The 115343-nt window shown below is 50.8% G+C and carries 96 protein-coding genes and 1 tRNA gene (2 of these 97 cut by a window edge); 29 read left to right on the forward strand and 68 right to left on the reverse strand.

All coding sequences use genetic code 11. The features are described 5' to 3' along the window. The 6 genes from HUU59_02800 to HUU59_02825 all read right to left on the reverse strand — a co-directional run. Positions 1 to 227, reverse strand: the 5' portion of a protein-coding gene (locus HUU59_02800) for a YigZ family protein (GenBank protein NUO18357.1). The gene continues 400 nt to the left of window position 1, outside the view; 227 of the gene's 627 nt are visible here — the first part of the coding sequence; the start codon lies at positions 225 to 227; the stop codon falls past the left edge of the window. A gap of 12 nt (positions 228 to 239) precedes the next feature. Then, positions 240 to 3014 (reverse strand): pyruvate, phosphate dikinase, encoded by a 2775-nt coding sequence (locus tag HUU59_02805; GenBank protein NUO18358.1) that lies wholly within the window; start codon positions 3012 to 3014, stop codon positions 240 to 242. A gap of 54 nt (positions 3015 to 3068) precedes the next feature. Next, positions 3069 to 4937, reverse strand: coding sequence for a T9SS type A sorting domain-containing protein (locus HUU59_02810; protein ID NUO18359.1), 1869 nt, complete (start codon positions 4935 to 4937; stop codon positions 3069 to 3071). A gap of 210 nt (positions 4938 to 5147) precedes the next feature. After that, a complete protein-coding gene (locus HUU59_02815; protein ID NUO18360.1) occupies positions 5148 to 9443 on the reverse strand; it encodes a hypothetical protein in 4296 nt (1431 codons plus the stop codon). A gap of 120 nt (positions 9444 to 9563) precedes the next feature. Further along, positions 9564 to 9812: a cold shock domain-containing protein gene (locus tag HUU59_02820; protein ID NUO18361.1), complete on the reverse strand. Its 249-nt coding sequence runs from the start codon at positions 9810 to 9812 to the stop codon at positions 9564 to 9566. Between the two features lie 9 nt (positions 9813 to 9821). Further along, a complete protein-coding gene (locus HUU59_02825; protein ID NUO18362.1) occupies positions 9822 to 10370 on the reverse strand; it encodes a gamma carbonic anhydrase family protein in 549 nt (182 codons plus the stop codon). A gap of 337 nt (positions 10371 to 10707) precedes the next feature. On the opposite strand from HUU59_02825, the gene HUU59_02830 reads away from it, so the two are divergent. Then, a complete protein-coding gene (locus tag HUU59_02830) occupies positions 10708 to 11247 on the forward strand; it encodes a hypothetical protein (protein ID NUO18363.1) in 540 nt (179 codons plus the stop codon). 44 nt (positions 11248 to 11291) lie between these two features. Here the strand turns inward: HUU59_02830 and HUU59_02835 are convergent, their stop codons facing one another. Together HUU59_02835 and HUU59_02840 are read right to left on the reverse strand one after the other, a co-directional pair. After that, positions 11292 to 12491, reverse strand: coding sequence for a glycosyltransferase family 4 protein (locus HUU59_02835; GenBank protein ID NUO18364.1), 1200 nt, complete (start codon positions 12489 to 12491; stop codon positions 11292 to 11294). Beyond that, complete coding sequence (locus HUU59_02840) at positions 12475 to 13788, reverse strand: nucleotide sugar dehydrogenase (GenBank protein NUO18365.1); 1314 nt, start codon at positions 13786 to 13788, stop codon at positions 12475 to 12477. Before HUU59_02840 ends, HUU59_02835 begins: the two co-directional genes overlap by 17 nt. 195 nt (positions 13789 to 13983) lie before the next feature. On the opposite strand from HUU59_02840, the gene HUU59_02845 reads away from it, so the two are divergent. Further along, positions 13984 to 15756, forward strand: a complete 1773-nt coding sequence (locus tag HUU59_02845; protein ID NUO18366.1) for an aminopeptidase P family protein — start codon at positions 13984 to 13986, stop codon at positions 15754 to 15756. Between the two features lie 32 nt (positions 15757 to 15788). Here HUU59_02845 and HUU59_02850 read toward each other — a convergent pair whose 3' ends face one another. Both HUU59_02850 and HUU59_02855 read right to left on the reverse strand, forming a co-directional pair. After that, positions 15789 to 16433 (reverse strand): class I SAM-dependent methyltransferase, encoded by a 645-nt coding sequence (locus tag HUU59_02850; protein NUO18367.1) that lies wholly within the window; start codon positions 16431 to 16433, stop codon positions 15789 to 15791. A 55-nt stretch (positions 16434 to 16488) separates the two neighbouring features. Then, positions 16489 to 16563 (reverse strand) — tRNA-Gly (locus HUU59_02855). Positions 16564 to 16803: 240 nt separating this feature from the next. Here HUU59_02855 and HUU59_02860 point away from each other — a divergent pair. Then, the gene (locus HUU59_02860) at positions 16804 to 17232 is read left to right on the forward strand and encodes a hypothetical protein (protein ID NUO18368.1); all 429 of its coding nucleotides are present in this window, start codon (positions 16804 to 16806) and stop codon (positions 17230 to 17232) included. A 50-nt stretch (positions 17233 to 17282) separates the two neighbouring features. Here the strand turns inward: HUU59_02860 and HUU59_02865 are convergent, their stop codons facing one another. From HUU59_02865 to HUU59_02890, 6 genes are all read right to left on the reverse strand, one after another. Next, on the reverse strand, positions 17283 to 19142 hold the full coding sequence (locus HUU59_02865; protein ID NUO18369.1) for a S9 family peptidase: 1860 nt from the start codon (positions 19140 to 19142) through the stop codon (positions 17283 to 17285). Continuing rightward, positions 19139 to 19735 (reverse strand): dephospho-CoA kinase, encoded by a 597-nt coding sequence (gene coaE, locus HUU59_02870; protein ID NUO18370.1) that lies wholly within the window; start codon positions 19733 to 19735, stop codon positions 19139 to 19141. Before coaE ends, HUU59_02865 begins: the two co-directional genes overlap by 4 nt. Next, entirely contained in the window at positions 19732 to 23934 is a 4203-nt protein-coding gene (locus tag HUU59_02875) for a S8 family serine peptidase (GenBank protein ID NUO18371.1), read from the reverse strand. Before HUU59_02875 ends, coaE begins: the two co-directional genes overlap by 4 nt. A gap of 30 nt (positions 23935 to 23964) precedes the next feature. After that, positions 23965 to 24552, reverse strand: a complete 588-nt coding sequence (locus HUU59_02880) for a ComF family protein (GenBank protein NUO18372.1) — start codon at positions 24550 to 24552, stop codon at positions 23965 to 23967. Between the two features lie 77 nt (positions 24553 to 24629). Continuing rightward, on the reverse strand, positions 24630 to 27032 hold the full coding sequence (lon, locus tag HUU59_02885; protein NUO18373.1) for an endopeptidase La: 2403 nt from the start codon (positions 27030 to 27032) through the stop codon (positions 24630 to 24632). Next, positions 27029 to 27499, reverse strand: a complete 471-nt coding sequence (locus tag HUU59_02890) for an Hsp20/alpha crystallin family protein (GenBank protein NUO18374.1) — start codon at positions 27497 to 27499, stop codon at positions 27029 to 27031. Before HUU59_02890 ends, lon begins: the two co-directional genes overlap by 4 nt. Before the next feature lie 197 nt (positions 27500 to 27696). Here HUU59_02890 and HUU59_02895 point away from each other — a divergent pair, with 197 nt between their 5' ends. The 6 genes from HUU59_02895 (at position 27697) to HUU59_02920 (ending at position 35957) form a co-directional block, all read left to right on the forward strand. Beyond that, the gene (locus HUU59_02895; protein NUO18375.1) at positions 27697 to 30282 is read left to right on the forward strand and encodes a hypothetical protein; all 2586 of its coding nucleotides are present in this window, start codon (positions 27697 to 27699) and stop codon (positions 30280 to 30282) included. 68 nt (positions 30283 to 30350) lie between these two features. After that, positions 30351 to 30509, forward strand: a complete 159-nt coding sequence (locus HUU59_02900; GenBank protein ID NUO18376.1) for a twin-arginine translocase TatA/TatE family subunit — start codon at positions 30351 to 30353, stop codon at positions 30507 to 30509. Positions 30510 to 30588: 79 nt separating this feature from the next. Beyond that, positions 30589 to 31158, forward strand: a complete 570-nt coding sequence (locus HUU59_02905; GenBank protein ID NUO18377.1) for a response regulator — start codon at positions 30589 to 30591, stop codon at positions 31156 to 31158. A gap of 138 nt (positions 31159 to 31296) precedes the next feature. Then, positions 31297 to 34401 (forward strand): PD40 domain-containing protein, encoded by a 3105-nt coding sequence (locus HUU59_02910; GenBank protein NUO18378.1) that lies wholly within the window; start codon positions 31297 to 31299, stop codon positions 34399 to 34401. 162 nt (positions 34402 to 34563) lie between these two features. Beyond that, a complete protein-coding gene (locus tag HUU59_02915) occupies positions 34564 to 35205 on the forward strand; it encodes an ABC transporter permease (GenBank protein ID NUO18379.1) in 642 nt (213 codons plus the stop codon). Then, on the forward strand, positions 35205 to 35957 hold the full coding sequence (locus tag HUU59_02920) for an ABC transporter ATP-binding protein (GenBank protein ID NUO18380.1): 753 nt from the start codon (positions 35205 to 35207) through the stop codon (positions 35955 to 35957). Before HUU59_02915 ends, HUU59_02920 begins: the two co-directional genes overlap by 1 nt. 62 nt (positions 35958 to 36019) lie before the next feature. Here HUU59_02920 and HUU59_02925 read toward each other — a convergent pair whose 3' ends face one another. Genes HUU59_02925 through HUU59_02935 form a run of 3 tightly spaced genes read right to left on the reverse strand, consistent with a single transcriptional unit; the run spans position 36020 to position 39205 of the window. Continuing rightward, the gene (locus HUU59_02925) at positions 36020 to 36991 is read right to left on the reverse strand and encodes a hypothetical protein (protein NUO18381.1); all 972 of its coding nucleotides are present in this window, start codon (positions 36989 to 36991) and stop codon (positions 36020 to 36022) included. Further along, a complete protein-coding gene (locus HUU59_02930; protein NUO18382.1) occupies positions 36984 to 38216 on the reverse strand; it encodes an ABC transporter permease in 1233 nt (410 codons plus the stop codon). Before HUU59_02930 ends, HUU59_02925 begins: the two co-directional genes overlap by 8 nt. Before the next feature lie 2 nt (positions 38217 to 38218). Beyond that, positions 38219 to 39205, reverse strand: a complete 987-nt coding sequence (locus tag HUU59_02935; protein NUO18383.1) for an efflux RND transporter periplasmic adaptor subunit — start codon at positions 39203 to 39205, stop codon at positions 38219 to 38221. Positions 39206 to 39634: 429 nt separating this feature from the next. Here HUU59_02935 and HUU59_02940 point away from each other — a divergent pair, with 429 nt between their 5' ends. From HUU59_02940 to HUU59_03020, 17 genes are all read left to right on the forward strand, one after another. Further along, positions 39635 to 40105, forward strand: a complete 471-nt coding sequence (locus tag HUU59_02940) for a hypothetical protein (protein ID NUO18384.1) — start codon at positions 39635 to 39637, stop codon at positions 40103 to 40105. A 2-nt stretch (positions 40106 to 40107) separates the two neighbouring features. After that, positions 40108 to 40323, forward strand: coding sequence for a hypothetical protein (locus tag HUU59_02945; protein NUO18385.1), 216 nt, complete (start codon positions 40108 to 40110; stop codon positions 40321 to 40323). Positions 40324 to 40428: 105 nt separating this feature from the next. Next, the gene (gene rsmH, locus HUU59_02950; protein ID NUO18386.1) at positions 40429 to 41319 is read left to right on the forward strand and encodes a 16S rRNA (cytosine(1402)-N(4))-methyltransferase RsmH; all 891 of its coding nucleotides are present in this window, start codon (positions 40429 to 40431) and stop codon (positions 41317 to 41319) included. Between the two features lie 15 nt (positions 41320 to 41334). Beyond that, entirely contained in the window at positions 41335 to 41709 is a 375-nt protein-coding gene (locus HUU59_02955; GenBank protein ID NUO18387.1) for a hypothetical protein, read from the forward strand. Then, positions 41687 to 43711 carry a hypothetical protein gene (locus HUU59_02960; protein ID NUO18388.1) on the forward strand — a complete coding sequence of 675 codons (2025 nt, stop codon included), beginning with the start codon at positions 41687 to 41689 and terminating at the stop codon, positions 43709 to 43711. Before HUU59_02955 ends, HUU59_02960 begins: the two co-directional genes overlap by 23 nt. Next, complete coding sequence (locus tag HUU59_02965) at positions 43695 to 45161, forward strand: UDP-N-acetylmuramoyl-L-alanyl-D-glutamate--2,6-diaminopimelate ligase (protein NUO18389.1); 1467 nt, start codon at positions 43695 to 43697, stop codon at positions 45159 to 45161. The genes HUU59_02960 and HUU59_02965 overlap by 17 nt, the downstream gene beginning before the upstream one ends. After that, complete coding sequence (murF, locus tag HUU59_02970; protein ID NUO18390.1) at positions 45158 to 46528, forward strand: UDP-N-acetylmuramoyl-tripeptide--D-alanyl-D-alanine ligase; 1371 nt, start codon at positions 45158 to 45160, stop codon at positions 46526 to 46528. Before HUU59_02965 ends, murF begins: the two co-directional genes overlap by 4 nt. Beyond that, complete coding sequence (locus tag HUU59_02975; GenBank protein ID NUO18391.1) at positions 46528 to 47646, forward strand: phospho-N-acetylmuramoyl-pentapeptide-transferase; 1119 nt, start codon at positions 46528 to 46530, stop codon at positions 47644 to 47646. The genes murF and HUU59_02975 overlap by 1 nt, the downstream gene beginning before the upstream one ends. Then, on the forward strand, positions 47646 to 48989 hold the full coding sequence (murD, locus tag HUU59_02980) for a UDP-N-acetylmuramoyl-L-alanine--D-glutamate ligase (GenBank protein ID NUO18392.1): 1344 nt from the start codon (positions 47646 to 47648) through the stop codon (positions 48987 to 48989). The genes HUU59_02975 and murD overlap by 1 nt, the downstream gene beginning before the upstream one ends. A 7-nt stretch (positions 48990 to 48996) precedes the next feature. Further along, positions 48997 to 50163, forward strand: a complete 1167-nt coding sequence (locus HUU59_02985; protein ID NUO18393.1) for a cell division protein FtsW — start codon at positions 48997 to 48999, stop codon at positions 50161 to 50163. 3 nt (positions 50164 to 50166) lie between these two features. After that, positions 50167 to 51243, forward strand: a complete 1077-nt coding sequence (murG, locus tag HUU59_02990) for an undecaprenyldiphospho-muramoylpentapeptide beta-N-acetylglucosaminyltransferase (GenBank protein ID NUO18394.1) — start codon at positions 50167 to 50169, stop codon at positions 51241 to 51243. A 7-nt stretch (positions 51244 to 51250) separates the two neighbouring features. Beyond that, complete coding sequence (locus HUU59_02995) at positions 51251 to 52636, forward strand: UDP-N-acetylmuramate--L-alanine ligase (GenBank protein ID NUO18395.1); 1386 nt, start codon at positions 51251 to 51253, stop codon at positions 52634 to 52636. Next, positions 52620 to 53558, forward strand: a complete 939-nt coding sequence (murB, locus tag HUU59_03000; protein NUO18396.1) for a UDP-N-acetylmuramate dehydrogenase — start codon at positions 52620 to 52622, stop codon at positions 53556 to 53558. Before HUU59_02995 ends, murB begins: the two co-directional genes overlap by 17 nt. Beyond that, positions 53551 to 54357: an FtsQ-type POTRA domain-containing protein gene (locus tag HUU59_03005; protein NUO18397.1), complete on the forward strand. Its 807-nt coding sequence runs from the start codon at positions 53551 to 53553 to the stop codon at positions 54355 to 54357. The genes murB and HUU59_03005 overlap by 8 nt, the downstream gene beginning before the upstream one ends. Next, the gene (gene ftsA, locus HUU59_03010; protein ID NUO18398.1) at positions 54354 to 55613 is read left to right on the forward strand and encodes a cell division protein FtsA; all 1260 of its coding nucleotides are present in this window, start codon (positions 54354 to 54356) and stop codon (positions 55611 to 55613) included. Before HUU59_03005 ends, ftsA begins: the two co-directional genes overlap by 4 nt. A 39-nt stretch (positions 55614 to 55652) precedes the next feature. Beyond that, positions 55653 to 56867, forward strand: coding sequence for a cell division protein FtsZ (gene ftsZ, locus HUU59_03015; protein NUO18399.1), 1215 nt, complete (start codon positions 55653 to 55655; stop codon positions 56865 to 56867). Positions 56868 to 56985: 118 nt separating this feature from the next. After that, positions 56986 to 58035: a M42 family metallopeptidase gene (locus HUU59_03020; protein NUO18400.1), complete on the forward strand. Its 1050-nt coding sequence runs from the start codon at positions 56986 to 56988 to the stop codon at positions 58033 to 58035. Between the two features lie 68 nt (positions 58036 to 58103). Here HUU59_03020 and HUU59_03025 read toward each other — a convergent pair whose 3' ends face one another. From HUU59_03025 to ychF, 26 genes are all read right to left on the reverse strand, one after another. Continuing rightward, positions 58104 to 60827, reverse strand: a complete 2724-nt coding sequence (locus HUU59_03025; GenBank protein NUO18401.1) for a S8 family serine peptidase — start codon at positions 60825 to 60827, stop codon at positions 58104 to 58106. Between the two features lie 53 nt (positions 60828 to 60880). Beyond that, positions 60881 to 63595 (reverse strand): S8 family serine peptidase, encoded by a 2715-nt coding sequence (locus HUU59_03030; protein ID NUO18402.1) that lies wholly within the window; start codon positions 63593 to 63595, stop codon positions 60881 to 60883. Positions 63596 to 63880: 285 nt separating this feature from the next. Beyond that, the gene (gene pilQ, locus HUU59_03035; GenBank protein ID NUO18403.1) at positions 63881 to 65110 is read right to left on the reverse strand and encodes a type IV pilus secretin PilQ; all 1230 of its coding nucleotides are present in this window, start codon (positions 65108 to 65110) and stop codon (positions 63881 to 63883) included. Positions 65111 to 65150: 40 nt separating this feature from the next. After that, positions 65151 to 65729: a hypothetical protein gene (locus tag HUU59_03040; protein NUO18404.1), complete on the reverse strand. Its 579-nt coding sequence runs from the start codon at positions 65727 to 65729 to the stop codon at positions 65151 to 65153. After that, positions 65729 to 66367 (reverse strand): type 4a pilus biogenesis protein PilO, encoded by a 639-nt coding sequence (gene pilO, locus HUU59_03045; GenBank protein ID NUO18405.1) that lies wholly within the window; start codon positions 66365 to 66367, stop codon positions 65729 to 65731. The genes HUU59_03040 and pilO overlap by 1 nt, the downstream gene beginning before the upstream one ends. Positions 66368 to 66379: 12 nt before the next feature. Next, positions 66380 to 66781 carry a hypothetical protein gene (locus HUU59_03050; GenBank protein ID NUO18406.1) on the reverse strand — a complete coding sequence of 134 codons (402 nt, stop codon included), beginning with the start codon at positions 66779 to 66781 and terminating at the stop codon, positions 66380 to 66382. A 28-nt stretch (positions 66782 to 66809) separates the two neighbouring features. After that, the gene (gene pilM, locus HUU59_03055) at positions 66810 to 68531 is read right to left on the reverse strand and encodes a type IV pilus assembly protein PilM (protein ID NUO18407.1); all 1722 of its coding nucleotides are present in this window, start codon (positions 68529 to 68531) and stop codon (positions 66810 to 66812) included. Positions 68532 to 68562: 31 nt separating this feature from the next. Further along, entirely contained in the window at positions 68563 to 69678 is a 1116-nt protein-coding gene (locus HUU59_03060) for a PAS domain-containing sensor histidine kinase (protein ID NUO18408.1), read from the reverse strand. Then, positions 69671 to 70063: a response regulator gene (locus tag HUU59_03065; protein NUO18409.1), complete on the reverse strand. Its 393-nt coding sequence runs from the start codon at positions 70061 to 70063 to the stop codon at positions 69671 to 69673. The genes HUU59_03060 and HUU59_03065 overlap by 8 nt, the downstream gene beginning before the upstream one ends. Before the next feature lie 26 nt (positions 70064 to 70089). After that, entirely contained in the window at positions 70090 to 71247 is a 1158-nt protein-coding gene (locus HUU59_03070; GenBank protein ID NUO18410.1) for a hypothetical protein, read from the reverse strand. Then, on the reverse strand, positions 71240 to 71878 hold the full coding sequence (locus tag HUU59_03075; protein ID NUO18411.1) for a DUF4388 domain-containing protein: 639 nt from the start codon (positions 71876 to 71878) through the stop codon (positions 71240 to 71242). The genes HUU59_03070 and HUU59_03075 overlap by 8 nt, the downstream gene beginning before the upstream one ends. Further along, positions 71875 to 72972 carry a PilT/PilU family type 4a pilus ATPase gene (locus tag HUU59_03080; protein NUO18412.1) on the reverse strand — a complete coding sequence of 366 codons (1098 nt, stop codon included), beginning with the start codon at positions 72970 to 72972 and terminating at the stop codon, positions 71875 to 71877. Before HUU59_03080 ends, HUU59_03075 begins: the two co-directional genes overlap by 4 nt. Before the next feature lie 18 nt (positions 72973 to 72990). After that, positions 72991 to 74157 carry a hypothetical protein gene (locus HUU59_03085; GenBank protein ID NUO18413.1) on the reverse strand — a complete coding sequence of 389 codons (1167 nt, stop codon included), beginning with the start codon at positions 74155 to 74157 and terminating at the stop codon, positions 72991 to 72993. An 11-nt stretch (positions 74158 to 74168) separates the two neighbouring features. Next, on the reverse strand, positions 74169 to 75824 hold the full coding sequence (locus HUU59_03090; protein NUO18414.1) for a hypothetical protein: 1656 nt from the start codon (positions 75822 to 75824) through the stop codon (positions 74169 to 74171). 15 nt (positions 75825 to 75839) lie between these two features. Further along, a complete protein-coding gene (locus tag HUU59_03095; GenBank protein NUO18415.1) occupies positions 75840 to 76613 on the reverse strand; it encodes a hypothetical protein in 774 nt (257 codons plus the stop codon). A gap of 13 nt (positions 76614 to 76626) precedes the next feature. Continuing rightward, positions 76627 to 76989 (reverse strand): type II secretion system protein, encoded by a 363-nt coding sequence (locus tag HUU59_03100; protein NUO18416.1) that lies wholly within the window; start codon positions 76987 to 76989, stop codon positions 76627 to 76629. Between the two features lie 38 nt (positions 76990 to 77027). Beyond that, on the reverse strand, positions 77028 to 77777 hold the full coding sequence (locus tag HUU59_03105) for a hypothetical protein (GenBank protein NUO18417.1): 750 nt from the start codon (positions 77775 to 77777) through the stop codon (positions 77028 to 77030). Positions 77778 to 77787: 10 nt separating this feature from the next. Continuing rightward, positions 77788 to 83883, reverse strand: a complete 6096-nt coding sequence (locus tag HUU59_03110) for an Ig-like domain-containing protein (GenBank protein ID NUO18418.1) — start codon at positions 83881 to 83883, stop codon at positions 77788 to 77790. Continuing rightward, positions 83876 to 84856 (reverse strand): sigma 54-interacting transcriptional regulator, encoded by a 981-nt coding sequence (locus tag HUU59_03115; protein NUO18419.1) that lies wholly within the window; start codon positions 84854 to 84856, stop codon positions 83876 to 83878. Before HUU59_03115 ends, HUU59_03110 begins: the two co-directional genes overlap by 8 nt. A gap of 256 nt (positions 84857 to 85112) precedes the next feature. Next, positions 85113 to 85529 (reverse strand): prepilin-type N-terminal cleavage/methylation domain-containing protein, encoded by a 417-nt coding sequence (locus tag HUU59_03120; GenBank protein ID NUO18420.1) that lies wholly within the window; start codon positions 85527 to 85529, stop codon positions 85113 to 85115. A gap of 199 nt (positions 85530 to 85728) precedes the next feature. Continuing rightward, the gene (locus HUU59_03125; protein ID NUO18421.1) at positions 85729 to 87096 is read right to left on the reverse strand and encodes a sigma-54-dependent Fis family transcriptional regulator; all 1368 of its coding nucleotides are present in this window, start codon (positions 87094 to 87096) and stop codon (positions 85729 to 85731) included. Between the two features lie 28 nt (positions 87097 to 87124). Further along, a complete protein-coding gene (locus HUU59_03130; protein ID NUO18422.1) occupies positions 87125 to 88327 on the reverse strand; it encodes a type II secretion system F family protein in 1203 nt (400 codons plus the stop codon). A gap of 19 nt (positions 88328 to 88346) precedes the next feature. Further along, a complete protein-coding gene (locus HUU59_03135; GenBank protein NUO18423.1) occupies positions 88347 to 89462 on the reverse strand; it encodes a type IV pilus twitching motility protein PilT in 1116 nt (371 codons plus the stop codon). A 12-nt stretch (positions 89463 to 89474) separates the two neighbouring features. Further along, positions 89475 to 90389 carry a hypothetical protein gene (locus HUU59_03140; protein ID NUO18424.1) on the reverse strand — a complete coding sequence of 305 codons (915 nt, stop codon included), beginning with the start codon at positions 90387 to 90389 and terminating at the stop codon, positions 89475 to 89477. A gap of 2 nt (positions 90390 to 90391) precedes the next feature. Next, complete coding sequence (gene pilB, locus HUU59_03145; GenBank protein NUO18425.1) at positions 90392 to 92089, reverse strand: type IV-A pilus assembly ATPase PilB; 1698 nt, start codon at positions 92087 to 92089, stop codon at positions 90392 to 90394. A gap of 266 nt (positions 92090 to 92355) precedes the next feature. Further along, positions 92356 to 93435, reverse strand: coding sequence for a redox-regulated ATPase YchF (gene ychF, locus HUU59_03150; protein NUO18426.1), 1080 nt, complete (start codon positions 93433 to 93435; stop codon positions 92356 to 92358). Here ychF and HUU59_03155 point away from each other — a divergent pair. Beyond that, positions 93382 to 93804, forward strand: a complete 423-nt coding sequence (locus HUU59_03155) for a hypothetical protein (protein ID NUO18427.1) — start codon at positions 93382 to 93384, stop codon at positions 93802 to 93804. The genes ychF and HUU59_03155 overlap by 54 nt on opposite strands. A gap of 341 nt (positions 93805 to 94145) precedes the next feature. On the opposite strand, the gene HUU59_03160 is transcribed toward HUU59_03155, so the two are convergent. From HUU59_03160 to HUU59_03180, 5 genes are all read right to left on the reverse strand, one after another. Continuing rightward, positions 94146 to 95243 (reverse strand): Ig-like domain-containing protein, encoded by a 1098-nt coding sequence (locus HUU59_03160; protein NUO18428.1) that lies wholly within the window; start codon positions 95241 to 95243, stop codon positions 94146 to 94148. Then, entirely contained in the window at positions 95201 to 95767 is a 567-nt protein-coding gene (locus tag HUU59_03165; GenBank protein ID NUO18429.1) for a hypothetical protein, read from the reverse strand. The genes HUU59_03160 and HUU59_03165 overlap by 43 nt, the downstream gene beginning before the upstream one ends. 154 nt (positions 95768 to 95921) lie before the next feature. Further along, positions 95922 to 96917, reverse strand: a complete 996-nt coding sequence (locus HUU59_03170; GenBank protein ID NUO18430.1) for a DUF1385 domain-containing protein — start codon at positions 96915 to 96917, stop codon at positions 95922 to 95924. A gap of 125 nt (positions 96918 to 97042) precedes the next feature. After that, positions 97043 to 97258, reverse strand: a complete 216-nt coding sequence (gene rpmE / locus HUU59_03175; GenBank protein NUO18431.1) for a 50S ribosomal protein L31 — start codon at positions 97256 to 97258, stop codon at positions 97043 to 97045. Between the two features lie 79 nt (positions 97259 to 97337). Beyond that, entirely contained in the window at positions 97338 to 100175 is a 2838-nt protein-coding gene (locus tag HUU59_03180) for a PQQ-like beta-propeller repeat protein (protein ID NUO18432.1), read from the reverse strand. A 475-nt stretch (positions 100176 to 100650) separates the two neighbouring features. On the opposite strand from HUU59_03180, the gene HUU59_03185 reads away from it, so the two are divergent. Further along, positions 100651 to 102132, forward strand: a complete 1482-nt coding sequence (locus tag HUU59_03185) for a hypothetical protein (protein NUO18433.1) — start codon at positions 100651 to 100653, stop codon at positions 102130 to 102132. Between the two features lie 889 nt (positions 102133 to 103021). On the opposite strand, the gene dinB is transcribed toward HUU59_03185, so the two are convergent. Both dinB and HUU59_03195 read right to left on the reverse strand, forming a co-directional pair. After that, positions 103022 to 104272, reverse strand: a complete 1251-nt coding sequence (dinB, locus tag HUU59_03190) for a DNA polymerase IV (protein NUO18434.1) — start codon at positions 104270 to 104272, stop codon at positions 103022 to 103024. 48 nt (positions 104273 to 104320) lie between these two features. After that, the gene (locus tag HUU59_03195) at positions 104321 to 104575 is read right to left on the reverse strand and encodes a hypothetical protein (GenBank protein NUO18435.1); all 255 of its coding nucleotides are present in this window, start codon (positions 104573 to 104575) and stop codon (positions 104321 to 104323) included. Between the two features lie 371 nt (positions 104576 to 104946). On the opposite strand from HUU59_03195, the gene HUU59_03200 reads away from it, so the two are divergent. Then, the gene (locus tag HUU59_03200; GenBank protein ID NUO18436.1) at positions 104947 to 105765 is read left to right on the forward strand and encodes a hypothetical protein; all 819 of its coding nucleotides are present in this window, start codon (positions 104947 to 104949) and stop codon (positions 105763 to 105765) included. A 75-nt stretch (positions 105766 to 105840) separates the two neighbouring features. Here HUU59_03200 and HUU59_03205 read toward each other — a convergent pair whose 3' ends face one another. From HUU59_03205 to rplF, 16 genes are all read right to left on the reverse strand, one after another. Continuing rightward, positions 105841 to 107214, reverse strand: coding sequence for a T9SS type A sorting domain-containing protein (locus HUU59_03205; GenBank protein NUO18437.1), 1374 nt, complete (start codon positions 107212 to 107214; stop codon positions 105841 to 105843). Positions 107215 to 107412: 198 nt separating this feature from the next. Further along, positions 107413 to 107871 carry a 50S ribosomal protein L17 gene (rplQ, locus tag HUU59_03210; protein ID NUO18438.1) on the reverse strand — a complete coding sequence of 153 codons (459 nt, stop codon included), beginning with the start codon at positions 107869 to 107871 and terminating at the stop codon, positions 107413 to 107415. Beyond that, on the reverse strand, positions 107868 to 108860 hold the full coding sequence (locus HUU59_03215; GenBank protein NUO18439.1) for a DNA-directed RNA polymerase subunit alpha: 993 nt from the start codon (positions 108858 to 108860) through the stop codon (positions 107868 to 107870). Before HUU59_03215 ends, rplQ begins: the two co-directional genes overlap by 4 nt. 19 nt (positions 108861 to 108879) lie before the next feature. Further along, on the reverse strand, positions 108880 to 109509 hold the full coding sequence (rpsD, locus tag HUU59_03220) for a 30S ribosomal protein S4 (GenBank protein NUO18440.1): 630 nt from the start codon (positions 109507 to 109509) through the stop codon (positions 108880 to 108882). Between the two features lie 44 nt (positions 109510 to 109553). Next, positions 109554 to 109943, reverse strand: coding sequence for a 30S ribosomal protein S11 (gene rpsK, locus HUU59_03225; GenBank protein ID NUO18441.1), 390 nt, complete (start codon positions 109941 to 109943; stop codon positions 109554 to 109556). A 52-nt stretch (positions 109944 to 109995) separates the two neighbouring features. Next, positions 109996 to 110367: a 30S ribosomal protein S13 gene (rpsM, locus tag HUU59_03230; protein ID NUO18442.1), complete on the reverse strand. Its 372-nt coding sequence runs from the start codon at positions 110365 to 110367 to the stop codon at positions 109996 to 109998. Positions 110368 to 110397: 30 nt separating this feature from the next. Next, a complete protein-coding gene (gene rpmJ, locus HUU59_03235) occupies positions 110398 to 110514 on the reverse strand; it encodes a 50S ribosomal protein L36 (protein NUO18443.1) in 117 nt (38 codons plus the stop codon). Between the two features lie 26 nt (positions 110515 to 110540). Next, positions 110541 to 110759, reverse strand: a complete 219-nt coding sequence (gene infA, locus HUU59_03240; protein NUO18444.1) for a translation initiation factor IF-1 — start codon at positions 110757 to 110759, stop codon at positions 110541 to 110543. Between the two features lie 15 nt (positions 110760 to 110774). Then, positions 110775 to 111533, reverse strand: coding sequence for a type I methionyl aminopeptidase (gene map / locus HUU59_03245; protein ID NUO18445.1), 759 nt, complete (start codon positions 111531 to 111533; stop codon positions 110775 to 110777). Continuing rightward, positions 111530 to 112204 carry an adenylate kinase gene (locus tag HUU59_03250; protein NUO18446.1) on the reverse strand — a complete coding sequence of 225 codons (675 nt, stop codon included), beginning with the start codon at positions 112202 to 112204 and terminating at the stop codon, positions 111530 to 111532. Before HUU59_03250 ends, map begins: the two co-directional genes overlap by 4 nt. A 23-nt stretch (positions 112205 to 112227) precedes the next feature. Continuing rightward, on the reverse strand, positions 112228 to 113556 hold the full coding sequence (gene secY, locus HUU59_03255; GenBank protein ID NUO18447.1) for a preprotein translocase subunit SecY: 1329 nt from the start codon (positions 113554 to 113556) through the stop codon (positions 112228 to 112230). Then, positions 113556 to 113993 (reverse strand): 50S ribosomal protein L15, encoded by a 438-nt coding sequence (gene rplO / locus HUU59_03260; protein ID NUO18448.1) that lies wholly within the window; start codon positions 113991 to 113993, stop codon positions 113556 to 113558. Before rplO ends, secY begins: the two co-directional genes overlap by 1 nt. Then, positions 113993 to 114190, reverse strand: a complete 198-nt coding sequence (gene rpmD / locus HUU59_03265) for a 50S ribosomal protein L30 (GenBank protein ID NUO18449.1) — start codon at positions 114188 to 114190, stop codon at positions 113993 to 113995. Before rpmD ends, rplO begins: the two co-directional genes overlap by 1 nt. Positions 114191 to 114245: 55 nt before the next feature. Further along, positions 114246 to 114791, reverse strand: a complete 546-nt coding sequence (gene rpsE / locus HUU59_03270) for a 30S ribosomal protein S5 (protein NUO18450.1) — start codon at positions 114789 to 114791, stop codon at positions 114246 to 114248. A gap of 17 nt (positions 114792 to 114808) precedes the next feature. Beyond that, on the reverse strand, positions 114809 to 115195 hold the full coding sequence (locus HUU59_03275; GenBank protein ID NUO18451.1) for a 50S ribosomal protein L18: 387 nt from the start codon (positions 115193 to 115195) through the stop codon (positions 114809 to 114811). A gap of 20 nt (positions 115196 to 115215) precedes the next feature. After that, positions 115216 to 115343, reverse strand: the 3' portion of a protein-coding gene (gene rplF, locus HUU59_03280) for a 50S ribosomal protein L6 (GenBank protein ID NUO18452.1). The gene runs 409 nt beyond the window's last position; only the last 128 of its 537 coding nucleotides appear in the window; its start codon lies beyond the right edge, outside the window; it ends in the stop codon at positions 115216 to 115218.

Consider the following 115343-nt stretch of genomic DNA (forward strand, 5'->3'; position numbering starts at 1 on the left):
GGCTCTCCTGCATCGCTTTGCATCTGAATTAGATTCTGGTCCTTCCGCTCTATACTCGCCCAGCAGTGGTGAGAAGCATCATGATAGAGCTTCTTTACCGCTTCAAGTGCAACGTTAATGTTGACCTCATCGTCGAGCGGGAACGCCCTGCCGATGAAGCGGGAGCCCAGCACCCTCGTTTGCGCGGTGCCGGGCCCCGAAAGAGTCCAGAAATCTTCGGACAGCATTTGACGAAATGTTTAGGCTTTTCGATGCATCAGTGTGGCCTGCGCAGCAGCGAGTCTTGCAATGGGAACACGAAATGGGCTGCATGAAACGTAATCCAATCCGGCACTATCAAAGAAGATCACAGAAGATGGTTCACCGCCGTGCTCTCCGCAAATGCCGACCTTCAAGTTTGGCCGCGTTTGTCGACCACGTGAGGTTCCCATTTCGACAAGCTGACCAACTCCGGACTGATCAAGTGTTTCAAATGGGTCAGCTGGCAACAATTGCGACTGCACATAGTAGGGCAGGAATCTGCCCGAGTCATCTCTTGAAAGTCCCATGCAAGTTTGTGTAAGGTCATTCGTGCCAAAACTGAAGAACTCAGCCTGCTGAGCAATTTGATCCGCGCAAAGGGCAGCACGTGGAAGCTCAATCATGGTCCCGACTAGGTAGTCTATCTTCACGTCCGCGGCAGCAAAAACTTCTTCAGCAACACGGTGAATAACGTCTGACTGTGACTTCAGTTCACCGGGAGTCATAACCAAGGGTACCATTACTTCCGGCTTGACTTCGATTCCCTCCTTTTTCACTTGTACAGCAGCAGTAAAAATCGCTCGTGCCTGCATTTCCGTGATTTCGGGATAGACGACACCCAGCCGGCAGCCGCGATGTCCAAGCATTGGATTCATTTCGTGCAAATCCTCGACCTTCGCAGCAACGTCTTTAGGATTCACTCCAAGCTTCTTCGCCAGATCATTAACCGCCGCGTCTCCGTGTGGAAGAAACTCATGCAGCGGCGGATCAAGAAGCCTGATGGTTACCGGCAAGCCATTCATGACACGAAATATACCTACAAAATCTTCACGCTGATAGGGTTCAAGTTTGGCAAGGGCCGACTTCCGTCCGTCAAGAGTTGATGCTAGAATCATTTCGCGAACTGCGTCAATTCTATTCCCTTCAAAGAACATATGCTCAGTGCGTACAAGGCCAATTCCCTCCGCCCCGAATGCTACTGCATTTCGGCATTGGTCTGGCTGGTCAGCATTCGTCCTGACTCGCATTCGGCGAATCTTGTCTGCCCAACCCATTAACTTTGCGTATAGTTGATAGGTTGGAGCATCTTTGGGTTCAAGCGACTTATTGAGTAGCACCTGGATAACTTCAGACGGTTTCGTTGGTATGTTTCCCTTGAACACATCTCCAGTGGAACCGTTGAGCGAGATCCAATCACCTTCCTTAACCGTTACGTTTCCGGCAGTGAAAATGCCTTTTGTGTAATCTATGTGAATGGCCTCACATCCCGCGACGCAAACTTTTCCCATTTGGCGCGCAACGAGCGCCGCGTGCGAAGTCATTCCGCCACGCTGCGTCAGAATACCTTGTGCGGCATCCATTCCGCGAATATCTTCCGGGCTAGTTTCAATACGAGCCAGTATAACTTGCTCCCCTTTCGCCGCCCACGCTTCAGCGTCCGAAGCATGGAAAACAACTCGACCGGTCGCTGCACCGGGGCCGGCATTAAGCCCGCGAGCAATCGGATTCTCCGTTTTCAGTTTCGCCGTGTCAAAAATGGGGCGGAGAAGTTGATTGAGTGCATTGGGATCTACTCTTAGAACCGCTTCCTCCTCAGTAATCAATTTCTCTTCTACCATTTCGACCGCAATACGAATCGCCGCCATTCCGGTTCGCTTGCCGGCACGACACTGCAGCATCCAGAGTTTGCGATCTTGAATCGTAAACTCTATGTCATTCATGTCCTTGTAGTGTTTTTCAAGTTTCTCCGATATGTCCAGGAGCTGTTTATAAGACTCTGGCATTGCCTCTTCTAACGACGGGAACTTCGACTTGCGGTCGGATTCGCTAATGCCGTGATTCGCTGCCCACGTCTGAGATGCTTTCAGACCGACCTGTTGTGGAGTGCGAGTTCCAGCAACAACATCTTCGCCTTGGGCATTTACCAGAAACTCACCATAAAATACTTTTTCGCCCGATGCAGGGTCTCGTGTAAACGCTACGCCAGTCGCACAATCGCTTCCGAGATTTCCAAACACCATGGCTTGAACGTTTACCGCTGTACCCCAGCTCTCAGGAATCTTGTTTAAGCGGCGATACACAATCGCACGTTCGTTCATCCAAGATCCGAACACTGCACCAACTGCTCCCCAAAGCTGTTCGAATGGATCATCAGGGAACTCCACGCCTTTGCGCTCTTTGATGGCAATCTTGAATTCCGTCACAAGCTCCTTTAGATGTTCCGCGGAGAGCTCTGAATCATACTTGACGCCTGCTTTCGCCTTCTTTGCCGCAAGCATATCTTCAAAGGGATCATGCTCTTCCTTGGTTTGCGGCTTAAGATCAAGCACAACATCACCGTACATTGCCACAAAACGTCTGTATGAGTCGAAAGCAAAACGCGCGTCGCCCGACCTCTTAATGAGACCTTCAACAGTCCGATCATTCAGTCCTAGATTGAGTATTGTATCCATCATGCCCGGCATTGAGGCGCGGGCACCGCTGCGAACTGAAACAAGCAGAGGATTTGAGTTGTCTCCAAATTTCGCGCCAGTTAATTTTTCGATGTAAGCAATGCCCTCTTTTACCTGTGAAGTCAATTCCTTAGGATACGAACGGCCATTGTCATAATAATAGGTGCAGACTTCTGTCGTAATTGTGAAGCCGGGCGGAACTGGAAGTCCCATGTGATTCATCTCAGCGAGGTTGGCGCCCTTTCCGCCAAGAAGATTCTTCATGTCGGCACGGCCATCTGCCTGACCGTTGCCGAACGTATAGACGTACTTACTCAAAATTGATCTCCAAAGGTGTAATAAGAATGAGACGAGAGACCGTCTCAGGAATAGAGGCTATTTCAAGAGCACAGCTTTTACCGTGCGCGTAGCGGTTTGTGTTGACAGTTGGATCACATAGACTCCTGAGGCTTGATGTTCAGCGTTCCAAACAAGCGTGTTCGAGCCGGCTGACGCCAAGGCAGTCTTCTCGACGGCAAGCTGTCCTTGCACGTTGTAGGCGCGCATGGTTACAGGTTGCGGGCGCGGAGACTCGTAGGAAACAGTCAGGGTCGGATTAAATGGATTTGGGTAGGCGGAAGATATCTCGAAATCACTCGGTCTTACCGCGTCATTTGCCGATACGTTCGGGAAGTAGTGCAAAGTCTTCAGTATCCATCCCCTCGGATCAAGTGAAACTGAATCGAAGGGAACATCCGGATCATAAGAAGCCAGCTCGGGATTTACCCAAACAGTATCTGTGCTTGTAAGCTGATCGCCTGACCAAAACTCGATTTCGACAGGCATACTGAATTGTGTTCCAGACTGCGACTGAGTCAACGAGAACGTATTGGTGGGTTCCAAGATAATATCGAACTGTGGATACCCCGTTCCTTCAAAGACCCACTCATCGAAAAACCACTGCAATGTCGAGTCGTAGTGGGATTCGCAGACTGACTGAAACTCGACAGTCGTTGCATTGGCAAAGGCGAATTGCTGCCCGTAGTCTCGAAGTGAGCTGAAAAACAATGAATCACCCATTACCCAACGCAGCATGTGCAGCACACATGCACCCTTTTCATAGACAATAGCCCCCCAATAATAATCCGGGTCGTAGATCGTCGAAGCATTTCCGGCATTGCGGGCAGCAGGCTGCAGATCAGTGCGCACGTAATTCCGGAACTCCTCTTCCCCTCTCACCCATTCCATTCCCAATGCCTCACAATATGTTGCAAAGCCTTCGTTGAGCCACAGGTCCCGCCAATCTGCAACCGTAACCCAGTTCCCCCACCAGTGATGAGATAACTCATGAAACAAGAGCCAGTCATATGTACGGCCATTAACTACTGCCGCATCATAGTGCGACACGCATGTTGCGTGCTCCATATCACCAATGCGGGTCATGTTGTAGCCAAACCGTTCAAAGACGTAAGGACCAAAGTGCGCCGCAAATGCATCCAAACACTGTGGAACCGGCTCGAAGTGAATTTGCGCTTGAGTCCAACGCGATGGATACACGAAATTCTCAATGACCGGATTGCTGTCCCGCTGTGTCATTATCTCATACTCAGAGACTGACACGAACAAGAGATATGTTGAGACCGGCTGGTCAAGTCGATAGTGCCAAATAGACGTACCATCCGGATTCGCAACAGAATCAAGCCGGATACCCGCACTCACACCGACCCGATCTTGCGGAACACGCAGCCACGCTTCCCAAAGGACTTTGTCTGTGGGATCTGCGAAGCAAGGAAGCCACGAGTAGTTCGCTGGCGGCGGTTCGAGGTCAAGTCCATCACCCATCGAGTAGCAGATCTGCGGTCTCCACCCTGACGCTTGTCCAAATCTCATACCCCCCCACGAGTCTATGATTGCTGGTGTGCCGCGATAGTAAATCGTAACGTCAACTGTATCCCCAATAGCCATCTCTGGCGAAAGAAAAATCTGCACGGAATCCAGCCCATCGCGCCGCACGCTATCTACATCATGTGTTGTGCTGGTGACCGAATCGATCTCTAAGCTGGCAACCAACCGCAAGTCGAGTTGGTTCAGGCTTACTTCATCAATCGCAATCAGTAGTCTGGCATTACCAGATATGAGGGAGTTTACCAAATCATAGTCGAGGTCCGACCAGATTTTCAATGCGTTAAATTGGTGCAGTGTATCATCCAGTATTCGTTCTCTTGGTTGGCGACAGCCAAGCAAGCCAGATTTCTCCGGTTCCACGTCAGTTTGAAGGAAACGCGGATAACCGGCGAATAAGAGAGATGGAATTAAAGTTATTAAAAATAAATACATAGAACGAACAACGGAAAAGCTGCAATTGAAGAAAATTACTAGTTTCTAAGCGAAGATGCAACAAGTCATAAACGAGACAAAAGCACAAAAGGCTCGAATAGAGCCTTTTCTAGTGCAGAGGCAGACTTCTGGCCGCTGTCAACGACGCTCAAAAGCGCGGGGAATTCGGCTAAACATCGTGTTCACAAGTCTGGACGCAGGCGTATCGAACGCACCGCTCAATTCACTAACTCGATAGAACCTTTGCGGGATAAGTTGACTAGCTTGGTCAAGATAGAAGGTGTCGCTGACTTCGGCAATTGGTTCAAAACTCTCGGACAATGAGGAAGCCGCGAAGACTTGATAACGAGCGTCTGGCAAACCTGATGGTGTCCAATGCAAACTAATCACCGCGCCTGGTTTGACGACCAGGTCGCGAACCGGGCGACCTGTTACAGTCATGTCAGTAATTCGAATATCGCCAAGATGCCAGTACGAATCACCGTAGTAGATGAACTTTAATACCACCTGCTCAAGACCTGCGATTTCTTTCAGGTTGTCTTCACTTATTACTTCAGAAGCAATTGGCCCTTCGCTTCTCCGCCATATTAAGATTGGGAACGAGTTCCCGCAATCGACGCTTGCAACTATCCGGGCAATGACCATGTCGCGCGCATTCGTGCCCTCGATGCTTGACTCAAACTCGAGGCACGGATTCTCAATTTCGGATAGGTTCAATGGAACAGAGATATAGGAACTCGTTTTTGCCGATCCATTCGCAATCAGGACGATTGATTTTCGTCCAGTCTCCGTTCCAACAATAGACACTGTACCGTTTGCACCTCGTCTCTTCATCCATTGTATGGACTCGGATTCCGGAATCACGGATACCATTCTCTCCGCAGAGTTCTCGACGATTACTGTAAACTCATCTGTTAATGCAGTGTTCTGCGGCTCTGAACGATCCACGGCACGTAACCTGTAAGAAATTGTTGATCCGGGCGTCTGTACCGGAATGTAGCATACATACCCGTCCAATTCTTCCTGCATTGGAACAGTATGCAGAGCACCGCCGCCAACCCTATAGTCGCAGGCGACAAGCTCCAGATCGCTCTCATCCTGGACATCGGCAAAAACTGGTATTGGTAAATTGTAATTTTGCCATATTCCAACTGGGACGTGTGTTATATAAGGAGGATTTAGGTCGTGCAAAACAGGGATTCCAAACCATTCGAGAATCTGGCGGACGAGGTGAACTCGTGTAGAGGGAGCATCGCCATCGTGAAGAGCGCCAAGTTCAACTGAACAACCAACAGTTCGAAATCCATCTCCGGAATTTGCAATAGCGACTGAGTACTCGGCGCCATTTCGAGAGTTGCGCAAAATCTCGAATGCAGACCCAATCGGCCTTATCCGGTCAATGAAACTGTTTTCTCCTCCGTAATTAAACTGCATATTCTCAGTGAATCTGCCTCGAATCCCGGAACAAGGGCCCGCATCTCCAGAACCGTCGGAAACACCTTCAATTCCAAAGTACGGGTGCAGTGAATTTTCATGATCAAAAGCCCAGACGTCACCGCCTTCCCAATAGCAGGCACCGCCGTCATGTAAATAATCTGCAATTCGATCCGCGGCCTGACTTGGAAGGGGTTCCTGGTTTGGATGCACTCCACAAAAGATCCAAATCGAACCATAACGGGAAAGGTCTGGGGGTATCTGAGCAGATGTTTCGTACTCGATTCCCAATACCTGCAATGCTCCTTGAATTCCTGCCAATTGTTGCGGCTGCGAGTCCAGGACATACAAGAGTACTGGGACCCTTCCTATTCGGAAATGCCCCCAAATATTCTGGTCGGGAAAGTTCGTTCCAGTCAAGACTGCATTGTACTCGAACGCGTAACCGCGTGGAGTTGCAGAGTCACTGGAAAAGGAGAACTGTACGCTTACGCTGTCGGATTCTGCAACTGAATCAGTCGACCAACGCGTTTCCTGAATGTGCAGAAACTGATGGTCAGGCATGCAGTCTACGACTGGCTGCCGCAATACTTCATCACCTATGTTCTTTAGTTGAATTGACAAACCAATCGTCTCGCCAGCTTCCGGCAACATGTCACCATCGCCTGACAATTCGACGAGTCGCTGCCATATGACTTCGATTTCCGGCGCCTCAATTACGCTTCGCTGATTTCCAATATAGGAGTTTCGCTCACCCTGTTCTGCCCATACCTGAAGAACCGCAACTGTGCCATTTGCTGCAGTCGTTGATACTGAGTAGTTTCCTGTCATTTCAAGCCAATCTTCGCTGTGTGCCTCTATCACTGGTAAATCAAGATACCCGGGATTAAGCGACAGGGCATCAGAAGAGCATTCAATCCGCAATCGCCCGGCTTCCGACGCGACCGTACCGGCGTTTCTAACAAGCACACGGAATGTACCACTATCTGCGGGGTCGAGCATACCGTCCAGATCCCCGACTGACTCTTCAAAGTCGATTGATTGAAGCTGGAGAATTGCCCCAGCGACAGGTACGACAGACACGTTGCGTTGAATCGGTACAAGGTTCAGTCCGCGGACCGTTACTGTCCATTGACGTTCGCCTGAATCCGGCAACGGTACGAGGGCAAAACCGTCGCCGTCAGTGTAGCTGATTTGTGGATTCGCGTCAGGCCGGGTTAGAATAACTTCTGCATCCGGAACACCCTGCCCGTCATAGCGAATTGTCACGGGTATATGAGCAGTTCCAATTGGAAGCACATCCGGAATCGATGCCTCAACAGTGACCGGACTGGCAGTGAAGGGTCGCAACGACGGATCACCCAGGAGAGCGAACTGCTGTATCGTTTCTTCAGTTAATCCACCGGGTGATTGTGGAAAGAATTGTGCGCACCGAAGCTTGCCATAGTCCAGGGCCATGCCGATGCTGGTATAATCATGCTCAAAGATAGCCTCCAGCGTTGCCAGGCCAATCGTATCACTGTAGAAGAATGCTGTGCTTTCAGTTGCGCCAATATAACAAAGGGCTCCAGCATCCTGAAGCTCCAAAGTCCAGTCTTCTGCAATGCAATTCTGACCTTCGTCAAAGTCTGCTGTCGCACAGGCAACCGAAATGACAATTCCCTGCCGACTAGTCTGCAGCTGCGGCAGTGTACTGGAGGTGAAGTGAGGAGAGACTGATGACCAGGAGTTTGGGTTACCGTGGCCAATGTAAAATGTCCAAAGTGGCTGTGCATTCAAGGAAGCAAGCAAGAGCGGCAACGCACCGGTTTGCGGTTGCTGCAACGACGTCGGATTCAAGCCTGCGCTTTGAAACACTTCGCGAACTTGTTGTCCGTGCAGGGGATCCAACGCGACCGAGCTTGAAAACACCGTGGCTTCTGCCGTCTCCCCAAGTTGCGCATCCCTCTCATAAGCGAGTGCACGAGAAATCCATCGTTCAAGTTGACTCGGAGAGTCTACAGGCAGACGGCCTATAGACAAATCAGGTAGGAAGTCGTCGTTGGTCAGACAACTATAAGGGTGATCCGTCAAGCTCGAACCAACACCAAAGAAGGCCGGTATTAACTCATAATCGCCTATCAATAGAACAAATTCGGGGGGCGTCTCGGATGCGTCGAAACGCTGCTGCAAGTAAGACTTTAGCGATTGGGGCGAACTCGCGATATCCGGATAAATGACAACCTCAGCCGTTATACCGCATTCATACTTGAACCCCAGCCACTCCTGCAATCCTTCGACGAACTCAGGATGAGTTATAACCAACAGTCGTGGTTCATCAACTTGCGTCGGTGGATTGGCACGTCGCTGGAATTCGACAATGTCAGAAACTAGTCTTGATTCAAAGCTTGACTGAGAAGGCTCGGAATCCAAACTCTGATTTCCTGGAATCGTCACTCTGAAGACGAGCGTGTCGCTCACGTAAAGTGATCGCGAAGCACCGGAGTATTTAACTGGACAAATTCGTAACAGTGTCAATTCTGTCCCGGCTACTTTACCGGTCTGAACAATTTCTACTATCTCGTCCGGATAATATGAGGACCGTTCATAATATTCATGTATTGGTACATACGTGTGACTTGAATGCACGGATCTGTCAAGTGGCTGCGGCACTGGAAGCGGCGGTGCTACCGTGACTGTTCTTCCGACTTCGCGAATTAGTTCAAATCCTGCGGAAGACACATTGGCTGGAACCCAAAGCGAAACCGCTGGCAAATCGGGTGCACCCGGTAGGTTGTAGGAACTTAACCCTCGACACGAAACATGTGACCAATACGAATTTGCGAGCAGAACCGTATCAATTTGAACACGAGGCACTGCAATGACTAGCAGCCATTCGTTCCTGCTGAGTTGACTCCAGGAAACGGTTTTCGCATCGGTGGATTGCACGGCCGAATTCACAACTGTTGGCAGCAGAGCGAATTGCAGTAGAAGAAAAAGTGCGACATTCCGTTTCAACATTACAACCTCAACCGACTTGATTCTGGTGTTCAACGTGTAATTAGCAAACGCCGAGCCCACAAATATAAAAGGCTCACAGCGGTTGCTGTAAGCCCTGGCGTTAATACCTGGCGTTTGGAATCAAGACAGTACTTCGACGTGAAAAGCCTGCTCACCCTTCGGCCCGGCCACTGCTTCATACTTTACTTTGTCGCCCGGTTCAAGTACGCGGTAGCCTCGGCCTTTGATTGAAGAATAGTGAACAAACACTTCAGCTCCGCTCGAAGATTCTATGAAACCAAAGCCCTTCTTCTGAGAGAACCATTTGACCACACCTGTGTCGGTCGTACTGTGAGTCTCAGTTGACTTCGCTCTAAACGAATTGATCATCGTTGATGTCTACCTCGGTAGCCAGTCCTTGGGAATCTCCGCGGCCTGACCTGTATAATGAAGCCTATAGTGGACATACCGAGCAGCCGTATCTAAGAGACTCTGCTGCTCATCCACACTCAAATCTCGCTTTTTCCGTGCGGGCACCCCCGCCCAGAGTTCACCTGCCGGAACTCTAGATCCTTCGAGAACGACCGCACCAGCGGCAATAAGGGATCGTTCTCCCACAATTGCAAGGTCAAGGACTCGGGCACCAATTCCGATCAGGCAACCGGATCGCAATGTACATCCATGCACTACCGCAGCATGCCCGATTGAAACCTCGTCTTCAACCAGAAGAGGAGCAGTCCCAATCGTTACATGGCAAACTGCTCCGTCTTGCACATTCGTACGATTTCCAATACGAATCCAGTTCACGTCTCCTCTTATTACCGCCCCGAACCAAATCGAAGACTCACTACCAATCTGAACATCACCAACAATGACTGATGTTGGCGATATCCAACTGTTCTCATGTATGACTGGATTTTTGCCCTGATAGGGCAGAATCAATGCCAATTCACCACCATACTATTTTCCCTGAATTGTCGAGTCCGGCCCATCGCGCGAACGAGCCGGACTCATTAGTCGGAACCGCAGTCATTCTGTCAATTCTTACGCCGACACGGACCAGAAGGTTTCCAGAAGACAGCGGATTTTTGTTTGAGTTTCGACCTACAATGTTGCAAGATTCCAGCCTGCAACATATGTGCAATAATTTCAATAATTTATTGCTAAAGAAATTGACTAAAGAAGTGGGTAGTGTGAGAATATACGCCAAAACAACCAACGCTTGTTTGAAATGTCCCCGCTGTTGTGTATCTTGAGCCAAGTGTCAAACAACTAACGTGTTTAAATGAGTCCTGTTATCAAGTTCTGGATCGCATCTACAATCACACTCTTTATCCTATCCTACTGGCCATTCCGTGAGTCTATGGTTCCTGGCGACACGTCTTCAGACTTGGTCCAGACGACTGAGGCTAAGCTGATAGATTACTTTTGCTTAGGTCAATCTTCTGGATCGGGTCGGGCTAGCAATCCAAAAGCTTGGGAAGAAGCGCTTGACATAAAGATCAAGATTCGGGAGTCTGCCGGGGAAGCTGCTGGAGACATAAAATTGCCACGAGAGCAATCTGACAAATTGACTGGTTTGACGAAGGGACAAGGAGTTTTCCATTCCGTGAACAGCGAGGACCATTTCGTCTATCGATCTGCCCAAGGGCGTGACTGGTATCTCGTGATCACCAAGTCAAACTCATCATTGCGTCAAGACTCGGGGAATACCGGTGAGCGCAAACCGAGTCCATTGGCATTGTCGATCGGGTTTGCCTTGATCGGCGGTGCAATCATGTCATTGTTGGCCCGGGTGGCGTTTCGACCACACCCTTCAAGCTGAAAAAACGCCTCGCACGACATCGATATGGCCGTGCGTCTGCACGGTCATCTTTTTTTGCAACCCAATGCAAATTCATATGCTCTAAGAAGTTGAGTCGTGCTCTTTTCCCATGAAAGATCTTCTTTCAACCTTCGCGATCCAAACTCGCCCATTTCTTTCCGCATGACCGGATTATCCAGCAAGTCGACAATCTTGCGGGCAAAGTCCTCCTCATCATTGTCAATTGCGTACACTGCGGCCTGACGGGCGGAAAACTCGGATTCGGTCAGTCTGAATGAAACGATAGGTTTTCCCATTGCCATGTATTCAAGAATCTTGTTCATGGTGCAATGTGTATTCAACGGGTTTATTGGGTCAGGTGCAACACAAACATCGGCAGAGGAAAGGACTTCGCGAACAGTCTCATTTGACACACGGCCGGCAAACTCAACAAAGTCCGTGATACCGAGCGACAATGCAAGGTCTTTCAGCACTTGAAGATTCTCGCCACCGCCCATCAACAAGAAATGGATATCTGTTCTTTTCCACTTCTGAGTGATAATGTGTATACTTCGTAACAGATAGTCAAGACCGTCTTGTGCGCCCATCGTGCCAAGGTACGCGGCAAGATATGACCGGCTGCGTCTGTAAGCAGGATTTGCGGGCAAAGGAGCGAATTTCTTCAGATCAGGTGAGCTTCGCACGACAAAAACTTGATTGTCAGACAGTTTACCCCGTTCAAGCGCGATTTTACGATAGGATTCGTTTGTGGACAACACGACATTTGCAGTCTTGTAAGTCCAGAACTCTAATTTCCGCAGTATTTTGAGAAGAATACCTCCGCGCGCGGGAAATTTGGACTCGAATGTTTCTGGAGACAAGTCGTGTTGATCGAACAGAAACTTCACTCCAAAGATCTTGAACGGAAGGGAAACAATGAAGAACAAGTCAGGCGGATTGCAGGCGTGAATAATTTCGAATCCCCGCCTGAAATACACGTAGCATGAGTAGACGAACGTCCAAAGCATTGCCCATGAGTACTCCCACAGATAACCAATTGCTCGGTTTGCGGTGTAAGGCATCGGATAGCGGTAGATAAATACGCCGTCAATTATTTCAAACGCCTTCTTGTCCACCATTTGCGGACAGATTACGCTTACCTGGTAGCCGGCCCTGGCAAGCGCGAGTGATTCTTGCCAGACCCTGCGATCAAACGGAACGGAGAGGTTCTCTACTAAGATAAGGACCTTACCAGCAAATGCCATGATACTCCGCGTGAATCATGTGGGCATCAGGGACGCGAGCAAGGTCGAAGACAATCTGCTGACGAGTCAGCTTCTTAAGGACAGGATAGAATTCAGTATCGCGATAGGTCACAAGCACAACCTCAGAGTGCGCCGCAATGTCATCCACGCTCTCCACGAGTAATTCTGCGAGGTGTGGGATCGCCGATTCAATATACGCTTTGTTCGACCCGACAAGGCGCGCAAGTGAAACATTGCGGTCAAAAATCTTTATATTGTACCCTTTCCCAAGCAACGTTTCAACCAGTTCGACGACAGGACTCTCGCGCATATCATCGGTACCTTCCTTGAACGCAAGACCGAGGACACCAATCTTCTTCTTGCCAAATGCCTGAATTGACTTTACCGCACGCTTCACACTTTCTTCATTCGATTCCATCAATGAGAAAAGCAACGGCGTTGAAAGATTGTTCTGCTTAGCGCAAGCCGATAGCGCCCGGACATCCTTAGGCAAACAGGATCCACCGAAAGCGAAGCCAGGCTTTAAGTAGTAAGGTGACAGATTGAGTTTGGTATCGGAACAGAAAATCTCCATGACTCGATGACTGTCAATACCCACTGACTTGGCGATAGCGCCGATTTCGTTTCCGAAAACCACTTTCACGGCGTGGAAGGAGTTGTCGGCGTACTTGACAAGTTCCGCTTCCTCTATCTTCGTCGTATGAAACGGACCGGGCAAACCCTTGTACAATTCAGCCACGATTGCAGCAGCTGCTTCACGCTCTGCTCCAATGACGGTTTTGGGCGGACCAAAAAAGTCCGATACAGCCGAACCTTCACGAAGGAATTCTGGATTGTATGCGATTTGAAATCCATTTCCCTCGGACTTACCGGAGTGCTGCTCGAGCCTTGGCAGAAGTTCCCGCCGAGTAGTCCCGGGCAACAGCGTGCTTCTAATAATTACGGTGTGCAGGCGATCAAGGCCTTTAATCGCGTCACCGATTTGCTCGCATACACGGCGCGCATATTCTGTATTCAATGCGCCCGATGGCAATGACGGAGTACCGACACAAACTAATGAAACATCGGTATTCTTGATAGCTTCCTCTATTGAGGTTGTCGCATTCAAGCGACCTGCTGATCGATGTTTGGCGATGAGTTCCGGCAATTCCTTTTCGACAATAGGACTCTTGCCCTCAAGAAGGAATTTGACTTTAGTCGAATCTACATCAATGCCCCATACTTCGTGCCCCGATTCACACAGACATGCGGCCGACACGCAACCGACATAACCTAATCCAAAGACGCTGATTCTCATATTATTGTATTTTAAATGTATGCGTAGAATGCTGTTTATTTTAGCGAAATTCAAGCAGAACTGCAAACTCTACAAGCTCTTGCGCAAAGCCTGCGCCAGCCCAGAACTCAAGCGGGAATATTATACGAATGTTCAAGCTTATCGACTTGAAATTTCAATACTTTCAGTGTAACTTTGAAAACAGGAGGAAATGCATTGAAAACAAAATCAAAAATTGCTGCTCTTCGCAATCAACTGCGATCCAGTGGGATACAGGCCTATCTTGTCCCAAGCTCAGATCCTCACAACAGTGAATATATTCCTACCCGATGGCAACGTCGAGCCTTTATTTCCGGTTTCACCGGCTCCGCCGGAGAGGCCTGCGTCACTCTGACAGACGCGTCACTTTGGACGGATTCACGCTATTTCCTGCAAGCTGAGCGAGAACTTGCAGGATCCGGTATGAGACTTCAAAAGATTGGCCTGGCTGGCACTCCAAGCCTCGTTGAATGGCTGGCAAGTCACTTGCCTAAGGGTTCGAAAGTCGGAGTAAACCCTCAAGTAATTACTCACCAACGTTACGTTACCCTGCAGAAAGAACTTTCAGATAGAGGCCTGCAGTTGGTATTGGTGAAGCAGGACCTTGTTGACGCAGTTTGGCCGGACAAGCCCGCCCTCTCCCTGTCCAAACTCGAAACCCATGATATCAAGTACGCCGGCGAATCGGTCGCATCCAAGCTAAAGAAGGTGCGAAGCGAAATGAAGTCACAAGGCGCAACTGCACATGTACTAAATGAATTGGACGCCATCGCTTGGCTGTTCAATCTCCGAGGTCGGGATGTCGACTTCAATCCGGTTTTTGTATCGTATGCAATCATAAAGGAAAAGTCCGCGCATCTTTTTGTGGACCTGCGCAAGGTAACGCCGGACGTAAAGCGGTCACTCGGCAAGCACGTCAAAATTCATCGATACGACGCATTCGGCAACGTACTAAAAGGGCTTGCCAAATCCAGAGGCAAGACTTGGGTTCACGATGCAACGGCATCCCAGTGGATTTTTGCCCAGCTTGGGAAGTCAAACTTGATTACGGAGCGGTCGCCGATCACTTTGTTGAAGGCAATGAAATCCTTCAAGCAAATTCGTGGCATGACCGCAGCCCATGTACGGGACGGTGTCGCGATGGTTAAATTCTTGTCCTGGCTTGATGAGAACATCGGGAAAATTCCGATGAGCGAGCTGTCACTTGAAGTGGAACTCGAAAGAGCACGCTGTGCCAGTTCGCTTTATAGGGGCCCGAGCTTTTCGCCAATTATTGGTTATGCCGGCAACGGAGCGGTGGTCCATTATCGCGCTGTCCAGGCCACAAGCAGACAGGTTAAGGCTAAAGGGCTTATGGTCATTGATTCGGGTGGGCAATATCCGGACGGAACTACGGACATAACCCGGACGATTTGCTGCGGAACTCCGACTCGGATGCAAAAGGAGCATTTCACACGTGTTCTCAAGGGCCACATAGCGGTCGCGACAACACCGTTTCCAATCGGTACACGTGGACCACAGCTTGAAGTGCTTGCCAAACGAGCATTATGGATGGCAGGACTGAATTACTTACATGGAACAGGGCACGGTGTTGGTCACTATTTGTGCGTTCATGAGGGACCGGCATCATTAGCTCCCAGATTCCCCAATGATGTCTTGATGCCAGGAATGGTTCTGTCAAATGAACCGGGTTACTACCGCGACGGTGAATACGGTATCCGGATCGAAAATCTGGTTTACGTGACAGTGGACAAGGACAGACCCGGGTTTTACAAGTTTGAGAACCTGACGCTTTGTCCTATTGACACACGATTAATTGATGTCACTCTTCTTACGACTGGCGAGAGGCTTTACATCAATCAGTATCATGCCAGGGTGCGTAATGCTATAGGGTCAAAGGTCAAAGGAAAAACAAAGCTCTGGCTATACAGAATGACTCGGCCGATTTAGTCCTGTTCAATACACCGAGACCATAGCGGAGCCTAAGAAGGTTCCGCTTTCTTTTTGAAAAACACAACACGATTGGTGACGATTTCTAATTCAAGATTGAATTGTCGCGCTATCCAAGTGAAAGTCTTGTTTGAATAGAAACTCACATGAGTCGGGTCCTGAATGTACCACCAATTCGCAAAATCTGTTTCTCGCGTTTGCATCATGGTCATGACGGCAAGAAGGCCAGCAGGTCGCACACACTTGGCCATCTTTTGCCAGTCTTCGAACGGGAACCTGAAATGCTCGACCGTTTCGGCACAAGTTACCCCATCGTACTCGTTCAATAGAACACTTTTGTCGGGCTCGAAATGGGGGTCGTACAGCTTGACAACATAACCTCTTGCTTGCAGTAAACCTGCCATTACTGGTTTCGGCCCGCTGCCAAAATCGAGGACCGTTGACCCCCTTTCGAGCCGTGCAACAAAGGGCGAAATTAACTGCTCCAAGAAATTGAGGTAACCCTGATCCTCTAGTGAATTACGATGAAGTAGGTATCTTTGCCGCTCTTGCTCGGTCGTCAGGTGATAATCGGGATTGACAAACACCAAATCGCACTCTTCACAGCGACAAAGTCGGCGCGCAGAAAACGCTCCAAGATATTGAATTATAGTAGATTGGCATAGCGGACAAGTCACGGTAGTTGGCATATCTTCTTAAATACAAACAGGCACTCGATAGTGCCTGCAAAACTGGAGCGGATGACGGGGCTCGAACCCGCAACAGCTGGCTTGGGAAGCCAGTACTCTACCATTGAGTTACATCCGCAGTTAACACAAATGTATACAATTTCAATTGATTGTCAAGTCAGTAGAAAACGTGAAATCTTCTCTATACTCAAAATGAAGTAAGATCTACGCACAGAAAAATCACAGAACTCCTAGGTGTCCGGAGTGAAACTGATGAATTGGTCCCTGAGATTGCCCAGCAAATCGATCCAATTGATCCAGATTACTGACACAACAAGCACAAAGTGCAGAAGCACAAGAAATAGAAAAGGAGTTCCTGATGAAGGTAATACCGTTAATGGCAATCCTGATCATGGCAATTGGCTGTTCACATGATTTTGGCGCGAACCCTCAACTTCCGGCAACAGCAAATGAAGCGACCTGGAAAGTGTCGCCGGATGTTGCCGACGAACAGCCTGTCACTGACATTGAACCAGAGTTGCCACTTTGCGAAGTCGAGCGTTTCGGCTATATCAAGCTGTCAACTCCATCACTTTACCCCGTGCGCTGCAGAATTGGAGGCAATCTTACTGTGACCGTACGGCCTGGACGAACTACACAAGTCCAAGCATCGATGGGCACCCAGAGCCTTGAGTGGTGGCCAACTGAGACCAGTCACTATACGACCAGCGTAATAGTAAGTGTGTGTAAATCCGTCGAGTCAGCATTTGATCCTGCACATCCGTGCGAGTACCGGCACGCACAGTAATCCCGTTCCATAGTGAATTCAACGAAGGCGGCTTGGTGTCGCCTTCGTTTTTATTCTGGCTTTACTGAAACATATTTCTTCAAGAACTCAGTGGCTTTCGAGTAAGCCAGAATTCTATTTTGGGTTTTGGCAAGTCCATGTCCTTCATCTTCGAACAACAGGTATTCTACAATTCCGCCACGATCGCGAATCGCCTTGACCATTTGGTCCGCCTCGGATTGCGGAACTCTTGGATCGTTCGCACCCTGAATCACGAATAAAGGAGCTTTAATTTTGTCAACGTGATTCAGAGGAGAAATTGACTCAAGAAATGCGCGATCAGAAGACAATGATCCGTACTCTGCTTCACGAAGTGCTCTCCGGTATTTGCCGGTATTCTCAAGAAATGTTACGAAGTTTGATATACCGACAACATCAATTCCGGCGGCAAACAAGTCGGGGTACATCGTCAATCCAGCTAACACCATAAACCCTCCGTAGCTGCCACCATACAGGACAATTCTGCTTCCGTCAATGTCCTTCCTCCCTTTCAACCACTTTGCGGCGTACTCGATATCACGCACGGAATCCATGCGTTTTTGCACATCATCTAGCGTTAAGTAGGTCCGGCCGTAACCTGATGATCCTCTCACATTCGGTTCAAGTATCGCAAATCCATTGTGAAGCCAGTATTGAAACAGGCCTGAGAGATCAGGTCGTGCTTGAGATTCCGGTCCTCCATGTATCGCAATTATGACCGGTGCTTTACCAGCATCGCCAACGGGACTATAGAAGTAGGCTGGAATCTTGCGACCATCAAATGTCTCATACTCGACAGTTTCAGGGGCAACAAAAAGTGATAACGGGACACCGCCAGTCGCGGACGACGTCAGCTGATATAGTCTGTCCGTAAGCGGTTCATAGATCCATATGTCGAACGGCTTGGTTGCGTTTCCAAAAGTCACTGCCAGTCTGGTGCCATCTGGTGAAAAGGTCAAACCTTGTATGATCCCTTCTGGAAAACGATATCCTTGCACTCTGCGGTCTTTCGCTATCGAATAGTAATTAAATCTGGAATAGCCGTTGTCATTGGTAATGAACGCATACCCGGAACCATCAGGTGCGACTGAAAGTATCTCAATCTCCGCGTCCGGTGTCTCAAACCAAGTCCACTGCTTCGACTCAAGGTTGTACGAAGTTATACCGGCATACTCACGCCCCTTGTTGCTAATGCAGAAGATATTCTTCCCCGCATGATCAAAGTGCGGATGGCTGTAAAGTTCATTTCCTGTATGCTGTGTGATGTTATCGACCGAATTCGACACCCTGTCCCAAACAAGCAGATCTGTGTTAACATTCGAGTAGTCGACGGTCATCAGAAGGAACCTACCGTCAGCAGAATAGCGTTTTGCTGAAATGTGCCCTCCCCCATCGTAAATCAGTCGTGGTTCAGCCTCGGCAAGATGGTGCTCATACACATCGAAGTCAACACCATTCCTCTTATTCGTCGCATAGCAGAAAACTGAACCATCATTAGACCAACTCCCGAAACGGTATATTGCCTCGTCTTCTTGAACAAGGGGCACTAATGGCGACTGGCCGGGATTCAACAAGTAAAGTTTCGATTTCTCACTGCCGCCCCGCGCAGCAGAAACGATCATCTGTGTCGCGTTCACTGGCGACCACCAAACACCATCAACGCCATCTTCTTCAAAAGTCAACTGATTGATTGGCCCAGGACGATCAAAACTCCGCCAAACTTGCGGCTGGCCACTGATGTTCGTAATATATGCGACCTCGGTGCCGGACGGACTGAATGTGGCGCGAGTGGCTGTTTGAATATTCAAGAACTGCGAAACAGTGTAGTCCTGACAGAACGCGTTTGTGGCCCCCAGAACGATGCAAGTAATAATCAATTTGGAGAGTTTCATGCCGTCAACGGTAAAATGTTATCGTACCACACACGCTCAACCTGCCTCATAAGGTTTTCGCGCGAATCATTATTCTCAATAAGGACATCGGCAAACATAATTTTTCCAATCATGGACGCTTGCAGACTCATTCTTCGCAAGATGTCGTCCCTTGAAAACTTCTCGCCGATGCGGCTCATAACCAACTCATGGTCAGCCAATACGCCTATTGTCAAATCAAACTCCCGTTCAATCCCCCACTCAAAAATGAGGGCGGCATCGAAGACGATGACCCGTGAGTTTGATGATTGAAATGCTGACAACCATCTCATGTGTATGGCGGGAAAAGTCAGCTTCGTCAGCCAATCGATCATGCGTTGTTCAGCAAACACACGTTGCGCGATTCTGCCCCTGTCAAATGAGCCATCCGGCCGTAACACAGTGTCTCCAAGTACTCGCTGAATCTCAACTTTAACAGAAGGGTCATTTTCAACAACCTCTCGACCAAGTTCGTCGCCCGAGACGATTTCAGCTCCATAATTTTCAAGCAATGATGCAACGGTCGATTTTCCGCTGCCAATGCCTCCGGCGAGTCCGACTGATATCTTCTTCAACGTATGACTGCCAGTTTTCCCAGCTTCTCCTGCCCATTTGCTTCGATTCGATATAGGTAGATGCCAGATGCGACGGTCTGCCCATCCTCTGTCAACAGGTCCCACTCCTCGTGTCCACTGGCACTCTTGTGCTCAAGTTTCCTTATTAGTTTGCCTTGAAGTGAGTAGATTCTAATTGATGCATCGACAGGAAGCGCAGCAAAAAAGACACCAGTCGATCCGAATGCACCGGAACCTTTGAATGGATTTGGGTACACATAAGCATTGTCAAGGTCCTGAGCACTCTGACTAATCTGAATTGTGGTCTCTTCCAGATACCCTCCCCTTGTCGAAGCAATTGGTGCAATCTCAATGTAAACTCTATGACCGACGGCACCGACGGGATAGCGTTCATCTAACCTTACTCGAAATCGCAGCCCATCCGACGTAACCGATTGCACGGTTTGGGCATTATACGGCACATTATCCCTTCTCGGATCAATGATTCTGAACTTCGATGGTAATACAGAATCAACTTCTAGTGGCTCGGAGAAGACTATCTCTACTTCTCGCCCGACCGGAGCGTCAACAAGTGAATGCGCCACAACATAGGGTCTTGCAACATCAATGTTCTCGATCGTGAAACTTACCCTTTTCTCGGCCTCGGGAAGAGGGGTGCCCTGAATGTCACTTATTCGTCCCAGTTGTAATGTGTACTGGCCGGGTTCAAAAGGTGTGTCGAAAGAGAGATAGACCCTGCGAGCCCCTTCGCTGCCGGAGATAACAGATGGCATTGTGCCGTCCAGAAGCCGCCAGTTCCCTTGCACAAACACCGATGCCCCCATTTGTTCGCTGAATTGGACAAAGACTACACTTGGACTGACTTGTACTGCAGTGTCCTGCACCGTAGGGGGATGATTCGGAGTCAAACGAAGAACGTTTGAATACACGCTTATGGGCTGTGCAAACGAGGTATCGTAGGTCGCCACGGCGACCTGATATTCGATATCGATGTCTGCGGCCGTCCAATCAAACGAGGTTGAGGTGGTGACACTTATTAATTCATAGGGAGCGTTACCCTCTGAGGCGTAAACTTCGTAGTGTACTGCTCCTGGAACGGCGGTCCATTCCAAATGGAGAGTCGTCTCGTCCTGCGGAATGCCTGAAAGCACAGGAGGGAAAGGTGCGTTACTCTGTGTGACAGCATCTTCAATACGAACTTGGACGTCACCATTTGATGCAAGGATTTCTGGCAGACCATTGCCATCAATATCGGCTACAGTCATCGCACCGGCTTCCGATGGGAAACTATACCACTTAACCTCTAAACCCCCGCTTGAGTCGTTCCAATAGAATATATAATAGTCAGGATAAGATGAAATCAGAAGATCATCACAACCATCAGAATAAACATCCGCGCACTTCACGGAGGCTGGATTGAACGACACGTTCTCATTGCCAAGGATCGCAACACTGTCTACTGCAATTAAACTGTTGTCCCCATTCGCCGCAAAAACATAGTAGTCCCAACCCGACAGAAGTCTCTGGCTTTCCGATGAAGGGCCGGTATTTGACCTGCAACCTGCTATTAACTCTGGAACACCATCACAATTCAAGTCGCCGGCTTCAAGCCATGCCGTTGCATCATTTTGGCGCAAACGGGTCGTCCATACCGGCAGCATTTCACTTCCTGTCCACTCATTCCAAATAATATCACCATCGTAGTCTCCGTAAACAACATCAAGTCTCCCGTCGGAATCGAAGTCACCAACTGCTGAACCAGGGGGGCCCATACTATTCAGTCCTGTCGAGATGTTCGCTAATGTATCCCGAATCGTAAGTGAAAAGTCACTGCTAACACGGAATAGCGCCATCCGGGAGCTATTTCCTATGTTTGTACGGGCGAGGATATCACTTCTTCCTGATGTCGAGTCAATCACCACGTATTTACTGATGACGAATTCAGTGTAAAAGTCAGGGCTCTGAAACACAAGGTTGTTCAGTATGGAGCAAGAGTCTGTTTGCTCCCATATTCGCGATTCAATGCCTCGTCGCGCAGCTAGTTCGATTTTTCCATCTCCATCGGCGTCACCGATGACTTGCGGGATGTGTGGTCCGTATGTATTCTCAGTTTCCACAAATTGAGTACCATTCCATTCAAATGATTCGAGTGTGTCAACAGTGTTCAAGTTGTCAACGGGCAGAAGCCAAATCTCGAGGAAACCGTCGCAGTCGTAGTCACTAACCTGACTGCAAACAATTCCATGCGGTAAATTCGTGTCGCGAGAATTGAAGAAATAAGGCCGTATACTATTCTCTGTAGAATTGTACGCAAAAGGTGCTGTACGCGCAAATTCTCCGATAAGATTTGTGACTTGCAGGACCGCTTGCCATTCACCCGTGTAACGGCTCTGAGATATGACTGCCACATGATCCTTGCCGACATATCCAAAGTCTTCGCGGACGGAGTCGCCGGCACTGTTTGTCATAAGCAGCGTCGCGCGGCTGAACTGGTTGCTCCACGCGATAACTTGCTGTCCATATCCAGGTCCATCAAGGACAGTACGCGAGACGACACTGTCGATAACGGGTGGCGCATTCTGCACATACAAGTGTGCCATGTCAACCGACTGCGAGCCTGTTGTCGCGCGAACCGTCAACCGAACAACAAGCACCGTGTCCGTATTCGGTGCATTAAGTATTGCCAGAGTATCATTCGAGACTCTGGAAGAGGAACTTGTCACACGCTGCCAAGTGCGAGGATTCTCACCATATCCGGCATCAATCGTGAAGTCTGAGAAGGCAGTGCCTTTGGCATCCCCGATAATTGCAATCGTTCCTCTAACGCCAGTGTCAGTTCGAGGCAACGAAATTCTCGCCACAGCATCCGCACCAAACTGTGCGCGCTCCACGGCTCGTCGCGCGTTCACTCTACCGTTAACAGTTGAGGAGTCCCAACCCTCAATACCAATGTCCTCAGCGGTCGAACGGAGTAAGTCAAGGATATCATCGGAGGAGAGAGACGGATTAACCGAAATCATGAGGCCGGCAACTCCTGCAACAATCGGCGCGGCATAACTCGTCCCGGATGTAAAAACCCACTCGCCGCATGTGCCGCCAAGGATTGTCGAAAGGATATCAACTCCCGGCGCCATTATTTCTACTGACGGACCTAGATTCGAGAAGGATGCCCGGCGATCGAATCTGTCAGTAGCGCCGACACCTATCACCTCTGGAAAACCTGACGGGTAATGTATGCCGTTGTTGTTTGCATTTCCCGCCGAAGCGACAAGAACGACGCCAGCCTCATGAGCAATTGAAATAACCTCCCGCAGCAACGGTGAAGCGACAACATCGCCGAAACTCATGTTGATTATTGAAGCCCCGTTTGCTGCACCGTACAGGATAGCGGCAGCAACGTCATCCTCCTCAAGAGTACCATTTGCGTTCCCTGCACGAAGGGGCATTATCCGGCAGCTAAAACCTATCGATGGGAAGCAATCCGGATTGTCAGAAGTTGCTGCTGCACAACCGGAAACATATGTACCATGTCCCATCTCATCCATGGGGTCGTTATCTCGATCGAGATAGTCACCGCCTGCGGGCAGGCTGGGAGCGTCCACAAAGTCCCAGCCTATGGTGTCATCAATGAAACCGTTGTTATCGTCATCAACACCATTGTCCGCAATCTCTCCACGGTTGTGCCAGATATTTTCTCGAAGATCGCGATGTATGTAATCAACGCCAGTGTCGATAATTCCTATTATGACGTTCGAATCCCCGCGTGTAATTTCCCACGCCAGCTCTGCTTCAATTTTGTGTAGCCACCATGCCTCGCCGTAAAGACTGTCTCTCGGAACAAAAGGATCATCCAACGAATGAACAACTTGATAATGATTATTCAAGGCTGTCCACTCAATTTCGATGTCACTGGAAAGGAGATCTACAGTTTCGGCGATCTCTTCGTTGCTTCGCAAACTAATCAATACTATACGTTCGAGTGGATGGGATAGGTGTGAATAGTTTGCGAACGGTACGCTTGCCGTCGCTCCGTCATCAAGGAGATCGTTGACTGTGGATGAAGCCGTGTAAAGACTTCCGTCTAAAGAAGAATACTGTACAGGTGCACGAAGCTTTACGAATAGTAAGTCAGGCGAGTGAGTCGCGAATACATTGCAGGCGCTTAAGACCAACGTTGCGAGAAATCCAAACTGTCTCAAGTATACTCCTCCGTTTTCAGAACACGTGGGCTATTCTGCCCGCGCAAAGGCCAGAACTCGAACCTCAGCAATACCACTTTCCTTCAAAACTCGAGCGCACTCGGCGACCGTTGCGCCCGTAGTTACGACATCGTCAACAAGCAATACTGATTTCGGTGTTTCTCCTTTATGCGAGTATCTGAATGCATTCCTCACATTCTCAGCTCGCTGTCGAAATCCTTGCCCGCTTTGAGCAGGAGTATTCTTAACACGCTTCAAAAGAACTTGTACTTCCAAGCCCGTTCGTTTTGAGAGTTCTTGACAAAGCAGCATACTTTGATTGTACGATCGATCTCCGTGTCTCAGCCAATGAAGGGGAACGGGCGTCAATATGTCGTCGCTGTCGATGAAGCCGCTCGGCAGTGTCCTGACTAGGAAGTCAACCATCTTCGGAACTAACGATGTGTGACCGTCAAACTTCATTGCGTGCACAATTTCTCGAGTTATGCCGGCCTCATGGAATGCAAAGCCTGCATGCAAGCGGTCAACGTGCTTTGGCAGCTTTTCCTTGGCATCTTTTTCAATCCGCGGCAGATCCGCCCAGCATGCGTCGCAAAAGAGAATTGACGAAACATGCATCGGTCTTGAACAGTTCAGACACTGGGCAGGATAGATCAAGGACCAAAAAGGCCATTCTCTGAGTTTCCCGATTCTCATCAGTTTTCCGACCGCTGTCTGCCTTTTGTGATTGGCTTCAACGTAAGTTTCAAGGCTTGGTCGAGGTCATGAACGAAATGGAATTTCAGCCTGGACTTAATGTGCTCAGGAACATAGAAAAGGTCCTTTTCGTTAGCCTTTGGCATTACTATCGTAGAGATACCGCGCCGGGCTGCAGCAACAATCTTTTCTCGAATTCCACCGACCGGCAATATGTTACCTGTAAGGGTAATTTCGCCGGTCATGCACATGTCGTTGCGAACAGCCTTTTTTGAAAGGAGTGACGCCAGTGACGAAGCTAACGCAATTCCGGCACTCGGTCCCTCTTTAGGCTGTGCGCCTTCAGGAACATGCAGATGAACATCAAACTTCACAAAACTCTCTTCGGAGATTCCCATTTCCACCGAGTGGGCACGAAGGTAAGACAATGCGATTTGAGCAGACTCTTTCATAACCTCTCCCAGCTGACCGGTCACTTGAAGCTTGCCGGAACCGGGCATCGAGGTCGACTCAATCACCAGAATCTCTCCACCAACAGGCGTCCAGGCTAATCCAAGTGAAACACCGATTTGAGGCGATTCCGGCAATCCATCCTCCGCAAACGGTGCGGGGCCTAAATACTGTGATACAGACTTTGACGTTATGGTTACGCGTCGTCGCTTGCCCTCAGCGACACTTCGGGCAATCTTTCGACATATAGCTCCAATCTTCTGCTCAAGCTTTCGTACCCCCGCCTCTCGCGTGTATCCTCTGATAATTGCACGCATTCCATCTTCATTAATTGTCAAGTTACTCGTCTTCAGGCCCGCTTCTTCAATTTGACGGGGCAAAAGGTACCGTATTCCGATTTGTACCTTCTCATCAGTAATGTAACTTGGAATTTCGATAATCTCCATGCGGTCGCGCAATGGACCTGGTATAAGCCCGATGTCATTAGCGGTTGTAATGAAGAAAACTGACGAGAGATCGAATTCAACATCCAAATAGTGATCGGAAAATGTGAAATTTTGAGCCGGATCTAAGACTTCAAGCAGGGCAGATGCAGGATCTCCTCTAAAATCCATTCCCAGCTTGTCAATCTCGTCAAGCATGATCACCGGGTTCTTGACGCCGACACGTCTGATCGATTGTATGATTCTTCCCGGCATGGCTCCAACATATGTGCGACGGTGTCCGCGGATTTCCGCTTCATCGCGTACTCCGCCGAGACTCATCCTAACAAACTCACGATTCATCGACCTGGCGATTGAACGTCCCAGCGATGTCTTTCCAACTCCTGGTGGTCCGGCAAAACACAGGATGGGTCCGCGATTATCATGCTTCAGTTTTCTGACAGCAAGAAACTCGAGAATCCTGGTCTTCACTTCATTAAGCCCGTAATGATCCTCATCAAGCTCCCGTTCAGCCTGCAAGAGATTCAATTCGTCAACAGAGGCCTTGCTCCATGGTAAACTTACAAGCCATTCAATATAGGTCCTGGAAACGGAATATTCCGCTGAAGAAACCGACATAACGCGCATGCGGTCAAGTTCCTTCTTTGCGGCCTCGGCAGCGTGAGCGGGCATTGCCGCTTCGACAATCCTCTTTTCGAAATCAGAAATCTCAGCGCTCGTCTCGCTTTCTTCGCCAAGTTCGCGCTTAATGGCCTTCAACTGTTCACGCAGGTAGTACTCTTTCTGATTCGATTCAAGTTCCTTTTCGACTTTGCCTCGAATTTCAGTTCCGATTTTCAGCAATTCCAGTTCGCGAGACAAATGAGTTGCCACCAATGCGAGCCTGGACTCAAGCGGATTCTCCTCTAGAATCTGTTGCTTTTCGCCGATGGACAGATTCAGATTTGATGCAACGATGTCAGCCAGTGCACCGGGATCCGCGATGTTATGCACAGCAATACGAACTTCGTCCGGTAATGCGTTTTCTTCAGCATATTTTGAAAAGTCACCTACGATAGTACGGGTCAGTCCTTCAATCTGGATTGTGCTTTCACGCGGAATAGGTAAAGGCTGAATTTTCACTTGAAGATATGGATCCGTCTTCAGAATCTCAAGACGTTTGACACGCACCATTCCTTGAATTAGGACACGAATTGAGTCATCCGGCATCCTGAACATCTTCATGATATGCGCCGCTGTACCGACCGAGTAGAACTGATCCTCAGGTTTATCACTGCGCGGCGACTGCGCGCGCGAAAATGCCGCCACAACGCGGTGACTTGCCAATGCGTCATTGATCATCGTGATCATGGCCGGAGACGAGATGGCTAGAGGCACAATCGTATTGGGAAACACCAGGACGTCGTTTAACAGCAGCGCCGGACAATGCTCAGGAATCCTGATCGGACCTTCCCCCCCATTGCCCGATTGACTTTTTGACTGACTTGTATTTTGTTCTGAATTGCTCATGACCATTCCTCAGGGAATTGCGCCTTGCGGCAAGAGACTGCCCATTCCCGGGAGACCCAGGGAATCTCAATTCGCAATACGCCGAGCTCGGCAGAGACTTGAGTCTTCTGAGTATCGAGCCCCTCCGGCAGTGATATCACCCGTTCAAAGTTTCCGCGAGAAATTTCGACATGAAAGAATTCACGTCGTCCCGCAATCTCTGCGTCACGTCTTGATCCTTGAACACGAACCCATTTGGCTCCAAATTCAAATCGAATTTCCTCGGGCAGGACTCCTGGAACGTGGATCTCAATAACAACTCGCTGGTCATTTCCGTACACGTCTACCGCCGGAATCCACTGCGCCCGTTCACCCCAGGGCAAGGGTCTGTTGCCGTGTTCAACACGGATATATTCGAATCGGAAGGTTCTGGAGTGTTCGTCATCCGAATCTGCAAGACGTAGCCGAATTCTGCCATTCTGAATCATGTCTGCTCCTTTTCGAGGAACGATTCTGACTCGATAGTAATCATATAATTGATTTTATTTGGTTTAGACGAAATAATCCTTGACTTTAAATATATCCAATATTGGTCTAAAGGTCAAGTAATTTATTGGCTTAGAGTGAACACTTGCAATCCCGTAACTTGTGTAGTAAATTACCTGTTTGGAGCAGATGACAAAAAATGAACTCGACGCGAATGGACATTGTAAAGACATCGATAGTAGCCATGTTCGTTGTTTTGGGGCAACTTGAAACAGCCTTGGCACAGACATTTGACACAGTTCGAGTGGCGACCTATAATGTACTGAACTATCCCGGCAGTACTTCGGCAGCACGGAACCCCGAATTCAGAATGATTTTGCGTGCAATTGACCCGGATGTTCTGATAGTTCAAGAAATGCAGTCAAGCAGTGGATTGAACGAGTTTCTGAATCAGGTCTTGAACTTCGGACAACCGGGCTTATACAGCGCAGCGCTATTCGATGATGGGCCAGACTCCGATAATGGTCTATTCTACAAGTCATCAAGGGTGTCGCTTCAAGGGCAAGTCACACTATCGACTCAATTGCGGGATATAAACGGGTACATCCTCCGCCCTGCAGGAGTCGCTTCAGACACCCTCGATTTTCGAGTATACTCCGCGCATTTCAAAGCAAGTCAGGGATTTGAATCAGATCGATTGGCGGAGGCAACTATTGTGCGCAATCATCTGAACTCTCTTGGGCCAGGACACTACATTTTTGGCGGTGATTTGAATCTTTACACAAGCAGCGAGCCTGCCTACGACTTGCTTCTAGCGAACCAAGCGGATAACGACGGGCGGCTGTACGACATTCAAAACTCACCGGGCTCATGGCATGACAATGCGAATTTCGCGTCTGTACATACTCAGTCGCCGCGCTTAACGGATTTAGGTGACGGAGGGTCAACCGGAGGCCTCGACGATCGTTTTGATTTCCTCTTGCCGACCTATCAGTTTCAGAGTTTCCCGTCGTGGCAGGTCGTTGCCGGCAGCTATACCGTCTTTGGAAACGACGGAGCCCACTTTGGTCAATCAGTGAACAACGGCACGAACTTCGCGGTTCCCGATAGTATTGCAGACGCTCTTCATGTATCGTCCGACCACTTGCCTGTCTTTGTTGATATCGTAAGACAAGTCTCCGCACCTCCGTCGGTAAGTCTGATTCAGCCCAATGGTGGACAGAGCTACGGAGAAGGCGATTCCATACAAGTGCTGTGGAACAGTCAAAACTACTCAGGACTGGTATCCTTATCATTAAGCCGCACAGGCGCAAGCGGAACTTATGAGACTATTGCTGACTTGACAGCTAACGATGGACAGTTTACATGGGTTGTATCTGGCGCCCCAACGAATCAAGCAAGGATCAAAGTCGTGCTTTCCGATTCGCCTGCGATATTCGACGTATCAGACAGCGACTTTGCAATTTTCGACCGGGATCTCGCAGTGTTCACTCCGGCTGCGGGAGATTCAGTGTCCATCGGTTCTATACTGGACATCCAATGGACTGCTGTCAACGTTAGCGGTAATGTTCGCATTGAACTCAAGCGATCACCGTCTACACCTGGATGGGAATTGCTTTCCTCGTCAACTCCAAACTCGGGCTATTTCGGATGGATTGCAACGATGCCAGCCTCGGACTCGGCAATCGTACGAGTAGTTTCTGTGGCAGCCCAGTCCGTGGGCGACAGCTCTGGCATGTTTAAGATTCGGGACAATTCAGCGAACACGCCTCCTGTAATTCTACATAATCAAGTTTGTGATGCTGTCCCGGGAATTTCCAATTTCTTTTGCCATGTACAGGACGACGGAGATCATGACTTGCCTGCATTATTAATCTCCGCTGACGGCTTTGGTTCGTTGGATAGTGTAACTCTGCTACCCTCATCGCCTGAAGGATTCGCGGTAGGAATTTCATTGGACATTGGAATATATGAGTATTTCCTTCGAGTCACTGACGCCAATGGTCTATCATCGCAGACGGATACTTTCACTTTTGCAGTAACCGAGGAGTGTATCATTGAACTTGCTTATGACGATGGTTCGGCCGAGTCATATCAATGGTCCCCGGATGTCGGGATGTCATGGGCAGTTCGATTTTCGCCAACCTCATTTCCGTTCGTGTTATGCGCTGCAGAAATCGCGATATCCGCCGCCAGACCGGACTCTTTGCACGGCGAGATGGTGGTCGCTGTCCTGGATATCAATGGCATTGGAGGCTTGCCGGGTGATACCATCGGTGTTCGAACAACCGGGACACTTCCCAATTTTCCAGATGGACTGGGGCATCAGGGATTGACTTGGGGACGCTACGCCTTAACAGGATTGGAGTTTGAACCAATTGTGGTAAACTCGGATTTCTACTTAGCGGTGAGTCAGGCCCGGTGTGCATTTGGCTTGGATACGAGTTCGACAGTCCATAGCCGTTCTTTCTTGTGGGACTCTTGTGAAAACATGTGGTTACAGGAAGGTGCTGGCCATGGAAATACGAGGACAGGTAATCGAATGATCAGGGCAACCGGGTACTCACTTCTCCCGCCTGACTTAGTGATCCGAGCCTCAGGCAATGATATCGTGTTGCATTGGTCCCACACGGGTGCCTCAGAATACCGGATTTTCAAGTCGTTTTCGCCCTTGATCCCGCTCGACCAACCAGTGGCGACAACTGGTGACTCGACATGGACAGACGTGGGGGTCCTGCAGAGCCACACGACCGCATTCTACGTTGTGACTTCAGCGTTGCCCTAGGCACTTGAAATTCCCATGAATAGTTGCTTAATTAGCATTAACTAACAACATACCCGACAGGAACACACATGAAGTTCGGATGGGTCGAGATACTTTTGATAATGGCGATTGTTCTGCTTCTTTTCGGTGGAAAGAGAATACCCGAACTGATGCGGGGTCTTGGCCGTGGTGCTCGCGAGTTCAAGGAAGGTCTTCATGGCGAGGGCAATGATCCGAAGAAACCGTGAGTGGTTTTGCTGATGCAATCCTTGACTTCTGTTCAACGGATGGTTATATTACTTACTATAACTAATATAGTGAGGTCCTATGACCGGTCGAGACGGTAAGTTCTATTCTTCCAAAGACGTCTGCGAGAACTTGCAGATTTCTAAGTCTACACTTTTCAAATGGGAACGTGAAGGCCTGATTACCAAGGTACGACGTGACTGGCGAGGTTGGCGACTCTACGACGAGCGGAATATGGAGGAAATTCGGCAGAATATTGAAAAGCAAAAGGCTGCCGAATCCAAGCCGCGATCCTCGTATGTCCTTGTAGTAGATGATGATACGATGATTTTGCAGGTCATGTCTGACCTATTGCAAGCGGCCGGATACGACGTCTTAACTGCTTCAAGCGGAGATGAGGCGATCGCAATCCATATGGACAAACAGCCGGCGCTGACTTTTCTGGATGTCAAATTGCGGGGAAAGAGCGGAATCGACGTTTTTCGAGAGATAAAGTCGGCAGATCCAGGTTCGATAATCGTTATCCTGACAGGTTATCCAAAAATCGAGGACACGGTCCAGGTAATCAAAGAAGGGGCGTACAATTATCTTACCAAGCCCATAAAGAGTGAAGAACTGCTTGAAATGGTTGCTGAAGTCATCCGTCCGTAACCACTTAGCATTTGAATTTAACGATCACTGCGCCCCGTCGCCCCGGCTTCGGGGCGCTTTCTCCTGCAATTCAGGAAACCTCACTAAGCGTATTTGCGTTCCCAGTAGTAGGATACACTTTTTGGAATGAAAGTCTCAATGTCACGTTCGGGAATCCTAGTCCTCGTTCTTCTTGCCTTCTCTGTAGAACTCTTTGCTCAAGGTTTCGGCAAGAATAAAGTACAATACGTCGAGTTTGACTGGAGATACATCCAATCAGAACATTTTGACGTCTATTATTCTGCTGGCCAGGAACGAATTGCAGAGTTTACAGCCGAAACGGCTGAAAGAGCATTGAAACTCATCGAGTCAAGCTGGGATTACACACTTGATGGAAGAATCAAGTTCATCATCTATGCGTCCCACAACAAGTTTCAGCAGACTAACGTTTCACTTTCGATACAAGAAGAGTCGCTGGGCGGATTCACCGAGTTTCTCAAGAACCGAGTGGTACTGCCTTATACCGGGAATTATGAGGCTTTCAGGCATGTGATTCACCACGAGCTGACACATGCCGTCAATTTGCGGCTGTTCTACGGTACGGGGTTTCAAAGCATTCTCATTGGCGTGGCGACGTCCGATGTTCCGCTTTGGTTCACGGAGGGACTTGCTGAATACGAGTCCCGGGGTGGTTGGGATGTCGAGGCAGACATGTTCATGCGGGATGCCACTATCACCGGCTACCTCCCTCCCATCGATTACCTTGGCGGCTACTTTGCTTATAAAGGCGGCCAGTCGGTATTCTATTATCTTGACAGGCGATACGGCAAAGAGAAAGTCGGAGAACTGGTCAACAAGGTAAAAACGTCACGCGAATTGCCACGCTCACTGAAAAGTGCGACGGGTCTTACGATGGAGGATTTTAACCGCGCGTGGCAAAATTGGCTTCGTAAGATATATTGGCCGGGAGTCGCCAATTATGAATCACCAGAGGACTTTTCGGAACGGATTACGAATCATCGAAAAATCGGAAACTTTGTGAATAACGGTGGCGCATTGTCACCGGACGGACAAAGAGTCGCCTACCTGTCGGACAGGTCAGACTATTTCGACGTTTGGCTTCACGACCTTGATTCCGGGAAATCCAGGCGTTTGCTGCAGGGTGAACGCAGTGGTGACTTTGAGCAACTGAAGTGGCTTGATGCGAGAATGTCCTGGTCACCAGATGGCGAACACATTGTCTTTGCGTCCAAGGCAGGTGCACTTGATGCGATAAACATCCTGAATGTCGATAAACGAGATATTGTCAGAAGATTCCGGCCCCGATTGGAAGGAATATTCAATCCGGTCTATTCTCCGGACGGTTCGAAAATCGCGTTTGTAGGTCTAAAGTCCGGCCAGTCAGACCTTTATTACTATGAAGTTGCCAGTGAAAAGCTCGTGCAGGTCACAGACGACATCTTCAGCGACGACGATCCTGCCTGGAGCCATGACGGGACTATGCTGTATTTCGCCTCCGACCGAAAAGACTCTGTAAGAGTTTCAGGGTATGAGCAATCGTTCGAGATGTGGAATTTCGACTATCATACCATGGACGTTTATCGAATTAGGATCGATTCCGATAAATGCGAAAGATTGACAGCGAGTGAATTCACCGAAAAGAATCCCACTCTGTCACCCGATGGAAGATTCTTGGTTTACGTTTCCGACTCAACTGGAATCTCCAATCTTTACAGGATGGATCTGGAAACCAAAGTGTCTGTCGCAATAACCAATGGACTGACTGGCAGTTTTCAACCGAGTTATTCAGCTCGTGCCAATAAGCTTGTCTTTACTTCTTTCTTTGAAGGCGGCTATGACCTTTATCTGTTGAAGTCGCCTGATCAAATTGAACCTAAGTCACCAGCGTTGACGGCGTTTAGACAGCACGGCACTCCGGAAGCAATTGAACCGGTGGGAGAACAAGCCGAGATCAGTTCGGAATCTATGGAGTTCCGTGACAACACGAGAGAGTTTGCACGGTATGTTTTTGCTGATGGAATTGGACAAATTTCGGATCATGGTGAACAGACCTTGCCGGACACAACGAACACCCGCAATCCCGGCGGAGGATTCTTCAGCAAGAAGTACAAGGTTAAGTTCACGCCGGACTACGTGTACGCGACTGCAGCTTACAGTTCGTTCTTTGGTGCGCAGGGAACCGGTCAAATCTTGTTTAGCGATGTGCTGGGTAATCAGCTAATAGTGGTCAACACAGATTTGTACTATGATTTCAATAATCTCGACAACTCAAACTTTTCTGCGCAGTATTTTTACTTACCAAATCGCATCAATTACGGTATTGGACTTTTCAGGTACGTCTATTACCTCGATGCGGGAAATGTTCGCGATCAGACCCTGCAAATCCAACTTGATGCAAGCTATCCATTCTCGAAATACACACGCGCCGAGTTGATAGTTGGCGGGTACGGAATAGATCGATCCGAGTGGCAGCCCAATCAGGATCAGTACTACGATTACTATAAGACGGCTCGGCGGCGGATTCTTCTTCCCGAGCTTGGTTATGTCCACGATACGGTGGTCTGGGGCAGCACAGGACCTGTAAACGGCACTCGTTACCGCGTTTCCGCATCATACAGCCCAAATCTTCAGAGTGACAGAAAAAACCGTGAGGTTTGGAGTTCAGAGTTCTATACTGCGAAAGCAGACATGCGTCAGTATTTTAGAATGGGCAGAGATTACTCCTGGGCATCCCGTCTTACGGCAGGTCTTAGCGGCGGACCTGAGCCGCAAAGATTCTTCATGGGCGGTGTTTCAAACTGGATAAATCGAAGGTTTGAGAACGACGAGATTCCGACGGAAGAAATTAATGACTTCTACTTCTCTTCATTCATTACGCCATTCCGAGGCGGTGATTACTTCGAACGCCGGGGAACAGGCAATCGCTATTTTCTCACGAATCAAGAATTCCGTTTTCCGTTGATCAGATACTTACAGTTAGGATGGCCTCTTCCAATCACCTTGGGAGATGTCAGAGGAGCTCTTTTTACAGATCTGGGCGCGGCGTGGTTTGATGACGCATTCCGACTTACCTCTGTGGGAAAAGACGGTAACAGGCGTCTTCATGACCTTCAAGCGGCGTACGGTTTTGGATGGCGTTCAAATCTCGGATTCCTGCTGCTTCGTTGGGATGTGGCATGGTCAACCGACGGAATAGATACTTCAAAGCCGAGATACTATTTCTCTTTAGGTGCGGAGTACTAAGTATTGGGCAAGACTTCTGATGTCGCGACCGCAATTGCCGCGCCAATACAGCTAATGGGCAAACTGATTCTTGAGTTCACAACGGAACTCGGGAGATTCGGTTTGCTTATGGGCAGAGTTTTCACTGAAATTGGCGCAGTTTTCTCACGAAGATCATTATTCATGCGTGAGTGCGTTCGCCTCGGAGTGGACTCTTTGCCGCTTGTACTCATGGTCGGGCTATTCACTGGCGCGGTCTCAGGCTGGCAGTTACATTATCAGTTAGAAGGGTACATGCCCTTCGACATGATCGGACCGGGCGTCTTCAAGAGTATTGTGCTTGAAATGGGCCCGGTGCTGACGGGTTTGATAATTTCGGGACGCGTCTCGGCGTCTATCGCAGCAGAACTCGGAACGATGAAAGTGACCGAGCAGATAGATGCCCTGGAATCCATGGCGATTTCGAGCACTAGATACTTAGCGGTACCGAGAATAGCGGCGATGACTGCAATGATGCCGGTTCTCGTGACACAGGTAAACTTCATTGCCATTATGGGTGCGTGGTTTGTTACAACGGTGTTCCTGAGTCTCACATCGGCACAGTTCTTTGGATTGATACCCAACTTCTTTCACGTATATGATATCTTTTCCGGTCTTTTGAAGTCGGTGTTTTTCGGGATGAGTTCGGCAATGATTGGCTGTTATGTTGGGTTTGACACTTCCGGCGGCGCTGAAGGCGTCGGCAGCGCGACCATAAAAGCGTTTGTGTGGAGTTCGCTGACAGTTTTGGTTCTCGATTTCCTGCTCGCGATGATCTTGTTCTAATGATTGTTTCACGCGGAATAAAGAAGAGCTTTGGAAGCAAGCAAGTGCTTCGCGGTGTGGACATGGAAATCCAGACCGGAGAGTCGCTCGTGATCATAGGTCAATCCGGCTGCGGCAAGTCGGTCTTTCTGAAGCACCTTGTCGGCCTTCTCAATCCGGACGAAGGGGAAATAAGGGTGGACGGGGATTTGATCTCAAATGCAAAGCGCGCGGACGTCTATCGAATTCGCATGAAATTCGGCGTACTATTTCAAAGTGCCGCGTTGTTTGATTCAATGACAGTCGAGCAGAATATCGGGCTTGGACTAACCGAACATACAAGGATGTCCAGATCCGAGATAGACAAACGAGTCGCTGAGTGTTTGGACATGGTGAGCTTATCCGGGACCCAGAAGCAGATGCCCGCAGAGCTGTCCGGCGGAATGCGGAAACGTGTTGGACTTGCGCGTGCAATTGCTATGAAGCCGCAATACATCTTGTATGATGAACCTACTACCGGGCTCGATCCGATAACAGCCGACTCAATCAATGACCTGATAATCCAGTTGCAACGCGAGCTCAAAGTGACATCGATTATCGTCACGCATGATATGGTCTCGGCCTTTAAGATTGCCGACCGCATCGTAATGCTTCATCTTGGTCGCGTCATTTTTTCCGGAACTGAACAGCAAATCAAGACGGAAAGCATAGACATCGTCCGGCGGTTTATCGCCGGAGAGTCTGAGGACAGGCAAGTTGTGACCCATTATTAAAGTATCTGACCGAAAAAAAGCCCCGCTGATCAGCGGGGCTTTTTGCTTTTGCGCGATGAGGCTTAATCAAAAATGAGTCGATAGATGCCGAGCTGACCCGTGGCAAGAACGAGCTGCTTCGAGTTCGCCGAAGCATCATAAAGGGAATCGCTGACGACCGTTTCATTGCCGTTTACACATAGAACGAGCGGACCAAGCTGATTCGAAGTTATCCGATTGTATATGAGACTTCCATCTTGCAGCACAATGACATCCGTGGCAGGATTTGCAATGAACTGGAGCTGTGCAGATTGAGTTGGATCTACTCGATAGATTGCAGTAGTGTTCAGGACGTCGTCAGGGTTGGTGACAACTTCGAGTCCAAGTGCGGATAAATGGAATCGGCAGTCTATTCCGGCAACATGGTCAATTGTTAGAATGATGCTGTCTGATTCGGCAATCTGCACCTGAAGACTCAATCCGCTTGAATGTGGCTTTGGTTCAAGAAATGCAAATAGCTGACCATTGGAGAATGCGCGACAGGATAGAGCATTGGCACTTAATCTTACTCGTGACAAGTCACTTAAATTGAATTTCCAGACTCCGTTCTCCGTGGAATCACCTTGAGGTTCGGCACAGAGTAAATAGCCCTCGTTGACATTCAAGTAAGGGTTAGATCCCCTGTCCCATACAGAGAACGATTCGCCAGCTAAACTTGCAACAGTAACACTGCCGTCACCGGGAGCCCCTGGAACAGAATAGGCGAAATATCCGTCGTCAGATACGGACCAAGTGTAGTCGGCTCGCACTACAACTCCTGAATCCGTAACTCGATGCTCTTGACCGCTTCGCCACAAGTTGAGACTCCCATCGATTCCGGTAAACAGAAAAGCATCGCCGTTGGGCGACAATACGGGATGAAAACCTCCTGGGACAAGCAGTTCCGCATGCCAGGCAGTCTGGCTTTGGTGAGAATCCCCTTCATCGTCATCACAGCTCGCAAGCAGCATCACCATGGCAAGTAATTGAGTTAAAACTAACGTCTTACTACTCATGATGAAGTGCTTGTATTGGGTTCACTCGCGCGGCGCGAATTGCCGGGTAGAGACCGGAGAATATTGTCACGAGTCCTATCATGCCGGCTGAGATCAACATTGTGGTTTCGGATAAAATCGGAGGTGACACACCGTCCGGCAGAGTAACACTATTCATGAGTTCTATCAATCCCCAACCAACCAGCATCCCGCCTGATCCTGCAAGTACAGTGATAATCAGGCATTCCAGGAAGAACTGTTTCACAATGTCAAATGCGTTTGCACCAATTGCCCTGCGAATACCAATTTCGCGTGTCCGTTCAACAACTGACACAAGCATGATGTTCATGACGCCTAATCCGCCGATCATTAACGTTATGGCTCCGATAGCAACCATAAGCGCATTAATGGCATCAAAAACCTTGGCGGTCTCCATTGCGTCCTTATGAGTATCCCAAAGGTTCAGCGCTTCCGGGTCGGCGGGATCAAACTTGTGCACTTTGGCAACAATACTCTTGAATTCCGCCACCGCCAACTCATGCTTTTGAACATCGTTTGGTGAAAAAATGAAGTTTCCGAACCAATACCGATCGTACAATGCAAGTTGGGTCGAATAAGGAATCCAGACCACGTCGTTGTCAGGTCCATAGTAGGACGACCCTTGCTTCTTGGCAGATTTCCAACCTACAATGAGGAACTCCCTGCCGCCAACAAGCACACGTTCGTGTAACGGATTTGATTCTTCACCGAAGAGCTTCTTTCTCACTTCGTCCCCGATGACACACACACGCCTCGCTTCAATGATATCGCGACGTGAAATCCACCGTCCGTGATCCGGAATGACATTTCGCAATTCACCGTACTTTTCCCCCACACCAGCCAGACGCGTATTGAAAATTCTCGGGCCGGCTCGCATTTCCGTGCTCCATGCGGATACTTCCGGAGAGAAGGTAAAGAGTTGTGCCTTGGCTTCCAATGCCTGAAGAGTCTTTTCGTCAAATCGAACCGTCTCGCCTTTCCTCGCCGAACCCGTCGCAAGACTTTTTCTCCCCCCCCAAACGACCACGACATCCTTGCCAAGCGACCTGATATTGCTCAAAGCGCCTTCTGAGAATCCGGTCGCAAGTCCTGACAATAGCATAACGGACGCAATGCCCCAAGTGATCCCGAACATCGTCAGGGCACTTCGGAGTTTGTTGGTGCCGAGTGTGCCAAATACTTGTCGAACGAGTTCCAGAAAGCTCACGCCTAATTCTCCTGCTGGACTTGGCCTGCGCTGACTATCTCACCTCCACTCAATCCGCTTGTCACCTCTGTCCGGATTCCGTCCGAAATCCCCAACGTGACCGGTCTGTCTTCCGTTGCCTGTGTGGAAGTATCGACTACGACTTTGACATAGGCAGAATCTCCCTTGAAGAACAAGGCCATTTCATCGAGAATCGGGACATCCTTGCGCTCGTCTACAACAATGCGTGCCGTGGCACTCATTCCGACTTTCAGAAGTTCCTCGGAATTATCGACCAGCGCCTTGACGTTGAAAACAATCTGCTGCTCCTTGTCGCTATACCGTCCGACAGGAGATATATGGTATATCTCTCCTTGAAAAGTCCGACCTTGGTATGCCTGTACCGTGACATTTGCCGTAAGTCCCGTTTTCAGCTTCCCGATGTCTGCTTCATCGACATCTCCTCTGAACTCGATTTTTGTATGGTCTCCCATCGTAATAACAACTGTGCCCCCGGAGGCTGAGGTTGTCGGTGTAACAGAAGCCCCTTCATCCAATTCTCGGGTAAATATTAAACCGGTAATCGGCGCAACGACCGTGGTCGAAGTCTGAACAATGTCCATTTCTTTGTCCGTCTCGCCAATTTGCTCACGTTGAATCAGAGCCCATTCTGCCTTTGCCGCCGATAGTCGGGCATTTACACGTTCGAGTTCTCGCTCAGCATCCCGGAGGTTCTGCTCGGGAAGCAAATTCTTCGAGTGAAGCTCCTTCGCAATTCGAAGATCATCTTCGGCCTGTCTGACCTCAACCTCTGAAGTTCTCAGTTCTTCTCTGGCCCGCACTTGTTCTGTCGGAGACGCTTCCGGTGTAATTTCGAACAGGCGCTGCCCCGCCGTCACCCAATCTCCCTCTTCGACAAAGAACTTCCTTACTGTTCCACCTGTTTTAGACCGAATCTCAATTTGGTGCAAAGGTTTAATGCTCCCTGTGGCGACAACGGTTTGAGTCATGTCCCCTCGCTCAACGGTACTCAAATTGAGTCGTGGTTTCGCTTGACTATCAGACTTGCAGCCCAAGGAAACCCAATTGACGAGTATCAGGATAAGGAGCGTACGGAAATGCTGGCTGAATCTCATTGGTAAACAGGAGTTTTTGTTGCTTAAGCTCTTAGAGGGAAATCCATAGCAATTTGTTGCTGCGAAGCCGAAAAAAAGACCAGTCGCTAAACTGGCCGTACTCTCAGAGGCAAGTTTGCCTCCCATAATCGCAAACGTCACTAGAATTTCAGGGAAATCAATCAGTAAGGTAAATTATATCAAAATGTTAAAAATGGGTTAGCAATATATAAAGATGCGCACTTCCGCTTGACTTTCGCGTCATCTGGAGTTATCTTGGGTGCAAAGTGGAGCAAAAAGGGATATTGTGGGTCAACCACCCAAATGGGCATTCTTCCTTTCGTAGGTAAACATGAGGCAGCGGTCGATGATAAAGGCCGATTGTCAATACCCGCCGAGTTCCGGAACGCGCTTCCAGGAGATACTCAGCGGCACGTCGTACTCACGGTCGGAAGTTCAGATTTTATAAATGTTTTCCCAATTGATTATTTCAATGCGATTTATGCGCCATCGGAGAACGAGACCGCCAATTTCGCGTTGGATGAGAACATAGACCGGGACATGGTGCTTCTTTCAGAAGCCGCAGTCCGGCCAATCGATGCCCAAGGCCGTGTGACTCTCCCCCAAACTCTCTTAAGACAAGCAAACATCGGACAAAAGGTGGTCTTTTTCGGCCGCCAGAAGTTCTTCACAATATGGAACGCTGACGCCTTTCAAGCTCGATTGGAAAAAGTTAATCTCTCCAAATCTGATGCCTGGAACATGTTGGCGGACAAGAGCAAACCAAAGGTCTAAAGATGGGACTTCACCTGCACACGGAACAGCGCAACGATCAAGCCTTAATCGCCGTTTACGGAGAAATAACAGCCCGGTCGGCACGTCAGCTTGAAGCAGCAGTCGAACACTTCAGGACGCGAGGCTGTTCCGTGGTCAACGTCGAAATTAGATCTGACGGCCTCGACCGATCGCTAAACAAGTGGAATTCGCCATCCGTTAGGCCGTCAGAGCCGTAACGGAGTCCCTGCGGTCACCGCAGATGACCGCAGGGGACTTTTATTCGGGGCATCTAATGCAGGAGACAAAGAGTGGCGCTGAAGTCAGGCTATCATACTCCTGTCATGGGCCAAGAGGTGGTCAATTGGTTAGTCACTGACCCATACGGACTCTATGCCGATTTCACGATCGGCGGGGGCGGGCACTCAAAGCTAATTGCCGGAGCTCTCCGCGAGACGGGTAAGATTTGCGGCCTTGACCGGGACCCAGATGCGATTGCGGAAGTGCGGTTGAATCTGCCGGAAGTCAAAGAACTCTGGAATATACGATTCTCAGAGGCAGAGAGCAAGCTTCTTTCACGTTTTGGCGCGAGTTTTTCCGGCGTGCTGTTGGATCTTGGAGTTTCTTCCCATCAACTCGACGATGTAAAAAGAGGATTCAGCTACCGTCTGGACGGTCCACTGGATCTTCGAATGTCCAAGTCCCATGGAGAGACAGCAGCGCAGCTTCTTGCCCGGATGACCGAAACGGACCTAAAAGGGATTTTTAAGTCATTCGGCGAGGATCCCCAAGCAGGCAGAATCGCACGAGCCGTTGCCCGAGCCCAGCGAGACGAACCAATCGAAACAACGGGTCGACTTGCTGAGGTCGTAAGAAGCGCCGTTCCGTCCACTGCACATAAGTCACTGCCGCGCGTTTTCCAGGCATTGAGGATCGCAGTGAATCGCGAACTTGAAGAACTTGTCTCGGGGTTGAACGCGGGCTGGACCCTTTTGAAGCCTGGTGGACGTCTGGTTGTATTGACCTACCATTCACTCGAAGACCGGCCGGTAAAACGCTTCATGCAGGGACTGGTGCATCCACCATCCTCGCTCATACCTTTTCCGGAGGCACAAGTTTCCCGTCCAAAAGGTAAATACCCGGTCCGCGGGCCTCTCCTTCCAACTCCTCAAGAAATTGCCGATAACCCGCGGTCACGAAGCGCCAAGCTTCGAGTAATTGAAAAACTTCCCTAAGTAAACTTTCCATCGGTGTCCACTCTTTCCGTGCCCACATCCATTTACCGCCCGAAGCGCGTTCCCAAGGTTCTCCGAAGGCAAGCTGCTCTTATTCGGCTTCTTGGATTTCTTGCCTTGGCGGCCGGGTTTGGACTGCTAATCGCATGGCGAAATTTCACTGTCCAGCAGCTCACAATTGACATCGCAAGACAGCGATCTCAATTACTGAATCTGGATCAAGAAATCAGGCACCTGACAGGATCGATCGAGTCAGCAGCACCGTACAACGAAGTCAGCGACTGGGCTGAGCGAACCCACGGCTGGAAGCTTCGATCATCGCACGTTGACACCCTATTTGTTCCACAGGCAACATCCAATTCAAAAGATGGCGACGTTGAGTTACGCTGACGGTTCCCCAAACAGAAATAGAAAGCGTGAGAGACTGGTTGCTGCGGCCTTCCTGCTCGTGTTGACCGCCTTCTGCGCTCGACTAGTTCAGTTGCAGGTCATTGAACACGAAAGGTGGAAAAGTCTGGCAGAGAAGCAGGTCTATAATACTGTGCGTGAACCGATGCCGCGGGGCGAGATTCGTGACCGACATGGCATGCCTCTCGCGGTTACGTTGCCGATGTCTTATGCTATTGGTTTCAGACCCACGGAAGGCATTAACCGCGACAGCATAGCAGAAGTCCTGGCGAACGTACTGCCGATATCGGAAAACGCATTACGACACAAGATCGGAGCATCTTCATATACATATTTGGCTCGGCGGGTTGACTGGCAAGTACAGCAACAGCTTGTGAATCTGAATCTACCGGGAATTGAATTCGTGCGCGAAGCACGACGGAGTTATCCGGCTACGATGGCCGCAGGGACGGCGGTTGGATTCACAAATGTTGACGGTATTGGCCAGGACGGAATTGAGCGGGCACTGGACTCATTGCTGAGTGGTGACAAACGGGATATAGTGGTTTGGAATGATGCCCGGCGCATCGTACCGGCGGTAATGAGTCCAATGGAGGATGCGGTTGCGCATTCAGGTGCCAATGTGCAGTTGACTATCGATCTGCAGCTGCAAACAATTCTGGACAGGTGCATGATCGAAGGACTCTCAGACAGGATTTTCGAAAAAGCTTGTGCAATCCTGCTTGATCCTCACACGGGTGAGATTCTTGGAATATCGACTCTTCCGACGTTTGATCCGAATAATCCCGCTGAAATAGACGGGGATTTTCGCCGTTGTTGGCCAATTCTGGATCTTTTTGAGCCAGGCTCCATTTTCAAAATTGTAACGGTCGGAGCCGGTCTCGAAGAGGGAGTTGTGACTCCCAGCAGCCTGGTAGACTGTGAAGGCGGTAAGTACCGTGTGCCGGGTAAAGTTCTGAACGATGCGCATGCGTACGGAACACTAAGTGTTGCAGAGGTTTTCGCCAAGTCTTCTAACATTGGATGCGCCAAGATCGCGGAACGGATGACGGCCGACGACGTGTATTCATGGATTGGCAAATTCGGGTTTGGTGCAAGAACCGAAGTGGGATTACTTTTTGAGCCCTCTGGATTCGTTCCCAAACCGTCAAACTGGAGCGGACCGACTCGTTCAAATCTTGCTATTGGACAAGGAGTCTCAGTGACAGCCCTGCAGGTAGCCGCGGCATACGCGGCAATCGCGAACGGTGGATTGCTCATGCAGCCGAAACTTGTGAAGGCTCTGGAGTTTCCCACAGGCGAGAAGGTTACGTTTGATCCGGTTGGCTTGAGGCCGGTAATCCGCGAAACCGTTGCCAAAGAGTTGACACGAATGATGACGCTTGCCGTTGAAGACGGAACCGGCAAGGCCGCAAAGATTGACGGTGTTAAGATTGCAGGTAAGACCGGTACTGCACAGAAAGTGAATTTGAAAGACGGTGGTTATTATCAGAATCGGTATGTAAGTTCTTTTGCAGGTTTCTTTCCGGCTGACAATCCGCTGTATGTGCTACTAGTCGTTGTCGATGATCCTCGCGGCGGTAACTACTACGGTGGTCAGATTTCAGCACCCGTTTTTGCAAGTATCACGCGTGAAATTCTCGAAGCGAGACATCCTGAATTGCTGCCTAAGCCCGAGAAAGCCAATGAAGTGCAGGACTCCCTTTCAAATGACTCGAGTACTGACTCCACTGCTAAGCCAGTGTTTGTATTCGATTCACTGAAGTATGCAAATGTACCAACTGTAACGATGCCGAGTTTGCTTGGATTACCGTTGAGAGCCGCTGTGGAACGCTCGACTAATGCTGGATTGTCTGTTCGGTTGGAAGGATTCGGGGTTGTGGACACTCAGTTTCCGCCGGCAGGTGTTCAGGTGCCGCAAGGGTATGAATGCAGTGTGATTGCACGGCCAGTTGTCAACACGCGATATGCCTCGACTAATTGAAGTCGTACGAGAAGTCAGGGGCACGCTGCTTGACGCTGATGGATCCGAGAATGTCACAGGAGTTAGTTACGACTCGCGTTCAGTGTCTCAGGGGGAGATATTTGCCGCGATAAACGGGTTCAAAACCAATGGAACAAGCTTTGTCGGAGAGGCGCTTGCCAAAGGCGCCATTGCAATTCTCTGCGATCGCCATGCCGAATTCCAGTCAGCAGTACCGCGCATAGTCGTTGACAATACGAGAGTCGCTTTGGCACAGGCTGCTTGGATGCTTGCCGGCAATCCACACAAATCGTTGAAGTTGATCGGCGTGACGGGCACAAATGGCAAAACGACGATTACAAATGCGCTTGCGCAACTGCTAAACCTTTGTGGTCATCCGACAGGGGTAACTGGCACTCTTGGAATGATCTTCGACGATCACAAGTTCGATAGTGATCGCACGACCGCAGAGGCACCGGACTTGGCACGAGTGTTTTCCTCAATGGTCCAGAGTGGTGCGACGCATGTCGCGATGGAAGCGACTTCAATTGGCCTTCACCTCCACCGTCTGGATTGCCTGACGTTTGAAGTAGGCGTCTTCTCGAATCTGACTCGAGACCACCTGGACTTTCACGAAACATGGGAAAACTACCGACAAGCAAAAGGACTGTTGTTTAGTCCAGAGAAGCTGGCAGGTACTGGCATTGTCAACGTGGATGACCCGGAAGCGGAGTATTTCCTCTCTCTTGCCCGGGGCAGATGCATAACATATGGAATACAGACTGTCGCGGACTTTCTTGCCAGCGAAATCGATTTGAGCACAAGCGGATCCAAGTTCCGGTTGCATGCACGAGAAGTTGTTTTTCAGGTACAGACCTCCCTTATCGGAAAATTTAATGTTTACAATGTGCTTGCCGTAATTGCAGGTGCTTCAGCCCTTGGCATTCCTCTTGGTGAAATCGTTTCGAAACTTCCGCAGATCCGACCGGTCAGAGGCCGGGCCGAAATCGTTCCCTCAACCGCCGGTTTTGATGTGATAGTTGACTATGCTCATACACCGGATGCCTTGGAAAAGATACTCTCAACAATTAGAGAGTTGACAAAGAACAGGTTAATCTGTGTAATTGGCGCGGGCGGTGACCGTGATCGGGGGAAACGTCCATTCATGGCACAAGTAGCGGAATCCTATGCCGACCTCATCTATCTTACTTCTGACAATCCGCGAACTGAAGACCCGGAATCAATACTCCGCGATTTGATGTCAGGAATTCGAAGTGCTTCGAAGGCAAGAGTGATAGAAAACCGCAAAGAAGCAATAAGAGGGGCGTTGCGTAGTGCAAGCAACCACGACGTCGTTGTAATTGCCGGCAAAGGGCACGAAACTTATCAGGAGATTCGCGGTGTCAAGCATCCGTTTGACGACCGCGAAGTCGTGCTTGAATGGTTGAATGAGAATGGACTTGGCCAATGACTTTGCCGACCCTTGGCTGGCTGGTTGAAATATTCCGGTCCCGCGCTATAGTCACCCCTGATTCTGCACTCAGAATATGTTTTGACAGCCGAAAACTTAACGCTGGAGAAGTTTTCTGGGCAATTGAGGGAAGGCGTGACGGGCACAGTTTCGTGGAGACGGCGTTGCAGCAGGGTGCGGCAGCCGCCGTAGTAAGAGCAGGATTTCATCTCAAGAATCCCGAACTGTCTACAAAGCTCATTCATGTTGAGAATACCTCAAGGGCGTTAGGCGAAGCGGCAAGAAGTTGGCGTGAAAAACTCTCCTGTAACGTTGTTGGACTCACAGGCTCCGTTGGAAAGACGACAACGAAGGACTTCGTAATTGCTGCTCTAAGTTCAAAGTTCAGGGCGAGTGCCACGAACGCGAATTTTAACAATGAGATTGGGGTACCACTGACGGTCCTCGAGACACCGCTTGAATCGCTGCATCTGGTTTGTGAAATGGGCGCAGCAAAGCGAGGCGACATAAAACACTTATGTGAAATCGCCAAACCGGATTGCGGACTTGTAACCGCCATCGGAGAAGCTCATCTCGAATCTTTCGGATCAATTGAGATGGTAAGAGTAACAAAGAAGGAGCTATACGATTATGTGGCCGAAACTGGGAGGGCTTTTGTCCCGACAAGCGACGCAAATTGTGTCGCGGCAAGTATGCACTGTCGTTCCAAGTTCGGCTACGGTTTCGAGTCTGCTCCTGTTGGCTGGAAAGGTGAGTTTTTGCAGGGTGTGAATCTCCGTTTTGACGAGTTTGTACGCCCAAGTTTCGAGATTCGTGGTGAGAATGTAAGTCTGGCAATTCCCGGCCAAGCAGCGGCACAGGCAGCGCTGGCGGCTGCAGCAATCTCCTTGTCGTTTGGTGTTCATGCGAAAGACGCTGCAAGGGCACTTTCCACTGCCGTTCCGTCACCGGGACGTGCCATTCTAAAGCGCACGTCTTCGCTTGTGATCATTGATGACAGCTACAATGCCAACCCGTCGAGTATGAAGTCCGCGATTGAGACATTGAGCAAGTTTCGAACGGGCAGAAAAGTCGCTATTCTCGGTGACATGCTTGAACTTGGGGAAGCAACGGAACGTTCGCACAAGGATATGTTCGATTTATTAACGAGATCCGGTATTTCCGACGTTTCTCTTGTGGGAGAGAATTTCGCTGCTGTTGCTCCAAAGGGCACACTGAGTTTCAAACTGCACCTGTATCCCGATTCTCAGTCTGCAGCTCAGTCAATTCTCGAAATCGTCAAGCCGGGTGACACAGTATTGGTGAAAGGATCCCGCGGAATTGCCCTTGAGCAAGTTGTACGGCGACTCGAAGAGGTATATCAGTAATGCTATATCATCTTCTCGTTCCACTTCGAGATGAGATAATTGGGGCGAATCTGTTTCGTTACCTGACGTTTCGATCGGCTCTCGCTGCGGTTCTGGGACTTTTGATCTCCTTTCTCGTCGGGCCATGGCTTATCCGCAAACTGAAGTCGCATCAAATAGGCGAAGAAATCCGCCAGGATGGCCCGCAAACGCATCTCAGCAAATCTGGCACGCCCACGATGGGCGGACTTATGATTCTGGCTGCCGTCGCGATTCCGACATTGCTACTCGCAAACCTCACGAATTTCTATGTTTTGTTAACATTGCTTGCTTTTCTGTGGATGGGAGCAATCGGTTTCTGGGATGATTATCTGAAGACAGTAAAGAAGAAAAAAGCCGGACTTGTGGCGCGGCAAAAGCTCGTTGCACAAGTTGGATTAGGATTAATCATTGGATTCTTTATTCTGAACTACTCTCATCTTTTCGGACAGAACTTTCATCAAAATGTGACCCAAACAACTGTTCCATTCGTAAAGCACGTTATGTTCGACTTCGGATGGTTTTTCCCGATTGTCGTAATGATCGTGATCACCGGCTCGTCAAATGGCACGAACTTGACCGACGGACTGGATGGACTCGCGATCGGTGTAACATCTATCGCGGCGGCCGCATTCGCAGTAATGAGTTATGTCACAGGAAACGTTAACTTCTCCAATTACTTGAACATAATATACCTTGATGGCGCTGGTGAATTAACGATCTTCTGTTCTGCGCTACTTGGTGCCGGACTTGGCTTCTTGTGGTATAACAGCTATCCTGCTCAGGTCTTTATGGGTGACACCGGAGCACTGGCACTCGGCTCAGCACTTGGAACGATGTCGGTTCTGCTCAAGAAGGAGTTCTTTCTCATCGTAATCGGCGGCATTTTTGTGGCGGAAGCACTGAGTGTTATTCTGCAGCGAGGTTACTTCAAGTACACGAAACGCAAATTCGGGCTTGGGAAGAGAATCTTTCGAATGGCTCCATTGCATCACCACTTTGAGCAACAGGGTTTGCACGAGACAAAGGTCGTCGTTAGATTCTGGATTGTCCAGGTCCTGCTCGTCCTGATAAGCCTGACAATGTTCAAGGTCCGTTGATGCCGCCCGATTATAGTGGCAAACGATTTGGAATTCTTGGTATCGGAAAAAGCGGTATTGCAGCTGCACGACTAATACAAAGGCTCGGTGGAATTGCGCTTCTCTCAGATGTGAAGTCATCGGAGCAGATTGGCCCGGTTGTGGAACAACTCACGCTTGATGGGTTCACCCTTGAGTTGGGCGGTCACAGAAGAGTGTTGACCGAGAAATTCGACTTTGTCGTCGTGTCGCCGGGCATTACACTTGATCGCGATTGGATTGATACGTGGAGCTCGCGGGGAATCCCTGTAATATCTGAACTCGAACTAGCTTCGCTATGCTACAATGGAAAATGGATTGCGGTTACCGGCAGCAATGGCAAAACAACCACGGTTACTCTGATAACGGATATTTTGCGAAGCGCAGGCATCCAAGTTCAATCAGCAGGAAACATTGGGAAAGCTTGGAGTGACTTTTTGCCGCAAGACGGTAATTCAGTATTCGTCATTGAGGTCTCAAGCTTTCAAATGGAGCATACGCATACGGCTCGTCCGTCTGTCGCGGTCTTCCTTAACGTCCTGGAGAATCATTTGGAAAGACATGGAGATCTGATTACATACGGACTCTTGAAACTAAAGCTCGCTGCGAACTGTGGACCGGAAGACGTGATCGTATACAATGCGGACGACACATTTCTTAGCGAACACTGTCGGTCACTCAAAGCTACGAAAGTCACATTTGGGCGAACTTGCGCGGACTTCGTTGTACATAATGGTGTCATATATCGCCAGCATTCTCAATCAGCGGAGAAGGTGTTTAGCGGTTCCGAATGGAAGTTGATTGGCGACCATAATTTACTTAACGCTTCTGCAGCGCTGGCGGTGTCACAGTGCTTTGGAATTAATGATTCGATTGCGCAACGATCGTTGCGCGCCGCTACTCCAGTTGAACATAGAATCGAGTTTCTAGGTATGATAGACGGAGTCTCGTACATTAATGATTCAAAGAGCACAAATCTTGCCGCAACAGTTACTGCTATAAGCGCAGTGAAGGGAAGCATAATTCTCCTGTTTGGCGGACGACCAAAGCAAGAAAACTTCTCATCATTAGGAGACCTGTTGGGTAAGGATTTGAAGGGGCTGATCGTTTTTGGAGAGGCAACGGAAAAGGTCAAGAACGAACTGCCCGACGCACTTTCTATCGAGTATTGCAGCAATCTGGAAGAAGCGCTGCATGCTGGACGACGCTTGGCATCTGAGGGAGACAGTATTCTGCTGTCACCTGGCTGTGCGTCGTACGACCAGTATCAGAATTTTGAACAGCGTGGCATCCATTTTAAGACTTTGGTAAGGAACTTGAAGTAAACGCGTAATGGGAAGTGCTTACACACCACTAAGGATCGAAAAATCTCTCATTGATTTTCCAGTCTTGGCATCAGTCGCTGTACTATGTATTGCCGGCGTCATCTTTGTCTTTACATCATCTGCCGCCCATTCTTGGCAGTCGGCCAGCGGAGACTCGATACAATTCTTGTTGAACCATGTACAGCGTCTGATGGCGGGAATTGTAGCGCTCGTTTTCTTCTATCATGTGCGTTATCAGTTTCTGGAAAGGCTTGCCAGACCAGCATTAATTATCGCCCTTGTTGCTCTCGCCATTGTATTACTGCTGCCACAACTTCCAGGAACGACTGCAAAGAGATGGATCTCACTGTTTGGAGTTAGCTTTCAACCGGCAGAATTCGCAAAGTACGCACTTATAATTTACTGCTCCAAGAGACTCTCTGAAATTGATGAGTCTTCCTTTCCTGCCGAGAGACAGAGGAAGCTGAACGCCCTTCTAATTGTAATATCCGTTTCGCTCATTTTGATTGTTGCAGAACCAAATTTGTCAACGGTGATACTGATAAGTGGAATCTGCTCAGTCATGTTGTTCTTGCATGGAATTGCTTGGAAGAGAATTGCGTTGCTCATACCCGTAGCCGTAATAGGTTTGGGAATGGTGGTTCTGCTGAAGCCGTACATGCTACAACGTATCACAGCATTTATCGACGGAATCTCAAATCCTCTTAATGCCAGTTACCATATCCGACAGTCGCTGATTGCGATCGGTCAAGGGGGGATTAGTGGACTTGGCTTGGGACAATCTACACAGAAGCATTACTATTTGCCTGAACCTTACAACGATTCGATTTTCAGCATTATCGCGGAAGAAATCGGTCTTGTTGGAGCTCTAATGATTCTGGCCGCATTCTCTGTGCTGATTCTACGAGGCTGGAAAATCGCGTTAAGTGCGCAGGATCGATTCTCTTACTACCTCTCTGCCGGAATTACCGTGTCTCTCGCACTTTCGATGGTTACAAACATCGGAGTCAATCTTGCGTTGCTGCCAGCGACAGGACAACCGCTTCCATTCATAAGTTACGGTGGAACATCAATTGTTATGTCGCTGGCGGCAATTGGAATATTGTTGAACGTTTCCAAGCAACAGAGTTCAAGAGTCAGATGGCAGGGCTCACCGCGGCCGTTTCTTAACTGAGCGATGAAGGTAGTTCTGACAGGCGGAGGTACTGGCGGTCACGTGTTCCCCGCACTTGCTATTGCTGAAGCATTGCGGGAGTGTGACTCAACGGTGAAATTGCACTACATTGGTACCGCAACCGGTTTTGAGGCACAAGCTGTTCCGCAATCAGGGATTGACTTTCACGACATTCGATCTTCGGGAGTTATTGGAAGATCCAAAGTTGCGCAACTCGTTAGTTTGGCTCAAGTAAGCTTCGGCATAGTGCAATCATTGCGAATTCTCTCCCGAATTGGACCTGATGCGGTGGTGGGAACGGGTGGCTACGTAATGGCGCCGGTCTTAGTCGCTGCGCGACTTCTGAGGATTCCATACTATCTACAGGAACAGAATTCTTTTCCTGGATACACAACAAGAAAGTTTGCGTCTGGCGCTGCAAAAGTATTTGTTGGATTTCCTGCCGCAGAACGCCATCTCAGCCAAGGAAACCTTTTGGTAACTGGCAATCCTATTCGTTCTCAGATGCTTTCAGCGCAGAAATCGAGTGGCAATACAACTCAAGTCGACAAGAACATGATACTAATTACCGGCGGATCACTTGGCGCGAAGTCAATAAACGACGCGGTCGCCGCAGCGCTTAGATCCCTTTGTCAGCTTGGGCTTGTGGCCTGGCAATACGGAAAGACCGGCTTGCCCAAAACTGTCAATTCCGATTCTGAAGAACTCACCCAATCAGGGAAACTCATTGCGGCACCATTTTTCGCAGACATGCCGGACAAGTTGAAAGCGGCAAGAATTGTGGTTTGCAGATCAGGTGCAATGACGCTCTCCGAAATCTCAACGTTTGGCGTTCCGGCCGTGCTGATTCCCTTTCCACATTCAGCCAATGACCACCAGTCCCTGAACGCACAGTACTTTGTGGATCATGAAGCTGCACTGGTAATTCGTGACGATAAACTTGACGCTGATTCACTTTCATCTGCGGTCACCAAGATACTTGCGGATCGAGTATTGTACGAGAAGATGTCTTCATCGATGAGACTGCTCTCGAAGCCCGATGCAGCAAAACTAATCGCTACGACTGTGTTAAGTCGATAACTTATCCATGCGATCGCCTTCAACGTTTCGGCACGTACGAAAAATACATATGGTAGGGATTGGCGGCGCAGGAATGTGTGGCATCGCTGAAGTGTTGTCCACAATGGGATTCGATGTGACAGGCTCCGATCTAGTGAAAAGCGAGGTAACCATGCGATTAGAATCGCTTGGAATTCAAGTCTATTATGAGCACAGAGCTGAGCTTGCCGCAGGTGCCGATGTAGTTGTGTTTTCTTCTGCAGTTCGGCCTGAAAACGAAGAAGTGCGATTTGCGAGGGAGAATCGGATTCCAACGATACCGAGAAGCGAAATGCTTGGGGAGCTAATGCGGTTGAAACGTGGAATTGCGGTTTCAGGCACTCATGGAAAAACCACCACGACATCGATGATTGGCTCACTTTTTTCCTTTGCCGGACTTGCTCCAACGATCATCGTTGGTGGTAAAGTGCGAGATCTTGGAACGGGGGCATCTGTCGGAGCTGGCGAGTTTCTTGTTGCAGAAGCTGATGAGTTCGATCGCTCTTTCCTTCGGTTGTCACCAACACTTGCTGTAATAACTACTATTGAAGCAGAGCACTTGGACACTTACCTTGACCTCGTTGGTATCAAGGACGCATTCGTTGAGTTCGCGAACAAAGTTCCATTCTATGGACTAGTTGTTGCATGCAGCGATGACACTCATACGCGCGACATCCTGCCCCGAATAAAGCGGCAGGTCGTCACTTATGGAAGAAACGAGAACGCGATGTTTCGCGTCAAGAATGAGAGTTTTTCAGGCTTGAGTTCTCAATTTCAGATTCAAACGCCGGAAAACGAGCTAATTGAAATCGAGATTAAGGTTCCAGGCAGGCACAATGTATTGAACGCAACTGCGGCTGCGACTATCGCCCTGGAAACCGGCATTCCCCCGGTTACAATAAAGGAAGGGCTTGGACGCTTCAATGGCGTCCACCGGCGGTTTGAGTGCAAAGGTACAATTGATGGTGCTCTTGTCTTTGACGATTATGCACATCATCCTACTGAGGTCAGAGTGACGCTGGAAGCCGCGCGGCAATGTTGGCCGGAACGCAGAATAGTAGCAGTTTTTCAGCCGCACCTCTATTCAAGGACAAGGGATTTCGCGAAGGAATTTGCGAGTTCCTTGAGTCTTGCCGACAAAGTCTTAATTCTTGACATTTACCCTTCGCGCGAACGACCTATAGAGGGCATCACATCCGGTCTTATAGCAGATCAGCTTGGACTGCTTGGTATCGAAACTTCGCTCGTCAGTTCGTCTATGCCTCTTGTGAACCAAATAAGATCGACGATTCGAAACGGCGATATCGTTATGGCAATGGGCGCCGGATCGATTTCTGACATAATTCAGCAATTAGTGGATGAAGCAACTCCTTGATACTAGAGTAGACGAGCTGATTGCAAGATGCCCTTGCAAGCTTACAACAGCGGTACAGATAGCACCGCTGACGACGTTTCGCGTCGGCGGAATGGCAAGAGTGCTCGCTGAGCCATCAACGGAATCTGAGTTAGTAAATTTACTTGTCGTATTACGCGATCTTGAATTGCCGTACTTTTATCTGGGCTTGGGATCGAACATTCTTGTCTCTGATCACGGTTTCAAGGGAGTAGTGATACGATCTCGCGGCGAACTTGGTCGCATAGAGGTAAGCGGAAGCATTATAAAGGCCGGCCCTGCAGCACGACTTCTGATGTTAACAACATGTGCCGCCCGGCATTCCTTAACCGGACTTGAACAATTGTCGGGAATACCTGGAACAGTGGCTGGCGCTTTGTTCATGAATGCGGGTGCTTATGGCGGCGAGATTTCCGATCATCTCGTTGATGTACGAATTGTGTCACGCGACTTAAGTATTCAGGTAATGAAGAAGTCAGATATTGCGTTTGGGTACCGGTCGGCACCTGAACTGCGTGATGTCATTGTGTTATCGAGTAGATATGAACTGATTCCAGGCGACAGAAGTGCGATCTACAAGGAGATGCGTCGAGTCTGGCAACTCAGGCGGGAGAAGCAACCTATAGCTTTCCCGAGCGCAGGATCAATTTTCAAGAGACCGCCTGGCGATTATGCTGGCAGACTCATCGAAGAAGCCGGACTGAAAGGTCATAGAGTTGGTGGCGCAGTTGTTCCTACAGCACATGCGGGGATTTTTATCAATGATAGAGGCGCTCAGGCATCGGAGATTGCGGAACTCATTCGAAAAGTTCGCAGTGACGTCTACAGGAAGTTTGCTGTCATGTTGGAGAATGAGATAATACCCGTCGGATTTGATGTCGATCCATTCCAGATCCATGTCTAAGAAAGGTAAAGGGAAGGCACGTTTCAAGGTAGCGGCTATTTTGATGCTGATTGCTAGCCTTGTCATTGTAACGTTGTTCGCAGATCGACTCATGCGCAATAGTGCCGAGCATTTGGCGGCAAGTATGACAGAATGGACGTGCGAAAATATTGATGTAGTATGTGGTCCGGAGTTAACCCGGGATTCAGTTTTGGCTATTGCCGGCTGTAAACTGAATCACCCCTTAACCTCATATTCAACTGAGTCGATCAAGCGGAAATTGCTGACAAACCCTTGGATAAAGAGTGTGCACGTCGAGCGGCAGCCTCCGAATTCCTTAATCATTCAAATAGTCGAACGAAGAGGCATAGCAGTCGTTCGAGACGGATCAGAACTTGCAGTTAGTGAGGATCTGGTTTTCGTTCCTGCAGCGCTGAAATCGTGGAAAAATCGTTTGCCGTGGATCTCCTCAGACGTACCATTCAATCGAGTTGCCGGTCCAATGTCAGAAAAGGACCCGCTCTTTCATATCGCTCAGAAGTTTGCCGAATTGAGTAATTCCGTTCCGGAACTCTCAGGGAACATTGCAGAGCTATATCGCGTTGATGGTACTCTTGGAGCAGTGACTATGAATCCTGTCTTGACAATTGAGCTAACACCCGACACTCAAATCGAAAGCTGGATGGCTCTTGACAGACTTCTTAGCAGCCAATCATTCCAGAGCAAACTGGACTCAAATGCAATTATTGACCTGACACAGCCCGGTTTTGTAACACTTCAACTGCCAGATATTCGGGAGGAGAGAGATACACGGCTATGAAACATCCTCATTCAAATCTAGACATAATTTGCGGATTGGACATCGGGACGACAAAGATTGCGGCTATTATCGCTGCTCCAAGTATTGATGGCAGTCCGCAATTGCTCGGAATGGGATGCGTCCCATCGAGAGGGTTGCGCCGCGGTGTCGTTGTGAATCTTGAGCAAACCGCACATGATATCACCGAAGCAATTGGTTTGGCGCAGGAAAAGGCGGGCACGGAAGTCGAGTCTGTCTGGGTGGGAATAGCAGGTGAACATGTGAAAAGCTTGAATTCCAGAGGTGTCATTCCGATTACGAGGTGGCGAGGCGAACAGACTGGCGAAGTAACGACCGGTGACGTCGACAAGGTCGTTGAAGCGGCGCGAACAATACTCCTTCCTCCAGACCGAAGAGTCCTTCATGTACTTCCTCAAGAATACATGGTTGACGCTGAAGGCGGCATTAGAATGCCTATTGGAATGGCCGGTGTTCGGCTGGAGGCGGATGTCCACATAGTCCACTGTGCGGTATCCTCCGCTCAGAATATTGTCGCCTGCTGCAAACGCGCCGGTGTTTCGGTGATTGACTTGATACTGGAGCCTCTTGCGTCGGCCGAAAGTGTGCTGACCGAAGACGAGAAGGAGCTCGGGGTGATTCTCCTCGACTTTGGCGGTGGCACAACTGACGTCGCTGCATTCCAAGGAGGTTCAATTCGCCATACTGCGGTAATCGGATACGGCGGCGATTACATCACGCGTGACATTGCGATGGGATTGAGAACTCCGATGGATTCCGCTGAACAGATTAAAATCGAGCACGGCGCAGCCCACCACAGAGCGATTAGTCAGAATGACTTTCTCGAGATACCTGGCATAGGCGGTCGTGAGCCGCGCGAGCTAAGCCGATCAATGCTGGTATCAATTATTGGTCCGCGCGTTGAAGAGATATTCGGAATTGCACGCGATGAGCTGAAAAAGACACGAGTTCTGGAGCACATTGGTGCAGGTATAGTATTGACTGGTGGAGGTGCTTCTATGTCCGGCATGGCTGAAATTGCCGAAGAGATCTTCGCATTGCCGGTTCGGATCGGTGCACCACAAGACATCATGATTCCCAATGACCTCGGGTTGGGTCCAAAGTTCGCTACCGCCGTTGGACTGGTGAAGCATGGCAATCGTCAATGGACGGAAGCAGCCAGAAGCGGCAGCAGATCCGAGTCTTGGACGACACGCACAACCTTTAGGGTCCGAAAGTTCTTTTCCGAGATTTTCTAACAGATTCACATATTTGAAGGAGTAACATCAATGGCAGCTATGCAATTCATGTTCGCAGACAATTCTCTCGGCGCAAAAATGAAAGTGGTCGGAGTCGGTGGTGCCGGCGGAAATGCGCTGAATTGGATGATAGAGGCAGGCCTTAAAAACGTGGACTTCATCGCGGTCAATACCGACGCCCAGGCTCTGGACACCAATTCCGCACCGCGCAAAATTCAAATTGGCACAGCATCAACGCGTGGTCTAGGGGCAGGCGCCAACCCGGCAGTTGGACGCGAGGCTGTCGAAGAGAATCGCGAAGAAATAAAGCAACTCCTTTCCGGAGCAGACATGGTGTTTGTGACGGCGGGAATGGGCGGCGGGACAGGGACGGGAGCGGCCCCGACAGTTGCTCAGATTGCAAGGGAGTGCGGAGCTCTTACGGTTGGAATTGTCACAAAACCATTCTCGTTCGAAGGTAAGAAGCGAATGGCGCATGCCATGGAGGGTATTGAAGAGCTCCGAAGCCAGGTCGATACGTTGATAGTGATTCCAAATCAGAGATTAATCTCACTTGTCGATCGAAATACGTCGCTTGTTGACGCGTTCAAGCTGGCCGATAACGTATTATTGCACGCAACTCGGGGAATTTCGGACTTAATCACCGAGCCCGGTATGGTGAATCTTGATTTTGCCGATGTCCGTACTGTGATGGCGGCCAAAGGTGATGCGCTTATGGGCGTTGGAGTTGGAACCGGAGAGCACAGAGCAGTTGAAGCGGCACAGCAAGCAATTTCCTCCCCCCTGCTCGAGGAGGTATCTATTGACGGCGCACGTTCGGTCTTGGTAAACATAACCGGCGGGAGCAACCTGACCTTAATGGATGTCGCCGATGCGACAACAGTTATTACTGAAGCCGCAGGCGAGGAAGCAGAAGTGATCTTTGGAGCGGTTATTGACAAAAGTATTGACGATGAAGTTCGTGTTACCGTGATTGCCACGGGATTTAACCGTGCCTCATCAACGTCTAGATCAAACGGTGCATTCAAGACCGCTTCATTGAACCGTCCGATTGCAATACAAGCAGAAGGATCTTCGGTAATCCGCAGAGAACCTGTGAGAATCGAGAAAGTCCTGGAGAGCTTTCCGATAAATGTGCAGCCCCTGACAAGGGAGGTCAATGGACGCCTCGAACCGGTAGTCGTTGGTGATGAAGGTGAAGGCACCTTGGACGACTTCGAAGTTCCAACCTTTCTTCGCAGGCAAATGGACTAAGCGTATCGCTTTGTTAGACATAGAAAGGCCTCGGATCTCCGAGGCCTTTTCGCTTGCCATTCAGCAGGATTTTGGTTATTTTCCAGTAAGGCATTCTAACAACATGAATCGAGGGAAAATGGACTTCAAACTCCTGAAAAAGTTATGTGAAAGTCACGCGGTTTCCGGACGCGAAGAAGGTATTCGCGCCTTAATCAGATCGGAATTTGAACGACTCGGGCTTTCAGTTTCTGTTGATGCGATGGGTAACATGACCGCGCTCAAGAAAGGGACCGGCAAGAAGAAGGTGATGCTGGCTGGGCACATGGATGAAATCGGATTCATAGTCTCACACATCGACAAAGATGGCTTCTTGAGATTTCAACCCCTCGGGGGCTTCGATGCTCGAACTCTAATGAGCCAACGAGTATATGTACACACTTCCAAAAAAAGGCTTCTTGGCGTAATGGGAACGCGCCCGGTGCATGTCTTGAAGGATGAAGAAAAGAAAAAGATTCTGGATGTTACTGATTACTACGTGGATCTCGGTTTACCGGCAAAGGAAGTCGAGAAACTGGTTGAGTTAGGCGATCCAATCACAATGGCACGGGAACTGGACGAAATCGGCGCGTGTCTGACCGGAAAGTCAATTGACAATCGATTCGGTGTGTGGCTTATGATTGAAGCGCTTAAGCTTGTCAAGAAGCACTCCGTAAACATCTACGCAGTTGCAACAACACAGGAAGAAGTTGGTATACGCGGTGCCATTGCGGCCGCCCGCGACGTGCATCCCGACGTTGGCATTGCGCTGGACGTAACCATCGCCTCTGACATTCCCGGTTCTGCTCCGCAAGATTATGTCACGAAAATAGGCGGCGGCGCGTGTATCAAGGTCATGGACGGTTCCATGATCTCGAATCCCAAAATTGTCAGAGAGCTGAAGGATATCGCAACAAAAAAGAAAATTCCTTGGCAATATGAGATCCTGCCGCGTGGTGGAACCGATGGCGGCGGCATGCGGATGGTCTCGGGCAATACAGCTGTGGCTGCAATCTCAGTTGCCCTCAGATATGTGCATTCTACAGTAGAAATGGTTAGCAAGTCGGATCTTGAAGCCTGTGTGAAGCTGCTTGCGGCTTACTTGGAGGGTACTTCAGGAGACGGCTATGTCTTAGACGAAAAACTGTAGCCGATGCAGTAGGGCAAAACACGAAAGCCCCGCCGATTGGCGGGGCTTTCGTGCAATCTAACCTATATCTACTTGAGCAATATCACACGTTGCGTATGGCTCCGTCTGTCAACGGAAACATTCAGCCAGTATGAACCGCTTGACAGGTTACTGCCATCAATATGAACTTTATGCTGACCTGCGGGGACATCTCGATCGGCGATTAGGGTAACCTGACGGCCCAGGACATCGTGAAGAGTTACACGAACTCGAGCGTTTCTGGCAAGTTCAAGCTCAACCGATGCCTCTGGATTGAAAGGATTGGGGTACGCAGAGGATACACTGAAATCAAGCGGAAGTTGACCGGGATTCTCGTCAACGTCTGATACGGCGCCAAACCAGTTCATCACCCTTCGAATAACCTCTCTGTGATGCGCCGTGCCAACGGCCCCGCATGCTGCCTCAAGCGCGAAACCGAAATAAACTGTCTTGTACGTGGAATTCTCGTATCTAATCGCACCGCCAAGACCGTTTGAGTTGTATGTGTAACAAATCACTCCGCCGTTTGCAGCTGACAGAACAGATGGGCTCGCACTGCCGTTTCCGCCGCAACCACCGCCAATCAGGACGAGATTTGCGCCGTCTGAAATAGGATCACCGCTCACTCCCGTCAACTGAGTTGAACCGGATGCCCCTCCGCTTTGACTATGAAGGTAATCGCTGTAGAAAGTACTGTTGCGAACATCTGTATCTTCATCAATTCCTTGCCCGGCAAGAAATAGATTGCCTCCGGCATCGAGAAATGATTGCAACGCACTCCTGTCTCCAGCCGTCAATGTATTACTCTGCTCATTGCCGCAGGCCCAGATAACGTTGTCATAATGATTCAACAATGCAGATGTCACAGAACCATTCAACACCGTTGAATGATCGTCATAATTGAATCCGCCGGCGGCCAAAGCTGTGCCGTAAAATGCCGAAAAAAAAGTTCCGTTGTCGTCATCGACAACAAGGGTCGGTGCCCGTCCAATTCGAAGTGTCGCGGTTCTATTCAGTCTCACATTTCCGTCAAGAATGAACTCAACATTCAACGATGCTGTATAGGCCCAAGGAACGTTCGAACCACAGGAAATCGTGGCAGTGGGGCTTGTTAACACGGTTGACTCGCCGCTGCCAAGTGACTGTATCGTGTAATTGACGTTATTCAGAGTCAAGTTAGGATCATCGGTTGATACATTCACAACCGTGTTCAGAGCCGGAAACCACCCTTCAGCATTGCTCACCTCAAAATGCAGCTGCGCCGTCTCATTCATCTCTAATCTTCCGTCCGCGTCAGGATCGCCGCTGATTGTCGTAGCGTCTACGCTCAGATTCGGCAGGAGTGACGCAAGTGCATTTGCAGCATCCACCCTGCCCCAACCCAAATCGGTCGAGTCATAGTCCGGGTTTTCATCCTGTATGTCTTCGGCACTTTGAAGAACAACATCCCGCAATTGACCGTTATTCAGGTCAGGCAGAATCGACCAAACAAGCGCAAAGATGCCCGCAGCATTCGGGCTAGCCATGGACGTGCCTTGAGAATTTGCGTATCCGTTATTCGTGCTGAGTGATTGGACTCCGCCGCCCGGTGCAAAGCAATCCACATGCGATCCAAAATTCGAGAAGCTGGAAACCAGGTCATTCTGGTCAACGGAACCCACGCACACAACATTCTGGTATCCGCATGGATACTGCATCTGGTTATTACCGTCGTTTCCGGATGCCGCACAGATCAAAGCGCCGCTCGCCCATGCCGCTTGAATCGTATTGTTCACTTGATTGCTGAATCCCGGCCCCCCGTAGGACAGATTGATAATGTCAACACCGTGCGCCACAGCCCAATTCATAGTAGAAATGGCAGCCGACGTAACAATCAAACCTTCACCATTTGCAGGTTGGTAACCGGCGCGGCTAGCCATGATCTTCAAGTTCCAGCAAACTCCGGCTACTCCGATTTCATTGTTCCCGACTGCTCCAATCAATCCCAGAACATGCGTGCCATGATTACCCGTGCTCCTTGTATCATTGTCAGGAGTGTCAACATCTTCCCCCGGAGCACCGCCTCCAATGTTGTCAATGAAATCCCAGCCGATTAAGTCGTCGGGATATCCATTTCCGTCGTCGTCGGCTCCGTTCAAGTCATCTATGTCACCGGGATAATCACCGTCCCAGTATGGATCATTGTCATTGTCAAGATCCTCACCAGGATTTACCCAAAGATTCCCTCGGGCATCCGGATGCGGCCACCAGAATCCGTTGTCTACCGCGACTGCTTGGAGATCCATACTTCCTTGACCAAAATCCCATGCTTCCGGACAGCTCATGAGGACCTTATCCCACTGCTGATTCCATTGAATGTCATTGGGTATTTGTTCCATCGAACGGAGCAAAAAGTCCGGCTCCGCATCAACTACTTCCGGTAAAGAAAGAAAAGCCTCTCGCACTTCGAGAACATCAAAGTGTTCCGGAAAGCGGAGGACAACCAGTCGCTCCGCATCAGGTGCGACGGGCAACCGCGATAACACGCCGTCGGGCACAATGCGATAGATTCCATTCACTTGAAATCGCGTCAGCAGCATGTCTACATTCGAAACCCCTAAAGAAAGCGCACCTACTCCCTTTTCGACGGTTTGGATGGAGCCAACGGAGCTTTGGAAGTTCACCATTAATCTGCCCGGCAGCCATTCCGTGCCGTCCGGGTATGGACTACTTGAAGCCAGTGCCCATAAGGGCATTAGCACAACGCTTAGAAACAAGCGAAAACTGCGATTCACGGTTGATCCCTTTCCTGTATCCAGCTGATTCCCGGGAGAGAACCAAGATTAGTCTATTTCAGCAGCACCATTTTGACGGTTTGCACTTTGTCATTTCCGGCCAGACGTGCGAAGTACACGCCAGTGGAAAGCCCTTCGCCGTTAAATTGCACTGAATGCATGCCCGGTTGAACGACGCCGTTAACAAGCGTCTGAACAAGCCGCCCCTGAATATCATAAACACTCAATTCGACGTTCGTAGACGAAGAGACCTCAAACCGGACGTCGCTTGTAGGATTGAATGGATTGGGGTAATTCCCAATCAAAGTGAATGAAGCAGGGATGCTGGCTGGCACAAACTCCTCAGCGTCAAGCGAGACTCCCCACCAGTCAAGCGTGCGCTGCAACACAACGGAGTAGTGACTCGTTCCTGCCAGACCGCACGCGGCCTCAAGAGAAAATGCGAAATACAAGACCTTGTGAGCGCCGTCATACATCACCGCACCGACTCCGCCGACATTCGTGTATTCAAAGGCGGCAATACTTCCATTCACTGGCAGAATCTTATCGGGTCCAATCTGTCCGTTGTTGGCACAGCTGCCGCCTTGAAGAAGTAGATTAAGATCGCCAAATGTCGTGTTGCCGGTTGCGCCGCGAACCACACGATCGCCTGCGGCATCACCGTCAGAAGCGGCATGCAAATAATCTGCAAAAAAGGACTCACCGGAAATATCGTTACGAATACCTTGTCCGCTGATAAGCAGTTTTCCGCCGCCGTTCAAATAGTTTGCCAACGCATTCCTTTCGTCTTGCGAAAGTGTGTTGGCAGTCTCATTGCCGCATACCCAAAACACTGCGGGATAATGCACAAGTTCACTGCCAGGAACACTGCCGTCAAGCGAACTCGACCACATATCGGGAACGGCTCCCATCTCGTCAAGCTCATCGAACATGAATCTCTGGAAGTTGGCCGAACCGTCATCGTCAACCACGAGGACCCTTCCCCGTCCCACACGCATTGTGTAATTGACTGTACGATCAAATCCTTCGGCTGTTGTGATTGCAACATCCAACGTAAGCCAGAATGCGTCCGGGATCGTCCCGGCTGTGAGGGTCACTTCAACGCTTTGCGCCTGTCCGGGAGCCAGCATGGCGATTGATTGAGATCCGTTTGACACAGTTACTGACGGATCGCTGGAAGTCACATTAAGTTGAATATTTGTTGCCGTTGCCCAGTTTGGATCCGCGGCAATAACCATTGTAAGAGTACCGCTCTCACCTGTTTCCAGTCGACCGTCGCTGTCGCCGGAATTGTCAAGGAGTGAGCTCGAGGTGACGGACAGGCTGGGAAGAAGCATTGAGGCTGCTGTCTCAACGTCCACTCGCCCGGCGCCGAGCAACCCTATATAGTTTGGATTGATCGCATCGATATTTGTTGCAGACACATAGATCAAATCGCGAAGCGAAGAATTCGTGAAGTCAGGGAACAGCGCCCACAACAATGCCGCCGCACCGGCTGCATTGGGCGAAGCCATGGACGTCCCATCCCACGCCTGGTATCCGCCTTCCCGCACGGTGCTCATAATGCCCACGCCCGGCGCCGAAATGTCCGTCCAGGCGCCATAATTTGAAAAGCCGGCCTTCTGGTCATTGGAATTGGTTGCGTTAACTGCAATGACATCATTGTATCCCGCCGGGTAGTGAATCCCACTGACGTTGTCATTCCCTGAAGCACCAAACAGAAGCAATCCTGCTTGCCAGGCCGCTACAGTTGCCGATGAAGCAATATTCGAAAATCCTGGTCCACCGTAGGACATGTTGATGATATCAGCACCGTTGGCAATAGAGTAATATGTTCCCGGGACGGTGGCGGATTGCGGCATGTAACCTTGACCGTCGCTGGCCAGATATCCGCAGCGCAGGGCCATCAATTTGCCTACCCAGGAGAAGCCGGCAATACCAATCTCATTATTCCCCTGAGCGACCATGATTCCTCCGACATGGGTACCATGCGACTCAAGTCCGTACATATCATTGTCCTGCTGTGTATCACAATCTTCACCACCGGCACAGCCTCCGATGCCTGAAATGAAGTCCCAGCCAAGGAAATCATCCGCATAGCCGTTGCCATCATCATCGGCACCGTTCAGGTCATCGATGTCCCCTGGGTAATCAGACTCTGTAAAAGGCTCCTGATCGCCGTCAAGGTCTTCACCGGGGTTGACCCAGAGTATATCACGCAAATCGGGATGCCTCCAATCCACACCGGTGTCCAAGCCCGAACAGATGATTTCGGGGCTTCCGGTCGTCAAATCCCATACAGCTGGCGCGCCCATTAACGACTTGTCATATTGGCTGTTCCAACGATCATCATTCGGTATTCTAAATAGCCTTTGCAAGACGTCAGGCTCAGCGTACTTAACGTAAGGAGTAGCCAGTAACGCGTCCAGGAACGCCAACACGGGGTACTCAGTTCTGAACTTCAGCAAGTACGTCCTGTATGCGTCAGGCGAAGCTGTTGGCACCTTGTCAAGGATTGCATCCGGTATCAACCGGGACATGGACGTGCACTCAAATTCTCTGAAAACCGCGTCCAACTGTTCGGAACCGACACTAACGATTCCATCCCCGCCAATTACCGGCTCCATTTCTTCTCCGGCATCAGACAGCACTACCAGTGCTCTGCCGTTCAAATAATCGACTCCGTACCAACGCTCGCCGGAACCTGCGGCAGCGATTGTACACAGACCCAAAACCCAAATAGCCAATCCCACGTTCCTCAGCTTCATCCATTCACTCCGTTTTGCGGGCAGACACCAAACCATCCCCCAGAGCTGCCCCAATGGGAGAACGAGCTGAAAGCTCACGACAGTTTCAATCTTCTAAACTAACGATACCATGCAATAAAGTCAATGTTTACACTAACTTTCAGCACATCATGGGCCATCACAAATCAAGTACTTAAATTAATAAAAAACAAGCGGCAAGTCCTCTTATTGCGACTTGCCGCCATGCAATCCGTGCATGATTGCGTGCAGGGGAATGCGATGTCCTCCTACACCTGTTTATCTATACTAATTCTTGGCCATCTCAGCCGGGATAACCCTTGGTGTCACAAAAACCAAGATTTCCGACTTGTCAGAGGTCTCGACCTCATAGTCGAACAGGCGTCCAAACAATGGAATCGCGTGCAACAGCGGCACCCTCCGGTTCAGCTTGCCTTCCTTGGAACGAATTACACCGCCGATGACAACAGTCTCGCCATCCTTGACCAGCAATGTGGTCTTGACTTCTGAGGTCAGGATGATGATTCCGCCCGCAACAGTCGCTTCGCCGGACAAATCGGCTACTTCCGGATTCAGCGTCATCAGGACTTCGTTGTCAGGGTTGATATGCGGTGTGACGTTTAACTTCACGGCCACATCGTAAAATTCCGTGACGATATTGCCGGACTCGTCAATTCTGTTAATCGGAATTCTCTTGCCCGATGTGATCTGAGCGGACTCATTGTCGTTTATGAGTACGGACGGCTGCGAAAGCACTTCCGCTGCATTGTCCTCCTCAAGCGCACTTAAAGTGGCGTTGATGTCCACTCCGTTATGCAATTTTCCAAATGTAAACGAACCAGTGGGATTAACTACTCCAAGATCGACGCTTGCGCCTGCTTGCGTGTTAGATAGCGGATTATTGAGATTTCCCACCCCCCAGGCTACACCAAGCTCTCTGCTGCGTGAAGCGTCAACCTGTACTATCTTCGCCTCCACCAGGACCTGCGAGGTCGGTTGATCAAGGTTCTCTACCAACATATCCATGGACGAAATGACATTGGGGATATCCGTGACAATAAGCGTGTTTGCGCGGGTGTCCGACTCCATTTTCCCTCGTTCACTAAGCAGCTTTGACAGAGTCTTCTTCAGGGTCTCTGCTCGAGCATACTTCACTTTGTAGATGTTCGTCTGAAGCGCTTCCAACTTCTCTGCGCTGGCGATGTCTTTATGAGTCGTGACTCGAATAACACCTTTCTCCTCCACGGCCACAAAGTCGTTGATGCGAAGGACGTTGTCGAGAGCCTCGCGCCAAGGCACGTTGTTCAGGAGAACCGTCACGGGACCTGTTACTTCAGAGCCGGCGACAATATTTGTGCCTGAGAATTCTGCAATCGAGCGCAGTACGGTTCTGATATCCGCCTGCTCGACATTCATGGATATTCGCCGTTCGTATCCCGCGTCCCTTGTACTTTGAGCCAACAACGGTGAGCTTGCCGTCATCGACATCAGAATGAGTATGATCCAAATGCGCTGCATCATTGCACCTTTCGAATTTTATGCCGGAATACTGCCGGACCTATGATCCTTGAACCTTCAGGGTAATTCTCGCGTAATCACCGAATTCAGTTACTTCGAAGACAGCTTCGGTTTGTCCTACATACAGAACTTTGCCGCTGTATACACTGTCGCCTTCTCGAAGGAAGAAACTCTTCCCGTCCTTGTCACGAACCATTGCCAGGTACTTCCCGTCGGACCACACTACACCGGTAAGGATCGCATCTTCGAGCCGAAGCAGGTCCGTCTTAACCTCGCCTTCCTTCTTCTCATCATTCACAAGCGCACGAAACGGATCACGGAGGTCCGTCGCCAGATAATATACTGGCTCATGCCGCTTGAATATGGTCGTTTCAAGTTTTACCCTTCGGGTACCACCATTGCTTCGTGTCTCAACTTCAGTAGGCAGGACACCCAGCGAGTCCAATCCTTCCGTTGCAGTAGTCAGGGTCTCGCCTTCTCTGGGAAGAAAATCCTCTTGCTGTGCCGGCCGCGGCTCGCTCGGAGCGAGCTTTTTCCGCTTAACTGGATTGTCCGCCTCCTCTGCAATCGCAACCGTGACGCAAAAGGTCATTACTAACGTAAGAATGCCCGTTCTCATCATGCGTCCTCCTCGACGTTCTTCTTGCGCTTGCCCTTCTTATCGTCTTCCTTCGGCGTAACTTGCACGGGTGAGCCTAGTTCCTTGAAGACGTAAATTGTCGCCATGAACTCGGCCTCCACGGTGTTCGGACTTCTCCCTTTACTCGGTCGATACGCATTCAACTTTAGATTGCGCACATTCACAATTCGCTCCAAGCCGGCAATACTGGAAATGAATCTGCCTAAGTTGTGGTACTGTGAAAGCGTCTTGATTTGAATCGGGTACTCCCAGTAATAGGGTTGCTCCACGGGATCCAACGGCCGGAACAGGAGGAAGTTTACATTTCGCTTGCTGCCTTCTTCTGAAATGCTCTTGAGAAGCGCATCCATTTCCTGCTGTGTTGGCAGCAGCTCGATCGCGACTTCCCAGCTTTCCATAAGCCGTGCATAGTCTTCCTGCACAGTCTGGAAATTCGCTGCAACGCGCTTTCCTTTCGTCAGCATCTCTTGCTCTTCGGCAATGCTCTTCTCGAGCCGTGCAGCAAGGTCCTTCCGCGGTGTGTACACAAAATTTGAGTAGGCATACACAGCGCCGAATAGCAGAAAAACTACAATCAGCAGTTTCTGCGTGCTCGGGCTTCGGAGGTTGATAGACATTTATGTAGTCCTTTAGTTCAGATAAAGCGGCGGCATCAGGAAATGGGAACCCGGCGAAAGGGTGATTCCGCCGGAACCGCCGTAGGATCTGTCGTCGTAGAAATACTGCACAAAAGCGTCGCCGACATAGAGAAATTCTCCGCTCTCAGGGTCTGAACCCAGAAAAATGTAGGCTTCAAAGTAGCCGTTTTCGTCCGTCTCAAACCATCTGTCCGGCCCAAGATACGGATTCTCTGCCTCCGGATCAGCCTCGACAATAACCCGAACGCCACGGACTCCCGTCGGATCCGCGTGTGACAAATAGACATACCCTGAAATCTTTGCCGAACTGTTGTCTTCGTCAATGTCTTTGTCGCAAGACACGGCAAACAAGCCTGCAAACAGGATAACGCCCGTAATGATGATGCTCCGCATGGAACCTCCCGTCATATCTATATACAATTTATTTTTTTCCGCTTTCCCGCTTGGCTTCGTCCAAAGCCTTGTTCTTCTCTTTCACCGCCTCAGCGCCTTTCTTCAAGAGATTCTCCTTCTTGGGCTTTACTGTCTGCATTTCAATTTCAGGCAGCGTCACTTGCAGAGTGAAATCCGTGACCTCTGTCTCTGCAATTTTGTTGATCTGCGTAACGAGCAGGTCAACACCTTTCACACGCGACTCCTGCAGCAGAGCGGTCATGAACTCAGCTACTTTTGTGTTCGAACTGGTGACTCCGGAGATATGAATTCCCGCTCCACCCGGAGTAGGTGATTCCTTGACCTCCGTAAGCCACGTCAGCGAAGGTAAACGCCTTGCCAGCATCTCAAGCACTTCGACTCTGGCGAATCTGTTCCGATCGAGCTCACGAATAACGTCAATTCGCTCGGACACGTCCGCGCGCTTCACAGTTAAATCCTCGACGACCGCAATCTTATCGCGGTACAAATCAGTTTCCGAACGAATAGCCTCGAGCTTTGCCTCGAGTGCCGATATCCTGTTTTGTTGACTCAGATGCACAATGGTCATGCCAAGCAGAACGGCCGACACTCCCATGATTGGAACAACAGCTTTAGCGCCTAAGTAGTTCGCCCTCTTGCTTTCCGGTCGGTCCTCTCGGTTGATCAAGTTGAATCCGGGATGATTGCCTCCCATAGACCGAAGGGCTAATCCTACTGCACATGCATATCCCGCACCTGATCCGTCGGATGGAGCTTCGCTGCCCTTGTCACTCTCAACCATTCGACGGAATGGGTTGACGACATCTACCTCGAGACCAAACCTTCGTCTCATTGCCGGTTGAAGGAACGGAAGCTCAGCGCCTCCGCCGCAGAGCAAGAGCTTGGATATTGGCTTCTCGGCAAGTACTCCCAGATACTCGGGCAGGCCTCGCTCAATCTGTTCCGCCAATCGCTCGCTTACGGATCGCGCAACGGCATCGAGAGCTTCTTGCTCTTCCTCGTTCAGAGAGTGCTTTGACAGCAGACTTAACGCCTTGTCGAAACCGAACCCGCAACGGCGGATCAATCCTTCTACATAAGTTTTGCCGCCAATAGGAACACTGCGACTCGTTTCGAACTGTGACATGTCATACAGCATCACCTCCGTGCTCTGAAAGCCGATGTGAAGAACGCCGATGACGCCCTCCTCATCCAAGTATCCGGCTTCGGTCAAGGCCGCCTGTATGGCAAAAGGCGCGGCCTCAACCAGTTTGGGCTTCATACCGGCCCAGAACATCGGCTCCACGGCGTCAAACACGACTTCATTCTTAGCGGCAACAAGCAACACATCCATTCGCCCGCTGTCCACGTCCTGCTGCAGACGCGCGTAATCCAGCGATACTTGGCTAATGCTGAACGGCAAGTTGGCGTCTGCTTCGTACTCAATCGCACCGCGAAGCTCCTGGTCCGACATGTCGTCAGTGGTAATCTTCTTGATCATCAATTGACGGCCGCCAATCGCGAGTGCAACATCTTTGCCTTTTAGGCCGTTGTCCTTTACCAGGTGGCTGAGAGCTTCCGTGACAACGATGTTGTCCATCAGAGCGCCGTCTACGATTGCATCTTGCGGAAGATCCACGCAGGCTAACTTGTCCAATGCCACACTGTCACCGACACTCTTGAGTACAGCCAGGCGCATGCGCTTGCTGCCCACATCAATACCGATTCCAATCTTGTTTCTCTTCGCCATGGCTTGCCCTATTCTTAACGGTAACAGTTTGCTAGATTGAAACCGCCGCTTCGGCGGCATTGTCTCGTCCAAACACAATACTACTGCGCGGAAACATAACCGTAAAACGCAGGCCGCGCTCGTCCAGCGGCTCCGCAGTTATTCCTCCGCCCATGGAATTTGCCAGAAGTCGTGCGACTTCCAAATCGAATTTGCTGCCTGAGCTAACTGTCTCTTCGGTATTGAGCACGCGATTTGCGCTCAATAGCCATTCCGCTTGCTCAGGAGTTATTGCCGGACCCGAGTCCTCAATAACGACTTCGATGTATTCTAGCGAATCGCTGAGGCTTAATTTGATCTCACCTGCATGAGTTACCCTCAGCATACAAAACTCAATCAGGTTCTCAACAATACGAGTCACCGCAAGAGGCTGACCGTAGAAGCTCAACTCTGAATCGGGCCTTTGAAGCGATAGCTTTACGCTCCTGCGGACCGCTTCTGACTGCAAGCCGTGCATCCCTTCAATAATCGCGTCCCAAGGATCAAAAAGTTCCTGTTCAGCCCGAATCTCTCCGTTACCTCGTCCGTAGAGCAAATTCTCAATTCCCCGACTCATTGCGTCCACTTCATCGGCGATGATTCTGACAAAACGGCTGCGCTTTTCCGCGGGCATGTCATCGAGCTTGTGCAGCGAATACACATAGCCCTTGACAAGCCCCAGCGACGCTCTTACGGAATATTCAAGAGCCGACTCACGTGCATCTATGGAACTCCAGAGCTTCTCTTCAATGGCGAACTCTTCCGAAACATCGCGCCCGATTCCAATGATAAGCCCGCGGTCACCGTCATCCTGCAGTGGTGCTTCATTGACGTCGAACACCTTTAAGTCACCACGCTTGGTTTTGAATCGAATCGTCGAGCGCATCGGCTTCCGGAACTGGGTTATCGCAGCCCACGTGCGCAAGGCGGCTTGCCTGTACTCTTCACTCATCAAGCCAAGCAATGCAGCAGGCCCGGCAGAGTCCCTTGACAAACCGCTCTCCGTCCAGAACTTGTCATTTCCTTCACGGATACTGCCTGACTTGTCCACCACGTAGATAATGTCAGGTGCCCAGCGAGCAAGTCCCTCGCAAAGCGAGAATGTATCTTTATCTTTTTGATCAGTCATCATACTTTTCGACGCGAAGCTTTCCACTCTTCACCAACAACGTTTCAATTGAATCGGTCAGTTCACGAACTGTAAAAGGCTTATAAAGCTTATTGCTGTTGCTTGGAAGCCTGTGGTGTCCAACACCGGTCCAAGCGCTCATGAATACAATCGGAATGTCTGCGTACATGTGATCAAGCCGAATTGAACCCGCAAGATCAATTCCACTGATGCTCCCGATTAGAATATCGATAACCAAAGCATCGGGCTTGAACTCATTGAGTGCAGTAATGAACTGATCAGGCTTGGTACAAGACTTGACCTCAAATCCGTGATCTTCTAACATCATTGCGAGCAAGTCAAGGTATCTGGCATCATCATCTATCATCAAGACCTTGCAACTCATGCTATTGCCTTCGTGAATGATGCGAACTACTTAATCTCAAGGACGAAGTTGCGTACTGCACTTATGCATACGTCATCATCATTGAGTCTGTCAATAATTTCGATAGCTGCTGAACAGTTCTTTCCCTGCGAGGCGTTCAAGACCATTTTCTTCAGACTGTCTCGGGAGGGCTTTCCAAGTATGACCTCCGTTCCATTGCCAAACAGCTCCTTGAGTGACACGGAACTTGGTCCGGCAATGTAGGCTTCATCGGTCATGGTAAGTGCGACAACGCCACCCTTTTTCAGCATTACATTAATGAGATTCTCAAGCTCGCGCTCACACAAGCTGGAGCTGTACAAATCTGCGACATCGTCGATCAGGACGAGATCCCGGTCGCGAAGGTCAAACCGAAATGCCTCGACGGTACCCGCTATGTAATGACTTGCCAAACTCTCCGCAAACTGAGCCCCGGTACAATAAAGCCCCCTGGTCGTCGGTTCATTGGAGGAGACGTAGTTTCTCACCGCCTTGAGAATATGCGATTTACCGCAACCTTTTGGTCCGACAAATAGAATCGGTGATTTGCTGCATTCGGATTGCCTGGACGCGATTTGTTTGGCAATCTCACGGCCTTTTACGATTCCGTCATGCTCAATCAAAGTGTCAAAAGTCAAGCGCCACGCCATTGGAATCCCCCACGCCGGCTGGAATGGAACGGCGGGCATGGCGGTTCCTGCATTGACCGTCGAGATGTCGGTCGAATCTCCATAGTGAATGAACTGCGCGTGCTCAAGGGCCGACTGCTCAGCCGCAAGCACGACAATATCAAAATCAGTTACCGCGCGAAGCGCTTCTCTGACTGCCTCAAAATCTCCTCCGCCATAGGCAACTACCAGCGTGTTGCCCGTTCGTCTCACAGGCAGGCATCGATTCGCAAGTGCCACACGCTTGGGAACATGCCGCACCGCATTCGGATCAATCTGTATCTGTTCAAGTTTAACTGTTCGCAATTCGTTGACTGAATGGATAATTCTTTCCATTTCCCGATCACTGAGCAACTCAAGCTGAACAAGCGCTTCTGCAAGCCCAATCGCCGTGCTGCTCTGCAACTCGCGGACAACTCCCAAATCAGCCTCTGTGACAATTTCCGTTTCCAGGAGTCTTGCTGCAAGTGTCTCGTCAAATTGCTGGCTCTTACTCATTCTCAGTTCTTCCCTGCGCTTCAGTCAACAGTTCCTTCCAAAGTTCATTCCCTGCCCACATGAGTTCGGCCGTTGTTATATTCTCGTCGCCACGCACGATAAGCTGCTGCACTCCCAGCTTATGGATGTATGTCGACCCCATCGGATCTCTCTCCACAACAATCCGGTCTCGTGTGCCCTCTGACATGCTAATGTCAGGCGTTTGACGCGGATCATGAGCACTAAGTCCGGTTTCGTAGCTGCGCAATCCGGAACTCTTCTTCCTGAGCGCGGCAAACTTCGCCTGCAATCTTGAGTGTAATGGCACAGGAACATACATCCTCTGGATGCTCCTGCTTCCGACAACCGAACGCACCGCTTTCAGAAGCTTCCCGGTGTCAACTCGAATGGACCTTTCAGGCGGCAATGTACCTTCGGACTCTTCAACAATTTCACTTATGCTTCCGCATGACCCTTCCAGCGCCTTCCAGCCGGTTTCGCCGGTGCTGCTTGTGGCATGCGCCAGGTTTCCGCGAACAAACCAGAGCTGAATGGCGGACTGTCCGTCATATACGGTCAACGCTCCGGTGTAATTGCCATTGCTCTTTTGTCCGACGATGTCAAGTAAAGAGGGCTGCGCAGAAGTTCTCATTGTACCTCCGCCAGCCGCGATCCGGACGACTTGATGCCGCGTACGGCCATTTCAAGGTCATTGGGATTGTTCGCATTCTCTATCGCAGTTTCAAACGATATGATGCCCTGTTTATACAGGCTAAGAATGGACTGATCGAATGACTGCATTCCGTGCGTTCCCTGGTCATCTTCAATCAGGCCGTGCACCAGGTGCATTTTTTCCGGTACCGTGAGACATTCACGAACAGCGGCCGTATTGACAAGAATTTCACAAAGCGGCACACGACCTCTGCTGTCCTTCCTGCTCACTAGTCTTTGCGAAATCACAGCTTGCAATGAACCTGCAAGCATTGTACGAATTTGAGTTTGCTCATTCAATGGAAAGAAGGAGATGATACGGTTGACAGCCTCTACCGCATTCAGCGTGTGCAACGACGTCAGTACAAGGTGCCCCGTTTCCGCTGCCTGCAGAGCGATCTTCATTGTCATCTGGTCGCGGATCTCACCGACCATGATGATGTCCGGGTCCTCACGCAAGGCATGTGTCAACGCGGCCAGAAATGACTCCGTATCGATCAAGACTTCGCGTTGGGCTATCAGAGACTTCTTGTTTGAGAATACGTACTCTATTGGATCTTCGATGGTCAGAATGTTTACACTTCGCGTCTGATTGATATGTTCTATCATCGACGCCATCGTTGTAGACTTGCCGGATCCGGTGGCACCGGTCAGGAGGATGATGCCACGCTTGTTTGAGCACATCTTTTCAATCGCGGTCGGCAGGCCAAGTTCTTTAAAACCGGGAATTACCGTCTTGATTGCGCGAAATGCGAGTGCAGGCGTCCCCTTTTGAAAATAGGCGTTGACACGCACTCGGCCATGCCCGGGGACAGTAAGCGCCATATCAAGTTCCTTGTCGTGCAAGAATCTTTCGAGCTGTCCTGAGGTCAGACACTCGTTCAAGAGTGCGCTCATCTCCCGCTCAGCGACTGGTTCCGGTCTCGTACCGAAAAGATTACCGTCAATCCTGAGCACAGGCACACTTCCAACTCTCAGGTGGAGGTCAGACGCCTTCTTTGTAAACAGTAATTCCAGCAGGCCCTTGAGTTCCATTTGCCCTTGCCCTTTTCCCTAATTGCTCTGCACCGATGTGCGTGACATCCTCAGCGCTGCATCGGCTGCGTGTGCCGAGTCGGGTGCGACCTTTTCAAAGCATTGCTTCGCGGCTGACCCGTTTCCAAGTACTTCATTGAGCAATCCCATGTGATAGAATAGCTCACTTTGCGCCTCGGCTTCGTTCCCGTTCGAGTTGGACTCTTCCTCTAGAACTCGCAGTGCGCGGTGGGGATCATTCGAATTCTTCAAGCAGTTTGCCAGTTCAATTGTGGCCCTGCTGCGCAAGCTTCGGTCGCGTCGTGCGGTCTGAAATTCTGTTATTGCCGCGTCCCAAAGCTTCATTTCTGAATACACCACCCCTAAGTCATAATGGTCCTTTCCTTGTCCAATCGGCAGATCATCTTCCTGCTGAACTTCAATCGATTCGAACGCAGGTTGTGAGTGGTCCTCGACAGGATGGGACTGCATGGGCTGATATCCGTTGGAATCCTGCTTAAGAATGGAGAAGTCATTGCTTGTCCAGTCCGATTCAATAGACATCAGGCCGTCTGCTGCCGGCTCATAGACCTCTGATTGCTTTTCAATCGGCGTTTCAAATACTTCGGCCTCGTCTGCTGTTGTTGCCGTATCAATGCTTTCCTGCATTCTTCTGACATAAGCCTGAATATCCCGCTGTAATTCGATATCTTCTAGTCCGCATTCCTCATAGATGTGCAACAATTCCTCATGCAGGTGCGGCTGTCGAATTTCGCACTGCATTATCTTTCTGAACCAGCTTTTCTTCTCAGAAATTGATGAGTGCTTCGCAAGTTTCACGAATGACCTGAACGAGGAGATTGCGTCGGCGAAGTATTCCAGTCCCAGTAGTGCTTCGGAGATGTCGCGATGAACGCCCGTTTCCTCCGGACATCTCTTCGCTATCTTCCGGCCGATGCCCAGAACGTTTTCATGCAAACTCTCCTGGGCATAGCCGTTCATTGCTTTCTGCCACGACTCCAAAGCTGCGACCATGTCGCCGGCACGATACTGTATGTCGCCCAGCAGGTTCCATTGCGCGTAGTTTTGCTCGTTGACATTTGCCTGTTCCGTGAAGAACGGAAGAGCCGCCTTCCACTTGCCATTTCTCAGAGCAAGCCTTGCCTTTAGGTCAGGTTTCTTCGGAGTGCTGAATGACAGATTCATCCTAATGTCCTTTAACTGGTCTGGCGCCAGGCGCCGCGTTGAACTGTGTGTACCTTCGGAGTTCCCGGAGGCCAATTGTCGGGGTCAAGCAAGTCGGTATCAAATCCCCAATTTCGCTTAGGCGCTGTATAGTAGCTTCCATAGCTCCAGGGTCGCGTGTGGAATCGGCTGTACCAAAGATCGATCATGCTGCCTCTGTACGTCACCCATTGACTGCTCCAATTTTCAAGAAAACGCAGCAGATTTTCAAGACCGCCGCTGTAATTGCCCCCATCAATTGTCGGCACGTGTCCCGTCATGATGCAGGCATTTACGTTCATATTGGAGGGAACGCGATTGCTCAAAGAGCGGTTCGAGTTTGCGTCGTTCCAGTTGGGCGACAGAAATGTGATCGCGTCACAAAGTAGCGCCGAACCACGCTTGTTAACCGTATTGTAGTGTCCCCATACGTATAATGGGAGGTCTGTTGCGATGGTTAGACCGTTTGACGGCAGCGTTGAACCGTTCTTGATTCGCACGACTGTATTGGACGTTCGATAGTCGCTGATGTAAATGATGCCGTTGTCAGGCCAAAGACTGTCCGTGATCATCCTTGCGATGTCGACGTTTATTACGTCCATCCAGCGGTCTTCTCGGTCATCATACATTTGAGCAAGATTCCTCACGAATGTCAGGCCGGGCGCAACGGCAACTCCGGCGCTGTCAACGAGGTTTCCGTCAACATACCGGAGTCCTGCTTTGTACCAGTACTTTACTTCTCGCTCTTGGTCCCCGTCATTTACAGAGTCTGCACGCTCAACAATTTCATGCTGATCTGCCGCAGGAGGCAAAGGCAGCCTTAAGGTAGACATACCATGCGCTCTGTCGCGCATCTGTCCGCCCCATAAGGTTAATGACTGTTCCGCCCAGTCCGGGCGCCGGTTATCAAGCCAGTAGGTGCCGCGCCAAACGTTCTGGTAAACACCAAGGTTGTCCTTGATTCTCACCGGTCCGGTCTCGTCTATGTGGCCATTGTCTTTACGATGATGCCAGTAATACCCTCCGGCCGTCACATACGAATTGCAGTTAATTCCGGTCTGCGCCCCCATATACAGATCGGCATTCGTATGAATACGTCCCTCGAATGTCATCGTAGGTCCGGGAAAGATCTCCAGATCCTCATCATAGAACACACCAAACTGAAAGAGCGGAATGAACTGATGTTGGACTTCCCTGTTGATCGTTGTCGACGACCGCCCTGATTGCGCTCTTGCAGTGATATTGTACCGATTGACAAAACCAATGAGACCCTGGTAGTCGCCTGTGGTAATGATCTCTTCAGTCGTCCCCGGCAGCCGGGTGACCTCATACAAATCATACTGGTAGCCGTCCATATTCGGCGCCGGCAGTGAATCCAGCGTCCCTTGTTCAGGATCAAGATTCGTCATCAAGAGATCCCTTAGTTGGTCGGCACCCCACTCAATCGCCGCCTCGGACGCATAAAATGTTCTGGTTTCGTCAAGCGCGGTGGTCTCGACTTTTGAAGTACCAATTGAGCGCAAGGAAGATGTGGTAGCCACAAACATCAACCCCGCAAGCATCACGACCGCTGCAATCATGATAACGCCCTGCTGACCTTTTAGTCGCCCGTTCTTGCCGCCCTTCGTTTGTTCATGTAGGTTTTTCATGTCAATCCTCGGGCGTTACGATGCATCCAAGTTTAAGTTCCGTCCCCGTACCATGAAGCGATAAACTTCACGGTGAAAGTTGTCGTACCAGTATCTTCCGTCAGGCAGCATTACATACTCTCGGTGTTCGCCTTGCGCCTCTTCATCCGAACGCACTACCATGGTGATTTCCACGGCCGTGACTAGCATGCGTTGACCGGAAGTCAGAACATGTCCCCCGGGAGGTATCGGACCGGCTTGAGGCAGCTCATTGCCGTCCATATCAAAGTACCTGAACAGCACGCCGTCGATGTTCTGGCCGATCACGCGGGCATTTCGAATTCCCCACTCAACTGAATCCCGCTGCCATTCCCAGATGTCCTGCTGAATGCCGTCAGCATTCGCCCATAGTCCGATTGTTTCAGTGATGGAATCATTGTCGATATCACAGCTGAAAACCAGACTATAGCTCGTGGCATGCTCGACCGGTTCATGTACTCCGTTGCTCCAATCAATGTCAGGCACGTCTCGGTTGATGTCATTCGTGTCACCGTCAATGTCTTCCGTGGCGAATAGTCCCATCAAACGGACATCTCTGACGAGCTTCATGGCCATTAGTCGCCCCTCGGACGTTGCCGCAGCTCTGCTAGCTTCTTTTGTTGCTGAGGCTGCTGCGACGTAATACAGCGAGAATAGCGAAACCAGCACGACCGCACCAAGGGTCATTGCAATTGTCATCTCAAGAAGGGATCCGCCCTTCTGTGCCCGGTTCACCGCCCAGTAATCGCCGCTTTGTAACGTGCGATTCATTGTGTTCATCCTTTTATAATTGGGCAACCATTGTAGTCGCTTCTGCCTGGTGCCGGTCGGAATCAAACAGAATGCGAACGCGAACTCGTTTCACGTTACCAAGATCGGTAACCTCAACCACGCGGCGGAAGTCTGGTTGGTCCAGAAACGAATTGCCATAATCTGAATCACTGGAAATTATGTCGACAAAACGGTCATTCCGCAAAGTCTCCATTTCCAGCCGCAGCAAGCTGTTCGCAGTTTCCATCTTTTCGACATAACGGTTTGACTTTGCAATGCCGACGAATGACGCCATCACGACAACCAGCCCTCCGGTCACAATAAGCACTGTAACCAAGACTTCCAGCAAACTGATGCCCGCTTGCCACTTTCTCATGATTCTTCTGACATTCATCGCAAACCCCTTGAGCGCTCTTAGCGCAATGCTTGAGAAAGACCTATTGAAACATTCCAATTCCCGTTTTCGCCGCTGGATGCTTCCCCTGTGACGGAGTATCCATCAGGCAAGTGCCATTCAAGTCCAACAAGCGGGGAAATCGGCTGCTCTCCGTCACTGTACGACCCGCTCCCGGATGCAGCCTCTAGAAATTCCCCATTGTATGAAACCTTGTAGTCGCGCTTACCGGTCAAGTAAACTTTCGTCGCGCCAACATAAGGAGTCACTTCGGAAATCCGGTATCCAACTGTCAGAGAGGGTTGAACCTCCTGCCATAGGTACTTGTTCGAAACGGTTCGACCACTTCTCGTGACGTCACCTTCGGCACCAAAACCCAAATAGGAAATCCCCAGATTGATCTGCAAAGGACTCGATATGGGAAATCCTGCTTTCAGTCCTGCACCCCAGGCGAGCGATGGACTGCTGGAAAACGGCGAGAAACCGTTATTGAATTCATTGAAGTCCAGGTTTGCAACTCCAAACTTGAGTTGGCCGTCCAGAAAATCTGTCAGTCCGTAGCGTCCCGATAAGAACAACCGCTGGGATTCAGTACCGCCGAAACCGCTTGCTTCGCTCTCCATGGGCACATCGAACGACGATCGTTCTGCTTCAACGGTCATGCTTGTGACCTGGTTGCCAACACAGAATGTCGGACCACCTACCATAGCTTGGACGCTCCCGCTAATCGCGAGCGAAAGGCCAATGATTGTCAAAGTAGCTATTTTCATCTTACATCTCCTATTGATTGATCTCGTCGTCACGCGACGGCGGCGCGGCATTCGGTGGGAACGATGTCAGGAGTGAGAACGTTTCCGTGAATGCATAGGCAGCGCCGTACTCGGCCTCGACATTTATGAGCACCGGAGTCGCCGCAGGATCGTCGTTTGTTGTCAGGTTGTTAAAGAAGCTGACGGTATACGTCGTGTCACCTGGACATCCTAGAGTGATTGAGCTTGGGTAGACGCTACCTGAGCTTGCACTGAACGAAATCGTCGTGCCGGCCACCATTGGCCAGTAGTTGTAGTCGTAAAGTGAGAGCCTGATCAGCGCGTTTTCGCCAATGTGCAGTTCACGCTCGTTGGGATCACCGTTAACGGTTACTTCACGAATGTTAAGAATGGGCTGCGAATAGTCAAACACAACGTTTGTCGTCGCCCATACCCACACGCTGTCACCGGTTTCATCGACACCGGCCGTCCGGCAAAGCACTTTGGCCATTCCGTTCTGATCCGGAACGTCGCTGCAGAGAATGGTCGTGCCTAAGTTCGGATCGGTAAGTGTGTTGAGCCACCGGTTGATTGTGGGCAGCGGATTGCCGCTGTACAGTCTTACGCGCGCAAAGCCGGCCGAATCCGTGTAACCCGTCGCGGTTGTAATGACACCGCCTGACGTCGTGAAGTAAACGGCTGTCCCTGGCGTTACCGGATTGTTGTAACGGTCGCCGACGAGACATACGATCTCAACGCTCTCCCCGACAACGTCCATTCCGAACATGTTGCACGGCGAGGCGCCGATTGCCATATGGCTTGATGCACATCCGTCCGCAATGTTCTCAATGAACGCTGGGCCGGCATAAATAAGAATTTCGGTGGAAACCGCACTAATGCCCGAGCATACAGCCCTGACTCTCGCAGTTCCGGAAACTGTACCGCTGTTGTATGCAACCGTTGCCTGACCGTTTATCGTCGGAATCGCACCGGTGCTCGAAAGGAAGTCTCCGCCGCCTGGCGAATTGTTGATGTTAAAGTATACTTCGGTGCCGTCGAGCACGGGGTTGTTGTTGGCATCCCGGACTGTCGCAGTGATGAGTAACGTCTCGTTTCTGCCGCTGCCCCGAACGCCTACCGAATTAGGTGTGAAGGATAGCTGAATGCTGTTCGGGTTTCCTGGCAGCAGGTACAACGTGTAGTTTGCGGAGGCGGCCCCGGCAGTTGCGGTCACGATCGCAGTTCCCGTCTGCGATGAACTGAACGGCACGGTGGCGTCTCCATTGGCGTTTGTTACTCTGCTCGACGTGATATTGCCTATTGTTGTTGTGAACTGTACTTCAATATTGGCCAACGGATGTCCGACAGCATCGGTGACATGCGCGGTAATACTGTCGGTTTGTATACCGTCAGCAGGCAAACTGTCAATCAGTGCGGACAAGGTGATTATCGACGGATCACCAACGCGATAGATAACTTGCACGCTATCCCGCACGCTCTGGTTCTCTTCTGCCCAAGCTGCCACCCAAAACGTATCCGGCGTCGCACTTGAAATCAGCGTATTCGTCGCAACTCCTCCGACCGTTGTTCGCAAATTCTCCAGCGTTCCCGATTGAGGCGGAATACTGAATCTGACTTGCGTTCCATTCGGAACGGGATTTCCATTCTGATCTGTCACGTTTGCCGTGAGAATCGATTGCGAACTATTGTCGGCGAATAAGATCGTCGGCGACGCCGTCAGCGACAATGTGGTCGGCGTGGACGCTGCAAAAGCTACATTTGCCTGCGCGGTGAGAGTTTGGCCGTAAGTTGCCGTTACTGTCGCTGTCCCGGTCTGAGTCGAGGCCTGCAGATTGACCGTCGCAACACCGCTTTCGTCCGTGGTGGCGCTTGCAGGTATGGTTCCTCTGCTCGTCCCGAAAAAGACCGTGGCTTCAGGAATTGCAATTAGCGAAGTTGTTTCGTAGACGTGGACGCTTATCTCTGACGTTGAATTTCCATCTGCGATCACCATTTCGGGAACCGCATTTGCGGCAACGGTCACCCCGCGTAAGGTGATTGCCGTCGTTCCTTGGGCTGTGCCGGAGCTTGCCAGAATGTTCGATAAAAGGTTTGTGCTTCTTCCCGGCGGTGTGAATAAGAGCGTCGCTACACCATTGCTGTTCGTTGTTGTAATGGCCGGGGCAAAGGTGATTCCGGACGCGGTCCAAGTGACGTTCGCGTTCGCAAGCGGGACTCCCATCGCGTCATAAACCGTTGCACTGATCGGAAGAGAAGACAATCCGTCCGCGCGCACGGAGTTCGCTTGTGGCGACACTGACACTGATTGCGGGGTCGGAGCATACATCGTCACTGCGACAGTATCAGCCAGTTGACTGCCCATGCCGCACACGATCATGGCATTCCCGCTAAGTGAGGATGCAACAAGATTTGCGGTCGCGATACCCGAAGCATTTGTTACGATGCTGTTAGGAATTGAACCAAGACTTGTTCCGAAACTCACACTGCGACCGGACACCGCGACCAGACTGGTGGTCTCGCGCACTTGTGCCTGAATTGTATTCGTCGAAACTCCGTTTGCAGGCATTGCATCATATTGTGAAGACGCTGTGATTGTCACACCGCGCAGACCGATCGAGATTGAATCTGATGCGGATTGAGAGGACACTCTTATCAAAGTCTGCGTGTCCGTCACGCGGCCTGTCGAGGTATAGGTATTAGCTGCATTTCCTTCGGCATCCGTGTAGCTTGTTCCTTGTGCCAAGCTGCCGGGACCGGTGATTGACCACACGATTGCCGTATTGGCGATCGGATTTCCACTCTGGTCAAGCAGCCTGCATGACAAATTCGAGGTACTTTGACCGTCAGCGAGCAGCGAGCTGGCCGAAGCCGTCAAATCCAGTCCGGATGGCGATGGCGAGAATAGATTCAATTGCACTGTATCACGAAGCTGATTGCCGTACCGGACAATGATGCTTGCTTGACCGACCTCGTTTCCGGCCGTATAGACAAAAGTTGCGACACCAGATTCAGAGGTGACACCACTGGACGCTATGGAACCGAGTGAAGCGCCGCACTGAATCGTAGCCCCGGGAATAGCAATCGTGCTTGACGTTTCCCGTAGTGTCACGGTAATGTTGGCGGTCGCGGCACCGTTGGCAGGCAGCATCTCAACGTCACTGTAAGCGTTTAATGTCACTCCAAGCAGTGACAGAGTGTCTTGAACTGCGCTTCGTTCAATCGCGACATCAATTGGCGCCGTGAGGTCAAGCAAGGACGCGGGCGCCGTGAATGTTGACATCGCAATACCGTCTTGATCCGTCACTGCCGTTACCGGCGAGAACACACCGTGCTCAATTGCCGTGAATGTGACAGTTGTTGACGGTACCGGCAATCCTCCTTCATCGAGGATAAGCGCGCTAACGACTGTCGAGGCCACGCCGTTGGCAAGCAACTCAGTGGTTCCCATTGTCAGCACGATTGTCTCAGCATCTGTATTCGTAAGCGGCAAAAACACGTGCGCGCGCAAAGTATCGCCGTAAGTGGCAGTAACTTGATCAGTACCGGATTCGTTACCGGCTTGATAAGTCGCGATTGCAATTCCGCTTTCATTTGTTTCGACAAATTGCTGGACGGAACCCAGCGTCGCCGCGAATCGCACAGGTGCGTTCACGACGGCCATGCCGCTTGACGTTTCACGTACGGTCGCACTGATGTCGGTGGTGGAAACGCCGTCGGCCGGCAAACTTCCGGCTGCGGAATTCACCAACACCGTCACACCGCGCATTGTCACCGAATACGTGCCTTCTTCGCCATCCGATTCAGCCGTCACGAGCTGCGACGCGTCAGTAGATGAAGCACCGCTGAAGAAGTTCGCATGAACCTGCCCGCTCGAGTCGGTACGCGAAGTTAGGGGCTGCAGCCAGCCAATCCCGTCTTCAGCACTCCAGTTGACATTGCGGCCGCTGATCGGCAGACCGAATTCGTCTCGAACCGTTGCCGTCACCTGCGTAAAGGAGAGGCCGTCCGCAAGAATCGACGAGTTCGCGCTTGAGAGAACGATTCCTGCGATTTGCGGTGACGAGAACTGAACTTCTCCGTAACCGCTCGCAGTGCCGGTGGTTGCCACGATAGCACAATTGCCGACTTGACGCGAGCTTGTCAAATTTGTTACGAAAATTCCTGAAGGATTTGTCAATCCTGATGCAGGCAGTAATGTACCAAGCGTGCTGGTTACGGTTACGGCAACTCCGCCGCCGAGGGGATTGCCAAATGCGTCAAACACTTGACAAACAACTTGTGTACCTGAAACTCCGTCCGCCGGAATGTCCTCAGACTGTGGCGTCACCTCAATGGTGGCAGCCGCGCCGGCAACATATGTCGCCGTCTGTTCAGCAATTAATCCATTCGTCTCTGCGGTAATCAGGTCATTGGATGCGGTCGTCGAGCTGATAAGCGTCGCAGTTGCATATCCATCGATTGTAACGGCATTGACAACGCTTGAAATGGGTGTTCCCCTTCGATCAGGACCGCGGCCGGCCTTAGGCAGCCCCGATACTCTGTCACTGAATCCGCGTGAAACTGCGTTGTCAAAAGTTGATCTCGACGTGTGACTGCCCTTGCCGTTATTCGTAAGAGTGCCGCCGATGTCAAGTTGCCCCAGTTCAGATGTGAATGTAACGGTTGTGCCGTTTGAAACAGGACGGTTTTCCTGGTCAAGAACTTGCGCACGGAGAATTGCCGTGCTTTGACCGTCCGCAATCAACTGTCTTGGCGTAACGGAAAGAGTAATCTGTTCCGGTTCTGTTGCTTGAAGGTAAATTGAAGTACTTCCGGCAATGGTGCCATTTAGAGCAGTCACAGTTGCATTGCCCGGGTTTAGCCCGGCTCGGAACACGACAGTCGCATATCCTTGCGCGTCTGTGGAGGCGGATTCGGTTATATACCCGTTGACGCTGCTGAACGCGACGATGGTACCGGGAAGCGCTGCGTTCCCATAGGTATCTCTCGCCAAAGCACGAATGACAGTCTCACTTGAATTATCCGCTGAAAGCGTATCCTGATCCCGGGTCAAGGTCAAAGACGCTAATGCACCGGGCATAACATCAATTTCGGTGTTGCCGGTTACGGTCCCGGTGGTCGCAGTAATCGTGACGTGACCGGTCGTGACAGGTGCCCGGAACGTTGTCGTGGCAATTCCATTGACAGTCGTTACCGCTTGAGAAGCGAAGGAACCCATGTTCGCCGAAAACGTGACGATCACGTTGCTGCGCAGGTTTTGTCCGTCCTCGCCGATGACTCGTGCGCTGATGACGGACGAGTCAAGGCCTGCTGTCATCGAAGAAAGTGATGTGTTCACCTGAATCGATGAAGCCGCGTAGGGCTGCAAGAACTCGACAAAGACGGTATCGGAATTGTCATTGTATCTCGCAATCACCATGGACCGTCCGACCACTTCGGTCGAAGTCAGCGTCGCTAATGCAGTTCCGGTCTGTGCATCCGTAATTGCAGGTGAAGTGATGACACCATGAGAGGTCGAAAAGGACACTTCGACCCCGCCGACTGGGTTGTTCTGCATGTTGCGTACGCGCGCCCGAATCTGTGTGGACGATGCCCCGTTGTCCGCGAACAGCGTATCTTCATCCGCCGTAACGCTCACCAAGCCGTTGAGCGTTGGTGCGCCGTCCGAAACGCGAATCTGGCGGGATTGCGCGGTCTGCATGCTCACCAGTTCTACATGAAGGGATACATTCCCCGTATCCTCGGGTGCCGTGTAAAGTGTTCGCGCGACGCCATAATTGTCTGTTTCAATCATGACGTCTGAGCCCGCTTCATCAAAGCTTCCGCGAGTAGCGGTGAAACGGATATTCTCGCCAGGCGCTGGCTCGTCTTGCTCATTTACTACTCGAGCTTCAACCCAAGCTGTACCAAGCGGGCTGATAGTCGGCGGATCGATGATGATCGTGTCAATAAACGCCAGATTGTCTCGTGCTGACGTTACGGGACTCAGATCACCTTTTTGTTCACACCCGTACCACAGGGCGACGCTGAGCAACGTACCCATGGGTAACCAAAATCCTAATGGCAAACGGCGCTGCATCACATGCACTCCTTGCGCTTTATCCACAATTGTAGCTTTTCAATTTATATAACAGCGAGCGATGAGATATCTCCAGCAGTTTCGCCGCGCGTGTTCGGTTGTTTCCGGTAAGACGAAGTGCCCTCTTGATCAATTCGCTTTCGACCTCGGGAACCACTTTTGCCAATGCTTGCTTGATACTAAGTTCGTCTTCGGGAATTGTAAGGTTCACGTGCTCATTCACAGTCCGTCTCTTGGATCTGGGGACTTGCAATTCCACTCTGCCCCCCGCCGACATGATGACGCTGCGCTCAACCACGTTCTGCAACTCTCGTACATTGCCCGGCCAGGAATAATTCAGAAGGTCCTGGATAACGGAGTCTTCAAATGGTTTTGCCCGCTCACTTGCTCCAAGTTCAACCAGAAAGTTCTGTACCAATGGTACAATGTCTTCTTTCCTTTCTCTAAGCGGCCTGACTTCGAGCGGTACAATATTCAGCCGGTAGAATAAGTCCTGTCTGAACCGTCCCTCCGCGACTGCTTTGTTGAGATCCTCTGATGTTGTCGCGACGATTCGTGCCAAGGACTTGCTCTCCGTCAGCGCCCCAAGTTGACGGTAGGTGCCTTCCTGCAGGACTCGCAGCAGCTTTGCTTGAGAAGCGAGCGGTATTTCCCCAACCTCTTCCAACACAAGGGTGCCGTTGCTGGCCGCGGCGAAGTGCCCGGGCTTGTCCTTGACCGCACCGCTGAACGCGCCGCGGGTGTGTCCGAACAGTTCGGATTCAAAGAGTGTCGCCGGAAGCGCTGCACAATTGACGGAGACAAATGGATTATTCCTGTACGGACTGCATACATGAATTGCTTTCGCAATCAAATCTTTGCCTGTACCGGATTCGCCGCTTATCAGAACAGTCGTGTGAAAACTGGCAATGCGTTCAACCTTTTCCATAAGGTCTCGCATATGCGCCGATTCCGCCACGACGAACTTTCGTACTGTTTCAAAATCAAGTACTTTGGACAAGCGCTACTCCAGAAGGACATTCTTACCTATCTCAATACCCATGAATCTGTTTGCAAGGCATGTGCCATGCACATCTTGCCGGGTATCGTCTAGATTTTCAATTAGTTCAGAACTGTGTGCAAACCCGCGCTTTGTCAACATGCAATCAGTTTCGTAGTTTTTGCCGCTTTCAGCCAGATAGGACGAACTTTATTGCATGTTGCAAAAAAGAAACCCGCGGCCATCGGGCCGCGGGTTTCTTCAAGCCGGAACGAGCTTACTGAATACCTTCAGGTGAGGCAGTCAGTACCGTACCTTGGTTGTCTTCGCACTCAACTTCTATTTCATATGAAGTCGGGTTCGATGCACCGTCATAGGTGTAGGTGAACGATGCGAAGTTGTCACCTGTCGGCAACGACATATACGGATTGCCTTGCGGATCCACAAGTACCGTCGCAGCGGTAGCAAGGGTCAGCGCAGCCGGGTAGTCCGCATTGTCAATTTCGAACATACCTAGGGCCTGACGGAACAGATCGAGGTCTGCGCGTGCTGCGCCGATGCGGGCGCGATCCTGCGCACCCATGAAGCGCGGTACGGCGACAGCGGCCAAGATACCGATAATCACGATCACGACCAAAAGTTCGATGAGCGTGAATCCCTTTTGATTCTTCTTGTTGCGGATTTGCTTAAGCATAATGGTCTCCTAACTTACTTTTACGGACACTTGGTGATTCATACGTGTTCAGATTAGGGTTTAGCAACACATATGCCAGCAAGTGACATTTGAATTGGTTTCACATTTTCAAAGAGTTGCAACACAAGTGACACTTTGCAATCTGCGAGTTGTTGATATTTGTTATCGCCAAAAGCAAACGACGGCAATTCTTCAACGCCTACAGCGGCGCCTTGATTCCGTATCTTTGCAGCTTCCGATAAATGGTAGATGGGTCAATACCAAGTATCTCAGATGCCTTTTTCTTTTGCCAACCTGACTCTTCGAGAACCTGGAGCAGATATGCCCTTTCCATTTCATCAAGCGTTCTGCTCGCCGGAACTCGATGTGCCATTGCGGTCGACGGACCCTGCACACCGCCCAACCTTTCAGGCAGGTTTGCAACGCCGATGACTTCAGAATCACTCAAGATGACGATCCTCTCTATCGTATTCTCCAGTTCGCGAACATTGCCCGGCCAGCCGTAATGCAGCAGCTTATTCATGGCTTCCGGAGAAAATCTCCTCTCTGCAACATTCAACTTGCGGCATGATCTGCTCAGGAAGAAGTTGGCCAGTTCTTCGATGTCGCCTGTCCGCTCCCGCAGAGGCTTGATGTGAATCGGAATAACGGAAAGCCGGTAGTACAAATCCGGGCGAAACTCGCCCGTCTGCTGCTTGCTTTCCAGGTCTGCATTCGTCGCAGCAATCACTCGTACATCGATCTTTACCGGTTTGGTCGCCCCGATCGGGAGAATTTCCCGTTCCTGCAAGGCTCGCAATAGTTTCACCTGTAATGCCGGTGACATGTCTCCGATTTCGTCAAGAAACAAGGTTCCTCCGCTTGCTACCTTGAACAAACCGTCCTTGTCGCGAACAGCTCCTGTGAAACTGCCTCTCCGGTGTCCAAACAGCTCACTCTCAAGGAGAGTATCCGGCAGTGCGGCACAATTCACCGTTACAAACTCTCCGCGCGCCCGGTCGGAATAATGATGCAGCACCTGCGCAATTAACTCCTTGCCTGTTCCGGACTCGCCGGTTATCAAAATCGTGGAATCCGAAGGCGCGACTCGGCGCACTAATTCCATCAAGGCAAGGGACTCCTGTGAGCTTCCGACAATTTTCGGCTCACCGGTCTCTGCGCTGAGTTTTGCTTTTAGTCGGCGGTTTTCTCGTTTAAGTTCGAGGCTCTCGATGGCCTTGCGAAGCACAACTTGAATTTCTTGCACATGCAGCGGCTTCGTGATGTAGTCCATTGCTCCCAGTCGCAAAGCTTCGACTGCCGTTTCCAGCGACGCAAACGCGGTCATCACGATAACCCCGAGCTGAGGATCACGTTCACGGACCCTTCGCAGGAGTTCGAGCCCATCCATCTCCGGCATTCTCAAGTCCGTGATGATGAGTTGAAACGCCTCCTCTTCAAGCGCCGCAAGTGCCTCCGTGGCCGACTGGACTTTACGCACGCGGAACCCCTCCTCACGCACGACCTCCTCAAGGTAGGCCGACAGTCCAGGTTCGTCGTCCACCAATAGGATTTTCTCTCGTAACATTACTGTTTTCTCCACGTCGTGCTTTCTGTTACTTGATTGCACCAATCATGTCGAACATCGGAAGATACATTGATACCAGCAATCCGCCGATGACGCCGCCCATGAGTACAATGACAACAGGTTCGATTAACGACGTCATTGCAGCAACAGCCGCGTCCACCTCTTCATCGTAGAAGTCGGCAATCTTTTCAAGCATTTCAGCCAGACGTCCGGTTTGCTCACCGACAGCAATAAGCTGACAGACCATTGCCGGAAAGACCGCCGTTTCCATTAAAGGTGCCGTGATGTTTCGGCCCTCGCTGACATCCTTGCGGACTTTGTCCACGGCCCGTTGAATGACTGTGTTTCCAGCTGTTTTGGCCGTAATTTCCAGACCATGCAGAATCGGCACACCGGAGGAGATTAGCACACCCAGTGTTCGCGTGAATCTTGCCACTGCCGTCTTTCGAATCACGGATCCGATCACGGGTGTCTTGAGCAGAAATTTATCTACGGTAGCTTTTCCGTTGGCGGTTTTATGCCACTTCCTGAAAACCAGAAATCCGATAATCATGACTCCCAGCGCCGGGAAAAATGTCTTCTGTACGACATCTGAAAGCGCAAGCACGAATTGCGTCGGCTTTGGCAGTTCAGCGCCCAGGTCCTTGAACATATTGGCGAAGACCGGAATGACTTTCATCAAGAGAAAGACAGTAGCGCCAACTGCGACACAGGCAATAACCGCGGGATAGATCATCGCGCCTTTGACTTTGCGCCTTAAAGCGTCCGCCTTTTCCAAATACACCGCAAGCCGGTTAAATACCATTGCCAGTGCACCGCCCGTCTCACCGGCGGACACCATGTGCACAAACAAGTTGTCAAAGACATCTTTATGCTTGCTCATTGCTTCGGAAAGCGACTCGCCGCCTGCAACTTGATTATGAATTTCTGCAATCGTGCGCCGGAATTTCTTATTCTGCATCTGATCCACAAGAATCTGAATGCACTGGTCTATCGGCAAACCTGCATTTATCATGGTACCGAACAAGCGTGCGAAAATCTTGAGGTCTTTGACACCTACCCCGCCGCCCAGGCCTCCGACTTTGATTTCCTTGGGCTTTGTTCTAAGATCCTGCACAACAACGCGGCGCTGTCTGAGCTTAGACATTGCCTCTTGCTTGTCGGCAGCCTCAATTTCGCCGCTAATCAGCTTGGCGCCTGTTCCTCGACCTGTATAGACAAAAACTGGCATCGTCCTGCACTCCTCCTAATTAGCGCGGCTGAATTGCCGGCCTGCCCGGTTGCTGTGTGGGCGTGGCCGCCGGACCTATCATCCGCTGAAGTTCTTCAGCAGCATTTGCTACCATGAGCGCACGCTCAGGGCTGATTTGCTTCGTCATCACCAAATCATAAAGTGACATATTCAGGGTCTGCATTCCGTACTTCTGGGATACCTGAAGGATGCCGTACATTTCATGCACCTTGTTCTCGCGAATCAACGCGCGAATGGCTGGCGTCAGGATCATCACTTCGGCGGCCAGCACGACGCCTTGTCCGGATCTCTTCGGAATCAGCTTTTGAGTCATCACTGCTTCGAGGGACATCGATAGCTGAGCGCGGACCTGTCCCTGTTGATGAGGCGGAAAGACGTCGATGATTCTGTTCACCGATTCCGTCGCCGAGTTGGTATGCAAAGTTGCAAAGACAAGGTGTCCTGTTTCTGCCGCCGTCAGCGCGGCTTGAATGGTCTCCTGATCTCTCATTTCGCCGACAAGAATGACGTCGGGGTCCTGACGCAGCACATATTTGAGAGCGGTCGCAAAGCTCTTCGTATCCGCTCCAACTTCACGTTGATTCACCAGCGCCCGCTTGTGCGAATGAACGTATTCAACCGGGTCTTCTACTGTGATGATGTGGACGGGGCGTTCACTATTGATTCGGTCGATAATCGCCGCAAGGCTTGTTGACTTGCCTGATCCCGTCGGCCCGGTCACCAAAATAAGGCCTTTCGGCTTGTTCGGAAAAGTCTGACAGATTCTCGGCAGCCGGAGCTGTTCGATTTGCGGAATCGTGAATGGAATCGCTCGGATGACCGTCGTGAGCGATCCGCGCTGAAAGAAGATGTTACCGCGAAATCGCGACAATCCCTCTATTCCGAATGCGAAGTCGACTTCGTATTCGAGTTCCAGCTTCTTCTGCTGCTTGTCCGTGAGAATGCTGTAGGCAAGCGCCTTGCAATCTTCGGGAGTCAGCGGATCATACTTAAGCGGCACAAGCTGCTGGTCAACCCGGACTCGGGGCGGACTGTTCACCGCAATGTGCAAATCGCTTCCCCGGGCCGCAATCAGCTCTTCGAGCAGTTTGCGAATGTCAATCCTTGCGCTCATGAACTTCCTCTCTTAGCTTGCCGTAATGTGTGATGCATCTTCATGCTTAACCAGCCCAAGCCCGACTTCACTGACCATTCCCCTGACTCTCTCCACTTTCTCCGCATAGTCGCTGAGTGCGCACCTGACGGAAAACGACAGGTTTTTCATTGATAAAGGATCAAATGCCTCAAGCGTGATTACCGCACGCGCCACAGGTTTCGCCCACGCGCTGGTCGTCAGACTGTCGGCGTCTTCGCGCAGCAGTGAGTATTTGAGAGTCCTTATGCCGCGATCCACAATGCCTTTCAAGAACAACATCAATTGCTCTTCATCCGATCCGCGCTGAATCGCTTCACTTGCATAAAGCGAAACGCGGTAAACGCTGACACCGTCAATGTCAATCGGCATCCTAATAGCGTCCTTTCGGGGAACCCAGCGCTGCATCGCGAATTCATCAATCAGCATCGAACTAGCAGCGGCCTTCCACGCACACTGACCCGCTCGTTTAACCAGCGCTGAGTGGCGGATGGAACGTTTTGATCCTACACTCAGGACTTCGCTTCCAAAAGCCAAGCCGAGCTTGAGCGTGAGCCGGTTTTCAACTAACCCGAGGCGTCCGTTCAGTTCAGCCAAACCTGTAATCAGTTGCGTTGCCGTTTTCCCTGCGCTCTGCACATCCTTAAAAAGGAGCAGGGATGCTTCAGGAGAGAATGCCAGCATCACTCCGCTCCCTGATGCAGCGTTTTCATTGTAATAGCGCTTGAGATCAGAGACAAGATGTACCAGCAGCTCCCGGCGCAGAGAGGTCAGCGTGCGCTGCTCCGTTTGAATCGCCATGACAGCATAGTCATTTCTGAACTTCTCCTTCCTGCGCTGAAGCTCTTCCTCGAGAAACATCAGGTCATCCAACGACAAGCGGTCCAAATACAGCGAAATCCTGCTCATTCCTAATGCCCTTCACCTGTGATTCTCAGCACTTCCTCAATGGTGGTAATGCCGTTCTTGAATTTTTCGCAAGCGTCCATGCGCAAAGTGAGCATGCCTTCCGCCACGGCCGCCGCTTCGATTTCGAACGTGTTTTTTCCGTCCAGAACCATTTCTCTGATTTTCGGAGTCATAGGCATCACTTCATATATACCTGTTCTGCCGCGATAGCCGCCTCCGTTGCACTCGGCGCAGCCGGATCCGTGATGGAACGTGTGGCCTTTCAGTTTTTCCGGGTCCAACCCGACTTCCCGTAATGCTTCCGGATGCACTTCCACCGGCACCTTGCACTTCTTGCAGATTTTACGGATCAGTCGCTGCGCCAAGACCAGATTCACCGAAGATGACACGAGAAACCTCTCAATTCCCATGTCAATCATACGTGTCACTGTTGCGGCGGCTGAGTTCGTGTGCAGGGTTGACAATACCAGGTGGCCTGTCAAGGCGGCGCGCACCGCGATTGAACCGGTTTCAAGATCACGAATCTCACCAATCATGATGATGTCAGGGTCCTGACGCAGAAACGATTTCAGCGCTGACGCGAATGTCAACCCGACCTCTTCCTTGACTTGCACCTGATTCAGTCCGGCGAAGTTATACTCGACAGGATCCTCCGCGGTCATGGTATTGACTGTAGGAGTATTCAGCTTTGAGAGCACGCTGTACAGAGTCGTCGTTTTACCCGAACCGGTCGGACCTGTCACAAGGATCAGTCCATGCGGCATTCTAATGGCTTTCTCGAAGTCGTTAAGCGCCTTCTCCGGAAAACCGAATGAGTTCAAATCAAGTGTCAAGTTCGACTTGTCCAGAATACGCATCACGATCTTTTCGCCGAAAAGAGTGGGCAGGGTCGAAACGCGCAAGTCGATTGCCTTTTCGCCGAGTTTCATCTTGATGTGTCCGTCTTGCGGGACGCGCCGTTCGGCAATGTTTAGTTTCGCCATGATTTTTATGCGCGAAACAATGGCAGCCTTCAGGTGATTCGGCGGCGACATCACTTCAATTAGTACACCGTCAATACGGAATCTCACGCGAAACTGCGTCTCGTACGGTTCAAGATGGATATCCGAAGCTTTTCGATTGACCGCGTCCGAGAGAATTCCATCCACCAATTTGACAACGGGAGCAGTCTCGACCTCTTCCTTCAGTCTGTCCAGTTCGGCATCGTTCGACTGCGTAACGACTTCTACGCCCGCATCCTCGCCCATGTCGGCCAGAATTTTGTTGAGCGTCCCCCCCATCTGGTAGTATCGCTCAATCGCCCGCAGGAATTGCGTTTCCGTGCAGACCGCCGGCTGAACGTTGAAACCGGTGATGAACTTGATATCTTCGAGTACGAAGTCAATGCTCGGGTCAACAAGCGCAACGCGCAAAGTTTTGCCAGCACGGCTGAGCGGCAGGACTTGGTACTTCTGAATGAAATCCTTCGAGAGTAGTTTCAGCACCGCTTCCGGCACGGTGACCTTCTCGAGGTCTACCAGCTCAAGGCTATAGTAATTGCTGATAAACTGCGCTATCTGCTCTTCGGAAATGACGCCAAGCTTCGTCAACTCGGTGATGACCGTGTTGCCGGAGTCTTTTTGACGTGACTTGAAGATCAGGAATTGTTCTTGCGAAATCAGCTCGTTGCTGATCAGCAGATTCGGCAGTCTCGAACTCATTTGTGCTGCAGCCTGCGGTTTTCCGTTTCCAACATTTCAAAACTGTACCTTTGCATCAAGCCACAGTTTTGCAAAGTGCATGCCACGGAATTGCAGGACAACCGGTCATCAGTTGTGATGATTCGTCCTGAAACGTGCAAGATGCGGCGAATGTATCGATAATGGGGTGAAGATATGTCGCAAGAGCGCGACATCGGTGAATTATATTGCAAAAAAAGACCCGCTGCGTTTGCAACGGGTCTTTGAATTATTGCTTGAAGTATTTTTCAACCGCTGTGCCTGATGACGAGGATGTCACCGTCTTTAACGACGTACTCTTTTCCTTCCAATCTGACGAGACCTTTGGCCTTGCAGCCGGGGTAGCCGCCTTCGCGGACGAAGTCGTCATAGTGGACAACCTCTGCGCGGATGAAGCCTTTTGCGAGGTCGGTGTGGATAACACCTGCGGCATCCACAGCAGTTTCACCTTTGTGGATAGGCCAGGCGCGGGTTTCCTTGTCGCCGGTGGTGAGGAAACTTTGGAGACCCAGCAAGTTGTAACTTGCTTGAAGGACGCGGTCGCGGGCGGACTCGGTAACGCCTAAATCGGCCATGAATACGGCGCGCTCTTCGTCGTCAAGTCGAGCGATCTCGGCTTCGATGGCGGCGGACAGACCAATAACTGCCATACCGTCGGCGGCAAATTCGGTCGTGAGTTTGTCGGCGAAACTTAAGGCGTTGCTCAAATTTCCTTCGGCAAGGTTGAGGACCACCAACATCGGCTTCTCACTCAACAGTTGAAATCCGCGCAGGGCTTTCTTTTCGTGAACGCCGAGGTCGAGCACACGCAATGGCTTGCCCTCTTCGAGTTGCGCTTTGGCGCGTTCCAGCACTTCGAGCTCCATCGTCTCTTGAGCCGACGGAGTCTTGACGCGCACCTGCTTTTGCAGCTTGTCATGGCGTTTCTCGATGACGATTAAGTCACTGAAGATGAGCTCGTCCTGAATCCGGCGAATGTCCCGCGGCGGGTCAGAGGATTCGAGGGCGCCGTCGAGTTCAAAGCCGCGCACGACGAGTGCGAGTGCATCTGCATTCTTGAGTTCGCCGCTGAAGACGCCTTCGAACCAGCTTTGTTTGGACGCGCCTTCTTCGAGGCCGGGCGTATCCAGATACTCGACGGTCGTGTAGACGAGTTTGCGGGACTCGCTCAATTCGCCGAGCTTGTCCACGCGCGGGTCGGGCACTTGCGTCACAGCACGCAGCGTTTCGCGCTTATGCGATGCTGCCGCATCCGGCTCAGTGCCGGTCAGGAGATGAAAAACGGTGGTTTTCCCGGATTGGGGAGCACCGATGAGGCCGATATTCACGGAGGATGGTGGCTGGGATGGGGGATAAAAATCAGATTAAAGCATAATTTAGGGATTTTTCGTTGGAAATTCCACCAGCCCGGCGTGGTCGCCGGACCCAAGGCGCTGCGCCGGGGCTTAAAGCTGCCGGTGGGATTTTTGTTTTTGACTTCGGTAGAAGGCGGCCGTACGCATCCGCATTCCACTGATTTTTTCTCGCCGTTTGGTCAGGTTTCCTATGCCATGGTAAGGTCGTTGATTCAACGCGGCGGCTTCAAGGCGGTTATCTTAGGCTGGTGTTCAGACAGCGAAAGAGAAGGTGTTTACAATCTGGTTTTCCCCGTGTCGAGCCGAGGCTCGACCCAGTGTTTCTATTGTGCAGGGGAATGAAAGCAGATAATGGGTGAATGACACCCGGAAGTCCCTGCGGTTGTCCGCGGGATTTTTTTCGTCCGGTTGTGTGTATCTGTTTCCTGGGAAGTACTCAAGATGATTGGGACGAGAGATAAGATATTTGCTTAGTCGTCGCGGCCGCTTGGCCCCTGCGATGTCGAGCCGGGAGGCTCGACCTATGTTTGTTGTCTGGAGGGGGAATGAACTCACGCGGCTAGCACGGGTGAGTCAGGCTCGGCTTTGAGTGGTTAGCTGGGTACAATATACAACCATTTGAACGACAGTGCAAGTGTTATTTTCATTTTATTGAACTTAATAAACATTTGTTCAAATTTGAGTTAGACTGGTCCTCCAAAGGGACCAATATCCGATCTTGTGCTATCTTTATCTATTAGCGCCGGGTCCCCACTATCTTGACACGGAGAAGACGGAAGCAAAGTTCCCAACTCTATGTCTATAAGCGGATCTGAGAAAACATCGCCAATGCCGATAGGTTCTCCCTCTCTATAATTTTCACCGTTGTTCCAGAAGCAATTGTATTTGTACTCAATCGGATTTGTGTAAATTGCGGCATTCCAAAACGCCACGCCATGCACATTGACAAAGGCGTTGTTTCGAACCTGTCCCAAAAAGTAGCCGATTTGAAAGCCATACTCGGTTCCGGAGAAGAAGTTGTTTCGGAATTCTCCGCCACAAAAATCCGTGATCACAAAGTCCTCGCCTGCAGGTGAAATGATCATGTTGTTAACAAACTTAACCATTACCCCTCCGTCAACACGAATAATGTGGCCACTCCCATTGAGTCGAAACCCCCGAATACCGACGCTTCCACTTCCAGAAGGAAGGTATATCGCATTGTTGCCGAGGCCAGCATCAACAAACGTTCTTGTCGGCCCCAGTTCCGATTCGAGCCAAATCCCCTTGCCAAACGTATTCAAGGTTTCATAGTATGTTCCCGGTCTGACTCGAATCGTGTCAAAATCAATCGCCGCATTGATGGCGTCTTGGATTCTTGCAAACTCATCCGGCACCCAGATCAACTGCGGGCCTTGGGCGACCGAATTCATGACGTTGACTCGCAGCATCGGACTGACGCCCATGTTGCCGAAGGCGTCGGTCGCGCGAATCTCGACAAGATGCACGCCGTCGAGCAGCGAATCCGTGATCAACTCGAAACGATAAGGAGTTGTGAAATCGGAATCTGTCACTGCGCCATTCAGATATGCGCGCACCGCAACGATTTCAGAACTGTCTGTGATGCCAAAGTCCAATCCAACCGTGCCGCGCACTTCGGGCTCGGGCTGTGTGTGCCACTCGATGACCGGAGGGTGCCAATCTTCGGGCGAAGTGATGTTGGTGACATAGGTGTCGCCCTCTTGCGTGCAAGAAACTGCTATGGTGCTCGCAAGCAGAGAAATGATGAAGATTCGTGACATAGCGCTCTCCTTGGCCTTGATACGAGAATGTAAGATACGGAGATCGGAACCGCAAGCGGCTCTCCAAACATAAAACAGCCCGCCAGTAATGGCGGGCTGTTCTCGTCCCAGTCGTCCCGTAATAACGGGAGAGAATTATTCACACAGATTGGCCAGACGAATGTAGGCATATAGCTAAGCAGGTGCAGCTCTTTGCAGGCACGCACGAGATCGGCGGCAGCTTCGTTGTAGAAGTGACGCTGATACTTCGTGCCGTTTTCCAGCGAGCCTTTGACGTCACGGGCATAGGTTAACAGCTCTTTTGAATGCTCACGCAGATAGGCCGATTCCCCGGACCATTCGGCTTCGAGCATGGGAATGAACTTATGCCAGAAGGCTTCGAGCTCGGCGGGCGGGTTGTCCGGCAGGTAGTGCGGATCGTTGTAACTATAGCCCCAGTCCGGATCGGCATAGGGGTCGTCATTCGCAAATGCGGCGGCGCCACACAGCACCAGAGCTATAATCGAAAAGCGTAATGTGGTCATGTCTGTTCCTTACCGAAAAACTGGCGGTAAACCTACTAACGATTGAAGATACGACTCTCTTGTCAAGAATGCAAGTGTTTGAGACCCGTTGCCCTGGCGGGTCTGGAGACCCCTCAACGGCAATTGAGCGAACGATGCAAGGGTCACGCCAATGTCAGAACATGGCGGCCACGGATGCTGTGGCGCGGGAATAGGGATGCTGGCCGGGCGCAAAGACGGTGTCAATCTCGATGGCATCGGCCGGGTCGCGCAGAGCCTCTTCGAGGGCACAAATGGCGACTTCGCACATGGGCGCCTCGGGTTCTTTGGTGGTGATTTTTTGAAGCCACAGGCCAGGTTGGATCAAGGCATTGACCAGGGGATTACGGGTGTGTCGGGCGGAGAATTTCAAGAGCTCAAAGGACACGCCGGCCACTAACGGAATCAAGGGCAGATGTGCGAGCAACCGAGTAAGAGCATTCCTATAAGGTCCCCACAGAGCAACAACGGCGGTGTCCACGACCACAAAAAATAGGATGGCCGAGATGGCCACGATGAGCAGGAAGCTGGTGCCGCAACGGGGATGGAAGCGGGTCTGCTTCAAGACTTGAGCGGGGTCGAGAATCTGGCCCTGCTCGTACGCGAAGATAGTCTTGTGCTCTGAGCCGTGGTATTGGAAGACCCGGTAGATGTCTTTGAATTTGGAAATAATCCACATGTAGCCGATTAGCGCAATGATACGGCCAGCACCTGCGACGAGATGGAAAGGAACTTGGTTTTCCTCGCCGCCGACGAGGAGTTTAGCCAGAACGTAGGGTAGGTACAGGAAGATTCCGACACCAAAAGCGATCGCGACAGTAGTGGATAACAGACCCAGCATCCGCTCCTTCAGGGAGGCCTTTTGTGCTCCGGACTCTGCTGCAGGTTCGGCCTTTTCGGCAGACCAATTTAGTGCATCCACACCAACTTTCATGGCTTCGACCATGCCGACAGCGCCGCGGACGATTGGGAGGCCGAGGAGCTTATGTCGGCGTGTGATGGGACGATAGGGGTACGCTCTGAGAGCAATTCCTCCATCCGGAGTTCGAGCCGCCATTGCTACCCGATGGGGGCTGCGCATCATGACGCCTTCGATCAGAGCTTGTCCACCCATGGCCAGTTCCGTGGACATGTCTCGGCGATTCGGGGTAGCAGTGTGGTGATTATTGTTCATTGCAGGTATCTCCTAACCCCCAGAATGCAGAAAAGGCGATGTCCCCGCCGGAACACCGCCCACTGCAAATAGTTAGATGCAACTTACTTAGTCGCAAACTTTTGATATTTCTTGCGAAACTTGTCGACACGACCAGCAGTATCTACTAATTTCTGCTGACCCGTAAAGAAGGGGTGGCAGGCGGAGCAGATTTCGACTTTCCAGCTGTCATCGTTACGGGAAGCTCTTGTTTGGAATGAATTTCCACAAGCGCATTCCACGGTCACCAGTCTATAAGTCGGATGGATATCAGGTTTCATGGCAATTCCTCGAATTAGACGCAGAATATAATGATTCCGAGCTTGAATGTCAAGGAGGGGGTCAGTAGTCCAGCACTCATTATTGGCTGCTTCCACCGCCGCAGGATTGGTTGCAGGCATGAACGACAACGTAGAATTTCTGAGTGGGGGTCAGGTCGAAATCAGTCCAACTCATCACGGAAGCGGCCGGGGGTGGTCCGGCTTCCGTGCAACCGATTTGCGACCAGGCACCCGCGGGATATACGGCCAGTGGATCGGTAGTGCTGTAGACAAAATACGCACCACTCTCCTCCCCTACCCACGTCAGGGTATTTGAGTTGGCACCGGCATTGTGCAGAATCACCAAGCTGTCCGCCGGAACACACTGAGGCGGCACATAGAATGTCTCAGAGCCGAATCTCACGGCAGTGCCGCGATCATCACCCAAGCCCGGTCCTGATGGAAAGAAACGCGATCCCACGCATAGATATCCGAGGTCATTGGCCGGCGCCAAGTCGTAGAACGTTTCACTATTCGGACCACCATAGATATTTTCCCACAAGAGTGAGCCGTCGCAATCAAACTTCGCGAGAACAAATTCGCGCTGCTGGCTGACACTGTTTGTTGTTCCGGCAGCAAGAATGCCGCCGTCTGTGTCCTCCGCCAACCCCAATAACTCCGTGTTGGCGCGTTCACTGTAGAGCCACGAACGAACTGAGTCACCGTTTGCATCGACTTCGAGGAAAAACGCGGAGCTATTGCCGCCAATGAACGGCGACGTGTTTCCGAGGATAACATGATTGCCGCCGGAATGTCTGATGACACGCACAGGCGTTTCGTTACCTCCGAAATCATAGGTGCGAGTCCACAGGGTATCATAGGATTCATTGACGAGAATTACATGCAAATCCTGCTGCACAGCGAAAGGATCGCCGGAATAGGCGGCAATCAGCAGTCCACTGTCAGCAATAGCTGCCGCTTGGGCAATACAGAAGAACATGTCCAAGAGCTGCGGCGTGTTTACGTCGGGATAATGAATCACCGCGGGAAGAGGGGCGTACCCGCCAGCCTCAGGCGAAGTGCTTCCCAGGACCCAGAATCCGCCGGTCGCGTCCGGAACAATATCCACGGCTCCCGCGCTTCGCCCGGTTGGGCGTCCTCCAACACTAATTGGGGACAGAGCACCTGCCGCAGTGAGCCGCAGCACGAACATTGTGGATGGGTCCGATGTTCCTGCAGAGTCGATGCTCATCACAGTGAGAATGTCTCCGTTGCCGAGTTCGCAGATGTCGCCCGAAAAGTAATTGAAGTTATTTCCGGGATCAGAAATCGCGAAGCTCCATAGGAGTCCGCCAATCGAATCCCGCTTCGTAACCGATTGCCCCAACGGATAGGCGAAGCCACCGTCGTTTTCAATGTATTCGAAATCGCGAATGATGTCTTGATGATAGCTGCTGTCCCAGTCAACTTGCGGCGGCTGCAACGTTCCGGGAGGAATAATTGAAAACTCCTCGCTTACCCATTGACCGGGCACTCCCCCGAGTTTGGTCAAACGCAGTCTGCAATCGTACGCGGACGGAGTCGTCGCATTGAAACTGTAGGATCCGGAATTGGGGAAAGACGGGTTGATCATTTCCCATGATCCGGTCGGATAGTCGCGGTTCAGTTCAAGAGATAGGTGCGGAAATCCCTCGAGACCGTCGTCTGTCCACGTTGCATTTATAGTTTCGCCGAAAACGAAGCGGTCGCAAGGAAAAGGAGATGTGAAAACCAAATCAGGTTCGACTGCGAGCCTGACGAGCCATGCATCCTGCGGACCGCTCGTGCCGTTGCGCGTCAACCCGGCAGCATAATAGCCCGGATGATCGCTAATGGAACAACCGGAATGCAGCGCATAGAGCATATCATCGAGCGTGCCGCCCAAAGTCATCGTCCACAACGTGTCTCCGTTGCCGTCCAATGCGAGAAAATACGCATCGCGACCACCCGCACCGAATGATGTTGTGTGTCCGGCAACCAGAAATCGTCCGCAGTCTTCGACAACACCTAACGCATCATCATCGCCGGCTCCGCCATAGACATAGCTCCACTGCTGGGTACCGTTCGAATCAATCTTAACAACAAAGACATCCAAATCACCAATCGGGTCATCCTGATAACCGGCAAGAATGAAGCCGCCGTCATCGGTCGGTTCGATGTCGTTTATGCGTTCATCAAGGGTCGCGCTTCCATAGGTCCGGGTCCAAACCGTGTCGCCGTCGAATTCATAGCGAATCAACCACCCATTCATTCGAGGTGGGGCACCGACTCCAAAACTCGCGCTTCCACCAGCGATCAAGCAACCGCCGTCATTCAGGGGTTCAACATCGAATGCCCAGTCAATCGAGGCTCCGCCGAGAGTGCGCGACCACAGCAGCGTACCTGTTGAGTCGATTTTAATAAGCAAGAAGTTCGTGTTCCCTGAGACGTTCGTGTAGCCTCCAATGTAGTAGTCACCGTTCGAAGAGCGCTTGACCGCAAAGGCAACGTCTGACCCGCCCAAGTCGTAATGGCGCGTCCACAAAGTGTCACCTGAATCATCGAGCGCCACGGCATAAATGTTCGTGGGATTCGATCCAAATGATGTCGTGGTGCCAATAACCAGCGTTTGCGCAGCACTCACGTGGACATCCGCGCCGTTGTCCGATGAATTACCACCAATCGTTCGGGAATATATCGTGTCACCATCGGCGTTAACCCGAACAACGAGCATGTCCTGACCGCGCGGGCTGGGTGCGGGATGCTGATAGTACCCTGTCAGGATATAGCCGCCGCTCAGGTCTGCGCTGCCGCCTTGGGACAAATCGGTCAGAGTTGAACCGAACTTTCGTGTCCAGACTGTGTCAATGGGAACGGCCCACAGTGAGGCGGCAAGAATTAGAATCAGCAAAAGGTGCATGATTTCTCCCGGCCATTAATTGGAATTTTAATTCCCTAATATAGCTCCAGAACTCCCCGCCGTCAAGACTGACGGGCAAACTGGTTAAGATTCCGGATTAGGCTTAATATAAGCTCTGGGAATGTATGCTTTTAACCAAAGAGACCCTCTTCATAATAAAAACTCCCGGTGCCGCACACCGGGAGTTTGAGTTTTGGTCGCGGCCCGGTCGCAGCATGTAACCTCAAACGCCTCACTTGACTACATTTGCACTAATAAAATTTTTGGAAAAACACCCGACACATTTTATTGAATTCTCTAGAATTCCCGAACTTGCCTGTGCAAACTATTGTTTTTGTTGTGGCACTCATTTTGTTCTGAATCCGACTGCAAATACTCTTGATAACCTAACTTAGCCTTCTCGTGCCACCAACGCTCGGTGCGCTTCGACTAGAATTTTAACGAACTACCAAACTCAAAAAGATCAGGCAAAAAAATGAACTTGAAGTCAAAATTGGCTGTAATTGCAATCCCAGTTGCCATTCTGACAATCGCGGTCATTGATGTTTACATGTTCTCAAAGAAAGCTTCAGCACTAGATACCGATTTCATTCAACTGCGAGACAACCACGGATCAGTTTCTGACAACTATTTTGCATACATGAATAAATCAAGAAGTGAGCTTCTTTCGATTGGTCAACAGTTGGAAATCCGTCCGCAGTCATTTGCTGTTATTGAGAGTTCGCTTGAGAAAGCGAGCACTATACTTAGAGAAACCGACCATCAAACTAGGATCCTCAAAGATTCGGTCATAGCTTCAACAATTGTCGCCAACTTGTGCATCAATCGTCGTGAAGCAATTGTAGCTGAAAAGCATCTAACTAGAACGTTGTCAAGCAAGCCGCTGACTTCGGAAGTTGACCAGAAGAAGCTTCTTCAACAACTACAAGGGGATTCCGTCCAGGCAGAGGAACTTGCCAATAATCAACAGGACTTTGTAAACCAGTTGCTTAGTCAAATTCCAAAGTACATTTTTCATGCATCATTAGATGAAAGTCGTGGTTTCAGAACGGTACTTGAAAGCAAGTCCGTTGCCAGCTATGAAACTGCGTCCAAGGCATGTGAGGCTCGGTTAGTAGAGATTAACAGAGGTCAAACATTGGTCGGAATTCTTGATAATGGAAGATGCAGTGATATTCGTTACTTAGATAGCGCGCGCGCAGTGCTTTTTGATGACCTGACAAAGCTCTCAAGCATCCTTCGCTCGCTTGAAAATACTGTTGGCAAGCAGAGGCGGGCAAGAAGCGATTTTGCTGTTGCGATGGAAGAAATTGAGTCAGCAAATGCAGCGCTTCTGGCCCTTAGCAATTACGCGAAATCCGAGGATATAGCTCGATGCAAGAGAAAGTGGGATAACATCTGCAGGCAGATAAGTCAAGCGCGGGATAGAGTTAATGACACATCGAAGTATCCTTCAGATACAGAGAAGCAACTTTGCAATAGGATTCTGGAAGGCGAAGCGATCCGCTTAGAAAGAGCACATTCAAAAGCAATTGAGCATCGTGATTTTGTGAATAATCAGCTTGCGATTGCGTTAGACGAGGAAGCCACCTTTGCAGGAAGACTTAGTCGCGGACTTGGACGCACGGGAGAACAGATGCGGGAGTTTGGTCGAAGGCTTTTAGGAAGGGCCAATGAGGTCGCTGATGATGTTTCGCAATCACGTATTGGGCAAGAGCTTGGATTGTCCGTGGACGCGCTCGTTCTTGGAACTAAAGTGTTCTATGATTTCCTGGATGTTAACACAGGAACTGACTTGACCAATTGGGCAATGTCGTATGAACGCGACTTCAATCAATTGATGGAAAAGACAGAAGAAGTGAGACATTCCGAAGGAGCTAGTTTAACGGGGAAGAACACGATTATCGAGGACCTGATAAATCGAGGTTACGATAGTCGATTTTCAAGAAGTCGTTAGATAACCGGTAAATACATCTGGTAGTAGTTGTGCTTAGGGAATGAGTTTCTGAATTGCCTGGGGGAGACTAATTTGTCGTAAAACCGAAAACATCGGTCTGATTCTCAATCAACAATTTCCGTGTTCGAAACACCCTTAACTGAAGTGAAATATGTATTTGAAGCCTCAAAATCCCATTCCAAAAGCATTATTGAGTATTGGGATCCTTGTTATAACCGTGTGCTTCTTTCTGCCTTGGGTGAAATTTTGGGGGACCAAATGGAGTGCTTTTAGGATATTAACGTGGTCTAAGAAGGGTTTTCGCGGTGGTATAACGTGGGAGGAGGCTCAGTGGCAATACTATGTTTACATTGTTCTAATAGTCGCGCTTGCTATTTCGGGAAAGATAGGCCTTGCAAAGACACGTCTCGTCGTTTCAGCAATTTCGGCCCTAACCATAGTTTGGTTGGTCGTCCTTATCATTTATCCTTCATTAGTAAATAATTCCGTGACACTTATGGTGGGAGCGATTGGTACTTTAGTTGGCTTGACATTATGCTTAACTGCTGGTGCACTTTCGTCACGCTTAGATTAATAAAGTTTGCTTTTTTTGAAATCCGTCCTGTCGTCGGATTATTTGACCTTCTCGCGGCCCCACCCACTGCGGGTGCCCCGGAGTGGCGAGCGAACGGTTTGCGGTGGTGAATCGCTCTTCGCTTACCCCCTGCTCGGTGAAATCGAGCGGCCGCCACTTCCCCCTAAATCCGCTCCAGATTTTTGTGGAGACAGAGACAAAACTCCCGGTGCCGCACACCGGGAGTTTGAGTTTTGGTCGCGGCCCGGTCGCATCTGCCAAGTAACACGTCCGGACCGCATTGGTTCATCCTGTTCTCGAACCTGTCATCCTAAGTCATCGTCCGTTCATCCCTTCATAGCGAAACGAAATGGAACCGAATTGCCGACCCCGCCGAGCCGTGTGAAAGCGATCTTTAGGTCCCATCATGTTTCCGGCATAACCGATCAAATTGGCGCCAAAGCGCTCCTTGATATCGTCACAGGCGTGTGTCAGCGCCTCCTTGTCCTGCCGCGGCGCGAAAAGTTCCTGCTGAAGCACTCGTCCCATGGGCACCAACTGCGACACGTCCACACCGATCAACCGGACAGGCCGCGATGAATCATAAATTTGTTCGAAGATTATTTTGGCGGCAATGAAGATATCGGTTTCCATATGCACGAAGCGGGCGAGCTTTTTTTGCTGATGGACGGTGTCAAACCCTTTGTAGCGAATCTTCACGGTGACGACGCGGCCGGTCAAACGGGCAGTCCGGAGTCGGCGGGCGACCTTTTCACAGAGCAGGAGCATCCGCCCGAGAATCGCATCGGGATTCGTCTGGTCTTCAAAGAAGGTGGTCTCGTGGCTCATGGATTTTTCGGGCGGCAGGTCTTCGGCACGGAGAACGGTGCTGTTACCTCCACCGCGGGCGAGGAGCTGCAACTCCGGTCCGCGTGAGCCAAGCTTGTTGCGCAGCACATCGGTTGGATAGATGGCCAAGTCTCCGAGTGTGCGAATGCCGAGTCCGTTCAGGACATGCCGGGTTGCGGGACCGACACCGTTCATTTCTTCAACGGGAAGCGGGCCCATGATTTCAGCGATTTTCGATGGCGGAATGTGAGTGAACCCGCGGGGTTTGTGCATACCGCTGGCGAGCTTGGCGACACATCGGGAGGCGCCGGCTCCGATGGACGCGGTGATGCCGACTTCGCGTTCGATACGATTTTGAATTTCATTGGCAAGCGCGCTGACACTCGGCCAGTGCCATACAACGTCGGTCACATCAAGCGCGGCCTCATCGATCGAGATAAACTCAACGCGATCGGTGTAGTCAATCAGAATATCCCGCACACGCCGGGACGCGTCCACGTAGCGACTGGTATCGGACCGGACACAGATGGCATGGGGACAAAGCTGCAAGGCTTCATGCATAGGCATACCGGAGCGGACGCCGAACTTGCGAGCCTCATAGGACGCAGTCGTGACCACACCGCGACCGGAGGGGGTACCGCCGACCAGTAAGGGTTTGCCGCGCAGATTGGGGTTGTCGCGGATCTCGACCGCCGCAAAAAACTGATCGAGGTCGAGGTGAAAGATGGTTTTACTCATGATTTAGTCCGGTTACAGGCGGCACTCGCGGCACCACCACAGAAGATATTAGGACTGATGTCTGAGGCGCTCCATGCGCCAGGCTTGGGATTCGTTATTGAAGGACAGTTCATAGACCTCAGGGCCGTCACAGCAGACGGAGAAATAGTAGTAGAGGGCGGTTCCGTCCTTTTGCTTCCAGCATCCGTTGATGCGGAAGACTTTATATACGCGCTCGCGCCAGCGGAATTTGAGCGGAGTTAACTTACCATGCTGGAAGAGGGCAATAACTTCTATAGGATCAAGGAGTTCGGTATCGTTCATCTTAACCTAAACATCTGTTCAAGTTGTCTGTCAAAGAAATCCGGCCGAGGACTGGGCCGGAATGAACGTCTGTTCAGGGGTTAAGATACAACAGGAAAACTAAAAAGTCAACTCGTTTTTAGAAAATTTGTTCAAGGGGATTTGATAATTTAACTCCGGAGATGTTAGCAGGTTCCCACCCAGTTGCAGGAGGCAGCCGATGTATTTATAGATATATAAATCAATAGTTTAATTAAAAATGGAACCGGTAAATTCTGGATATAGTTTAACTATCAAATGCTATGATGTATGATGAACCGGATTAATTTCGAAGACCGCTCTTTTTCAGGAGAACGATTCAAAGAAACCAAAACGGGAGACCAAGGATGAAGATGTTAAGCACACGCATGAAGATGATGCTGTTGATGTCCAGCCTATTTCTACTGTACGCAGTGGGTTGTTCAGACAGTGACGGCGGAAACGCGATGTACGCCCAGCCGACCGATGAGGACAGGGAAGATATCGCCGAGGATTTCGGAACGGCCTTAGCGGGCGAGGAAGAAGGTATGCTGGGAATGTGGCATGACGGCGGGACGACGCTGACAGACCGCACAGGAACAAGGGCGCTGGATGACACGCTGACGGTTGAGCACGGCGGATTCACAATGGTTCGCATCCGTGATTTCTACGATGTGAACGATATTTGGTCGGAGTTTTATATACCGGGTGTCACGGCGCGGATGGTGCAGACACTGACGGTTGAGGGAACGCGGGAGAGTGTGAGCGGCAATCGTTCGGTAACGGTGTCCCATGCGGACACACTGGACATTACGGGATTGCTGCTAACGGATGAGATAAAGTACATAAACGGCAACGGAGACCGGAACGTTGAGGGAGAATTCCGGTCGCGGTTCCGGCAGAATGTCCGCACGTTCGAGTCCCATTACGATTGGACGGTGACGGACTTACAAATACACAATGATCGCGAAGAGCACCCTTATCCGCTGGACGGGACGATCAGCGTGCAGGGAGTTTGGATCAACACACATACGAATCCGGGACGTGATTTCGAGCAATCGGTGCTGTTCTCGTTCGAGATTTATTTTGACGGGACGCGCTATGCTGAACTTGTATTTGAGAACGGCGCGACATTCTGGATAGACCTGGACAACGGATGGTGTTGGTATGACCGGCCCGGCGGGATGGGATAACCGACGAATCAGCACACAGACTTGACAAAAGAGCCGCTCTCTCGAGCGGCTCTTTTTTTGGAAAGGAGGAGGATGCTACTTGAGCAGCAGCATTTTTCGTGTACTTGTAAAGTCGTCACCAATACGAACGGTGTAGAAATACACACCGGCGGAGAGGCCGGCAGCGTCAAGAGTTATCGTGTGTCGTCCCGCCGGATAATTTCCATTCACCGGAGTGGCAACGAGCCTCCCGTTGACATTGAACACCTGCAGAGTAACCGGGTTATCTTCGAGTACGTCGAATTCGATACGAGTCGCCGGATTAAACGGATTCGGATAGTTTTGGTGAAGCGCGTATTCTGTGATTATTTCGGCGTGCGGAGTAGCAGTTACCTCCACACCCCACTCCTGGATAGAGCCATCGATGTTAACCGTTTTCAGACGATAAATGTAGGTCTCTCCGTTGGTCACATTACGGTCAACGAATGAATACGAAGCGCCGCTTGGTGAATTCTCGGCGGGAATTTCAGCAACAGGAATAAATGCGGGGGCAAACCCGGATTGTCTGCTGATGACGAAATAATCAACAGCCGTTTCGGCCAAGGTGTTCCAATTCAAGCTGACTCGTTCATCGCCGGCGATTGCATCAAATGAGCCTTGCGAAACGGGCAGAACAATGTCAATGTACATGCACGCCCAACCTGAAACAGGCGACTCCATCGGAATCCACGTATCCCAGCTGTAGTCATGCAGCATAACTGTGTTGGTGCCGTTTTCCCAGAGTGGATAGGCATATGTCAAGTTCTCGTCCGAATTACACGGGCTTTCCGTACCACACCCGGGCGTTAGAGTCGCAATGCCGCCGCCACCCCCAAGCGGAAAATCAAAACTGTGGAGGTACGCAGGTTGATCGGCACAGAACTCGATGCAGGCGGAATAGGTATAGTGGCGATGATTGTTCGGATCCTGCGTCATATCTTCATAACTGATATTAAAGTAGTTGTCACAAGGATCATCCAGCTGTAAACACGACCAGCCTTCGGACAGATCGTACTCGTTCAATCCATTCTGAATTGTAAAAACCCGGGATGTCCACAACAGGGCTGCGTTGCAATTCACTCTCAAGTAATAGCGCGAAGGATTCGGAGTAGTTGTGACGATAGTGAACGCCGGATCAGTCATGAACGTGCCCGGGATTCCAAGCATTTCCTCACCGTTTAACGGGAATGAAACGTAGTTCGCGCAGGCGTAGCAATCGCCGACAGGCGGTTGCGGGTCATCTGTGTCAGGTCCGTTGGCATCATTATCCCAGTAGATCGCGACAAGACACGAGGACGGCAATGGATTTCCAGCCGTACATAAGTCGGTCAATGGTGTCAGGTTGTAGAGAATTGCATTAAATTGCGCATTTCCGGTTGAAGCAAAGAGAAGCAGAATGGCCAGAGGAGCAATGAGTTGAAGCTTTTTCATGTCAGCCTCTTTTTCATGAAGTGGAAGTTCCACCGATCAATGTATGCTCAAGCTGAGACGTAGTCAACAAGAATATGAGGGAAGTAAATCTCGACTGATCTTATCCGATTCGCATTCAATCTTGATTAAATGTTTGAGAAACAAGAAAAACGCCGCCCGGCAATTCGGACGGCGCTCTGAAGCAGTATTAAGGCGAGGCTATGCCGCGGCCTTCTTGGCTTTTTTGGCGGCCTTTTTAGGAGTGCTCTTGGCAGCGGCCTTTTTGTCGTCGGCGGCAGGTGCAGGAGCGGCCTGGACGCCTTCGTATCCGACCAGTTCGATGATGGCCATGGGAGCAGCATCGCCAACACGGACACCGAGCTTTATGACGCGGGTGTAGCCGCCAGGGCGGTCGACATTCTTGGGACCGACTTCGCTAAAGAGCGTTTGCATCACGGCGGGCTTGCTGAAGAAACGAGCAACATCGCGTCGGGAGGCCAGGGTGTCTGTTTTCGCCTTCGTAATCAGCGGTTCGACAAACGGGCGGAGTTCCTTTGCCTTACCCAAAGTCGTCTTGATGCGCTTGTGCTCAATCAGGTCTTGAGCCAAGTTAATCATCAGGGCCTTTTTGTGACTGGACGAGCGAGAGAGCTGACGTCCTTTATTCAGGTGTCTCATTTCTTATCGTAATCCACAGAAAGATACTTTTCGACGTCCATGCCGAAGTGCAGGGACTTTGTTTTCAGAATTTCATTCAATTCGACGAGGGACTTGCGGCCGAAGTTTTTGAAGCGGAGCATTTCGTTTTCATCACGGCGCACAAGGTCAGCAATCGTGCGAATCTTTGCTTCTTTCAAGCAATTGGCGCTGCGCACGGAAAGTTCAAGGTCTTCAACGGGTTTGCGCAGCAGTTTGCGAATCTGGAGCGTCTCTTCATCGATGTCCTCGTCATCCTCTTTTTCAGGCTTCATGTCGAAGCTGATGAAGAGTTGAATATGATCTCGGAGAACTCGACCAGCATTTGAGAGGGCGTCTTCCGGCGTAATAGAACCGTCGGTCCAGATTTCGAGAATCAACTTTTCATAGTCCGTTCTCTGTCCGACACGGGTGTTCTCGATTGTATAGGTGACGTTGCGAATCGGCGAATAGATGGCATCGAGCGGAATCGTGCCGATAGGCGCATCAGAGGGGCGGTTTTCCTCGGCAGGCACGTAGCCTCTGCCCTTCTTGATGGACAATTCCATTTTGAGTTCTGCTTCGCTGTTGAGCGTGGCGATCAGGTGATCGGGATTCAGAATTTCAAAATCGTTATTGCCGATCTGCAGATCGCGCGCCGTGAACTCTTTCGGGCCTTTTAGCTGGACAAAGATCTTATCGGGCTTTTTGTTGAGCAGCTTGAAGCGCACGCCCTTGAGGTTCAAGATCATCTCCGTCACATCTTCGGAGACGCCGGGGATAGTGGAGAATTCGTGCAGCACACCGTCAATCTTAATCGTGACGATAGCGGCGCCTTGCAGGGTTGAAATCAGAACACGGCGAAGGCTATTGCCGATGGTGACTCCATAGCCACGTTCAAGGGGTTGGACGATGAATTTGCCATAGGTATCAGTATGGGTAGATTCATCAATTTCCACCGCTTCCGGCATTTGGAAGTTCAAACCGTTCATGGGTCTCCTCGAGGTGAAATTAACGCGAGTAGAGTTCGACGACCAACTGTTCGTTGGCTTCGAATGGGATGTCGTTGCGCGCGGGCGGTCCCAGGAAAAGACCTTCCATTTTAGCGCGATCGACCTCCAGATTCGGCATCATTCTGCCGTGCGCGGCGAGCTGCATTGAGGCGTGAATGACTTCCATTTTGCGGGAGCGTTCACGGACTTTGATGCGGTCATTCGCCTTGAGGATATACGATGGGATGTTGACTTTTTTGCCATTGACCATGAAATGCGAATGGACGACGAGCTGTCGAGCCTGGCGGCGCGTGGACGCAAAGCCAAGGCGATAGACGACGTTATCAAGGCGGCTTTCAAGCATTCCCATGAGGTTTTCACCGGTAACGCCTTTTTGACGCTGAGCGACAGTGAAGAAGCGATGGAACTGCCTTTCAAGCAGGCCGTATGATTCGCGAATTTTCTGTTTTTCGAGCAGCTGACGGCCGTATTCGGAGACTTTGTTCCGTCGTCCGCGACCGTGCATACCCGGGGGATAACCCTTCTTGTCAAACGCGGATTTGCCGTTGCGGACACGCTGACCCTTTAGATAGAGTTGGGCGCCGACTCTTCGACAAATCTTGTCCGATGGACCGCGATATCTTGCCATAGATTGGGGAGTATATTTGGTTTACTAAAATCCGAAAGAGACAGTTACACGCGGCGCGCTTTTTCCGGCCGGCAGCCATTGTGCGGCAGCGGAGTGACGTCCTTAATGGTCTGAATTGCCAAGCCGGAAGCGGCGATTGCGCGAACGGCACCATCGCGTCCACCACCGGGACCTCGGACTTCGATGGAGACTTTTTTCAGTCCCAGAGCCATGGCAGCCTTGGCGGCATTGTCAGCGGCAAGCTGCGCAGCGAACGGCGTGTTTTTACGCGATCCTTTGAGTCCCATTTTCCCGGCGGAGGCCCACGAGATGGTATTGCCGTAGTTGTCGGTAATCGTGATCAGCGTATTATTGAACGATGACTTGACGTGGACGACGCCGGTGTCCTCGACACGTTCTTTTTTGCGCTTACCTTTTTTCTTGGAAGTAGCCAAGTGAATTCTCCGTTACAAAACGATCAACCTGCGCGAACGCAGAGATTAAAACTTATTTGCCCTTTTTCTTGACCATCAAGTTTTTCTTGCGGCCTTTACGCGTGCGGGAGTTGTTTTTCGTATTTTGACCGCGGACGGGGAGGCCTTTGCGATGCCTGAGACCGCGATAGCAGCCGACGTCCATCAGTCTCTTGATATTGAGCTGGATTTCGCTGCGCAGCGGACCTTCGAGCTTCATTTCGGCGATTTGCGCGCGGATGGCGGCAAGTTCGTCGTCATTGAGTTCGTGGGTGCGCTTGTTCCAGTTGATGTTGCACTGGGAGAGGATACGCTGCGACGTCGGGCGACCGATGCCGAAGATGTAAGTTAGGGCGATTTCGATGCGCTTATCGCGCGGGATATCTACGCCAGCAAAACGAGCCATTGTCTAATTGCCTGTGTTACCGCGGGGGTGTTAACCCTGACGCTGCTTATGTTTTTTGGTACGCGAGCACACAACAAAGACTCTGCCCCGACGGCGGACAATCTTGCAGTGTTCGCAGATTCTCTTAACGGAAGTACGGACTTTCATAGTCGTTATCGCAAAGCTCTTGATGTTTACTTGTAACGGTACGTAATGCGGCCGCGGCTGAGGTCATAAGGGGACAGTTCCACGGTGACCTTGTCGCCGGGCAGAATTTTAATAAAATGCATGCGCATTTTGCCCGAAATGTGACAGAGGACTTTGTGGCCGTTCTCGAGTACAACTCTGAACGTAGCATTTGGCAGACACTCCTCAATCACGCCGTCAACCTTAATGGACTGTTCTTTGGAAATACAAAACCTCTGAAATTATAAGACGGTCAAAATATCCGCAGGCCCGTCCGAAATGACGATTGTGTGTTCGAAGTGGGCAGCGGGTTTGCGATCACGAGTCAGGACATCCCAATCACCGATCATGTCAACTTCCGGACGTCCCATGGCAATCATCGGTTCGATCGCTATAACCATATTTTTTCTTAGCACAGGACCCTTCCCCGGAACACCGTAGTTGGGCACTTGCGGATCTTCCCACAAGCTGCGTCCGATTCCATGACCGACCAATTCACGAATAACCGAGAAGCCGTGTGATTCCGCGTGAGTTTGGATAACGTGACCGATGTTCGAGACTCTGCAGCCTGCGCGGGCCTGCTCAATGCCTTTGTCGAGACACTCTTTGGTAACTCGAATCAGCTCTTGTTCACGCTCGCTGACTTTACCGATTGCAAAGGTACGGGCACTATCGGCGTAGTAGCCTTCGTAAATGACGCCCAAATCAAGTCCGATAATCTGGCCGTTTTCAATTCTTCGGCCTTTCGGCATTCCGTGCACAACTTCTTCATTAATCGAGAAGCACACTGAATAAGGAAATCTCACGCCATCGCCGTTCGGATGGTTCTTGAATGCCGGAATGCCGCCCATCGAGCGAATGGTCTCTTCGACAACCCGGTCTACATCATCCGCGTTTGTCCCGGCGATCATTAAGGGGGCAGCGGCTTCAAAAGCAGAGGCCAGAATATGACCGGCCTTTCGCATCAGACGAATCTCTGCGTCCGATTTGATATGAATCATTCGACTGAACCGTCCAACTCAATCAGCACACGGGCAAAGACTTCATTCGCCGTGCCCACACCGGAGACTGTCTTCAGGGCGCGTTTACGCTTGTAGTAATCAAGGAGCGGCGCGGTCTTTTCGCGGTAAACCTGAAGCCGTTTATGCACTGTTTCGGGTTTATCATCGTCGCGCTGGACAATCATGGCAGGCTTGCCATCCGGACATTTGTGAGACAGAATAGCGGATTCGTCCGTTGTCAGATTGAACGTCGCGCCACAGTTCAGGCAAACCCTGCGGGATGCCAACCGCCCAACGATTTCCTCGTCGGGAACCTCAATTGAGATAACGAGCGGTGTCGGAAGTCCTTCTTCAGCGAGCAGGTGTTCGAGGGCATCAGCCTGCGGAACCGTCCGCGGAAAACCATCGTAGATCGCCCCACGAGCAGTGTCCGGTTTCTTCAAACGAGAACGGACCAGCTCAATCAAAAGATCATCGGCAACCAATTCGCCGCGGCCCATAATTTCCTGGACCTGCTTACCCAACTCGGTCTGCGCCTGCACTTCCGCTCTGAGAATGTCGCCTGTGCTGATCTGCGGCACCTTAAGCGCATCGACGAGCTTTTTCGCCTGAGTTCCCTTCCCTACTCCAACCGCACCAAGCAGAACAATCGAATAGCGGCTTACGGACATCAGCGGACACATGGTTCAAACGATTACATTCTGCGGCGGCCGCGGATTCGTCCGGATTTCATCAATCCGTCGTAATGGCGCATGACAAGATGCGATTCGATCTGTTGAAGTGTATCGAGGGCGACACCGACGATAATCAAAAGTCCTGTGCCGCCAAAAAACTGGGCCACGTTGTATGACACTCCGAATTGGCGAATAAAGATCGTCGGCAGCATGGCTATAATTCCGAGTGCAATCGCGCCGGGGAGAGTAACTTTTGACAGAATGTTGTCTATGAAATCGGACGTCTGTTTACCCGGTCGAATTCCCGGAATGAAGCCGCCATTCTTCTTCATGTTGTCGGCCAGATCCACGGGATTCAGAATAATCGCGGTGTAGAAGTATGTAAAGAAGACAATCAGGACAAACGTCAGGGTGGAATAGACAAAACTCTCAACGCCGAACGCATTTGCAATCGCATCCCTAAATCCGCCTTCCGGCAGGAAAGTGGCAATGGAGGATGGAATGAACATGATGGACTGTGCGAAAATGATCGGCATCACTCCGGCCGAGTTCACACGAAGCGGGATGTGGGTCGAGACACCGCCGTACTGCTTTCTTCCGACATTGCGCTTGGCGTATTGCACGGGTATCTTTCGCATACCCTGTGTCAGCACGACAACGAACGCAGTCACGGCAAACAGCATGACCAGGAACAGCGCTTCCATTGCGATATGGCGTTGCCCAGTTGAGACCATCTGATATTCTTCGATAACAGCTTGAGGCAACGTGTTCACGATACCGACAAGAATGATCAAAGAAATACCGTTTCCGATTCCGCGCTCCGTAATTTGCTCGCCAAGCCACATAATAAACGTGGTACCGGCTGCGAGCGTAATCATGGTCAAGAGATTAAACCCGAGACCCGGATTGGGCACAACCGCATTTCCGGTCGGCGACACCAGCCGTTCAAGGAAGATGGACACACCACCGGCCTGCATTGCGGCCAGAATCACTGTGCCGTAACGGGTCAACTGGGTGATCTTCTTACGGCCTTCTTCGCCTTCCTTCTGCAGCTTCTGGAAGTACGGCACAACCGTGCCCATAAGCTGGAAGATAATTGAAGCGGAGATATACGGCATGATGCCGAGGGCGAAAACGGTGGCACGCTCGAAGGCGCCGCCGACAAACATATCATAGAGGCCGAACAGTGTTGTGCGGTTGGCATCCATGAATTCGCCCAATGCGCTGGCATTAATTCCGGCCAGCGGAACGTGCCCGCCGATGCGGTACACGAGCAAAATGAGCAGCGTAAACAGAATACGGTCACGCAGCTCAGGGATTTTGAAGATGTTTGCGAAACGATCTAGCATCAGGCGGTCGTCACTTTGCCGCCGGCGGCGTTAATCTTCTGGGCGGCCGCTTCAGACACAGAACACATTTCGACCTGATAGGCACGGTCTGCGTCGCCCATGGCCAGGATTTTTACAGCAGAATCGGCGTATCGAATCAAACCGGCTTTCTTCAGCGACTCCGGTGTAACAGTAGTGTCCGGCAATTTCTTCAGATCACGAAGATTGACAACTTCGCATTCTTCAGCCCAGACATTTGTGAAACCACGTTTCGGCAGACGGCGATGAAGCGGCATTTGACCGCCTTCGAAGCCGCGCTTGACAACGGAGCCGGAGCGGGAATAATATCCTTTTTCACCACGACCCGCAGTGCCGCCGGTACCGGAACCCGGGCCGCGGCCGAGACGCTTTTTGGTTTGCGTCGAGCCTGGTGCCGGGGTAAGTTTGTGCATACCCATTAGCGTGACGCTCCTTCCTTGACTTCCTTCCACTCGAGCATGTGCGGAATTTTAGCGATCATGCCACGCGTCGCGGCATTGTCAGGAAGCACGCGCGTTTCGTGCAAACGATGAAATCCGAGAGCGGCAACGATTTTCCGGTGAAAATACGGTCGTGTTGCAGTGCTGCGGACTAAGGTTACTTCGAGCTTTGCCATGATGCGATAGTAAATTAAAGCTTGGCCCGAAGCGGGTTCGGGCAGGCCATTAAGCTTAGAGAGTGAAAACTTCCTTGACAGTGATGCCGCGGCGGGTAGCCACCATACGCGCATCGTTCATTTCTTCCAGAGCACGGAACACCGCTTTAACAACATTATGCGGATTATTCGTACCTTCGACTTTTGTCAACACGTCGCGAACGCCGAGGCACTCCATGACCATGCGGACGGATCCGCCGGCAATCACGCCGGTACCGGCGGACGCGGGGCGGAGAAAAACCTTGCCCGCGCCGAATTTTCCGCGGGTTGCATGGGGCAGAGTTTGTCCCAGAATCGGGTAACGCTTCATCGCCCGCTTGGCTGCTTCGGTGCCTTTGCGGATAGCATCGGCAACTTCATTTGCCTTGCCCAGTCCGAAGCCGGCGCGGCCATGCCCGTCACCAACGATGACGATGGCGTTAAAAGAGAAATTGCGGCCGCCCTTGACGACTTTGGCAACGCGGTTTACCGCAACGAGTTTTTCGAGAAGAGATTCGCCGCCGGAGTATTCAGCCGGACGGTCATCGCGGTCGCGGCCGCGGCGTGGATTATTGCCGTTCATCTACTCTTGAATTGAGATTAGAATTTCAGGCCGCCCTTGCGCGCGCCTTCGGCCACAGCTTTGACGCGGCCATGATAGGGGAAACCATTGCGGTCAAAGACAACCGCTTCAATAGATTTTTCTCGCGCTTTGCGGGCGCAAAGGTCACCGACGAGTTCGGCAACTTGCGTGGGATTTTTGCCCTGCAACTGGCCTTTCAGATCGGGTGAAAGTGATGACACTCCGAGCAGGGTCTGTCCGGCAACATCATCAACGAGTTGAGCATACATATGCGCGACGCTTCGATAGATGACCATGCGCGGGCGAGCGGCAGTGCCGTTCACGACCTTGCGAATGTGAAGTTTGCGGCGCACGCGTGCGCGTTTACGAATGGCGATTTTTCTGGACACGGAAGGAACCGATATACTACAGTATGATTTGTAACTTACTTACCGGTCTTACCAGCTTTACGATGGATTCGCTCGCCGACGTACATAATGCCTTTGCCCTTGTAGGGTTCAGGTTTACGAACGGAGCGAATCGTCGCGGCGACTTGGCCGACCATTTCGCGGT

This window comes from bacterium (assembly GCA_013360195.1).
Classification (GTDB): Bacteria; Electryoneota; RPQS01; order RPQS01; family RPQS01; genus JABWCQ01.

Bases quoted from the DNA above. Each gene is read 5' to 3' on its own strand.
- HUU59_02815 (NUO18360.1), bottom strand. From the start codon at position 9,443: ATGTTGAAACGGAATGTCGCACTTTTTCTTCTACTGCAATTCGCTCTG.
- HUU59_02820 (NUO18361.1), bottom strand. From the start codon at position 9,812: ATGATCAATTCGTTTAGAGCGAAGTCAACTGAGACTCACAGTACGACC.
- HUU59_02830 (NUO18363.1), top strand. From the start codon at position 10,708: ATGAGTCCTGTTATCAAGTTCTGGATCGCATCTACAATCACACTCTTT.
- HUU59_02835 (NUO18364.1), bottom strand. From the start codon at position 12,491: ATGGCATTTGCTGGTAAGGTCCTTATCTTAGTAGAGAACCTCTCCGTT.
- HUU59_02840 (NUO18365.1), bottom strand. From the start codon at position 13,788: ATGAGAATCAGCGTCTTTGGATTAGGTTATGTCGGTTGCGTGTCGGCC.
- HUU59_02860 (NUO18368.1), top strand. From the start codon at position 16,804: ATGAAGGTAATACCGTTAATGGCAATCCTGATCATGGCAATTGGCTGT.
- HUU59_02865 (NUO18369.1), bottom strand. From the start codon at position 19,142: ATGAAACTCTCCAAATTGATTATTACTTGCATCGTTCTGGGGGCCACA.
- HUU59_02880 (NUO18372.1), bottom strand. From the start codon at position 24,552: ATGCATGTTTCGTCAATTCTCTTTTGCGACGCATGCTGGGCGGATCTG.
- lon (NUO18373.1), bottom strand. From the start codon at position 27,032: ATGAGCAATTCAGAACAAAATACAAGTCAGTCAAAAAGTCAATCGGGC.
- HUU59_02890 (NUO18374.1), bottom strand. From the start codon at position 27,499: ATGATTCAGAATGGCAGAATTCGGCTACGTCTTGCAGATTCGGATGAC.
- HUU59_02895 (NUO18375.1), top strand. From the start codon at position 27,697: ATGAACTCGACGCGAATGGACATTGTAAAGACATCGATAGTAGCCATG.
- HUU59_02900 (NUO18376.1), top strand. From the start codon at position 30,351: ATGAAGTTCGGATGGGTCGAGATACTTTTGATAATGGCGATTGTTCTG.
- HUU59_02905 (NUO18377.1), top strand. From the start codon at position 30,589: ATGACCGGTCGAGACGGTAAGTTCTATTCTTCCAAAGACGTCTGCGAG.
- HUU59_02910 (NUO18378.1), top strand. From the start codon at position 31,297: ATGTCACGTTCGGGAATCCTAGTCCTCGTTCTTCTTGCCTTCTCTGTA.
- HUU59_02915 (NUO18379.1), top strand. From the start codon at position 34,564: ATGCGTGAGTGCGTTCGCCTCGGAGTGGACTCTTTGCCGCTTGTACTC.
- HUU59_02920 (NUO18380.1), top strand. From the start codon at position 35,205: ATGATTGTTTCACGCGGAATAAAGAAGAGCTTTGGAAGCAAGCAAGTG.
- HUU59_02925 (NUO18381.1), bottom strand. From the start codon at position 36,991: ATGAGTAGTAAGACGTTAGTTTTAACTCAATTACTTGCCATGGTGATG.
- HUU59_02935 (NUO18383.1), bottom strand. From the start codon at position 39,205: ATGACTCAAACCGTTGTCGCCACAGGGAGCATTAAACCTTTGCACCAA.
- HUU59_02940 (NUO18384.1), top strand. From the start codon at position 39,635: ATGGGCATTCTTCCTTTCGTAGGTAAACATGAGGCAGCGGTCGATGAT.
- HUU59_02945 (NUO18385.1), top strand. From the start codon at position 40,108: ATGGGACTTCACCTGCACACGGAACAGCGCAACGATCAAGCCTTAATC.
- rsmH (NUO18386.1), top strand. From the start codon at position 40,429: ATGGGCCAAGAGGTGGTCAATTGGTTAGTCACTGACCCATACGGACTC.
- HUU59_02960 (NUO18388.1), top strand. From the start codon at position 41,687: ATGGCGACGTTGAGTTACGCTGACGGTTCCCCAAACAGAAATAGAAAG.
- HUU59_02965 (NUO18389.1), top strand. From the start codon at position 43,695: ATGCCTCGACTAATTGAAGTCGTACGAGAAGTCAGGGGCACGCTGCTT.
- murF (NUO18390.1), top strand. From the start codon at position 45,158: ATGACTTTGCCGACCCTTGGCTGGCTGGTTGAAATATTCCGGTCCCGC.
- HUU59_02975 (NUO18391.1), top strand. From the start codon at position 46,528: ATGCTATATCATCTTCTCGTTCCACTTCGAGATGAGATAATTGGGGCG.
- murD (NUO18392.1), top strand. From the start codon at position 47,646: ATGCCGCCCGATTATAGTGGCAAACGATTTGGAATTCTTGGTATCGGA.
- HUU59_02985 (NUO18393.1), top strand. From the start codon at position 48,997: ATGGGAAGTGCTTACACACCACTAAGGATCGAAAAATCTCTCATTGAT.
- murG (NUO18394.1), top strand. From the start codon at position 50,167: ATGAAGGTAGTTCTGACAGGCGGAGGTACTGGCGGTCACGTGTTCCCC.
- HUU59_02995 (NUO18395.1), top strand. From the start codon at position 51,251: ATGCGATCGCCTTCAACGTTTCGGCACGTACGAAAAATACATATGGTA.
- murB (NUO18396.1), top strand. From the start codon at position 52,620: ATGAAGCAACTCCTTGATACTAGAGTAGACGAGCTGATTGCAAGATGC.
- HUU59_03005 (NUO18397.1), top strand. From the start codon at position 53,551: ATGTCTAAGAAAGGTAAAGGGAAGGCACGTTTCAAGGTAGCGGCTATT.
- ftsA (NUO18398.1), top strand. From the start codon at position 54,354: ATGAAACATCCTCATTCAAATCTAGACATAATTTGCGGATTGGACATC.
- ftsZ (NUO18399.1), top strand. From the start codon at position 55,653: ATGCAATTCATGTTCGCAGACAATTCTCTCGGCGCAAAAATGAAAGTG.
- HUU59_03020 (NUO18400.1), top strand. From the start codon at position 56,986: ATGGACTTCAAACTCCTGAAAAAGTTATGTGAAAGTCACGCGGTTTCC.
- HUU59_03030 (NUO18402.1), bottom strand. From the start codon at position 63,595: ATGAAGCTGAGGAACGTGGGATTGGCTATTTGGGTTTTGGGTCTGTGT.
- pilQ (NUO18403.1), bottom strand. From the start codon at position 65,110: ATGCAGCGCATTTGGATCATACTCATTCTGATGTCGATGACGGCAAGC.
- HUU59_03040 (NUO18404.1), bottom strand. From the start codon at position 65,729: ATGAGAACGGGCATTCTTACGTTAGTAATGACCTTTTGCGTCACGGTT.
- pilO (NUO18405.1), bottom strand. From the start codon at position 66,367: ATGTCTATCAACCTCCGAAGCCCGAGCACGCAGAAACTGCTGATTGTA.
- HUU59_03050 (NUO18406.1), bottom strand. From the start codon at position 66,781: ATGCGGAGCATCATCATTACGGGCGTTATCCTGTTTGCAGGCTTGTTT.
- pilM (NUO18407.1), bottom strand. From the start codon at position 68,531: ATGGCGAAGAGAAACAAGATTGGAATCGGTATTGATGTGGGCAGCAAG.
- HUU59_03060 (NUO18408.1), bottom strand. From the start codon at position 69,678: ATGACTGATCAAAAAGATAAAGATACATTCTCGCTTTGCGAGGGACTT.
- HUU59_03065 (NUO18409.1), bottom strand. From the start codon at position 70,063: ATGAGTTGCAAGGTCTTGATGATAGATGATGATGCCAGATACCTTGAC.
- HUU59_03070 (NUO18410.1), bottom strand. From the start codon at position 71,247: ATGAGTAAGAGCCAGCAATTTGACGAGACACTTGCAGCAAGACTCCTG.
- HUU59_03075 (NUO18411.1), bottom strand. From the start codon at position 71,878: ATGAGAACTTCTGCGCAGCCCTCTTTACTTGACATCGTCGGACAAAAG.
- HUU59_03080 (NUO18412.1), bottom strand. From the start codon at position 72,972: ATGGAACTCAAGGGCCTGCTGGAATTACTGTTTACAAAGAAGGCGTCT.
- HUU59_03085 (NUO18413.1), bottom strand. From the start codon at position 74,157: ATGAATCTGTCATTCAGCACTCCGAAGAAACCTGACCTAAAGGCAAGG.
- HUU59_03090 (NUO18414.1), bottom strand. From the start codon at position 75,824: ATGAAAAACCTACATGAACAAACGAAGGGCGGCAAGAACGGGCGACTA.
- HUU59_03095 (NUO18415.1), bottom strand. From the start codon at position 76,613: ATGAATCGCACGTTACAAAGCGGCGATTACTGGGCGGTGAACCGGGCA.
- HUU59_03100 (NUO18416.1), bottom strand. From the start codon at position 76,989: ATGAGAAAGTGGCAAGCGGGCATCAGTTTGCTGGAAGTCTTGGTTACA.
- HUU59_03105 (NUO18417.1), bottom strand. From the start codon at position 77,777: ATGAAAATAGCTACTTTGACAATCATTGGCCTTTCGCTCGCGATTAGC.
- HUU59_03120 (NUO18420.1), bottom strand. From the start codon at position 85,529: ATGCTTAAGCAAATCCGCAACAAGAAGAATCAAAAGGGATTCACGCTC.
- HUU59_03125 (NUO18421.1), bottom strand. From the start codon at position 87,096: ATGTTACGAGAGAAAATCCTATTGGTGGACGACGAACCTGGACTGTCG.
- HUU59_03130 (NUO18422.1), bottom strand. From the start codon at position 88,327: ATGCCAGTTTTTGTCTATACAGGTCGAGGAACAGGCGCCAAGCTGATT.
- HUU59_03135 (NUO18423.1), bottom strand. From the start codon at position 89,462: ATGAGCGCAAGGATTGACATTCGCAAACTGCTCGAAGAGCTGATTGCG.
- HUU59_03140 (NUO18424.1), bottom strand. From the start codon at position 90,389: ATGAGCAGGATTTCGCTGTATTTGGACCGCTTGTCGTTGGATGACCTG.
- pilB (NUO18425.1), bottom strand. From the start codon at position 92,089: ATGAGTTCGAGACTGCCGAATCTGCTGATCAGCAACGAGCTGATTTCG.
- HUU59_03155 (NUO18427.1), top strand. From the start codon at position 93,382: ATGAAAAACGGTGGTTTTCCCGGATTGGGGAGCACCGATGAGGCCGAT.
- HUU59_03160 (NUO18428.1), bottom strand. From the start codon at position 95,243: ATGTCACGAATCTTCATCATTTCTCTGCTTGCGAGCACCATAGCAGTT.
- HUU59_03165 (NUO18429.1), bottom strand. From the start codon at position 95,767: ATGACCACATTACGCTTTTCGATTATAGCTCTGGTGCTGTGTGGCGCC.
- HUU59_03170 (NUO18430.1), bottom strand. From the start codon at position 96,917: ATGTCCACGGAACTGGCCATGGGTGGACAAGCTCTGATCGAAGGCGTC.
- rpmE (NUO18431.1), bottom strand. From the start codon at position 97,258: ATGAAACCTGATATCCATCCGACTTATAGACTGGTGACCGTGGAATGC.
- HUU59_03180 (NUO18432.1), bottom strand. From the start codon at position 100,175: ATGCACCTTTTGCTGATTCTAATTCTTGCCGCCTCACTGTGGGCCGTT.
- HUU59_03185 (NUO18433.1), top strand. From the start codon at position 100,651: ATGAACTTGAAGTCAAAATTGGCTGTAATTGCAATCCCAGTTGCCATT.
- dinB (NUO18434.1), bottom strand. From the start codon at position 104,272: ATGAGTAAAACCATCTTTCACCTCGACCTCGATCAGTTTTTTGCGGCG.
- HUU59_03195 (NUO18435.1), bottom strand. From the start codon at position 104,575: ATGAACGATACCGAACTCCTTGATCCTATAGAAGTTATTGCCCTCTTC.
- HUU59_03200 (NUO18436.1), top strand. From the start codon at position 104,947: ATGTTAAGCACACGCATGAAGATGATGCTGTTGATGTCCAGCCTATTT.
- HUU59_03205 (NUO18437.1), bottom strand. From the start codon at position 107,214: ATGAAAAAGCTTCAACTCATTGCTCCTCTGGCCATTCTGCTTCTCTTT.
- rplQ (NUO18438.1), bottom strand. From the start codon at position 107,871: ATGAGACACCTGAATAAAGGACGTCAGCTCTCTCGCTCGTCCAGTCAC.
- HUU59_03215 (NUO18439.1), bottom strand. From the start codon at position 108,860: ATGAACGGTTTGAACTTCCAAATGCCGGAAGCGGTGGAAATTGATGAA.
- rpsD (NUO18440.1), bottom strand. From the start codon at position 109,509: ATGGCAAGATATCGCGGTCCATCGGACAAGATTTGTCGAAGAGTCGGC.
- rpsM (NUO18442.1), bottom strand. From the start codon at position 110,367: ATGGCTCGTTTTGCTGGCGTAGATATCCCGCGCGATAAGCGCATCGAA.
- rpmJ (NUO18443.1), bottom strand. From the start codon at position 110,514: ATGAAAGTCCGTACTTCCGTTAAGAGAATCTGCGAACACTGCAAGATT.
- map (NUO18445.1), bottom strand. From the start codon at position 111,533: ATGATTCATATCAAATCGGACGCAGAGATTCGTCTGATGCGAAAGGCC.
- HUU59_03250 (NUO18446.1), bottom strand. From the start codon at position 112,204: ATGTCCGTAAGCCGCTATTCGATTGTTCTGCTTGGTGCGGTTGGAGTA.
- secY (NUO18447.1), bottom strand. From the start codon at position 113,556: ATGCTAGATCGTTTCGCAAACATCTTCAAAATCCCTGAGCTGCGTGAC.
- rplO (NUO18448.1), bottom strand. From the start codon at position 113,993: ATGGGTATGCACAAACTTACCCCGGCACCAGGCTCGACGCAAACCAAA.
- rpmD (NUO18449.1), bottom strand. From the start codon at position 114,190: ATGGCAAAGCTCGAAGTAACCTTAGTCCGCAGCACTGCAACACGACCG.
- rpsE (NUO18450.1), bottom strand. From the start codon at position 114,791: ATGAACGGCAATAATCCACGCCGCGGCCGCGACCGCGATGACCGTCCG.